Annotated in this window: 105 protein-coding genes, 4 tRNA genes and 1 riboswitch (1 of these 110 cut by a window edge); of the genes, 53 read left to right on the forward strand and 56 right to left on the reverse strand. The window is 65.2% G+C overall.

The features are described 5' to 3' along the window. Nucleotides 1-97: 97 nt before the first annotated feature. Nucleotides 98-252: riboswitch (FMN riboswitch) on the forward strand. Nucleotides 253-363: 111 nt separating this feature from the next. Continuing rightward, a complete protein-coding gene (gene ribB / locus A9973_RS28475; RefSeq protein ID WP_183016963.1) occupies nt 364-1,077 on the forward strand; it encodes a 3,4-dihydroxy-2-butanone-4-phosphate synthase in 714 nt (237 codons plus the stop codon). Nucleotides 1,078-1,416: 339 nt separating this feature from the next. Beyond that, nucleotides 1,417-2,106: a TetR/AcrR family transcriptional regulator gene (locus tag A9973_RS28480; RefSeq protein WP_183016964.1), complete on the forward strand. Its 690-nt coding sequence runs from the start codon at nt 1,417-1,419 to the stop codon at nt 2,104-2,106. Between the two features lie 18 nt (nt 2,107-2,124). Here A9973_RS28480 and A9973_RS28485 read toward each other — a convergent pair whose 3' ends face one another. From A9973_RS28485 to A9973_RS28510, 6 genes are all read right to left on the reverse strand, one after another. After that, nucleotides 2,125-2,634, reverse strand: coding sequence for a nucleoside 2-deoxyribosyltransferase (locus A9973_RS28485; protein ID WP_183016965.1), 510 nt, complete (start codon nt 2,632-2,634; stop codon nt 2,125-2,127). Nucleotides 2,635-2,639: 5 nt separating this feature from the next. After that, nucleotides 2,640-3,209: a flavin reductase family protein gene (locus A9973_RS28490; protein ID WP_183016966.1), complete on the reverse strand. Its 570-nt coding sequence runs from the start codon at nt 3,207-3,209 to the stop codon at nt 2,640-2,642. A gap of 12 nt (nt 3,210-3,221) precedes the next feature. After that, the gene (locus tag A9973_RS28495) at nt 3,222-3,680 is read right to left on the reverse strand and encodes a nuclear transport factor 2 family protein (RefSeq protein WP_183016967.1); all 459 of its coding nucleotides are present in this window, start codon (nt 3,678-3,680) and stop codon (nt 3,222-3,224) included. Nucleotides 3,681-3,817: 137 nt separating this feature from the next. Continuing rightward, complete coding sequence (locus A9973_RS28500; protein WP_183016968.1) at nt 3,818-4,429, reverse strand: NAD(P)-dependent oxidoreductase; 612 nt, start codon at nt 4,427-4,429, stop codon at nt 3,818-3,820. Between the two features lie 157 nt (nt 4,430-4,586). Further along, the gene (panE, locus tag A9973_RS28505) at nt 4,587-5,513 is read right to left on the reverse strand and encodes a 2-dehydropantoate 2-reductase (protein WP_183016969.1); all 927 of its coding nucleotides are present in this window, start codon (nt 5,511-5,513) and stop codon (nt 4,587-4,589) included. A 134-nt stretch (nt 5,514-5,647) separates the two neighbouring features. Next, a complete protein-coding gene (locus A9973_RS28510; protein WP_183016970.1) occupies nt 5,648-6,562 on the reverse strand; it encodes a DedA family protein/thiosulfate sulfurtransferase GlpE in 915 nt (304 codons plus the stop codon). Nucleotides 6,563-6,990: 428 nt separating this feature from the next. Between A9973_RS28510 and A9973_RS28515 the strand changes: the two genes are divergently transcribed. The 5 genes from A9973_RS28515 to A9973_RS28535 all read left to right on the forward strand — a co-directional run bounded on the left by A9973_RS28515 (nt 6,991) and on the right by A9973_RS28535 (nt 13,125). Further along, entirely contained in the window at nt 6,991-8,028 is a 1,038-nt protein-coding gene (locus tag A9973_RS28515) for a BMP family protein (protein ID WP_183016971.1), read from the forward strand. Further along, nucleotides 8,025-9,554, forward strand: coding sequence for an ABC transporter ATP-binding protein (locus A9973_RS28520; RefSeq protein ID WP_183016972.1), 1,530 nt, complete (start codon nt 8,025-8,027; stop codon nt 9,552-9,554). Before A9973_RS28515 ends, A9973_RS28520 begins: the two co-directional genes overlap by 4 nt. Before the next feature lie 49 nt (nt 9,555-9,603). Then, nucleotides 9,604-10,677, forward strand: coding sequence for an ABC transporter permease (locus A9973_RS28525; protein WP_046804006.1), 1,074 nt, complete (start codon nt 9,604-9,606; stop codon nt 10,675-10,677). 10 nt (nt 10,678-10,687) lie between these two features. Next, complete coding sequence (locus tag A9973_RS28530; protein WP_183016973.1) at nt 10,688-11,638, forward strand: ABC transporter permease; 951 nt, start codon at nt 10,688-10,690, stop codon at nt 11,636-11,638. A 206-nt stretch (nt 11,639-11,844) separates the two neighbouring features. Continuing rightward, nucleotides 11,845-13,125 carry an amidohydrolase family protein gene (locus A9973_RS28535; protein ID WP_183016974.1) on the forward strand — a complete coding sequence of 427 codons (1,281 nt, stop codon included), beginning with the start codon at nt 11,845-11,847 and terminating at the stop codon, nt 13,123-13,125. On the opposite strand, the gene A9973_RS28540 is transcribed toward A9973_RS28535, so the two are convergent. From A9973_RS28540 to A9973_RS28580, 9 genes are read right to left on the reverse strand one after another with little or no spacing between them, the layout of a single operon-like run. Beyond that, nucleotides 13,100-13,489: a RidA family protein gene (locus tag A9973_RS28540; protein WP_183016975.1), complete on the reverse strand. Its 390-nt coding sequence runs from the start codon at nt 13,487-13,489 to the stop codon at nt 13,100-13,102. The two genes, A9973_RS28535 and A9973_RS28540, sit on opposite strands and share 26 nt — an antisense overlap. Next, complete coding sequence (locus tag A9973_RS28545) at nt 13,486-14,649, reverse strand: FAD-binding oxidoreductase (RefSeq protein ID WP_183016976.1); 1,164 nt, start codon at nt 14,647-14,649, stop codon at nt 13,486-13,488. Before A9973_RS28545 ends, A9973_RS28540 begins: the two co-directional genes overlap by 4 nt. Before the next feature lie 4 nt (nt 14,650-14,653). Beyond that, the gene (locus A9973_RS28550) at nt 14,654-16,096 is read right to left on the reverse strand and encodes an NAD(P)/FAD-dependent oxidoreductase (protein ID WP_183016977.1); all 1,443 of its coding nucleotides are present in this window, start codon (nt 16,094-16,096) and stop codon (nt 14,654-14,656) included. Then, nucleotides 16,093-16,401 (reverse strand): (2Fe-2S)-binding protein, encoded by a 309-nt coding sequence (locus A9973_RS28555; protein ID WP_006227750.1) that lies wholly within the window; start codon nt 16,399-16,401, stop codon nt 16,093-16,095. Before A9973_RS28555 ends, A9973_RS28550 begins: the two co-directional genes overlap by 4 nt. Further along, complete coding sequence (locus A9973_RS28560; RefSeq protein WP_183016978.1) at nt 16,385-17,542, reverse strand: FAD-binding oxidoreductase; 1,158 nt, start codon at nt 17,540-17,542, stop codon at nt 16,385-16,387. The genes A9973_RS28555 and A9973_RS28560 overlap by 17 nt, the downstream gene beginning before the upstream one ends. Next, the gene (locus A9973_RS28565) at nt 17,542-18,342 is read right to left on the reverse strand and encodes an ABC transporter permease (RefSeq protein WP_183016979.1); all 801 of its coding nucleotides are present in this window, start codon (nt 18,340-18,342) and stop codon (nt 17,542-17,544) included. Before A9973_RS28565 ends, A9973_RS28560 begins: the two co-directional genes overlap by 1 nt. 1 nt (nt 18,343) lies before the next feature. After that, nucleotides 18,344-19,210: an ABC transporter permease gene (locus tag A9973_RS28570; RefSeq protein ID WP_183016980.1), complete on the reverse strand. Its 867-nt coding sequence runs from the start codon at nt 19,208-19,210 to the stop codon at nt 18,344-18,346. Continuing rightward, nucleotides 19,207-20,268: an ABC transporter ATP-binding protein gene (locus tag A9973_RS28575; protein ID WP_183016981.1), complete on the reverse strand. Its 1,062-nt coding sequence runs from the start codon at nt 20,266-20,268 to the stop codon at nt 19,207-19,209. The genes A9973_RS28570 and A9973_RS28575 overlap by 4 nt, the downstream gene beginning before the upstream one ends. Before the next feature lie 55 nt (nt 20,269-20,323). Then, entirely contained in the window at nt 20,324-21,355 is a 1,032-nt protein-coding gene (locus tag A9973_RS28580) for an ABC transporter substrate-binding protein (RefSeq protein ID WP_183016982.1), read from the reverse strand. 132 nt (nt 21,356-21,487) lie between these two features. Between A9973_RS28580 and A9973_RS28585 the strand changes: the two genes are divergently transcribed. Further along, nucleotides 21,488-22,291: a GntR family transcriptional regulator gene (locus A9973_RS28585; protein ID WP_183016983.1), complete on the forward strand. Its 804-nt coding sequence runs from the start codon at nt 21,488-21,490 to the stop codon at nt 22,289-22,291. On the opposite strand, the gene A9973_RS28590 is transcribed toward A9973_RS28585, so the two are convergent. Genes A9973_RS28590 through A9973_RS28600 form a run of 3 tightly spaced genes read right to left on the reverse strand, consistent with a single transcriptional unit; the run spans nt 22,278 to nt 27,075 of the window. Continuing rightward, nucleotides 22,278-24,005, reverse strand: a complete 1,728-nt coding sequence (locus A9973_RS28590; protein ID WP_183016984.1) for a hydantoinase B/oxoprolinase family protein — start codon at nt 24,003-24,005, stop codon at nt 22,278-22,280. The two genes, A9973_RS28585 and A9973_RS28590, sit on opposite strands and share 14 nt — an antisense overlap. Next, nucleotides 24,002-26,056, reverse strand: coding sequence for a hydantoinase/oxoprolinase family protein (locus tag A9973_RS28595; RefSeq protein ID WP_183016985.1), 2,055 nt, complete (start codon nt 26,054-26,056; stop codon nt 24,002-24,004). Before A9973_RS28595 ends, A9973_RS28590 begins: the two co-directional genes overlap by 4 nt. Nucleotides 26,057-26,094: 38 nt before the next feature. Further along, on the reverse strand, nt 26,095-27,075 hold the full coding sequence (locus tag A9973_RS28600; RefSeq protein WP_183016986.1) for a tripartite tricarboxylate transporter substrate binding protein: 981 nt from the start codon (nt 27,073-27,075) through the stop codon (nt 26,095-26,097). A gap of 172 nt (nt 27,076-27,247) precedes the next feature. Here A9973_RS28600 and A9973_RS28605 point away from each other — a divergent pair, with 172 nt between their 5' ends. Next, on the forward strand, nt 27,248-28,129 hold the full coding sequence (locus A9973_RS28605; protein ID WP_183016987.1) for a LysR family transcriptional regulator: 882 nt from the start codon (nt 27,248-27,250) through the stop codon (nt 28,127-28,129). A gap of 9 nt (nt 28,130-28,138) precedes the next feature. Here A9973_RS28605 and A9973_RS28610 read toward each other — a convergent pair whose 3' ends face one another. From A9973_RS28610 to A9973_RS28650, 9 genes are all read right to left on the reverse strand, one after another. Beyond that, nucleotides 28,139-28,972: a GyrI-like domain-containing protein gene (locus tag A9973_RS28610; RefSeq protein ID WP_183016988.1), complete on the reverse strand. Its 834-nt coding sequence runs from the start codon at nt 28,970-28,972 to the stop codon at nt 28,139-28,141. 502 nt (nt 28,973-29,474) lie between these two features. Next, the gene (locus A9973_RS28615) at nt 29,475-30,410 is read right to left on the reverse strand and encodes a glyoxylate/hydroxypyruvate reductase A (protein ID WP_183016989.1); all 936 of its coding nucleotides are present in this window, start codon (nt 30,408-30,410) and stop codon (nt 29,475-29,477) included. A 91-nt stretch (nt 30,411-30,501) separates the two neighbouring features. After that, nucleotides 30,502-31,572: an ABC transporter substrate-binding protein gene (locus A9973_RS28620; protein ID WP_183016990.1), complete on the reverse strand. Its 1,071-nt coding sequence runs from the start codon at nt 31,570-31,572 to the stop codon at nt 30,502-30,504. After that, nucleotides 31,569-32,741 (reverse strand): FAD-binding oxidoreductase, encoded by a 1,173-nt coding sequence (locus tag A9973_RS28625; protein WP_183016991.1) that lies wholly within the window; start codon nt 32,739-32,741, stop codon nt 31,569-31,571. Before A9973_RS28625 ends, A9973_RS28620 begins: the two co-directional genes overlap by 4 nt. Then, complete coding sequence (locus A9973_RS28630) at nt 32,738-34,123, reverse strand: NAD(P)/FAD-dependent oxidoreductase (RefSeq protein WP_183016992.1); 1,386 nt, start codon at nt 34,121-34,123, stop codon at nt 32,738-32,740. Before A9973_RS28630 ends, A9973_RS28625 begins: the two co-directional genes overlap by 4 nt. After that, nucleotides 34,120-34,467, reverse strand: a complete 348-nt coding sequence (locus A9973_RS28635) for a (2Fe-2S)-binding protein (RefSeq protein WP_183016993.1) — start codon at nt 34,465-34,467, stop codon at nt 34,120-34,122. Before A9973_RS28635 ends, A9973_RS28630 begins: the two co-directional genes overlap by 4 nt. 37 nt (nt 34,468-34,504) lie before the next feature. Beyond that, nucleotides 34,505-35,299, reverse strand: coding sequence for an ABC transporter permease (locus tag A9973_RS28640; RefSeq protein ID WP_183016994.1), 795 nt, complete (start codon nt 35,297-35,299; stop codon nt 34,505-34,507). Nucleotides 35,300-35,314: 15 nt separating this feature from the next. Next, entirely contained in the window at nt 35,315-36,202 is an 888-nt protein-coding gene (locus A9973_RS28645; protein ID WP_183016995.1) for an ABC transporter permease, read from the reverse strand. Between the two features lies 1 nt (nt 36,203). Further along, nucleotides 36,204-37,271 carry an ABC transporter ATP-binding protein gene (locus A9973_RS28650; protein ID WP_183016996.1) on the reverse strand — a complete coding sequence of 356 codons (1,068 nt, stop codon included), beginning with the start codon at nt 37,269-37,271 and terminating at the stop codon, nt 36,204-36,206. A 217-nt stretch (nt 37,272-37,488) separates the two neighbouring features. On the opposite strand from A9973_RS28650, the gene A9973_RS28655 reads away from it, so the two are divergent. Further along, on the forward strand, nt 37,489-38,331 hold the full coding sequence (locus A9973_RS28655) for an IclR family transcriptional regulator (RefSeq protein ID WP_183016997.1): 843 nt from the start codon (nt 37,489-37,491) through the stop codon (nt 38,329-38,331). A 72-nt stretch (nt 38,332-38,403) separates the two neighbouring features. On the opposite strand, the gene A9973_RS28660 is transcribed toward A9973_RS28655, so the two are convergent. Both A9973_RS28660 and A9973_RS28665 read right to left on the reverse strand, forming a co-directional pair. Next, a complete protein-coding gene (locus A9973_RS28660; protein ID WP_183016998.1) occupies nt 38,404-39,567 on the reverse strand; it encodes an alpha-hydroxy acid oxidase in 1,164 nt (387 codons plus the stop codon). Between the two features lie 206 nt (nt 39,568-39,773). Next, nucleotides 39,774-40,670 (reverse strand): phytanoyl-CoA dioxygenase family protein, encoded by an 897-nt coding sequence (locus A9973_RS28665; RefSeq protein ID WP_183016999.1) that lies wholly within the window; start codon nt 40,668-40,670, stop codon nt 39,774-39,776. Nucleotides 40,671-40,833: 163 nt separating this feature from the next. On the opposite strand from A9973_RS28665, the gene A9973_RS28670 reads away from it, so the two are divergent. After that, nucleotides 40,834-41,130 carry an acylphosphatase gene (locus A9973_RS28670; RefSeq protein ID WP_183017000.1) on the forward strand — a complete coding sequence of 99 codons (297 nt, stop codon included), beginning with the start codon at nt 40,834-40,836 and terminating at the stop codon, nt 41,128-41,130. An 85-nt stretch (nt 41,131-41,215) separates the two neighbouring features. Here A9973_RS28670 and A9973_RS28675 read toward each other — a convergent pair whose 3' ends face one another. The 6 genes from A9973_RS28675 to A9973_RS28700 all read right to left on the reverse strand — a co-directional run bounded on the left by A9973_RS28675 (nt 41,216) and on the right by A9973_RS28700 (nt 46,471). After that, nucleotides 41,216-42,121 carry an EamA family transporter gene (locus tag A9973_RS28675; RefSeq protein ID WP_183017001.1) on the reverse strand — a complete coding sequence of 302 codons (906 nt, stop codon included), beginning with the start codon at nt 42,119-42,121 and terminating at the stop codon, nt 41,216-41,218. A gap of 44 nt (nt 42,122-42,165) precedes the next feature. Further along, nucleotides 42,166-43,224, reverse strand: coding sequence for a low specificity L-threonine aldolase (locus A9973_RS28680; RefSeq protein WP_183017002.1), 1,059 nt, complete (start codon nt 43,222-43,224; stop codon nt 42,166-42,168). Between the two features lie 5 nt (nt 43,225-43,229). Further along, the gene (locus tag A9973_RS28685; protein WP_183017185.1) at nt 43,230-43,964 is read right to left on the reverse strand and encodes an amino acid ABC transporter ATP-binding protein; all 735 of its coding nucleotides are present in this window, start codon (nt 43,962-43,964) and stop codon (nt 43,230-43,232) included. A gap of 63 nt (nt 43,965-44,027) precedes the next feature. Beyond that, the gene (locus A9973_RS28690) at nt 44,028-44,717 is read right to left on the reverse strand and encodes an amino acid ABC transporter permease (protein ID WP_006227722.1); all 690 of its coding nucleotides are present in this window, start codon (nt 44,715-44,717) and stop codon (nt 44,028-44,030) included. Nucleotides 44,718-44,725: 8 nt separating this feature from the next. Then, complete coding sequence (locus A9973_RS28695; protein WP_183017003.1) at nt 44,726-45,475, reverse strand: amino acid ABC transporter permease; 750 nt, start codon at nt 45,473-45,475, stop codon at nt 44,726-44,728. 84 nt (nt 45,476-45,559) lie between these two features. Beyond that, nucleotides 45,560-46,471 (reverse strand): amino acid ABC transporter substrate-binding protein, encoded by a 912-nt coding sequence (locus A9973_RS28700; protein WP_183017004.1) that lies wholly within the window; start codon nt 46,469-46,471, stop codon nt 45,560-45,562. A 171-nt stretch (nt 46,472-46,642) separates the two neighbouring features. Between A9973_RS28700 and A9973_RS28705 the strand changes: the two genes are divergently transcribed. Beyond that, nucleotides 46,643-47,575 (forward strand): LysR substrate-binding domain-containing protein, encoded by a 933-nt coding sequence (locus A9973_RS28705; protein WP_183017005.1) that lies wholly within the window; start codon nt 46,643-46,645, stop codon nt 47,573-47,575. Between the two features lie 83 nt (nt 47,576-47,658). Then, nucleotides 47,659-47,820: a hypothetical protein gene (locus tag A9973_RS28710; RefSeq protein WP_255469333.1), complete on the forward strand. Its 162-nt coding sequence runs from the start codon at nt 47,659-47,661 to the stop codon at nt 47,818-47,820. Here A9973_RS28710 and A9973_RS28715 read toward each other — a convergent pair. The 4 genes from A9973_RS28715 to dnaA form a co-directional block, all read right to left on the reverse strand. Beyond that, entirely contained in the window at nt 47,817-49,658 is a 1,842-nt protein-coding gene (locus A9973_RS28715; protein WP_183017006.1) for a WG repeat-containing protein, read from the reverse strand. The genes A9973_RS28710 and A9973_RS28715 overlap by 4 nt on opposite strands. Before the next feature lie 75 nt (nt 49,659-49,733). Beyond that, nucleotides 49,734-52,181 (reverse strand): DNA topoisomerase (ATP-hydrolyzing) subunit B, encoded by a 2,448-nt coding sequence (gyrB, locus tag A9973_RS28720; protein ID WP_183017007.1) that lies wholly within the window; start codon nt 52,179-52,181, stop codon nt 49,734-49,736. 96 nt (nt 52,182-52,277) lie between these two features. After that, nucleotides 52,278-53,387 carry a DNA polymerase III subunit beta gene (gene dnaN, locus A9973_RS28725; RefSeq protein ID WP_006227714.1) on the reverse strand — a complete coding sequence of 370 codons (1,110 nt, stop codon included), beginning with the start codon at nt 53,385-53,387 and terminating at the stop codon, nt 52,278-52,280. A gap of 2 nt (nt 53,388-53,389) precedes the next feature. After that, nucleotides 53,390-54,844, reverse strand: coding sequence for a chromosomal replication initiator protein DnaA (dnaA, locus tag A9973_RS28730; protein WP_183017008.1), 1,455 nt, complete (start codon nt 54,842-54,844; stop codon nt 53,390-53,392). Nucleotides 54,845-55,247: 403 nt separating this feature from the next. Between dnaA and rpmH the strand changes: the two genes are divergently transcribed. The 5 genes from rpmH (at nt 55,248) to A9973_RS28755 (ending at nt 59,580) form a co-directional block, all read left to right on the forward strand. Further along, on the forward strand, nt 55,248-55,382 hold the full coding sequence (gene rpmH / locus A9973_RS28735; protein ID WP_006228069.1) for a 50S ribosomal protein L34: 135 nt from the start codon (nt 55,248-55,250) through the stop codon (nt 55,380-55,382). Nucleotides 55,383-55,493: 111 nt separating this feature from the next. Further along, nucleotides 55,494-55,865: a ribonuclease P protein component gene (locus A9973_RS28740; protein WP_105555642.1), complete on the forward strand. Its 372-nt coding sequence runs from the start codon at nt 55,494-55,496 to the stop codon at nt 55,863-55,865. Further along, a complete protein-coding gene (yidD, locus tag A9973_RS28745) occupies nt 55,865-56,137 on the forward strand; it encodes a membrane protein insertion efficiency factor YidD (RefSeq protein WP_183017186.1) in 273 nt (90 codons plus the stop codon). The genes A9973_RS28740 and yidD overlap by 1 nt, the downstream gene beginning before the upstream one ends. A gap of 48 nt (nt 56,138-56,185) precedes the next feature. Continuing rightward, nucleotides 56,186-57,865, forward strand: a complete 1,680-nt coding sequence (gene yidC, locus A9973_RS28750) for a membrane protein insertase YidC (protein WP_183017009.1) — start codon at nt 56,186-56,188, stop codon at nt 57,863-57,865. 269 nt (nt 57,866-58,134) lie between these two features. Beyond that, nucleotides 58,135-59,580 (forward strand): catalase, encoded by a 1,446-nt coding sequence (locus tag A9973_RS28755; RefSeq protein WP_183017010.1) that lies wholly within the window; start codon nt 58,135-58,137, stop codon nt 59,578-59,580. A gap of 114 nt (nt 59,581-59,694) precedes the next feature. Here A9973_RS28755 and A9973_RS28760 read toward each other — a convergent pair whose 3' ends face one another. From A9973_RS28760 to A9973_RS28805, 10 genes are all read right to left on the reverse strand, one after another. Continuing rightward, nucleotides 59,695-60,573 (reverse strand): ABC transporter permease, encoded by an 879-nt coding sequence (locus A9973_RS28760; RefSeq protein ID WP_183017011.1) that lies wholly within the window; start codon nt 60,571-60,573, stop codon nt 59,695-59,697. 37 nt (nt 60,574-60,610) lie between these two features. Beyond that, complete coding sequence (locus tag A9973_RS28765; protein ID WP_183017012.1) at nt 60,611-61,453, reverse strand: ABC transporter ATP-binding protein; 843 nt, start codon at nt 61,451-61,453, stop codon at nt 60,611-60,613. A 1-nt stretch (nt 61,454) separates the two neighbouring features. Next, a complete protein-coding gene (locus A9973_RS28770) occupies nt 61,455-62,498 on the reverse strand; it encodes an ABC transporter substrate-binding protein (protein ID WP_183017013.1) in 1,044 nt (347 codons plus the stop codon). Between the two features lie 46 nt (nt 62,499-62,544). Continuing rightward, entirely contained in the window at nt 62,545-63,453 is a 909-nt protein-coding gene (locus A9973_RS28775) for a TauD/TfdA family dioxygenase (protein ID WP_183017014.1), read from the reverse strand. A 200-nt stretch (nt 63,454-63,653) separates the two neighbouring features. Further along, nucleotides 63,654-64,853 carry a M20 aminoacylase family protein gene (locus A9973_RS28780; protein ID WP_183017015.1) on the reverse strand — a complete coding sequence of 400 codons (1,200 nt, stop codon included), beginning with the start codon at nt 64,851-64,853 and terminating at the stop codon, nt 63,654-63,656. Nucleotides 64,854-64,917: 64 nt separating this feature from the next. Further along, a complete protein-coding gene (locus A9973_RS28785) occupies nt 64,918-65,958 on the reverse strand; it encodes an ABC transporter ATP-binding protein (RefSeq protein ID WP_183017016.1) in 1,041 nt (346 codons plus the stop codon). Continuing rightward, nucleotides 65,955-66,965 (reverse strand): ABC transporter ATP-binding protein, encoded by a 1,011-nt coding sequence (locus A9973_RS28790; RefSeq protein ID WP_183017017.1) that lies wholly within the window; start codon nt 66,963-66,965, stop codon nt 65,955-65,957. The genes A9973_RS28785 and A9973_RS28790 overlap by 4 nt, the downstream gene beginning before the upstream one ends. Nucleotides 66,966-66,976: 11 nt before the next feature. Further along, nucleotides 66,977-67,897 carry an ABC transporter permease gene (locus A9973_RS28795; protein ID WP_183017018.1) on the reverse strand — a complete coding sequence of 307 codons (921 nt, stop codon included), beginning with the start codon at nt 67,895-67,897 and terminating at the stop codon, nt 66,977-66,979. Further along, nucleotides 67,894-68,868: an ABC transporter permease gene (locus tag A9973_RS28800; RefSeq protein ID WP_183017019.1), complete on the reverse strand. Its 975-nt coding sequence runs from the start codon at nt 68,866-68,868 to the stop codon at nt 67,894-67,896. Before A9973_RS28800 ends, A9973_RS28795 begins: the two co-directional genes overlap by 4 nt. A 22-nt stretch (nt 68,869-68,890) precedes the next feature. Continuing rightward, nucleotides 68,891-70,477 (reverse strand): ABC transporter substrate-binding protein, encoded by a 1,587-nt coding sequence (locus A9973_RS28805; protein WP_183017020.1) that lies wholly within the window; start codon nt 70,475-70,477, stop codon nt 68,891-68,893. A gap of 115 nt (nt 70,478-70,592) precedes the next feature. Between A9973_RS28805 and mnmE the strand changes: the two genes are divergently transcribed. Then, the gene (gene mnmE, locus A9973_RS28810) at nt 70,593-71,945 is read left to right on the forward strand and encodes a tRNA uridine-5-carboxymethylaminomethyl(34) synthesis GTPase MnmE (protein ID WP_183017021.1); all 1,353 of its coding nucleotides are present in this window, start codon (nt 70,593-70,595) and stop codon (nt 71,943-71,945) included. A 114-nt stretch (nt 71,946-72,059) separates the two neighbouring features. Beyond that, on the forward strand, nt 72,060-72,290 hold the full coding sequence (locus tag A9973_RS28815) for an N-acetyltransferase (RefSeq protein ID WP_255469334.1): 231 nt from the start codon (nt 72,060-72,062) through the stop codon (nt 72,288-72,290). 27 nt (nt 72,291-72,317) lie between these two features. On the opposite strand, the gene A9973_RS28820 is transcribed toward A9973_RS28815, so the two are convergent. Continuing rightward, nucleotides 72,318-73,694 carry a ClcB-like voltage-gated chloride channel protein gene (locus A9973_RS28820; RefSeq protein ID WP_183017022.1) on the reverse strand — a complete coding sequence of 459 codons (1,377 nt, stop codon included), beginning with the start codon at nt 73,692-73,694 and terminating at the stop codon, nt 72,318-72,320. A 489-nt stretch (nt 73,695-74,183) separates the two neighbouring features. Here A9973_RS28820 and A9973_RS28825 point away from each other — a divergent pair, with 489 nt between their 5' ends. From A9973_RS28825 to A9973_RS28845, 5 genes are all read left to right on the forward strand, one after another. After that, on the forward strand, nt 74,184-74,861 hold the full coding sequence (locus tag A9973_RS28825) for a response regulator (RefSeq protein WP_183017023.1): 678 nt from the start codon (nt 74,184-74,186) through the stop codon (nt 74,859-74,861). Next, a complete protein-coding gene (locus tag A9973_RS28830; protein ID WP_370539547.1) occupies nt 74,851-76,335 on the forward strand; it encodes a sensor histidine kinase in 1,485 nt (494 codons plus the stop codon). The genes A9973_RS28825 and A9973_RS28830 overlap by 11 nt, the downstream gene beginning before the upstream one ends. Nucleotides 76,336-76,450: 115 nt before the next feature. After that, entirely contained in the window at nt 76,451-77,449 is a 999-nt protein-coding gene (locus tag A9973_RS28835) for a tripartite tricarboxylate transporter substrate binding protein (protein ID WP_183017024.1), read from the forward strand. A 123-nt stretch (nt 77,450-77,572) separates the two neighbouring features. After that, nucleotides 77,573-78,010 (forward strand): tripartite tricarboxylate transporter TctB family protein, encoded by a 438-nt coding sequence (locus A9973_RS28840; RefSeq protein WP_183017025.1) that lies wholly within the window; start codon nt 77,573-77,575, stop codon nt 78,008-78,010. Then, nucleotides 78,007-79,533: a tripartite tricarboxylate transporter permease gene (locus A9973_RS28845; protein WP_183017026.1), complete on the forward strand. Its 1,527-nt coding sequence runs from the start codon at nt 78,007-78,009 to the stop codon at nt 79,531-79,533. Before A9973_RS28840 ends, A9973_RS28845 begins: the two co-directional genes overlap by 4 nt. Nucleotides 79,534-79,663: 130 nt before the next feature. Here A9973_RS28845 and A9973_RS28850 read toward each other — a convergent pair whose 3' ends face one another. Then, entirely contained in the window at nt 79,664-80,830 is a 1,167-nt protein-coding gene (locus tag A9973_RS28850) for a pyridoxal phosphate-dependent aminotransferase (protein ID WP_183017027.1), read from the reverse strand. A gap of 83 nt (nt 80,831-80,913) precedes the next feature. On the opposite strand from A9973_RS28850, the gene A9973_RS28855 reads away from it, so the two are divergent. From A9973_RS28855 to A9973_RS28890, 8 genes are all read left to right on the forward strand, one after another. Continuing rightward, nucleotides 80,914-81,978 (forward strand): AbrB family transcriptional regulator, encoded by a 1,065-nt coding sequence (locus A9973_RS28855; protein ID WP_183017028.1) that lies wholly within the window; start codon nt 80,914-80,916, stop codon nt 81,976-81,978. Between the two features lie 232 nt (nt 81,979-82,210). Further along, the gene (locus A9973_RS28860) at nt 82,211-82,417 is read left to right on the forward strand and encodes a cold-shock protein (RefSeq protein WP_046806066.1); all 207 of its coding nucleotides are present in this window, start codon (nt 82,211-82,213) and stop codon (nt 82,415-82,417) included. Nucleotides 82,418-84,792: 2,375 nt separating this feature from the next. After that, nucleotides 84,793-86,712, forward strand: a complete 1,920-nt coding sequence (gene mnmG / locus A9973_RS28865) for a tRNA uridine-5-carboxymethylaminomethyl(34) synthesis enzyme MnmG (protein WP_183017029.1) — start codon at nt 84,793-84,795, stop codon at nt 86,710-86,712. Then, nucleotides 86,709-87,422: a 16S rRNA (guanine(527)-N(7))-methyltransferase RsmG gene (gene rsmG / locus A9973_RS28870; protein ID WP_183017030.1), complete on the forward strand. Its 714-nt coding sequence runs from the start codon at nt 86,709-86,711 to the stop codon at nt 87,420-87,422. The genes mnmG and rsmG overlap by 4 nt, the downstream gene beginning before the upstream one ends. Beyond that, a complete protein-coding gene (locus A9973_RS28875) occupies nt 87,419-88,219 on the forward strand; it encodes a ParA family protein (protein ID WP_105555667.1) in 801 nt (266 codons plus the stop codon). The genes rsmG and A9973_RS28875 overlap by 4 nt, the downstream gene beginning before the upstream one ends. A gap of 8 nt (nt 88,220-88,227) precedes the next feature. Next, nucleotides 88,228-89,052, forward strand: a complete 825-nt coding sequence (locus tag A9973_RS28880; RefSeq protein ID WP_183017031.1) for an N-acetyltransferase — start codon at nt 88,228-88,230, stop codon at nt 89,050-89,052. Nucleotides 89,053-89,095: 43 nt separating this feature from the next. After that, on the forward strand, nt 89,096-90,019 hold the full coding sequence (locus tag A9973_RS28885) for a ParB/RepB/Spo0J family partition protein (protein ID WP_183017032.1): 924 nt from the start codon (nt 89,096-89,098) through the stop codon (nt 90,017-90,019). Then, nucleotides 90,012-91,016, forward strand: coding sequence for an asparaginase (locus A9973_RS28890; RefSeq protein ID WP_183017033.1), 1,005 nt, complete (start codon nt 90,012-90,014; stop codon nt 91,014-91,016). The genes A9973_RS28885 and A9973_RS28890 overlap by 8 nt, the downstream gene beginning before the upstream one ends. Here A9973_RS28890 and A9973_RS28895 read toward each other — a convergent pair. Further along, nucleotides 91,010-91,903 (reverse strand): LysR substrate-binding domain-containing protein, encoded by an 894-nt coding sequence (locus A9973_RS28895; protein ID WP_183017034.1) that lies wholly within the window; start codon nt 91,901-91,903, stop codon nt 91,010-91,012. The two genes, A9973_RS28890 and A9973_RS28895, sit on opposite strands and share 7 nt — an antisense overlap. A gap of 117 nt (nt 91,904-92,020) precedes the next feature. On the opposite strand from A9973_RS28895, the gene A9973_RS28900 reads away from it, so the two are divergent. From A9973_RS28900 to A9973_RS28915, 4 genes are all read left to right on the forward strand, one after another. Continuing rightward, nucleotides 92,021-92,608, forward strand: coding sequence for a cysteine dioxygenase family protein (locus A9973_RS28900; RefSeq protein ID WP_183017035.1), 588 nt, complete (start codon nt 92,021-92,023; stop codon nt 92,606-92,608). 2 nt (nt 92,609-92,610) lie between these two features. After that, the gene (gene metC, locus A9973_RS28905; RefSeq protein WP_183017036.1) at nt 92,611-93,801 is read left to right on the forward strand and encodes a cystathionine beta-lyase; all 1,191 of its coding nucleotides are present in this window, start codon (nt 92,611-92,613) and stop codon (nt 93,799-93,801) included. Next, complete coding sequence (locus A9973_RS28910) at nt 93,798-95,396, forward strand: rhodanese-like domain-containing protein (protein WP_183017037.1); 1,599 nt, start codon at nt 93,798-93,800, stop codon at nt 95,394-95,396. The genes metC and A9973_RS28910 overlap by 4 nt, the downstream gene beginning before the upstream one ends. A 195-nt stretch (nt 95,397-95,591) precedes the next feature. Continuing rightward, entirely contained in the window at nt 95,592-96,605 is a 1,014-nt protein-coding gene (locus A9973_RS28915; protein ID WP_183017038.1) for a tripartite tricarboxylate transporter substrate binding protein, read from the forward strand. Nucleotides 96,606-96,635: 30 nt separating this feature from the next. Here the strand turns inward: A9973_RS28915 and A9973_RS28920 are convergent, their stop codons facing one another. Genes A9973_RS28920 through A9973_RS28935 form a run of 4 tightly spaced genes read right to left on the reverse strand, consistent with a single transcriptional unit; the run spans nt 96,636 to nt 101,186 of the window. Next, nucleotides 96,636-97,397 carry a DeoR/GlpR family DNA-binding transcription regulator gene (locus A9973_RS28920; RefSeq protein WP_183017039.1) on the reverse strand — a complete coding sequence of 254 codons (762 nt, stop codon included), beginning with the start codon at nt 97,395-97,397 and terminating at the stop codon, nt 96,636-96,638. A gap of 17 nt (nt 97,398-97,414) precedes the next feature. After that, on the reverse strand, nt 97,415-99,097 hold the full coding sequence (locus A9973_RS28925) for an ABC transporter permease subunit (RefSeq protein WP_183017040.1): 1,683 nt from the start codon (nt 99,095-99,097) through the stop codon (nt 97,415-97,417). Nucleotides 99,098-99,119: 22 nt separating this feature from the next. After that, nucleotides 99,120-100,127 (reverse strand): ABC transporter ATP-binding protein, encoded by a 1,008-nt coding sequence (locus tag A9973_RS28930; protein ID WP_183017041.1) that lies wholly within the window; start codon nt 100,125-100,127, stop codon nt 99,120-99,122. A gap of 48 nt (nt 100,128-100,175) precedes the next feature. Further along, complete coding sequence (locus A9973_RS28935) at nt 100,176-101,186, reverse strand: ABC transporter substrate-binding protein (protein ID WP_220805699.1); 1,011 nt, start codon at nt 101,184-101,186, stop codon at nt 100,176-100,178. Nucleotides 101,187-101,336: 150 nt separating this feature from the next. Between A9973_RS28935 and hisN the strand changes: the two genes are divergently transcribed. The 16 genes from hisN to rpoB all read left to right on the forward strand — a co-directional run. Next, nucleotides 101,337-102,143, forward strand: coding sequence for a histidinol-phosphatase (gene hisN / locus A9973_RS28940; RefSeq protein WP_183017042.1), 807 nt, complete (start codon nt 101,337-101,339; stop codon nt 102,141-102,143). Between the two features lie 58 nt (nt 102,144-102,201). Further along, nucleotides 102,202-103,587 carry a glutamine synthetase family protein gene (locus tag A9973_RS28945; protein ID WP_183017043.1) on the forward strand — a complete coding sequence of 462 codons (1,386 nt, stop codon included), beginning with the start codon at nt 102,202-102,204 and terminating at the stop codon, nt 103,585-103,587. Nucleotides 103,588-103,616: 29 nt separating this feature from the next. After that, nucleotides 103,617-105,005 (forward strand): aldehyde dehydrogenase family protein, encoded by a 1,389-nt coding sequence (locus A9973_RS28950; protein ID WP_183017044.1) that lies wholly within the window; start codon nt 103,617-103,619, stop codon nt 105,003-105,005. 25 nt (nt 105,006-105,030) lie between these two features. Next, complete coding sequence (locus A9973_RS28955; RefSeq protein WP_183017045.1) at nt 105,031-106,194, forward strand: iron-containing alcohol dehydrogenase; 1,164 nt, start codon at nt 105,031-105,033, stop codon at nt 106,192-106,194. A gap of 113 nt (nt 106,195-106,307) precedes the next feature. After that, nucleotides 106,308-106,394, forward strand: a tRNA-Tyr gene (locus tag A9973_RS28960). A 144-nt stretch (nt 106,395-106,538) separates the two neighbouring features. Continuing rightward, a tRNA-Gly gene (locus tag A9973_RS28965) sits at nt 106,539-106,612 on the forward strand. A gap of 12 nt (nt 106,613-106,624) precedes the next feature. After that, nucleotides 106,625-106,699, forward strand: a tRNA-Thr gene (locus A9973_RS28970). Nucleotides 106,700-106,755: 56 nt separating this feature from the next. Continuing rightward, on the forward strand, nt 106,756-107,946 hold the full coding sequence (gene tuf / locus A9973_RS28975) for an elongation factor Tu (RefSeq protein ID WP_183017046.1): 1,191 nt from the start codon (nt 106,756-106,758) through the stop codon (nt 107,944-107,946). A gap of 165 nt (nt 107,947-108,111) precedes the next feature. Next, a tRNA-Trp gene (locus A9973_RS28980) sits at nt 108,112-108,187 on the forward strand. 64 nt (nt 108,188-108,251) lie between these two features. Then, on the forward strand, nt 108,252-108,632 hold the full coding sequence (secE, locus tag A9973_RS28985) for a preprotein translocase subunit SecE (protein WP_105555684.1): 381 nt from the start codon (nt 108,252-108,254) through the stop codon (nt 108,630-108,632). Nucleotides 108,633-108,641: 9 nt separating this feature from the next. After that, nucleotides 108,642-109,175 (forward strand): transcription termination/antitermination protein NusG, encoded by a 534-nt coding sequence (gene nusG, locus A9973_RS28990; protein ID WP_105555685.1) that lies wholly within the window; start codon nt 108,642-108,644, stop codon nt 109,173-109,175. Between the two features lie 63 nt (nt 109,176-109,238). Next, nucleotides 109,239-109,670 (forward strand): 50S ribosomal protein L11, encoded by a 432-nt coding sequence (gene rplK / locus A9973_RS28995; RefSeq protein WP_006227005.1) that lies wholly within the window; start codon nt 109,239-109,241, stop codon nt 109,668-109,670. Nucleotides 109,671-109,672: 2 nt separating this feature from the next. Continuing rightward, on the forward strand, nt 109,673-110,374 hold the full coding sequence (rplA, locus tag A9973_RS29000) for a 50S ribosomal protein L1 (protein ID WP_006216574.1): 702 nt from the start codon (nt 109,673-109,675) through the stop codon (nt 110,372-110,374). Between the two features lie 270 nt (nt 110,375-110,644). After that, nucleotides 110,645-111,169, forward strand: coding sequence for a 50S ribosomal protein L10 (gene rplJ, locus A9973_RS29005; RefSeq protein WP_183017047.1), 525 nt, complete (start codon nt 110,645-110,647; stop codon nt 111,167-111,169). 81 nt (nt 111,170-111,250) lie between these two features. Further along, nucleotides 111,251-111,631, forward strand: a complete 381-nt coding sequence (gene rplL / locus A9973_RS29010; protein WP_006227008.1) for a 50S ribosomal protein L7/L12 — start codon at nt 111,251-111,253, stop codon at nt 111,629-111,631. A gap of 161 nt (nt 111,632-111,792) precedes the next feature. Further along, nucleotides 111,793-113,935: the 5' portion of a DNA-directed RNA polymerase subunit beta gene (rpoB, locus tag A9973_RS29015; protein ID WP_183017048.1), read on the forward strand. Its footprint extends 1,970 nt past the window's final position; 2,143 of the gene's 4,113 nt are visible here — the first part of the coding sequence; its start codon is at nt 111,793-111,795; the stop codon falls past the right edge of the window.

Consider the following 113,935-nt stretch of genomic DNA (forward strand, 5'->3'; position numbering starts at 1 on the left):
CCCCAAAACCACCCCCATCCCCCCACCCGCAATAAGCATATTCCTCCGCAAAAACCAGACAGGCGTACAATTCTGAAAGTCGTTAACACGACATGCAGTACGTCTTCAGGGCGGGGTGCAATTCCCCACCGGCGGTATGCCATGCAATGTGGCGAGCCCGCGAGCGCCCGGCGTCCTTCACGGACATCGGGGTCAGCAGATCTGGTGAAATGCCAGAGCCGACGGTCATAGTCCGGATGAGAGAAGATGTGCCGGCACATTCCCGATTGCCCGGGCGCGCTTGCGCCCGGACGACCGTATTGCGTTCGGCTGTCGATTAGCCCTGAAACGTTTTTCGCCCCCTTCACTTGCGAGAGCGTTTCAATGTCCACCCTCAATACCCAGCAGTCCCTTCCCAGCCTGGCTTCACAACCCTTCGCCGCCCGTCTGCAGCGCGCCCTGCATCATCTGCGCCTGGGCCGCCCCGTCATCCTCATGGACGACTTCGACCGCGAAAACGAGGCCGACCTGATCGTCGCCGCCGACAAACTGACCGTGCCCGTCATGGCCCAGCTGATCCGCGACGGCAGCGGCATCGTCTGCCTGTGCCTGCCCGGCGAAACGCTCGACCGCCTGGAACTCCCCCCCATGGTCCAACGCAACCAGAGCCGCTTCGCCACCGCCTTCACCGTCTCCATCGAAGCGCGCGAAGGCGTCAGCACCGGCGTGTCGGCCGTCGACCGCGTCACCACCATCCGCGCCGCCATCTCGCCCTCAGCGCAAAGCGAAGACATCGTCAGCCCCGGCCACGTGTTCCCGCTGCGCGCCCAACCCGGCGGCGTGCTGACCCGCCGCGGCCACACCGAAGGCTCGGTCGACCTGGCCGTGCTGGCTGGCATGCGCCCGGCCGGCGTGCTGTGCGAACTGATGAACGCCGACGGCACCATGATGCGCGGCGCGTCGCTTGAACGCTATGCCGCCCAGCACGGCCTGGTGGCGCTGACCATCGCCGAACTGGCCGACCATCTGCAAAAGCTCAAGGACGGCCAGGCCGAAACCGTGGACGACGAAGTCCTGGAAATGGCGGCAACCGTCTAAGTCCCGCGCAAGCCATCGGGGGCCGTGGCGACGCCCGGCCCCGATCGGCCGCCCCATCGCGTCACGCCGTACCGACAAGGCCTCGGAACGCACACAGAGCAAGCCCGCCACTGCGCCCACCACCAGCGCCCCCATCGCCAGCATGCCGTCCATAGACAGCGGCAGAGCTGGCATGCGCAGGCCGGCCATGAAAAATCCTTGAAAGGGTCATGACAATCCGAAACCATCGCGAAGAAATCGCCGATGGCATAATCCGCGCTTGCGGGTGCCAAATCGGATTGCCTGCCGTAAATTTTATGAGCCGATGCTCGGGTTTGATACTCGCCTTTCGCCGCATCCATGACCGACATTCCACAGCCCCGAAAATCCCCGCGCCAGCTCAGGTCGCAGCACACCGTCGACACGATCCTGCAGGCTACGGCTCGCGTTTTGGCCACGCACGGCTATGCGGGCACCAATACCAACCTGATCGCCGAGACCGCCGGCGTCAGCGTCGGGTCGCTGTACCAGTACTTTCCGAACAAGAACGCGCTGATCGCCGCGCTGCATCAGCGCCACGACAACCAGATGCTGGACGTCATCGACGGCGTGTTGAACAGCAACCCCGCCGCCACGCTGACTGAGCGCGTGGCCGCCATCGTCCAGGCGATGCTGCACGCGCACCTGCTTGAACCCGCGCTGCACCGCGTGCTGGAACGCGAATTCCCGCTGTTCGATACCCCGCGCGAACACAGCCTGGCCGATCAGGACATCCACCGCCGCATGCGGCACCTGCTGGAATTGCACCGCGCCGAAATCGCACAACAGGACCGCGACCTGGCGACGTATGTCGTGCTGCGCATCATGGAATCGCTGGTGCATGCGGCGGCGTTGGAGCCGCCCGCCGGATTTTCCACCGAACGGCTTGAACAGGCCGTGGTGGATGCGGTGATGGGGTATCTGGCGACGCCGGGCGGCGCCGTGCCGCGCAAGCGGGCAAGCGCCCCGAAGGCCGGCAAGCCCGCCACGCGCCGAAAAACGGCTGGCTAGCGGCTGGAGAACGGCTAACTAACGGCTGGCGTCTTCGGCCATGCGGGCCAGGCAATCCGACGCCTTGCCCACCACGATGCGGGCGCTGCACGCCAGCATCAGGTTCAGGTTCAGGCCGAAGTCTTCCACCGTGTAGCCCTCGGCATCCACCATGCGCGCCACGCCGTCGTCCGCCGCCGCGCCCACCGACACCTGATCAACCAGCGAGCCCGCCTGGCCGGTATAGCCCCATACCGGTTTGCCGCAAGCGATGGCGTAGCCCACTTCGAAGGCCGTGCCCGAATCGGGTTCCGCGCCGCGGAAAGCATTGAGGTTGGCCATCACCATGTCGGCGCGGCGGATCAGCGCCACGTTCTCGCGGTAGATCCATTGCGCCAGCGCCTGGCCCGACAAGTCCTTGGGGGCCAAGTTGTCCAACGGGAACAGGCCGTCGAAACCATACGTGGCGCACAACGCCTTGAGCCGCTGTCCATGCGCCACGGCATCGGGCAGGAATACGTCGAAACCCGCAAGATACACGCTGCGCATAAGGGCTACTCCGGTTCTGAAACGTTGAAAGCCTCGCCCGTGGCAAAAAACGAGCCGCCGGCCAGATAATGGATCGAGCGCCGGTCGTCTTGCGGGAAGTGCCAGCGGTTGTCCGAAAACACGTCGGGCGCCGCCCACGCGGCGACGACCTCGCCGATGAACAGATCATAAGCCTGTTGGTTGTGCGGCTCGGGCACGACCTTGCATTCCAGCCAGCCCAGGCAGTCGGCAATCAGCGGCGCGCCGATCTTGCTGGCGGGAAACGTCGACAGGCCGCTGGCCTGGAACTTGTCTTCGCCACGGCCCGTTTCGGAACCCACCTTCAAGGTGGCGGCCGCTTGCGCGCGCGACGGAATGCACAACGCGAATTCGCCCGACGCTTCGATGAGCTCGCGCGTGTAGGTGTTCTTGTCCACCACCACCAGCATCTTGGCCGGGTTGAAATCCAGCGGCATCGCCCAGGCGGCCGCCATGACATTGCGCGCCTCGCCGTGGGCGCTGGTCACCAGCACCGTAGGGCCGTGGTTCAGCAGAAGATAGGAACGGGGCAGCTCTACGGCTTCGATCTTGGACATGGCGAGGGATGCTTAGAACATGCCGTTCTGGTTGGCGGGGTTTTCGGGGATTTCCTGGCTGACGTCCCAGTGCTCGACGATCTTGCCCTTGTCCACGCGGAAGATGTCCACAATGGCCTGACCCCGGTCTTCCGGAGAATCGCGCCACTGGTTGTGGATCACGACCAGGTCGCCTTCGGCGATCACGCGCTTGATCTCGACGATGGCTTGCGGATGCTGATCGAAATAGGGCGGGAAGAAATCCACCATCGGACCGACGCCGTCGCGCATGTAGGGATTGTGCTGCACGTATTCGGGGCTGACGTACAGGCGTACCGCCTCGTCGATCTCGCGGTCCTGGAACATCATCCGGAAGAATGCCGTGACGATGTCCTTGTTCGACTGGGACGCGGCCGCAAGCGCTGGCGCCGACGCCAGGCCAAGGGAGGCGACCAGCGCACAGGCGGCCAACGATTTCAACTTCATACGCATACAGGACAACTCAGGGTGGCGCCGGGTGGCGGTCTGCCAGTTTACAAATAAACCCCGGTTTCCGGCCCTGCCGCACAGCGAAAAAAGGAGCCCTTGACGGGCTCCCTTTTCCTTGCCTGCGGGACGGTTCAGGCGGCTCAGTATCCGACCGTGAAACGGCGGCGCGAATGCTTGGGCGTCTCGATCTCGTCGGCCAGCGCGATGGCGTAGTCTTCCATCGAAATCCAGCTCTTGCCTTCATCGTCGGCCAACAGGTGGTCGTCGCCCACGCGGAACGTGCCGGTGCGTTCGCCCGGCTCGAACAGCGCGGATGGCGACAGGAAGGTCCAGTTCAGCACCTTTTCCTGGCGCAGCGTGTCCAGGAACACGACGCCGGCCCGGGCTTCGGGCTTGTAGGCGTCGGGGAATTCCGGGGTGTCGATCAGCAGCACGCCGGGGGCCACCTGCAGGCTGCCCGCGCCGCCCACGACCAGCAGGCGCGGCACGCCGGCGTTCTTCACCGCGGTCAGCAGCGGGCGCGCGTCGGTCGACACGAAACGCGTGGCGCTGATGACGGCGTCATGGCCGGTCAAGAGCGGGGTCAGGGTTTCGGGGTCGGTGGCGTCGCCCTGCAAGATGGTCAGGCCGGGCTGCGCGTTCACGTCGGCCGGGTTGCGGGCGATGCCCGTCACCTGGTGGCCGCGCTTCAACAATTCATCCGCCACGCGTGAACCCACGCGGCCGGTGATGCCGATCAATGCGATTTTCATGGTCTTGCTCCTAGGGAGGAAGAACCGGGGAGGGCGGCGCACGACGCGCCGCGGCACGCCCCGGTTCAGGCAAATCCATACTATTCGGTCGAATCCGAACAAAAAACCCAGTAAAACGGAAGAGTTTTTTGCAATTCATGCATCAATCAGGCTGGATTCAACCTGCGTTGCGCTGCGCCTGATAGACCTGCAGGTGCGAATAGGCGACCCGCAGATAGGTTGCGTCGACACCTAGCGTCCGGGCGCGATGCACCATGTCGCCCACGATGTGGTCGGCTTCGACCGGCAGGCCCTGGCGCAAGTCGCGGAACATGGACGCCGTCATGGGCTGCGTGCGGTCGCTCATCAGCTTCTGCGCGAACGCGTCGGCCTCCGGGCGGACGGCGTGGCCGGACGCGGCCGCGACCGCTTGCGATTCCTGCAGCAGGCTCATCAGGATGCCGATGCCGTCGTCGGTGGATGCGATCTGTCCGACCGCGCCGCGCATCAGGCAGGTGCCGGCGGCCAGCGTCGTCAACATGACGTATTTTTCCCAGATGTCCTGGTAGATGTCTTCGCTCAGGCGGCTGACGTATTCGCCGCCGGCCAGCGCCTGCTCCAGCGCCACGCAGCGCGCGCTGCGGGCCGGGCCGGCGCGTTCGCCGAAGACGATGCTGGCGTGCTTGCCCAGATGCACCACTTCGCCCTCGGGGCCGAGCGTGGCGTTGATCTGGCACAGTCCGCCCAGCACGCGGTGGGGCTCGAATTCCCGGTCCAGCACGTCGTATTGCAGGACGCCGTTCATGATGGGCAGCACCGCCGTATCGGGGCCGACCGCGGGGCGGATGGCGTCGATGGCGCTGTCCAGGTCATAGGCCTTGCAGCTGAGCACGACCACGTCGTACTGGCCTTCCAAGGTCTGTTGCGTGGCCAGCTTCGGGTGCAGCGTGGCGTCGCCGAACGGGCTCTGGATGCGCAAGCCCTGTTCGCGGATCCGCGCCGCGCGCGGCTCGCGCACCAGGAAGGTCACGTCCGCGCCCGCCTGGGCGGCGCGTCCGCCGAAATAACCGCCGGTGCCGCCGGCACCCAAGAACAACAACCGCATTTGTCTCTCCTGTCGCTGCCCGCCTGTGGCGCGGGCTGATACGGAATTATGCGCTTGGCGCGGCACGCGGCCCATCGGGCAGGCCCGCCTGCGCCCACGCGCCGGACAGCCGCATGCCCGCGCGGGCCACGCGCTCAGACCGCGTGGTTGTGTTCCGCCCAGGCCTCGTAGCCGCCGCGCAGCGCCCAGGTCTTGGGATAGCCGGCCGCGCGCAGGCGCGAGGCCAACATGGCGGCCGACACCTCGTTGGGGCAGGCGCAATACACCACGATGTCGGACTCCAGCGCTTGCGGGTCCAGCACCGGCAGCGGCGCCTTCAGGTCCACGGCGATGGCGCCGGGGATGCGTTCGGCATCGCGCTGCGCTTCAGGGCGCACGTCGAAGACCAGCGTGCTGCGGCCTTCCTGGCGCCACTGCATCAGCTCGTCAACGGACACGCGCGGAATGACGCGCAGGCTGCGCAGCAGGATCCGGCGGCGCAGGAAGCGCGTCAGGATATACAGCGCCAGCACCGCCGCCAGCACGCCCAGGCCCATGGCACCGTAAGTGCCCAGCACTTCCAGCACGTCGTTGATCACGCTATGGAACAGCCCGCCCAGCAGCAGGGCGGACCCGGCCCAGATCATGGCGCCCACCAGGTCGTAGAGCAGGAAGCGGCGGTAGGCGGTCCCGGTCAGGCCCGCCATGACCGTCGACAGCGCGCCCGCGCCAGGCAGGAACTTGCACACCAGCAAGGCCCGCACGCCGATGCGCAGGTACAGGCGCTGCGTCTGGCGGATGCAGGAATCCTGCGACAGGGACATCTTGCAGATCACGCCCAGCAGCCGGGAGCCGTAGCGCCGGCCGGCGGCGTACCAGAGAGTGTCAGCCAGCAGGCAGGCCACGGTGGCAGCCAGCCAGGGCGTCAGCCATCCGGCCGCGCCGCCCAAGGCGCCCGCCGCGATCAGCATGGGATACGCGGGCACGGGCAGGCCCGCCTGTTCGACCAGGACGTTCGCGAACACCAGCCACCCGCCGTACTGTTCGAGCAGCAATTGAATGTCTTGCATGGACCTTCCAGCTTGCCGCGCCCTGCGCGGCTTATTGATGGATTTTAGGCTTGCCGCGGCCCGTCCGGCGGTCCGCAAGCGCGTCTTGCACCGCAACACGCCGTTTCACGCGCGCAATGTCCATCCCTTGGGACAAGGCGCACCACCTTGGTGCCACGTTTCCCCGCCGGGGTGCCTATAATCCTGCCCGTCCATCAGGTTTCCCCGACTTGTCGCAGGAATGCCTCATGGCATACAACTTGCTTCGCCTGGACTGGCTGCGCACCGACCATTCGGATGGGACGCGCCCCCGGCGCCCCCATCCCATGACCGATCCCACGCCTACGTTCCCGACCGCTCGCGCCGAACACGCCCCCCGGCGGCCGCAGCCAGGCATCCGCATCGTCGCCCCACGGTTCCCTTTCCATCCCCGCGAAGGAGTCATCCGCATGAAATCCCTGTCCCCCTCGTCCGCCGGCGCCATCGCCCGCCGCGGCCTGCTCAAGCTGGCGGCCGCCGCCGCTGGCGTGCTGCTGTTCTCGGGCGGGGTGCAAGCCCAGACCGCGGCACCGGCCAAAACGAAGGTCGCCGCCATCTACACGGTGCCGGTCGAACAGCAATGGGTGTCGCGCATCCACAAGGCGCTGACCGCCGCCCGCGACCGCGGCGAGATCGAATACACCTTCTCGGAAAACGTCACCAACGCCGACTACGAACGCGTCATGCGCCAGTACGCCGAGCAGGGCAACAAGCTGGTGGTGGGCGAGGCCTTCGCCGTGGAGGCCGCGGCCCGCAAGGTGGCCAAGGACTATCCGCAGACCGCCTTCCTGATGGGGTCTTCGGGCAAGCCGCAGCAACCCAACTTCTCGGTGTTCGACAACTACATCCAGGAACCCGCCTACCTGACCGGCATGATCGCCGGCGGCATGAGCAAGACCGGCAAGATCGGCCTGGTCGGCGGCTACCCCATCCCCGAAGTGAACCGCCTGATGCAGGCCTTCATCGAAGGCGCCAAGGAAGTGAACCCGAAGGCCGAATTCACCGTGACCTTCATCGGTTCGTGGTTCGATCCCCCGAAGGCCAAGGAAGCCGCCTTCGCGATGATCGACAAGGGCGCGGACGTGCTGTACGCCGAACGCTTCGGCGTGTCGGACGCGGCCAAGGAACGCGGCAAGCTGGCCATCGGCAACGTGATCGACACGCAGCCGCAATACCCGGAAACCGTGGTGGCCTCGGCCCTGTGGAGCATGGAACCCACGATCGACGAAGCGCTCAAGCAAGTGAAGGCCGGCACGTTCAAAGCCGACGACTACGGCCAGTACTCGCTGATGAAGTTCAAGGGGTCGTCGCTGGCGCCGCTGGGCACCTTTGAATCGAAGATCCCGGCCGAACTCGTCGCCCGCGTGCAGGCCAAGCAGAAAGCCATCCTGGACGGCAGCTTCGCAGTGAAGGTCGTTGATAAAGAACCCAAGTCCTCGGCACGATGAACCAAGCGCCTCTCGCCCTGCAACTGACGGGGATCACCAAACGCTTCGGCAGCCTGACGGCCAATGACGATGTCTCGCTGACGCTCGCACAAGGCGAAGTCCTGGCCCTGCTGGGCGAGAACGGCGCCGGCAAGTCGACCCTGGTGTCGATCCTGTTCGGCCACTATGTGGCCGACGCCGGCAGTATCGAAGTTTTCGGCAAGCCCTTGCCCGCCGGCCGGCCCGACGCCGCGCTGGCGGCCGGCATCGGCATGGTGCACCAGCATTTCACGCTGGCCGACAACCTGACCGTGCTGGACAACATCATGGTCGGCACCGAGCCGCTATGGAAGCTGGCGTCCGGCCGCGGCAAGGCCCGCCGCCGTCTGGTGGAGCTTGGCCAGCGCTTCGGCCTGGCCGTGGACCCGGATGCGCGCGTGGGCGCGCTGTCGGTCGGCGAGAAGCAGCGCGTCGAAATCCTGAAGGCGCTGTACCGCGGCGCGCGCGTGCTGATCCTGGACGAGCCCACCGCGGTGCTCACGCCGCAGGAAGTGCAGGACCTGTTCGCGACCCTGCGCGGCTTTGTGGACGAGGGCCTGGCCGTGATCTTCATTTCGCACAAGCTGGACGAAGTGATGGCCGTGTCCCGCCGCGTAGCGGTGCTGCGCCAGGGCAAGCTGGTGGCCGAACGCGACACCGCCGGCACCAGCCCCGCCGAACTGGCTGAATTGATGGTCGGCCGCAAGGTCGTCATGCCGCGCGCCGAGGCGGTGGCCGCCGCCGAACAGGCTGCGCCCGTCGTGACCCTGTCGCAGGTCACCGTACGCGACGGCCGCGGCGGCGCGCCGCGCCTGGACAGCCTGGACCTGGTCGTCCACAAGCACGAGATCGTGGCGGTGGCCGGCGTGGCCGGCAACGGCCAGCAGGCGCTGGTGTCGGTCTTGACCGGCCTGCGCCAGCCCTCCGACGGCACGATCCGGCTGGGCGCCGAACACGCCGCCGCGCCCACCACGCCGGCCGGCTGGACCGCCGCCCGCGTCGGCCGCATTCCGGAAGACCGTCACGGCGAAGGCATGATCGGCGACAGCCCGCTCTGGGAAAACGCCATCGTCGAAGACCTGAAGGACAAGCGCTTCGCACGCTACGGCCTGATCCGCGCCCGCGCGGGCAAGGCGTATGCGGCATCGCTGGCCAAGCAGTTCGACGTGCGCGCGGCGTCGCTGGACGTGCGCACGCGCAGCCTGTCCGGCGGCAATATGCAGAAACTGATCCTGGGCCGCACCTTGGCGCGCGAACCGCGCTTCATCGTCGCCGACCAGCCCACCTGGGGCCTGGACATCGGCGCCGTCGCCTATGTGCGCGAGCAGCTGCTGGCGGCCCGCGCACGCGGCGCCGGCGTGCTGCTGGTATCCGAAGACCTGGAAGAAATCTTCGCCCTGGCCGACCGCATCGCCGTGCTGTGCGGCGGCAAGCTGGTCGCCGTCAAGCCGGTGGCCGACTGGACGCCCGCGACCGTCGGCCTGGCCATGACGGGAACCCGCGCGTGACGGACCGCTCCATTACACGCCGACGCCCCCTCTATTGAGCAACACTCGCATGAAACTGATCCTGGAACGCCGCCCCGAGCCCAGCCGCCTGGCGCTGGCCTTGGCCCCCATCGCGGCCATCCTCTTTACGCTGGCGGTCTGCACCTTGCTGGTGGCCTGGGCCGGCGCCCCCGTGGGCCGCACCTACGCGCTGCTGTTCGAAGGCGCGTTCGGCTCGCGCTTCGCGCTGTCCGAAACACTGACCCGCGCCACCCCGCTGATGCTGACCGGCCTGGCCTGTGCCGTGGCGTTCCGCGCCCGCTTCTACAACATCGGCGCCGAAGGCCAGCTGTACCTGGGCGCGCTGGCGGCTGTCGCCATCGGCGGCCTGCATGACGGCACCGGCTTCGACCTGCCGGTGCCCGTGCTGTTCGGCGGCATGATGCTGGCGGCCGCCCTGGCGGGCGCCTTGCTGCTGCTGATCCCGGCCTTGCTGAAGACGCGCCTGGGCGTGGACGAAGTCGTCACCACGCTGCTGGGCAACTTCATCGTGCTGCTGTTCGTGTCCATGATGCTGGACGGCCCGATGAAGGATCCGATGGCGATGGGCTGGCCCCAATCCGTGGCGCTCAACGGCGACCTGGAACTGGGCAAGCTGATCGAACGCACGCGGGCCCATACCGGCCTCTTGTGGGCCGCCGGCCTGGCGCTGGGCCTGTGGCTCTTGAACCGCTACACCGTCTTCGGCTTCCAGATGCGCGCCGTGGGCGCCAATGCCCACGCTTCGCGCTTCCTGGGACTGCCGGTGAACCGCGTGATGCTGGGCACTGCCATGCTGTCGGGCGCGCTGGCAGGGCTTGCCGGCGCCATCGAAGTGGCTGGCCGCACCGGCTACGTCACGCTGGACATGTCGCCGGGCTACGGCTACACGGGCGTCGTCGTCGCCATGCTGGCCGGCCTGCATCCGCTGGGCGTGATCCTGGCCAGCATCTTCGTGGCCGGCATGCTGGTCGGCGCGGACAGCATGAGCCGCGCCATCGCCGTCCCCAACTACATCGCCGACGTCATTGTCGCCACCTCGTTGCTCGCCATGCTGGTCGCGACGCTATTCGCGCAGTACCGCCTGCGCCGCAACCGGGCTTGAGGAGCACGACATGGAATGGATGGATCTGATCAGTTCCTCGGCCTTCTGGGTTGCCGTGCTGCGCCTGGCGACGCCGTTGATCCTGGGCACCCTGGGCGTACTGCTGTGCGAACGCGCGGGCGTCCTGAACCTGGGCATCGAAGGCATCATGGCCGCCGGCGCCTTCACCGGCTGGCTGGTCGTGTACCTGGGCGCGCCGCTGTATGTGGGCGTGCTGGCGGCGGCGTTGGCCGGCGCGTTGTTCGGCCTGCTGCATGCGGTGCTGACGGTGCCGCTGGGGCTGTCGCAACACGTATCGGGCCTGGGGGTGACCTTGCTGGCCACCAGCCTCAGCTACTTCGCCTACCGCGTGACGTTCCCCAGCGTGAACACGCCGCCCACCATCACCCCGTTCGCCGAGATGAAGTTCCTGGACGGCATACCGCTGATCGGCCCGGTGCTGGCCGGCCAGACGCCCATGACACTGATCGCGCTGGCCGCGGTGCCGATCCTGGCCTGGGTGCTGAACCGCACGCCGGTCGGCCTGGCGATCCGCATGGTGGGCGAAAACCCGGCTGCTGCAGAAGGCCAGGGCCTGTCGGTCACGCGGCTGCGCATCGGCGCCATCGTGGCCGGCTCCGCGCTGATGGGCGTGGCCGGCAGCTTCCTGACGCTGGCCGCGTTCAACGCGTTCTTCTTCAACATGGTCAACGGCCGCGGCTGGGTCTGCGTGGCGCTGGTGGTGTTCGCGTCGTGGCGCCCCGGCAAGGCGCTGCTGGGCGCGCTGATCTTCGCCTTCTTCGATGCGCTGCAACTGCGCTTGCAACAGGGCGGGGCCGCCTTGCCCGGCCTGCCTGAGCTGCCGTATCAGGTCTACCTGATGCTGCCCTACATCCTGTCCATCCTGGCCCTGGTGGTGATGGCGCGCCGCGCCGCCTACCCGCAAGCCCTGATGAAGCCCTACCGCAAAGGCGAGAGGTAAAGGCCCCCCGAAGCGCTGCGCGCTTTCCCCCAGAGGCGTCGCTACGGACCGGCAAAGCCGGATCCGAAGGGGAGGCCCCCCCCCGAGCGCTACGCGCCCCCCCTCCAGGGGGCGTCGCTACGGACCGGCAAAGCCGGATCCGTGCGACCCCGATGGTGGTGTACTTTTGGTGCACCGTGAATTGCTGGATTTTTTAGGATGCATCCATGCTCGATCTGATTATCAAGAACTGCACTCTGGCTGATGGCCGCACCAACATCGACATCGGTGTGGCGCAGGGCCGCATTACCGCGGTGGAGCCTGCGTTGAAGGCTGAGGCGGGTCAGACCGTGGATGCGGCGGGGCAGTTGGTGAGCTCGCCCTTTGTGGATGCCCACTTCCACATGGACTCCACGCTGTCGTTCGGCCTGCCGCGCGTGAACCAGTCGGGCACATTGCTGGAAGGCATCGCGCTGTGGGGCGAACTCAAGCCGCTGTTGACGCAGGAAGCGCTGGTGGAGCGCGCGCTGGCCTATTGCGACTGGGCGGTGGCGCGCGGCCTGCTGGCCATTCGCTCGCATGTGGACGTCTGCGACCCGCGCCTGCTGGCGACCGAAGCGCTGCTGCACGTGCGCGAGAAGGTCAAACCCTATCTGGACCTGCAGCTGGTGGCCTTCCCGCAGGACGGCGTGCTGCGCGCGCCCGGCGCGCTGGACAACCTGAAGCGCGCGCTCGACATGGGCGTGGACGTCGTGGGCGGCATTCCGCACTTTGAACGCACCATGCAGGACGGCGCGGAATCCGTGCGCATCCTGTGCGAACTGGCCGCGGAGCGTGGCCTGCGCGTGGACATGCACTGCGACGAAAGCGACGACCCGTTGTCGCGCCACATCGAAACGCTGGCCTACCACACGCAACGCCTGGGCCTGCAAGGCCGCGTCACGGGTTCGCACCTGACGTCCATGCATTCGATGGACAACTACTACGTGTCCAAGCTGATTCCGCTGATGCGCGAAGCCGGCGTTTCCGCCATCGCCAATCCGCTGATCAACATCACGCTGCAAGGCCGCCACGACACCTATCCGAAGCGCCGCGGCATGACGCGCGTGCCGGAACTGCTGGCGGCCGGCGTGCCGGTGGCTTTCGGCCATGACTGCGTGATGGACCCCTGGTACAGCCTGGGCTCGGGCGACATGCTGGAAGTGGCGCACATGGGCCTGCACGTGGCCCAGATGACGGGGCAGGACGCCATGCGTGCCTGTTTCGAAGCCGTGACGACCACGCCCGCGAAAATCCTGGGGCTGGACGATACGGGCATCGCGGTCGGCAAGCGCGCCGACCTGGTCCTGCTGCAAGCGCGCGACCCGGTCGAAGCGCTACGCCTGCGCGCCACCCGCCTGATGGTGCTGCGCGCGGGGCAGGTGATCGCGACCACGCCGCCCGCCACCGCCACCTTGAACCTGACGGGCCGCCCGGGCCAGGTCAGCTTTCAGACACCGGCCCGCTGACATACGGCGGCCGCTTGGCGGCCGTCACGATGATCTCCACCAGCAGCTCCGGCGCGGCCAGCTTGGCCTCGCAGGTGGCGCGGGTGGGCATCGCATCGGGCAGCGCCCATTCGGCCCACACGCCGTTCATGCCGGCGAAGTCGCGGTCGATGTCCTTCAGCCAGATCTGCACCGACAACAGCCGCGACTTATCGGTGCCGGCCTGCGCCAGATAGCCGTCGATCTTCGCCAACGCGTCGCGCGTTTGCGCCGCGATGCCGCCATCGGCTGCCGACGTCACACCCGCCACGTACACCGTATCGCCATGGATCACGATGCGGCTTAAGCGCTGGTTGGTTTCCTTGCGCACAATATCGTCGTTCATTCGTCTTGCTCCTTTTGCGATGGGCTGGACGCCAGCGCGGCGTCCGAAAAACGGTCAATCCGGAATGGCGCGATCGGCATGTCCGTCGTGCCGGTGGTGATCAGGTCGGCCATGATGCGGCCGACGATTGGCCCCAGCTCGAAGCCATGCGCCGAAAAGCCGAATGCGTGGAAGGCGGTCTCGTGCCGGCTGCTGCGCCCGATCACGGGGATCTCGTCCGGCATGGCCGCCTCGATGCCCGCCCAGCCCCGGTTCACCACCGCGTCCCGCATGTGCGGGAACAGGTCGCAAACCGTGCGAGCCCCTTCGGCCAAGGACCGGAAATCCAGTTCAGTCCATTCCGCGTCACGGTCCACCCAGGCCCGCCTGCCGCCGCCGATCAGCACGGTGCCGTTCGTGCGTTGCTTGAACGATAGCGCGCGCCCGGTGCCCAGCACCACCGGATCCAGGAAATGGTCCATGCGCAGCGTCACCAGCATCATGGGGCTGATGGCGGCAAGCGGCACCGGTTCGCCCCATTGCGCGGCGATGCGGTCGGCCCACGCGCCCGCGCAGTTCAGCACCTGCGGCGCGGTGTACGTGCCGGCGTCGGTGTCCACGCGCCATTGGCCGTCTGCGCGCGCAACGCCGTCCACCCGGACGCCTTCCATGAAGCGCGCGCCCAGGCTTGCCGCCTTCGTGCGGAATGCCAGCGTCGTGCGATAGGGATCGGCCGCCCCGTCTTCGCGCGCGATCAAGCCGCCCTGGATGGAGGGCGCCATTCGCGGAATCATGTCCAGCAGGTCTTCAGCGCTGATCCATTGTTCGTGCGTATAGCCATGGTCCGTCATGGTCTGCAGGCGGGTCCGCAGGGCGTCGGCGTCGGCGGCGTTTTCCGCCACGCGCACCTGGCCGTGCTGCTCGAAGCCGCAGTCGTCGTCCACCAACTCGCCGATGCGGTACCAGAGCTCGCGCGAGGCCAGGGCCAGCGGCACTTCGGCCAGATGCCGGGCCAACGTGCGCACGCCGCCCGCGTTCACGCCGGAGGCGTGCCGCCCCACGTAGTTTTTCTCGATCACCAGGGCGTGGACCCCGGCGCGCGCCAGATGCAGCGCCGCCGAGCTGCCGTGCAGGCCGCCCCCGATGATGATGACTTCCGCCGACCGCGTCGCTCCGGTCATGTCGTCACTTTTTGAGTCGGACGACGGCTTGGCGCGAATCGTCGGTTTGCGGCAGCGACGCGAGTTCTCCCAAAGTCAGCGGCTTGGTCGGAAAGCGCAGCCGGTAATAGCCCACTTCCTGCGTCGGCACGCCGCGCTCTTCGGCGATGATCTCGGCCACGGTCAGGCCGCAGAAGCGGCCCTGGCACGGCCCCATGCCGCAACGCAGGAACGCCTTCATCTGGTTCGGACCCGTGCAGCCCAGCTTGACCGTGTCGCGCACTTGCGCCGCCGTGACTTCCTCGCAACGGCAGACGATGGTGTCTCCGGTAGGCCGCCGGAAGGCGTCAGGCGCCCTGTAGAGCGCGTCGAAGAACTCGCGGCCCCTCACGGCACGGGCCAGCGCGTCGCGCGGCGCCACGGCCTCGCTGTCGCGTCTGCGGGCGTCGATGCGGCCCAGCAGATGCGCCGCCTGCAGGGCCGCCAGCCGGCCGCGGTGTTCCGCCGCCAGCGCGCCCGCGATGCCGGCGCCGTCGCCCGCCATGCCGATACCGTCGACGGACGTCAGGCCCCATTCATCGACCTGGGGCTCCCAACAGTCCAGCGCCTCGTTCCAACGGTGCTCGACACCGACCGCTCGCGACAGGTTCACGTTGGGCACCACGCCCTGATGCAGCATCAGTTGATCGGCGGGCAACGTCTTGGTGACGCCGCCCGCGGTGTAGCGCACGCTTTGCAGGGTGTCGTCGCCCAGCGCTTCCAGCGACGTGACGCCTTTGACGATGGGCACGGCGGCCTTCACCGCGCGCAGCAACTTCAAGCCCTTGCCCAGATAGGGCGACCGCAGGAAACCCCAGACCTTGGACAGCGCCTGGCCCATGCGTCCGGGCGGCGTGGTCTCCAGCAAGGCGTCGATCTTGACGCCTGCGTTCAAGTACTGCCAGGCCACCAGATACAGCAGCGGGCCGCTGCCCGCCAGCACCGTCCGGTCGGCCGGCACCACGCCTGCGGACTTCAGCAGGATCTGCGCCGCGCCTGCCGTGATGACGCCGGGCAGCGTCCAGCCCGGGATGGGGAAGGGGCGTTCCTGCGCGCCAGTGGCCAGCAGCAGCCGGCGCGCGTGCACGATGCGCGCCTCGCCCGCCACCGAATACGCCACCTCGAAACCCTTTTCAGGATGCGGCGCAGTATGTTCCGCCACGGCCCAGACGGTGGCGCCCGGCACATAGCGCGCGCCGGACTGCCGGAACGGCGCGATCAGCGACGCGCCATGCCAATAGTCTTCGCCCAGGATGCCGCGGTCGGTAACCGGCGTCGTGGTGATGGCGCGGTAGATCTGCCCGCCCGGCGCCGGCTGCTCATCCAGCAGCACCGTGTCCACGCCCAACCCCGCAGCCAGCGTCGCCGCCGCCAGCCCGGCTGGACCCGCGCCCACCACCAGCAAATCGCATTGCGTCGTATCGATCATGCCTGCACCTTGCGTGCGCCCAGCTGGCGCTCGATCTTCATGCCTTCGCGCACGGCCGTCATGCAGCCCTGCTGGTTCGCCTGCCCGTCGATAGTGACCAGGCAGTCGTAGCACACGCCCATCATGCAATACGGCCCGCGCGGCACCTCGTTGACCGCCGTATCGCGACAGGCCGACACGCCGCCGGCGAACAGCGCCGCCGCCACGCTGTCGCCCTGCCGGCATTGCAGCTCGGCCCCGTTGACCGTCACTCGCACCGGCGCGCCTTGCGTCTGGCGCTGCGCCTCGTCAAGCCTCTTGAACATGGAACCTCCGGGTCGAGAAGGGCGCCATGTCGTCGGCAAGCTTGCCGGCCACGACCATGGGCGCCAGATTGAGGGCGTGCGCGGCGGCCAGCGTCACGCCGCTGTGACAGGTGGCGACGAAGGCGCCCGGGCACGTTTCGGATTGCTGATAGATCGGGAAGCCGTCCTTGGACATCACGCGCAGCGCCGCCCAGCTGCGCACCACGCGGACGTCGCGCAAGGCGGGGAGGGTGCGCACGGCGCGGTCGGCCAGCGTACCCAGGACAGGCAGGCCCACCACGTTGTCCACATAGCCCGCCTCTTCCTGGGAGTCGCCGATCAGCCAGGTGCCTTCGTCGGTCTGGCGCAAGGTCGACAGCGGCGTCTCCAGCATGCGCCGCGTGCGCTCCAGCACCACGATCTGGCCGCGCTGCGGGCGCACCGGAACGTCCAGGCCGACCTGCGTGCCCAGGTCCTTGTTCGACAGGCCGGAAGCCAGCACCACTTTATGCGCGCGCACGGTGCCGGCAGGCGTCGCGATATCGAACACCCCGTCGCGCTGCGTGATGCGCTGCGCGGGCCGGCGCGGCAGGTAATCCACCGTGCGCCGCGCGAAACTCATGTGCAGCGCGCGCAGCAGTTTCAGCGGATTGGCGATGCCGTCCACCGGCGTCCACGTCGCGCCGCGCACCTCGGGGCCGATGCCCGGCACCAGGTCGGCGACTTCCGCGCGGTCCAGCATCTTCCAGTCGTATTGGGCCATGCCGGGCTGCGCCAGCAGCGTCCGCATGAAGGTGGCGCGCGCGTCCATCTCTTCGTCGCTCAAGAGCACATGCAGGCCGCCGCGCTGCTCCAGGTGCACGTCCACGCCCGTGTCTTCCAGCAACTGCGCGGCAAGCACCGGCCAACCCGAGGCCGAGGTCATCGTCCACACGCCGTAGCGCGGCAGCCCCATGCCCTTGCTCTGCACCCACACCAGCCCGAAGTTGCCGCGCGATGCGCGATACGCCACGTCGCCTTCGTCCAGCACCGCCACATGGTCCAGCTCGCGCCGCAAGCCGTAGGCGATCGCGGCGCCCACCAGCCCGCCGCCGATCACCACGGCGTCGTAGATGCCACGATGCGCGGGCGCGCGCGGCGCCAGTTCTTTCTCGTCCGTCATTAGCGTCCCTTTCCGACAAACAGCTTTTCCAGACCGACCACGCGGTCCAGGATAAAGATGGCGATGATCGTCACATAAATCAGCACGGCCGACACGGCGGTGACCAGCGGGTCGATGGTGTCTTCGATATGCAGGAAGATGCGCACCGGCAGGGTCGTCGTGGACGGCGACGCGATGAAGATGGACATCGTCAGCTCGTCGAAACTGGTGATGAAGGCGATGACCCAGCCGCTCACGACCCCGGGCAGCAGCAGCGGCAGCACCACGCGGCGAAACGCCGTCCAGTTGGAGGCCCCTAGCGATTGCGCGGCGCGCTCCAGCGCCGGGTCGATGCCGGTGGCCGACGCCAGCACCAGACGCAGCGCGTACGGCATGACCAGGATCACGTGCGCCACCACCAGGCCCACGTAGGTGCCGGCCAGATCCACCGTGGTGAAGAACTTCAGGAACGCCAGGCCCAGCACCACATGCGGAATCATCAGCGGCGACAGGAAGAACGCCACCAGCGCCTCGCGGCCACGGAAGCGGTTGCGCGCCAGGGCCAGCGCGCTGGGCACCGCCAGCGCGATCGCCAGCGTGGCCGACAGGGTGCCCAGCCCCAAGCTGAACCAGAACGCTTCGATAAATCTGGGGTTGTCCAGGATGGCGCGGAACCAGCGCAGCGACAGCCCGCCCGTAGGCAAAGAAATGAAGCCTTCGGACGTGAACGCCACCGCGCACACCATGACGATGGGCGCCAGGATGAAAAGGATGAACACGCTGTGGAACAGCAGGCCGATGGGACCGTTTCGGAATGGCATGTCAGGCTCCCGACTGGTTGAAGACGGCGCCGTACTTGCGCTCGATGATCCGGTTGGCCGACAGCAGCACGACCACCGTCGCCAACAGCAGCACCACGGCCAGCGCCGCGCCCAGCGGCCAGTTCAGCGTGTTCAGGAATTCGTCGTAGGCCGCGGTGGCCACGTTCTTCAGGCGGCGCCCGCCGATGATGGCCGGCGTGGCGAACGAGCTGGCCGCCATCGCGAACACCATGATCGCGCCCGACAGGATGCCCGGCATGACCTGCGGCACGATGACGCGGCGGATCACGGTGAATTGGGATGCGCCCAGCGACAGCGCGGCGGCCTCCGTCGCCGGGTTGATCCGTTGCAGCGACGCCCACACCGAAATCACCATGAACGGCACCAGCACGTGCGTCAACGCGATCGCGACCCCCAGGTTGCTGTACATCAGGTCCACCGGCGTGGCGATCAGCCCGATGCCCATCAGCGCCTTGTTGATCAATCCGGTGGAGCCGAACAGCAATGCCCATCCCAGCGTGCGCACCACCACCGAAATCAGCAGCGGCCCCAGCACCACCATCAGGAACAGGCCCTTCCACGGGTTGGCCATGCGCGACAGCACGTAGGCCTCGGCCGTGCCCAGCACCAGGCAGGCCAGCGTGACGGCGGCCGCGACGCCGAAGGTGCGCGCGTAGATCTCGTAGTAGTAGCCGTCTGTCAGGATCTCGATGTAGTTCTTCCACGTGAACGTGGCCTGCATGCCGCCGTAGAACTGGAAATCGAAGAAGCTGATCAGGAACACCAGCGCCATCGGCACCACCAGGAAGGTGGCGTACACCACCAGCGCCGGCGCGCTCAGCACCCAGGGGTTGGCGCGCGTGCTCATGACGGGCGGCCTTGCGGCGCGGGCGCCACCGTGCACATGTCCTGCGCGCGCCAGCGCAGATGCACGGTCTCGCCCTCGGCGGGCACCGGCACGCCGTCGTTCTGGCGGATCACCATCACTTCGCCCACCGACGTCTCCACCTGGCACAGCCAGTGGTTGCCCTGGAACACGCGCGTCTTCATGCGGCCGGGCAGGGCACAGGCAGCAGGCTCGGAAAACAGGATCTTCTCGGGGCGCACGATCACCGCGCTTTGCGGCACCGGCGCGCCATGCATCGGGATATGCGCGTCGCCCACCCGGGCACGCGTTTCGCCGTCGTACTGTTCGGCCTGCGGCGTGAACACGTTGGCCTTGCCCAGGAAGCCGCCCACGAAATGGCTGGCGGGGCCTTCATAGGCCTGGAACGGGTCCGCCACCTGTTCCACGCGGCCCTGATTCATCACCACGATGCGGTCCGACAGCGCCAGCGCTTCGGACTGGTCGTGCGTCACCAGGATGGTGGTGGTGCCGATGGTGCGCTGGATGCTGCGCAGTTCCAGCTGCATTTCCTCGCGCAGCTTGGCGTCCAGGTTGGAAAGCGGTTCGTCCAGCAGCAGCACGCTGGGCCGGATGACGAGCGCGCGCGCCAGCGCCACGCGCTGCTGCTGGCCGCCGGACATCCGCGCCGGATGGCGGTCGGCAAGATGCGCCAGGCCCACCAGTTTCAGCGCGTCGGCCACCCGCGACTCGCGCTCGTCTTTTCCGACCCGTTGCATTTCCAGGCCGAATGACACGTTCTCGGCGGCGGTCATGTGCGGAAACAGCGCATAGTTCTGGAACACCAGCCCCAGGCCGCGCTTGTTGGCGGGCACGCGGCTGACGTCGCGGCCATCCAGCACGATGCTGCCGCCGGTGGGTTCCACAAAGCCCGCGATCATCTGCAAGGTCGTCGTCTTGCCGCAGCCGGACGGTCCCAGCAGCGAGATGAATTCGCCCCGGTTCACGGACAGGCTCAACGCTTCGACGGCCGTCGTGTCGCCATAGCGTTTGCAAAGGCGATCCAACACTAGATAGGTCATGAAAGCTCCCGCGGGCGGCGCCGGGCGCCGCCCCGTTTTCAATGCCGGTTGCGCGTCAGCGCTCGATTTCCCGGGTCCAGCGCTTGTTCCAGTCGTCCCGGTTCTGGTTCACCGTGTCCCAGTCGATCACGATCAGGTCGGCGGCGCGCTTGCCGATCGGCAGCGGCACGCGGGGATCGTCCTGCACCTTGGCCTTCTTGTTGACCGGGCCGTAGCCGTAGGCCGACGCCAGCTTCTCCTGCACCTCAGGCGTGACCAGGTACTGCACGAAGGCCTGCGCCATCGGGTTGGTGGCCGACTTGGCGACCGGGCAGACGGACGACAGCAAGGCGTACGCGCCTTCCTGCGGATACACGAAACCCACCGGGAACCCGGTGTCGGCAAACGCCTTGGCGCGGCCGCTGCCCCAGACCGAGATCAACGCCTGGCCGCTGGAGAACAGTTCGGTCATCTTGCCCGGAGACGGCTCGTACACCAGCACGTTGGGGCCGACCTCGTTCTTGAAGGTGGTGAAGCCGGCATCGATCTTCTTCTCGCTGCCGCCGCCTTCGCGGGCGTATTCCACCAGCGCGTGCAGGCCGTAGGTGTTGTTCAGCGGCGGCACCACCAGCTGCTTCTTGTACTTGGGGTCCTTCAGGTCCTTCCACGACGTGGGCGGCGCCCACTTCTTCTCGTCGAAGATCTTCTTGTTGTACATGATGCCGGTAGCCACGATGCCGATGGCGACCGCCCTGTCGTCCTTGTACCGGGCGGTGCCGTAGATGTCGTCGGCGGGCAGGCCCTTGATCGGTTCGCAGAATCCCAGCGCGATGGCCTGGTACATGGGGCCGTCGTCGATGATGGCCACGTCGATCTGCTGGTTGCTTTTCTGCGCCTGCAGCCGCGCCACCGTGTTGGTGGAATTGCCCGCCACATAATCAAGCTCGACGCCGTGCTGCTTGGCGAAGGGCGGGAAGATGTCCTTGCGCATGATGTCTTCGAACGAGCCGCCGTATCCGGCCACCACCAGTTTCTGCTGCGCTGCCGCATTGGCGCTGAGCCCGGCGGCCACCGTCGCCGCCGCGATCACTGCAAGTACCTTGCCCATGGGAACCCCCCGATTGTTGGTACACTTTGTCCGTACATGAATGTCCGGACAAATAATGGATCCAGCGAGACTCCGTTGTCAATCGGTTATTGTCCGTACAAACCCCATATAACAATGCAAGGAGCCCTCCCCATGACCCGATCCTCCGAGCGCGCGGCCGGCCCCGGCGGAGCGCGGCAGGCGCGGGGGAAACCCGAATCGCAGGCGCCTGAGGGCGATGGCGGCGGCCCCCGTTACAAGAGCATTTTCCAGACGCTGTCGCAGGGCATCAGCACGGGCCGCTACCCCGTCATGACGCTGCTGCCGACCGAGCACGAGCTCTGCGACCAGTTCAACGCCAGCCGCCACACCATCCGCGAAGCCATCCGCATGCTGACGGTAGCCGGCATGGTGTCGCGCCGTCCCGGCGTGGGCACCCGCGTCGAAACCGCCCGCGCCAGCACCCGGTTCACGCAGCGCATCTCGCAATTCCCCGACCTGCTGCAGTACGCGCGCAATGCGGCCCTGCTGGTGCAGGACGTGCGCACCATCAAGCTGCCCAAGCGGCTGGCGGAAGCGCTGGGTTGCGCCGCCGACAAGTCCTGGCTGCACATCAACTCCATCAAGACGCTGGACGATCAGGACACCGCCGCGGCCAGCACGCTCATCTACGCCGACCCCGAACACTCCGACGTGCGCGTCGAGGTCAAGTCGCGCATTTCGCTGCTGCGCCTGATCGAAGACCACTTCGGCGACCGCATCACCGAAGTCAACCAGGAGTTCTCGGCCACGCCGATCAACGCCACGATCGCCAAGCAGTTGAAGGTCGAGCCCAAGACGGCAGGCTTCGTCATCACCCGCCGCTATTACGGGGATGGCGGCCTGCTGCTGCTGGCCACCATCACCACCTTCCCGCACGACAAGATGAAGTATTCGATGACGCTCAACGTGGGGTGACCGGCGCGGCGCCGGTGCCATAGGCGGCCTGCGCCGCCTCGGCGCTGATCTTGCCGTCCGCCAGGTCCCGCTCGATGCGCGCGCGCGACCGCCCGGCCGGCGCGCCATAGCCGCCGCCGCCCGGCGTCTCGATGCGCACGCTGTCACCCGGCGCCAGCGCGATGTTGGCCGTCTTGGAAAACAGTTCTTCCGCTTGCGGCGTGCCGAAGTTGCGGATCAGCCGCGCGCGGCGTCCGTCGCCGCCGCCGTCCACCCCGGCCGCCACGCCCACCGTATGGCTGTCCGAACGCGCCGAGAACACAATGCCCGGCCCCACCGCGCGGATCTGCTTGGCGATCGCCAGGCCGCCGCGCGTACGCCCCACACCGCCCGAATCGGGGATCATGGCGTACTCGTCCATCATCAACGGGTACTCGTTCTCCAGCGCTTCGACAGGCAGGTTGGAGGTGTTGGTCATGTGCACGTGCACCGCGTCCATGCCGTCCGCGTCGAAGCGCGCACCCGCGCCGCCGCCCAGCGTTTCCAGATACACGAAGTGCCCCGCGCGTTCGCGCCAGCGGCCCGAGAAAACGATGGCCGGGCAGCAGTCGTTGCTGGACGCCATGGTCTTTTCCGGCGGCAGCAAACCCCGGAATGCGCCGAAGATCGCACCCGCCACCTTCTGCGCCGTGATCGACCGCGCGCCCACCGCCGCCGGATGCTCCGGGTTGGTGATCGTGCCCACCGGGGCCGATACGCTGATGGGGTCGAACAGCCCGGCGTTGGGCGCCAGGTCCGGATCCAGCAGCGCCTTGACGGCGTAGTACACGCAAGCGCGCAGCGCGTTGAACGGCAAGTTCATCGCGCCGCGCGCCTGTTTACCGGAACCGTCGAAATCGAAGTGCAGGTTGCCGGGGCGCACAGTCAGCGTCACCTGGATCGGCACCGGATCGCCGCCCATGCCGTCGTCGTCCAGATCGCTGCGGAACGTGTAGCTGCCTTGCTGCAACTCGGCGATGCGGTTCAGCAGCCGGCGGCGCGTGTACGCGATCACGTCGTCCACCGAACGCAGCACGGCGTCCAGCCCCATCTGCCGGATCAGGCCTTGCACGGCGGCCGCGCCCCGGCGGTTGGTGGCCATCTGCACGCGCAGGTCCAGCACGCGCTCTTCGGGGTCGCGGGTGTTGGCGCAGATCAGGCGCAGCATGTCCTCGTCCGTTTCGCCATGCCTGGCGATGCGGCAGGCGGGGATGCGGATGCCTTCTTCGAAAATGGATTTCAAGCCGCCCGCGATCGATCCCGGCACCGCTCCGCCCACGTCCGAATGGTGCGCGATATTGGCCGCGAAGAAGCGCAGCTCGCCTTCCCAGAACACCGGGGTCACGATGTTGATGTCGGGCAGATGGCTGCCGTCCGCCAGGTAGGGGTCATTGCAGATGAAGACGTCGCCGTCGCGGATGTCTGCGGCCTTGAAAGTGCGCAAGATCGCGCCCATCGCGCCGTCCAGCGAACCCAAGTGCAGCGGGATCTGCGTGCCTTGCGCCACCAGCCGGCCGGCCGCGTCGAACAAGGCCACGGAGCAGTCCTTGCGTTCCTTGATGTTGGTCGAGAACGAGGCGCGCACCAGCGTGTTGTTCATGTCCTCGGTGATGGACAGCAGGCGGTTGCAGAACACCTCCATGCCGATGGGATCGGCCAGCGCCACGCTGGAGCCGGATTGGTCGGGCTTGGTCATGCGAAGCCTCCTTGCAAACGGATGATCAGGTTGCCGTATTCGTCCACGCTGGCGTGCTGGCCAACGCCGACGACGGTGGTGGAGCTCATTTCCTCCAGCAGCGCGGGGCCGGTGAAGCGCGCGCCGGTAGGCACGCGGTCGCGGTCGTACACCGGCGTCTCCTGCCAGCCGTGCACGGCGCCGAAATAGGCCTTGCGCTGCCCGATCCTCGCGTCCTCCAGCACCCCGCCGATCCGGCGCGGCGCAAGCGGCGCCTTCACCACCTGGCCCACGGCCTGCATACGGCAGTTGATGATCTGGACTTTGCGGTCGTCCACCGTGTAGCCGTATTCGCGTTCGTGCGCCTCCGCGAAGCGGCGCGCGAATTCCGCGTGGCCGCCAGCGCCGGTGTCGTCCAGGCTGACCTGCACTTCGAAATTCTGGCCCTCGTAGCGCGCGTCGATGGCGCTGTGGCAGACGCGCAGCGCGGGATCCACGCGTTCCTCGGCCAGCCAGTTTTCAGCCTGCTCGCGCAGGCCCTCGAAGAGGGCCGAGATGGCGGGCCACGTGTCGTCGCCGGCCAGCGAGATCTCGCTTTGCACGAAGTCGAACGAGATGTCGCTGAGCAGGATGCCCCGCGCGCACATCGTGCCCGGCTCCTGCGGCACGATGACGACTGGGATGCCGCATTCCTCGGCCACTTCCACCGCGTGCAAGGGCCCCGCGCCGCCATAGGCATACAGCGCGAAATCCGACAGGTCGTAGCCGCGCTCGGTGGACACCGCACGGATGGCGCGGCTCATGTTCGCCGCCGCGATGCGCAGGATGCCTTCGGCGGCGGCGTCCCGGTCCAGGCCCAGCGGCGTGGCCACGCGATCCTCGATCACCTGCCGCGCCGCATCCGCGTGCACCGGCATGCGACCGTTCAGCAAAGACACGGGATTCAGCCGCTGCAAGACGATCTCGGCGTCGGTGATCGTCGGCTCCTGGCCGCCGCGGCCATAGCCCACCGGCCCCGGCACCGCGCCGGCGCTGTGCGGGCCCACTTTCAGCGCGCCCGCGTCGTCCAGCCACGCGATGCTGCCGCCGCCCGCGCCGATCACGTGGATGTCCACCATTGGCGTCTTGACGGGGTAGCCCGCCACATGGCGATGCGACGTGAACAGCGGACGGCCGTCGCACACCAGCGACACGTCGGTGCTGGTGCCGCCCACGTCGAACGTGACCAGGTTCAGGCTGCCGATGGCGCGGCCCACGGCCGCCGCGCCCACCACGCCCGCCGCAGGCCCCGACAGGCAGGTCCGCACCGGATACTGGCGCACCGTGGCGATCGACATCAGCCCGCCGTTGGAGTGAATGGTGTGCGGTTCGTGGCCGATGTCCAGTTCGCGCACCCGCTGCAGGAAGCGTTCCAGATAGCGCGCCATCTTCGGGCCCACCGCGGCGTTCAGCACCGTGGTGGACAGGCGCTCGTATTCGCGGAATTCCGGCAGCACGTCCGATGACTGGCTGATGTAGGCGCCCGGCATGGCGTCCGCCACGATCGCCGCCGCGCGGCGTTCGTGCGCCGGATTGCGGTAGGCGTGCAGGAAGCAGATCGTCACGGCCTCGATGCCGGCGGCGGCGAACTGGCGCGCGGCGGCCAGTACCTGCGCCTCGTCCAGCGTCGTCAGCACCTCGCCCGCCGCGTTGACGCGCTCGTCGACTTCGATGCGGAACTCGCGCGGCACGGCCACGGGGGGCTTGCCCACGCTGTAGTCGTACAGGTGCGGCCGTGTCTGGCGGCCGATCTCCAGCACGTCGCGGAACCCGCGTGTCGTGATCAAGCCGACGCGCGCGCCCTTGCGTTCGATGATGAGGTTGGTGGCGACCGTCGTGCCGTGCCCCACGTGCGACACCTGCGAAGGCGACACGCCGTGGTCCGCCAGCATCTGGCCGATGCCGGTCGCGATGGCTTCGGAGGGGTCGTGCGGCGTGGAAGGCACTTTATGAAAGTGCACCACGCCGGCGTCCTCGTCGATCATCGTGAAATCGGTAAACGTGCCTCCGACGTCTATCCCTATGCGATACATATCGTTCTTTCCAAAAAGAGTCTTATGGAGCGGGCGGATCAATCCAGGCGGATGTCGGCCTTCTTCACCACTTGGCACCACTTGCTGATTTCATCCTTGATCATCGTGCCGAAGGCCGGCCCCGCCACGTCCGACACCAGGGCGCCTTGCTGCTCCAGGTACGTCTTCATGGCAGGCGCGTGCAATGTCTGCACCAGGCCGTCGGTCAGCTTTTCACGCAGCGGTTCCGGCAGGCCGGCGGGGGCCAGCATGCCGAACCACACCATGGCCTCGTAGCCCGGATAGCCGGATTCCGCCACGGTCGGCACGTTGGGCAGCATCGGCGAGCGCTGCGGCGACGTCACCGCCAGCGCCTTGATCTTGCCGTCCTTGATGTAGGGGTAGGAGGTCATCACGACGTCCACCATCATGTTGATCTGCCCGCCCACCAGATCGATCAGCGCCGGGCCCGACCCGCGGTAGGGCACATGCACCATGGACACGCCGGCGGTGCTCTTGAAGAGCTCGGCCGCCAAATGGTTGGACGTGCCCTGGCCGTTGGAGGCGAAGGAGTACTTCTCGGGCTCCTTCTTCAACAGCGCGACGAATTCCTGCAGCGTGTCGGCGGGCACCGACCGGTTCACCGACATCACATTGGGAATGGTGGCCACTACCGTCAGGGGCGTGAAGTCCTTGATGGCGTCGTACGGCAGCTTGGAATACACGCAGGGCGCGCTGCCGTGCGTGCTGACCGATCCCATCAGGATGGTGTAGCCGTCGGCGGGCTGCCGGGCCACGTATTCGGTGCCGACCGTGCCGCCCGCGCCGGGGCGATTTTCCACGATGACGTTGGCGGACAGGCGCTGGCCCAGTCCTTCGGCGACCTTGCGTGCGATCAGGTCGGTAGAGCCGCCGGCCGCGAACGGCACGACGATGCGGATCACTTTATCCGGCCAGGCGGCGCTGGCGGATCCGGCGGCCGCGAACAGTGCGACCCCGGCGGCAATGCGACAGCAACTGCGTATCAGCCCTTTATTCATGGCTTGGTTTCCCCTTGTTGATAGAACTTCCTTGTGGCCGGATCATGTGTCCGCCCTTGGTTCGCTGCAACAACAGGGTCATCCTAGGCCTGCGGCTTCAATGGCAGCAGTCCTACAGGTTTATATTTATATAAATGCCATTTATAGGTTGGCGGCCGTGAAGAATCCGGACTTGAATCTGCTTCTGCATTTCGACGCGCTGATGGCGTGCCGCAATGTCTCGCGGGCGGCAGAGCAGTTGAACATCAGCCAGCCGGCGATGAGCGCGGCGATGAACCGGTTGCGCCAGCTGTTCGGCGACCCCTTGCTGGTGCGTGAAGGTGGCGTCTGGCAGCCCACGTTGCGGGCGATGGAGCTGCACCAGAACTTCAAGCCGTTCCTGGAAGGCTGGCACCGGGCCACGCGCACGCGCGAAGCCTTCGACCCGGCGCATTCGTCGCGCACACTGTCGCTCTACGCCACCGACTATGTGCAGTACACCTTGCTGCCCAAGCTGATCCCTCGGCTGGCGGTGGACGCGCCGCATTTTCAGCTGCAGATCGTGCCGGCCCGCCCGCAGCATGGGCTGAGCATGCTGGACACGAATCATGTGGAGTTGATCGCCGGGTATTTCCCGGACCCCGCGCCGGACCTGCGCACGCGCTTCCTGTACCAGGAGCCGGCCGTCTGCATCGTGCGCGAAGGCCACCCGTGCCTGCGCAAGCGCTGGAACCTGGATGCCTATCTGCGCTATGGCCATCTGGACCTGGCCGCGCACACGCGCTATTTCAGCACCGCGATCGACCGCATCCTGATGGGGCAGAACCGCAGCCGCAAGATCGTGGCGACCTTGTCCAGCTATCTGGTGTGCCCCTTCATCGTGGAAGGCTCTGACCTGATCGCGACGATGCCGGTCAGCATCGCGCGCGCGATGACGGGCGCGGCGCGCATCGTCACGCTGAAGGTGCCGTTGACGCTGCCGCCGATCGCCGTGTCGCTGTACTGGCACGAGCGCTATCAGGACGATCCCGCGCACGCCTGGCTGCGGCAGTACCTGGCCGGCGTGCTCGGGTAGTCCTGGCCTCTATTTCAGGGGCAGGCAAATGCGGGTCTGCAATTGCGCGGGCGGGGTGGCGCGCGGGTCGTTCAGGTACTGCTCGAACATGGGGAAGTCGGCCGGCACCATGCCGCTGGCGGGCAGCCATTCCGAGAACATCCATTGATAGGGCTTGCTCATTTCGTTGTAGGGGCCGGTGTAGGTCAGGATGGCGCAACGGCCGGGCGGGATGTCGAAGCGTTCCAGCTCGCTACCCAGGTCCGCATCGGGCGCGACCGGCATGCCGGCCAGCGACCGCAGCTGGCTTTCGGGCACCTGTTCGGGGTCGTCGAAGTACACGCCGAAGCCGACGGTCGCCGGGCTGGCGATGCCGCGGCCCATCGCCAGCATGAAGGCGCGGCTGAAGACGGCGCCGATGTCCTGGTAGCTGCCGCGATGCGGTAGCGCGGCCAGCGTGGCGCCGGGGAAGTGTTCGATGGCGATGGGGTACATGGCAAGCTCCTGAGGGTCTAGGGGAAGGGAGCGTGCGGCCCGGTAGCGGCCCGGCGATATGCCGAAGACGGCGCCGAAGGCCCGGTTGAACGCGGCGTCGGATTCGTAACCAGCGCGTTGCGCAACGTCCCTCATCGGGGCCTGCGATCCCGCCAGCGCGGCCGCCGCGCGATGCATGCGGATGCGCTGGACCGTGGCGTTGACCGTTTCCCCCATCATGGCGCGGTAGACACGGTGGAAGTGATAGGGGGACAGGCAGGCCAGGTCGGCCAGCTGGTGCAGGTCGGGGTCGGCGTCGGGATAAGACGCCAGCCAGCGCAGGACGGGGTCCAGGCGTTGAGCGTAGAGGGTTCGGGTTTCGGGCTTCATGCTTGCTCCTTGGAGGGCAATGTAGCTTTTGCGGGTTTGCAGATTTTGCGGTTTTTCTTTGGGAAATTGTTGGGGTTATTTTGACGGCTGGCGTCTTGGTGTCGTGAGGCGAGGGTTTGTTTTGACGGCTGGCGGGGCGGGGCAGGGTTTCTTTTGACGCCCGTCGCGGCGGTGTCGCGGGGTGCGCGGGTCAACGATTGCGGTCCGGAGCCTTCGCTCCGGACTTCCCCCTTGTCATCTTCGTCACCGCCTTCGGCGGTTCCTTCAGATTCCCTCGGGCTTATCGACGCCCCGCGCACCCCGCGACACCGCCACGCCAGGCTCGGTCAATGGAATTTTGCCGTCAGCTGGGGCGAACGGCTTGCTTGGGATTCTCGCAAGCGGCGGGGTAGGCGGGAGGATCTTGCGGGGCCCGCCCCAGGCCGGCCGCGCGGGCGGCCTTTTGGGGCTTACGCGGTGTCTTGCGTCGAGGCGTTGCGCGTAACCCATCATGCCCGCATTATCAATACCCGCGCTGCGGATCGTAGATGTTCGGCAATGGCTCGCCGCGCTCGTTGGCCGCGATCAACAACGCGGTGTGCCGTGCGCGTTCCTTGCGGTCGGGGATCGCGGCGCAATGCGGCGTGATGATGATGCCGGGATGCGTCCACAGCGGCGAATCCTCGGGTAGCGGTTCTTGCTCGAAGACGTCCAGGATCGCCTGGTGCAACTGGCCGCTGTCCAAGGCGTCGACGACGTCTTGCGTCACCATGTGCGATCCGCGGCCAGCGTTGATCAGGCTGGCGCCGCGCGGAAGTTGCGACAACGTGGCGGTGTTGAGGATGCCTCTTGTGGCGTCCGTGGCGGGCAGCAGGCAGACGAGCAGGTCGGTGCCCGCCAGGAATTCTCCGAACTGGTCCTGGCCGGCGTAGGAGGGCAGACCTTCCAGCGTGCTGGCGCCGCGCGACCAACCGGTGACGGGGAAACCGACCCGGGTCAGGAGTTCGGCGGCAGCCACGCCCAGGTGACCCAGGCCCATGATGCCCACGCGCATGTCGGCGGCGACGCGCAGGGAGTCGAACAGCTCCCAGTGGCGGCGCGTCTGGTTGTCCACAATCCGCTTGATGTCGCGGGTCAGCATCAGCGCGGACGTCAGCACGAACTCGGCCATTTCGGTGCGGGTCCGGGCGGTGACCATGCGGGCGATGGACAGGTGGCGCGGCCGTTGCGGGTCGGCCAGGATGTGGTCGACGCCGGCGCCGGCGCTGATGATGAGCTTCAGGTTGGTGAAGGTGGCCAGCCGGCCGGCGTCGGGCGCCCAGACCAGCGCGTAGTCGACGGTGGCGGGGTCGATGTCCTCGTGCCAGCCCACCACGTCCAGCTCGGGCGCGAAGGCGCGGAACTGCGCGCGCCAGGCGTCGATGGCCGCCGGACCGCCGGAATTGATGATGAGCCGCATGCGGGTCCTTCCATTCTATGGGCGCGCGCGCCCGGACTGTGCGCGGAGCGCGCCTGCGGCTTGTCCACAGGCGGCGCGCCGCAAGATCTTATCAACGTTCGACGGTGCGGTTCCAGCGGGCGTTGAACGCGGGCCGGGTTGTGTTGATCTGATCCCAGTCCAGGATCTTGGCGTTTTCCATATAGCCCTGGAAACGCTTGAGCGCGTCGGCGTTGTCCGCCGGCGCCTGGACGTTCTTGTTGGACGGGAAATGGCCGCCCATCTCCAGCGCTTTCGCCTGGGCGCTGGCCGACAGCAGGTATAGCGCCAGCTTCTGCGACAGTTCCGGTTCACTGTTCTTGGCGATGACGCATTCACCCACCATCAGGATCACCGAGCCTTCCTTGGGCTGCGCGTATTCCACCGGGATGTCGCGCTTTTTCAAGCGGGCGATCGCGGTCGGCGTCAGCGGGAAGATCGCGGCTTCGTTGGACTGGATCATCTCGGCTAGTTTGGCCGAATTGGGGATGTACTCCAGCACGTTGGGGCCGATGGTGTCGGGCCATTTCTTGAAGCCCGGCTCGTAGTTCTTGTCGTCGCCGCCCTGGATGCGGTTGAACATCAGGAAGCCGTGCAGGCCGAAGGTGCTGCCGGACGCGGACTGGAACACGACGCGGCCCTTGAACTTCGGATCGGCCAGGTCCATCCACGACGTGGGCGGCGCCCACCCCTTGTCGGCGAACATCTTGGTGTTGTAGCCCAGGCCCGTCATGCCGATGTCGATGCCGGCCGCCATGCGGTCCTTCATCACCGCCGTGGGATACAGCTCTTTCAGCACGGGATCGTCGTTGAGCTGTTCGCACAGGCCCATCGAGATCGCGCGCGCCATGATCCCGTCATCCAGGAACATGACGTGCATCTGCGGCTTGTCCTTGTAGGCCTGCGCCTTGGCCAGCACGTCGGTCGAGGTGCCGGGCACCACGACGATCTTGACGTTGTTGGCCTTTTCGAAATCCGGGAACACGTACTGCGTGAACGCGCGCTCCATATCGCCGCCGTTCATACCGACGTACAACGTCTTCTGCTCGGCCATGGCGCCGGCGGACAGCAATGCCATCATCGCCGCGCCCAACAGCCACTTCCCCTTGGTCAGGCGCGATGCGCCCTGTTTCTTGTCCATCATGGTGACTCCAGCGTTTGCTCACGAACACTCTCAGGCCGGGACGCGGCGCCGTGAGCGGCGGCCGTGAACCGTTCAATGCGGAAGGCATCGATAGGAATGGAGGACTGGCCGCGTACGACCAGTTCGGACAACACTTCGCCCACGGCGGGGCCGATCTGGAAGCCCGCCCCCGACAGCCCGAAGGCGTGGAACAGGCCGGGCACGGTGGAGCTCGGCCCCAGCACGGGGTTGTGGTCGGGCATATTGCCTTCCACGCCCGTCCAGAACCGGATGACCTGCGCGCCGCGCAGCACCGGCAGCAGCGTCGTGGCATTGGCCATCAGCGCGCCCAGTCCGGCGCGGCCCGGCCGCGCGAAGTCCGGGTCCGAGGATTCGCCGCGTCCGCCGCCGATCACGCAATTGCCGCGCGCCACCTGGCGCGCATAGATGCCGCCGCCCTGGATGCCTAAGCTGACGCCCATGAATACCGGCATCGGCTCGGTCACCATCATCAGCGGATGGATGGAGGTCTCGGGTACGGGTTCGCCGAAGCCCTCGGCGAAACGGCCCGCCCACGCGCCCGCGCAATTGAGCAGGAAGCGCGACCGCACTTCCAGTCCGTCGCCCGCGCGCAGCACGAAACGCGATCCGTCATGCGTGGCGGAGGCCACGCGCACGCCTTCGCGTACATCGGCCCCCAAGGCGGCGGCGGCGCGGCCGAAGGCGGGCGACACCAGCCGGGGATTCGCATGGCCGTCTTCGGGGCAGAATGAGCCGCCCGCCACGCCCTGGCCCAACCAGCCGAAGCGGCGCGCCAGGGCGCGGCGGTCCAGCATTTCCAGATGCATGCCGAAGCCGCGCGTGCGTTCGCGGTAGGCTTCCAGCAGCGCCATGTCGGACGCGGAGGCCGCCAGCTTCAGATGGCCGGAGCGCACGTACTCGCCGTCGATGCCGATCAGTTCCCGCAGTTGCCCCCACAGTTCATGCGCGCGCCGCGTCAGGGGCATCTGCTCCAGCCCGCGGCCCTGGCGGCGCACGCCGCCGTAGTTGACGCCACTGGCGCGCGCGCCGCACAGCGCGGCTTCCAGCAGCACCACGGGCACGCCCAGCCGGCGCAGGAACAGCGCCGCGCTGCCGCCGACAATGCCCCCGCCGATGATGGCGACTTCGGTGTCGATCCGCGGCGTCATGACGGCGCCTTTTCCTGCCGCTCCCGGCACACCACGCGCACCGGAACCGGCTTGACCGGCGGCTGGTTGCGCAGGCGGCCGACGTCGGCCGGCGACCGGCCGCAAGCCTGCGCCAGCACTTCGGCCGCGGCCGCGCCACACATGCGGCCCTGGCAACGCCCCATGCCCACGCGCGTCAACGCCTTCAGGCGGTTCATCTCTTGCGCGGCGGTGTCGGCGACGGCTTGGCGCAAGGTGCCGGCGGTGACTTCCTCGCAGCGGCAGACGACGGTGTCGTCGGCGATGCCGCGCGCCCAGTCCTCGGGAAAGGGGAAGGCGCGTTCCAGCGCCGCGCGCACGCGGCCATTGGCGTCAAGCCGCGCTTCCAGTTCGCGGGCGCGCACCGTGTCGTGCCGGTGGTTGCTGTCTTCCAGCAGCGCCAGCGCGGCGCGTTCACCCGCCAGTTCCGCGGCGTCCGCCCCGGCGATCGCGGCGCCGTCGCCCGCCACATAGACGCCCGGCACGCTGCTGCGTCCGGCGGCGTCACGGCGTGGCGCCCAGTTGCGGTCACGCGTGTTGTATTCGAATTCGCAGCCGGCAAGACTTGCCAGCTGGGTTTCGGAACGCAATGCCAGGCCGTAGGCCAGCGCATCGCAGTCGACCGCATGCGTACGCACGCCTTGTCGATACGTAAGCCCTGTCACGCGTTCCTTGCCTTGCACCGCCACCGGGCGCACGCCGCTACGCAACGGCACGCCGTGCGCACGCAGCCAGGCCAGGTAATACAGCCCCTTGGCCAGCAGGCCGGGCGCGCGCAGCAGGCCGGGCAAAGCGGCCAGCCGGTCTGCGAAGCGCGACGTGTCCAGCACCGCCGCCACCTTGGCGCCGGCCTTGGCGTATTGATAGGCCACCAGATACAGCAAGGGGCCCGTGCCCATGAAGGCGACGCGCGCGCCGATGGCGCAGCCTTGGTGCTTCAAGGCCACCTGCGACCCGCCCAGGGTATAGACGCCGGGCGTCAGCCACCCGGGAAAGGGCAGCACGCGGTCGGTGGCGCCCGTAGCCAGGATCAGGTGCGTGTACGGCACCGCCGTGCTGACGCCGTCCTGCAGGACGTCCAGCGTCTTGCCCTCCACGTTCCACACCAGAGTGCCGGGGCGGTAGTCCACCTGCGGCAGCAAGGCGTCCATGGCGCGGTGCACCGCGTCGGCCTTGCGGTGCTCGAAGCCGTACAGCGCCGTTTTCGGACGCTGGAATCCCGGCGGCGGCTGCCGGTAGATCTGGCCGCCGGCGCGCGGGGCTTCGTCCAGGATCACGGGCCGCAGGCCCTGCGCGGCCAGCGCCTGGGCGGCGCGCACGCCCGCCGGTCCCGCGCCGACAATAACGGGCATCACCATGCTCATGGCGCGTCGTCCTCCGCGCACTCGGCACACTCGGCGGCCAGCGTGCCGGGCACCGCGTCGGGCGCAAGCGGCGTGGTCCGCAGGCGCATGCCCGGTGCGACAAAGGTGGAGCAGGCGCGCACGCGCGAGCCGTCTTCCAGCTGCATCCAGCAGTCCTGGCACGCGCCCATCATGCAGAAGCCCGCGCGCGGGGCGCCGCCGAATTCCGAGTGGCGCACGCAGTCGGCTTGCGTCAGCACGGCGGTCAGCACCGTGTCGCCCGCCAGTGCGGTACAGGCCTGGCCGTCCAGCGTGAACGGGACCGGGGACCGGGCCGTTTCAGCCAGGCGTTTCAGTATTGCCATGATGCCGGCGCCTCTCTCGTCGCCTGGATACGGATCTTCATTTCTGCCCCACCAGCACGCGGTCCAGGCCATACACGCGGTCCAGCAGCAGCATGGTGACGGCCGTCAGCCCGATGACCAGCGCGGACACGGCCGCCATCATCGGATCGATGGATTCGGTGGCGTACATGTACATGCGCACGGGCAGCGTGATCGTCGACGGCGCGGTGATGAACACCGACATCGTCAGCTCGTCGAAGCTGTTGATGAACGCCAGCAACCAGCCGCCCGACACGCCCGGGATGATCAGCGGCAGCGTCACCTGGAAGAACACCGTGGCGCGGCTTGCGCCCAGCGACAGCGCGGCGTGCTCGATCGACCGGTCGAAACCCACCAGCGCGCCGATCACCAGCCGCATGACATACGGGGTGATGACCACGACGTGCGCGGCCACGAGCCACGGGAAGCTGCCCGCCATGCCCATCAGCGCGAAAAAGCGCAGCAGAGCCACGCCCAGCACCAGGTGCGGGATCATCAGCGGCGACAGGAACAGGCCGTTCAGCACGTCGCGGCCGGGAAAGCGGTAGCGGGTGATGGCGATGGCCGCAGGCACCGCCAGGCACACCGCGATCGTGGCCGACAGGAACGCCAGCCACAGGCTGTTCTGGAAAGCCTGCATGAAATTGGGATGGTCGAACACGGCGCGGAACCAGCGCAGCGAGAAGCTCGTGGTCGGCACGGTAAGGGTCGTGTCCGGCGTGAACGCCACCAGGCACACGATGACCAGCGGCGCCAGCACGAACGCCACCACCAGGAAGTTGAACGCCAGCGCAAGGGGACCGTTCTTCTGCATGTCGATTCCTTTGCGTCAGCCCAGGCTGCGGCGGTAAGAGCGTTCCACGACGCGGTTGTACGCCATCATGATGATCACGTTGACCACCAGCAGCACGATCGCGATGGCCGCACCCAGCGGCCAATTCAGCTCGGTCAGGAATTCGTCGTACACCACGGTGGCCACCATCTTCAGGCGGCGCCCGCCCAGCAGCGCGGGAATCGCGAACGAGCTGGCCGACAAGCCGAATACGATCAGGCTGCCCGACAGGATGCCCGGCATCGCCTGGGGCAGCACGATGCGCGTCAGCGTCTGGAAGCGCGACGCGTTCAGCGACAGCGCGGCGTGTTCCACGGTGGGGTCCAGCTTCTGCAGCGACGTCCACACCGGGATCACCATGAACGGCAGCATCACGTGCACCAGGCCGATGATGACGGCGGTGGGCGTGTACAGCAACGGGCCCATCCCCAAGGCGGCGGCCGCGCGGCCGATAGCGCCGCCCGGGCCCAGCAGCATGCTCCAGCCGAAGGCGCGCACCACCAGCGAGATCAGCAGCGGCGACAGCACCACCAGCAGGAAGATCGACCGCCACGGCTTGCCCATGCGCGACAGGATGTAGGCCTCGGGCGCGCCAATCAGCACGCAGATCAGCGTGGTGACGCCGGCGATCCAGAACGTGCGCCAGAAGATCTCCAGGAAATAGCTGTCGGTGACCACCGCCAGGTAGTGTTCGAAGGTGTGGCCGGGCAAGATGCCCGCGCTGTAGTCGAACGGGCGGAAAGACAGCACGAAGGTCAGGGCCAGCGGCGTCAGCACCAGCGTCAGGAAGACGATGGCAAGCGGCAGGGACCCCAGGATGGCAAGCAGGCCTTCATTGCGCGGCTTGGGCCCGGCGACAGCGCCGGATTGCGTCAGCGTCGCCATGTCAGGCCTCTTCCTGCGCCGGGGCGCGCAACACGCGCAACACGCCTTCGGCCCAGTCCAGGCCGATGGCCTCGCCGTCGTCGTGCGGACGGCGGCCGTCGTTGGGCGTCAGGACGGTCAGCGCGCCCACCGGCGAATCCAGGTCGTACATCCACTGGCTGCCCAGGAAATAGCGCGTGCTGACCACACAGGACAGCTTGCCCTGGCCTGCCGGCACCGGCACCAGTTTTTCCGGGCGCAGCGACAGCTGCACGCTGTCGCCGTGGCGCAGGCCTTCGCCGTCGACCACCACGCGCAGGGCGCCGGTCTCGATTTCGGCCTGCGCGCCGCAACGCGTGACCCGGCCCGGCAACAGATTCGTCTTGCCCACGAAGCGCGAAATGAACTCGCTTTGCGGATGCTCGTACATGCGGAAGGGCGCATCCACCTGGGTCGCGCGCCCGTCCTGCATGACCACGACGCGGTCGCTGATGGACAGCGCTTCGGCCTGGTCGTGCGTGACCATCACGGTCGTGGTGCCGATCTTCTTCTGGATGCTGCGCAATTCGAACTGCATCTCTTCGCGCAGCTTGGCGTCCAGGTTGGACAACGGTTCGTCCAGCAGCAGCACGGGCGGCCGAATGACCAGCGCGCGCGCCAGCGCCACGCGTTGGCGCTGGCCGCCGGACAGCTCGCGCGGGTAGCGGTCGGCATGCTTGTCCAGCTTCACCAGCGCCAGCGCCTCGCGCACGCGCGCCTGGCGCTCGGCGCGCTCGACGTTGCGCATCTTCAGGCCGAAGGCCACGTTGTCGGTCACGGTCAGGTGCGGGAACAGCGCATAGCTCTGGAACACGATCCCCAGGCCACGCGTGTTCGGCTTGGCGTGGGTGATGTCGCGCCCGTCCAGCGTGATCGTGCCCCGGGTCACGTCGGCAAAGCCGGCGATCATCTGCAGGGTCGTCGTCTTGCCGCAGCCCGAGGGCCCCAGCAGCGAGACGAACTCGCCTTGCTCGACCGCCAGGCTCAGATCGGAAACGACGCGCAAGTCGCCGTAGTTCTTCGAGACATTGTCCAGCCGCAGAAATGACATTTTCCAAACCCCGTAGCCCGTGGCGGGCCTTGCGCCCCGAGGCTGGGAGGATTTCCCGGCGCCCTGGCGGCTTATTTGATGGGGCAGTCTAGGTTTGGCCAAAACCCAGGGTCAATTAGGGTTTTCCGAACAATCGAATTTTTTATTCGGTAATTCCATTCATTAGAATTTCCTGATAAAAATACGTCTAGCAATTTTGATTATCGGAACTCATAGAATGAAGAAATCGGAGACAAGCGAGGAATCCGGCGGCCTGGGCGTCTTGCAACGGGCCTTTGCCGTGTTGCGCGTACTGGCGGACGCCAAGGGCGAAAAGCTGCGCCTGACCGACATCGCCGCCCGCACAGGCCAGGCACAGGCCACGGCGCACCGCGTGCTGCAAGGCCTGATGCAGGAAGGCGTGGTGGAGCAGCCCGCGCAAAGCAAGGGCTACCAGCTCAGCGTGGCATTCTTCTCGTTGGCGGCGGCGGCCGGCACCCACCAGTCCAGCCTGCGTTCGCTATACCGGCCAGCCATGCTGCGCTTGTCGGGCATGCTGAACGACACGGTCTTCCTGTTGGTGCGCAGCGGTTTCGACGCCGTCTGCGTGGACCGCGTCGACGGCGCCTTCCCGGTGCGCTCCCACACGGGCGACATCGGCGGCCGCGTGCCGCTGGGCATGGGCCAGGGCGGCCTGGTGCTGCTGGCCAGCCTGCCGGAAGCCGAACGCGAAGAGGTCATCCGCTTCAACATCCCGCGCCTGCACCATCTGGGTTTCGTGGACGAAATCTCGATGCGCGTGCGCATCCGGGAATGCCTGGAACGGCAGTACGCGCGCAGCCAGGGGCAGGGCGTGTTCCCCAATATCGCGGGGCTGGCGGTGCCGGTCTACGACCCCAACGGCGTGACGGTGGCGGCATTGAGCGTGGCCGCCCCCATCGAACGCATCAACGACGAGCGCCTGCCGCTGATCGTGGAAATGCTGCGCCGCGAAGCCGATGCCGTGGGCGCGCAGATCAACCCCTTCGACCCGGCCCTGCGGCGTCCCAGCCAGTACCTGGGCGCGGGCAACGCGGGCTGACGATCAGACGGCAGGAAACGAAAACGGCCTGGGCATCCGATGTCCAGGCCGTTCTGCTTTCCGCATGGCGGATCAGGTCGGATACGTGCCCGGCAGCAGGATGCTGCGGTCGCCGGCTTCGATGTTGCGGCGGCCGCATAGCGCCATCGTCGTGTCCATTTCCTTGTACAGCAGCTCCAGCACGCGGGTCACGCCCGCCTGGCCGTAGGCGCCCAGGCCGTACAGGAAGGCGCGGCCGATCATCGTGCCGCGCGCGCCCAGCGCCACGGCCTTCAGGATGTCCTGGCCCGAGCGGATGCCGCCGTCCATCCAGACTTCGATCTTCGAGCCCACCGCATCGGCGATCGACGGCAGCGCCGCGATCGACGACATGGCGCCGTCCAGCTGGCGCCCGCCGTGGTTGCTGACGATCAGCGCGTCGGCGCCGCTATCGGCCGCCAGTTGCGCGTCTTCCGCATCCAGGATGCCCTTGATGATCAGTTTGCCGCCCCAGCGCTGCTTGATCCATTCCACGTCGTCCCAGCTCAGGCGCGGGTCGAACTGCTCGGCCGTCCATGCCGACAGGGACGACAGGTCGCTGACGCCCTTGGCATGGCCCACGATGTTGCCGAAGGTGCGGCGCTTGGTGCCCAGCATGCCCATGCACCAGCGCGGCTTGGTCGCCAGGTTGATCAGGTTGCGCAGCGTGGGCTTGGGCGGCGTCGACAGGCCGTTCTTGATGTCCTTGTGGCGCTGGCCCAGGATCTGCAGGTCCAGCGTCAGCACCAGCGCGGTGCAGCCCGCCGCCTTGGCGCGATCGATCAGGTTGGCCACGAATTCGCGGTCGCGCATCACATAGAGCTGGAACCAGAACGGCTTGCGGGTGGCTTCGGCCACATCTTCCAGCGAGCAGATGCTCATCGTGGACAAGGTGAACGGCACGCCGAAATCCGCAGCCGCCTTGGCCGCCAGGATCTCGCCGTCCGCATGCTGCATGCCGGTCAGGCCGGTGGGCGAAATCGCCAGCGGCATCACGACATCATGGCCCGCCATGGTGGTGCGCAGCGACCGGCCTTCCATGTTCACCGCCACGCGCTGGCGCAGCTTGATCTTCTGGAAATCGCTTTCGTTGGCGCGGTACGTGCCTTCCGTCCAGGCGCCGGAATCGGCGTAGTCGTAGAACATGCGCGGCACGCGCTTTTGCGCGACGGCGCGCAGATCTTCGATGCAGGTGATCGTAGAAAGGTTAGCGGTCATGGGAGGTCTGAGGAGTGATAGAGGTGCGCCAGCTGCGTTTCGTTTTTCTGGAGTCTGGTGCCGCCGGCTGCGGCGGCGTCGCCACTGCGCAGGGGCGGCAACGCCCCGCGGCGCCGCCCAGTATACGCGCCGAGGCCGGCAAGCGTCGCTTGCCGGCCCCGTTCGCCCCCCTCGGACCAAGGCTCTGCGGCCCCTGTCCACCCAAGCTATCTCGGCCAGACCTTGCTGACCGCGCGGATCGTCGCCCACGCCACCCAGCGCGGGCTGGTCAGCCGCGCGCCCGGCAGCCGCCGCATCACATCCACGGCCAGCCCGCCGCGCTTGTGCCATTGCTTCTTGCGGGTCTGGCTGTCGGTCCAGCGGCCTTCCAGCCACGGGAATTCGCGCCGCCCCGGCTTGTAGACGGGCGGGGTGTTGTAGATCAGGATGTACGCCAGGCGCGGCGACGGCGATGTATTGGCGCCGGTGAAGTGCAGCGTGCGCGCGTCGTGCACGGTGATGCCGCCCGGGTCCAGCGGTTCCGCCACCGCCTGGTCGCGGGCAAAGTCGCCGCAGCACTCAAGCGGGTGCAGGGTCTTGTCGCCACCGGGCGAGCGGTGCTCCAGCACATCCCACTTGTTCGACCCCGGGATGAATTGCATGCACCCGTTCTCGACCGTCGCCGGCTGCAGGGCCAGCCAGATGCTCAGTTCGTTATAGACGAAGTCGGGCGACCGGAACGCCTCGTCCTGGTGCCACGGCGTCTCCGGACCGTGCGGGCCGGGCTTGAGCAGCGCGTGTTCTCCATACAACGCGGCATCCTCGCCCAGCAGCTGCCGCGCCAGGTCCAGCGTGCGCTCGTGATACGCCGTCTTCAGCAGACCAGGGGCATAATGGCGCGGATCGTGGAGGCTGGGAAACTTGGCCGGCTTGGACGGATCGTCCCGGCTGACGAAGTCGTACTGCGCCCCCTCGTTGTAGCCGGTCTTGTTCGCGAACAGGTCCAGCAGCGTCCGGCGGATGTATCCGACCTCATCCTGCGGGCACATTTCCTTCAGGGCCAGGTAGCCCTGGTCCCTGTAGCGCGCTGTCTCTGCTTCCGACAACAAACTGGTCTCTTCCATAATGGCTTCTCCAAGCTCTGGTAGCGGGTGTTCCCGTTGGCACGTTTTGACATGAGCTCTAACGTATCGCTTCGATGCCCACCGGGCCTATAGACCATCTGCCGTAGCCACAACCGCCTACGCTCATTGCGCCTGGGCGGCGCATCATCCGAAGGAAACAACCATGCAAGCCCCTCGCTCCGACACCCATATCGAAACCGTCCTCGTCACCGTCAGCGGCACGGTGCAAGGCGTGGGCTACCGCCACGCCACCGTGCGCCGCGCCCACCTGCTGGGCGTGACGGGATGGGTGCAGAACCTGCTGGACGGCACGGTGGAGGCCCTGGTGCAGGGCTCGCCCGACCAGGTGGACCACATGCTGGAATGGTTGCGGCGCGGCCCGCCGGGCGCGCTGGTGCAGGAAATCACGACGCGCCGGGAATACACCGACAAGCGTTACATTCGCTTCGAACAGGTGTAGGCGCAGGCGTAGGCACAACCGCGGACGCGCCGGGCCGCCTCGGCGCGATGGCGTAGTCCGATCGGGGGAGCCGCCAGCCGGAAGGTCAGCGGGTGCGCATCCAGCGTCCGCCCACCTGATTGATGATCAGGCCGGCCAGCACGCAGCCCGCCCCGACCCATTGCAGCGGCTGCAGGCTTTCGCCGAAAGCCATGGACGCCGCCCACAGCCCCACGACAGGCACCAGCAGCGAGAACGGGGCGATCTTGGCGGCGGGATGGCGCGTCAGCAGCTGCGTCCACAAGGTGTAGGCCACCAGCGTCGCCAGCACCGCCAGGTACAGCACCGACAGCGCCTCGCCCCAGCCGATGCCCGTCACCATGCCCACCACGGGCTCCCAGCCATCGATCAGCACGGCCAGCAGCAGGAACGGCAGCACCGGCGCGGCGCTGCTCCAGGCGATGAAGGCGAAGGGGTCGTAACCGGGCGACTTGCGGCTGGCCAGCCGTACGATCATGTTGGACACCGCCCACATGAACGCCCCGCCCAGCGTCAGCACGAATCCCAGCATCGTCATCTGGCCGGGGCCTTCGCCGCGGCCGCCGGCGATCACCGCCAGCCCCACCGCGGCCACGCCCAGACCGATCCAATGATGGCGGCGCGCGCGCTCGCTCAGCACGGGCGCGGCCAATAGCAAGGTGAAGAACGCCTGGGTCTGGATGACCAGCGAGGCCATGCCCGCGGGCATGCCGAACTTCAGCGCGGTGAACAGCAGGCCGAACTGCCCCAGCCCCTGCACCAGCCCGTAGGCCGCGATCCAGTGCCACGGCAGCTGCGGCCGGCGCACGAAAAGGATCAGGGGGAAGGCCGCCAGCGCAAACCGCAGCGCGCCGAGCATCATGGGGGACAAGCCCCGCATGCCGACCTTCATGACGACGAAGTTCAGGCCCCAGATGACCACCACCGCCAGTGCGCAGAAATAGTCTTTTCGGGATAGGTGGGTCGTGGTCATCTACGCATTATCGCATCGCCCGCCCCCACGCCGGCGGCGTGGATTCACTGCTTTTGCAGCACCGCCGCGAAGGCTTGCACGGCGATGTCGATGTCCTCGTCGTCGATATGGCGGTGGGTCACGCAGCGCAGGCGCGTGCGGCCCCAGGGCCGCGTCAGCAGGCCTTGTGCCTGCAGCGCGGCCACCCATTCGGCGTTGGTCATGCCGGTGCCCGCGGTCTCGACCTGCACGATATTGGTCTGCGGCACGGTGGCCGACAACGCGGGCGCCAGGCGGTTGATGCCGTCGCTCAAGCGGCGCGCGCGGGCATGGTCCTCGACCAGCCGGCCCGTCATCGACTGCACGCCTTCCAGCCCGGCCGCCGCCATGATGCCCGACTGGCGCTGCGTGCCGCCCAGCATGCGGCGCAGGGTGCGGGCGCGCGACATCACGGCCTTGCTGCCCGTCAGCACCGCGCCCACGGGCGCGCTCAGGCCCTTGGACAGGCACAGCGACACCGTGTCGGCGTACTGCGTGATCTCGGCTGCCGGCACGTCCAGCGCCACGGCCGCGTTGAACAGGCGCGCGCCGTCCAGGTGCACCGGGATGCCCGCGGCGTTGGCCATGCCATGCACTGCCTGCATGTGGTCCAGCGGCAGGACGGTGCCGCCGGCGTTGTTGTGCGAGGTCTCCATCGCCACCAGCGACGTCTTCAGGCGGTGGCCGCCCGACAGCAGCGCCTCGTCCAGCCGGTTCAGGTCCATCGCGCCGTCGGTGCCGGACACGCCCTGGTAGAACAGGCCGGTGAAGGTGGCGGCGCCGCGCTCGGACGTGAACATGTGGGCGGACGACTCCAGCACGACTTGCTCGTTGCGCTGCGTCTGGGCCAGCACGGCCAGCAGGTTGGCCATGGTACAGCTGGGCACGAACAGCCCGGCTTCCTTGCCCAGGCGCGCCGCGACATGCGCTTCCAGCGCGCGCACGGTGGGGTCGCCGTCCAGGCCGTCATCGCCGATCGGCGCGGTGCGCATGCGTTCGTACATGGCCGCGGTGGGGTGGGTGACGGTATCGCTGCGCAGGTCGACAGGGGCGCTGGGGAGGTCGGCTGGGGTCCGCTGGGTCATGGCTTTCAGTGCTGCAGAATTTTGGAAAGAAACTGGCGCGTGCGCGGGGCACGCTCCTCTACATTGCCGAAGAACGCGTCTTTCGCGCAGTCCTCCACAATCTTGCCGCCGTCCATGAAGATCACACGGTCGGCGACGCGGCGGGCGAATCCCATTTCATGGGTCACCACCATCATCGTCATGCCTTCTCCAGCCAGGTCCGTCATCACGTCCAGCACCTCGTTGACCATCTCCGGGTCCAGGGCCGAGGTGGGTTCGTCGAACAGCATCACCACCGGGTCCATCGACAGCGCGCGCGCGATCGCCACGCGCTGCTGCTGGCCGCCCGACAGTTCGCCGGGGTGCTTGTCCTTGTGCGCCGACAGGCCCACGCGCTCCAGCAGCGACAGCGCCCGCGCGCGGGCCTCGTCCTTGCTCCGGCGCAGCACCTTCACCTGGCCCAGGCACAGGTTCTCGGTCACCGACAGGTGCGGGAACAGCTCGAAGTGCTGGAACACCATGCCGGCCACCGACCGCAGCTTGGGCAGGTTGGTGCGCGGATCGCCCACCGAAATGCCGTTGACCGTGATGTCACCTTTCTGGAAGGGCTCCAGCGCGTTCACGGTCTTGATCAGGGTCGACTTGCCGGAGCCCGACGGCCCGCAGACCACCACGACCTCGCCTTTGCCGACTTGCGTCGTGCATGCATCCAGCACCTGGAAGGCGCCGTACCACTTGCTGACCTGGTTGATCTCGATCATCGGAGGCGTCGAAGAGAGTTGCATCGTAGAACCTGTGGATAACGGATAGCGGGGCCGGGGCGCTCAGCGCAACACCCGGGTGCGCTTTTCCAGCAGCTTGACCAGACGGGATGCCGTGAAGCAGATCACGAAATACACCACCGCCACGAAAAGATAGAGTTCCACCAGCCGGCCGTCGCGCTGGCCGATCTTGGAGGCCGCGCCCAGGAAGTCCGTCAGCGACAGCACGTAGACCAGTGACGTGTCCTGGAACAGGATGATCACGCGCGTCAACAGCGCCGGCACCATGTTGCGGAAGGCCTGCGGCAGCACCACGTAGCGCATGCCCTGCCACGGGCTGAGCCCGATCGCCATGCTGGCCGACACCTGGCCGCGCGCGATCGACTGGATCCCCGCGCGCATGATTTCGCAGAAGTACGCGGCTTCGAACATGGTGAAGGTGATCACCGCCGAATTGAACGCCCCCACGCGCAGCGGCGTGGGCGACCCGACCACCCAGGCCGCGATGTACGGCACCAGGAAGTAGAACCAGAAGATCACCAGCAGCAGCGGGATCGAGCGCATCACGTTCACATAGATGCCCGCCGGCACCGACAGGATCTTGAAGCGCGACAGCCGCATCATGGCCAGCAGCGTGCCCAGCGCCAGCCCCATCACCGCGGCCAGCACGGTCAGCGTCAGCGTGAACGTCATGCCCGTCTGGAACAGATAGGGCAGGGCGGTCCAGATCACATCGAAATCGAATTTACCCATGGCGCCCCCTAGCGGCTCTTTCCGGCCGAACCGATCAGCCCGGGAACCGCGACGTGGCGTTCAAGCAGGCGCATGCCCAGCACGACGAAGCCGTTGATGATCAGGTAGATCACCGTGGCGGCGGAGAACGCCTCGAAGATGTGGAAGCTGAATTCCTGCATGGAGCGCGCCTGGCCGGTCAGTTCCAGCAGGCCGATCGTCAGTGCCACCGATGAATACTTGATGGTGCCCATGAATTCCGACGTCAAGGGCGGCAGCACGATGCGGAACGCCTCGGGCAGGATGATGTAGCGGTAGACCTGCACTTCGGTCAGCCCCAGCGCGGTGCCCGCCTGGAACTGCCCGCGCGGCAGCGACTGGATGCCCGCGCGCAATTGTTCGGCCACCCGCGCCGATCCGTAAAAGCCCAGGCACAGCACCGCGGGCACGAACTGCCCCCACGGCTGCGGCATCTGCTTCATCGCCAGGCCCCAGGCATGCGGCAGCAGTTCGGGCAGCACGAAATACCACAGGAACATCTGCACCAGCAGCGGCACGTTGCGGAAGATCTCCACATACGTCGCGCCCAGCGCGTTCATCAGCCGGGACTGCGCCGTGCGCATCACGCCCAGCCACGACCCCAGCAGCAGCGAAAACACCCACGCCGTCAACGCCAGCGCCAGCGTCCAGCCCACACCGATCAGGATCGTTTCCAGGAAGGTATGCACGCCGTCCGGCGACATCTCCAGGAAGACGCTCCAACTCCAGTTGTAATTCATGCCTGTGCCCTAGATCGGCGCCGGCCGCGGCGCCTTGCCCCAAAACCGCCGCGGGACGCGCGTGGCGTCCCGCGGGCAACCTGCTTACTCGTATGCCTTGGGGTCGCCCGAATCGGTCGGGTTGGCCAGCGCGCGCTTCAGGGCGTCGCTCATCGGATACTTCAGGTTGATCTGCTTGGGCGGGATCGGCGAATTGAAGTACTTGTCATAGATCGCGGCCACTTTGCCCGTCTTGATCAAGTCACGCACGGCGTCGTCCACCACCTTCTTGAAGGCCGGGTCGTCCTTGGGCTCCATGATGCCGTAGGGGGCCATTTCCAGGCCCTTCTTGCCGATCACGAACGCGTCCGGGTTCTTCGAGGACGCCACGGCGCCGTAGGCAATGCCGTCGTCATTGGCCGAACCCGCGGCGCGGCCCGATTCCACCATCAGGATGGTCTCGGCGGTATCCTTCGTGGGCGCCATGGTGATGCCCAGGTTGCCCTTGGCGTTCAAGCCCGAAATCAGCCGGAAGGTCTGGCCGCCGGCCTGGGCCGCGATGGTCTTGCCGCGGAACGATTCCAGGTTGTTGGGATCTACGCCGCCGTCCTTGCGCGCCACCAGCACCACCTGCGCCACGAAGGTCGTGGGCGCGAACGACACCAGCTTGTGGCGGTCCACGTTATTGGTGGTGTTGCCGCATTCCAGGTCGATGGTGCCGTTGGCCAGCAGCGGAATGCGCGTGGCGGAGGTCGTCGGGTTGTAGCGCACGTCCAGCTTGGGCAGCTTCAGCGCGGCTTTCACGTACTGGGCGACTTCCTGGCAGATCTCCACCGTGTAACCGACCGGCTTCTGGTTGCCGTCCAGGTAGGCGAAGGGGACCGAGGTCTCAGGATGGCCGATGGTGATCACGCCGGTTTCCCGGATCTTGTCCAGGCGGCTGGGGCCCTCGGCGTGCACGGTGGCGGCGCTGCCCAGCAGGGCGGCGGCGACGGAGATCGCGGCAAATGCTTTCATCTGATTCCCTTGGCGCCGTGCGTGCGGCGCGTGTTTGTATTCACGATCGGCGGCGCCAGAAGGTTTGGCGACCGCCGCGTCCCGCGATGAGCCCCGCGGCTGGCAAAAAGTATCAACTAGCAGTATGGTTTTATCCAGTTCCAATCAGGTATTCCTCTATACGGATTTGATATGGCCATTCCACGGATGGGCTTAAGACACATCGAGGCCTTCCGAGCCGTCATGATGACGGGCTCGATGACGGCCGCCGCGCGGCGCGTGCATACCTCGCAGCCGCACGTTAGCCGCTTAATAGCGCAATTGGAAGCGATCACCCAGTTTCCCCTGTTCGACCGCAACGGCAGCCGCCTGAGCCCCACGCAGGACGGTTCGCGCTTCTTCCAGGAGGTCGAAAAAACCTTCATCGGCCTGGCCGGACTGGAGTCGGCGGCGGCCAGCATCCGCTCGTTCAGCGCCAGCCGCCTGAGCGTGGCCGCCATGCCGCGTCTGGCCGGCGGCATCCTGGCGCGCATCGTCGCGGCCTTCAAGACGGAATACCCGGACGTGATGGTCTCCATCCACTCCGGCAACGCCAGCGCGGTGCACAACTGGATCAGTTCGGGGTTCTGCGACACGGGGCTGGCCATGCTGTCGGGCGACAGCCCCGGGATCCAGGTCGAACCGGTGCTGACGATGAGCTGCGTGGCGGTCTTGCCGAAAGGGCACCGGCTGACCAAGCTGAAAAAGCTGAAACCCGCCGACTTCGCCGGCGAGCCGTTCATCGCCTTCCCCAGCGCCACCCCGCTGCGCGAGAAGATCGACGCCGTCTTCAAGGCCGCCAAGGTGGAACGGCAGACGGTGGCCGAAGCGGGGCTGGGCTCATCGGTGTGCGCGCTGGTGGGCGCCGGCCTGGGCGTGGCGCTCATCAACCCGCTGGCCGCCCGCGAAGAATACGAGGCCAACGGCGTCGAGGTCCGGCCCTTCAGCCCGTCCGTGCCGGTCACGGTAGCGTTGCTGTACCCGCCGTACCACACCCGCACGCGGCTGGTCAGCGTGTTCTCGCGCTATGCGCACCAACTGATGAGCGAAGAGATGGCCGACCTGAAGACGCGGCCGGCGCGCTGAAAGGGGAAGGCGGGCCGGGTGGTGGGGCGAGCGCCCACGGCGGCCGGACGCGCGAACACCTGCGGCGCCACGCGCCCCGCATCGTGCTGCGCTTCCTGTCGAAGGCCGAAGACGACGGTGACGCCTTGGCCGGCGAAGCCGACCGCTACATCGGCTCGTCGCAGAAGTTCGGCGCCGACATCAAGGTGCAGACGCTGTTCACCACGTCCTTCCGCGGCCTGAACCGGTCCTATCCGCCAGGTTAGACGGCAGGCGCCACGCCGGTCCGGCCGTCCGCATGCAGCCACGCGACCTCGCCCGTGTCCGCCCGCAGCGCTTGTACCGGCAGGCCCCGGGCCCAGTTTGCCGCGATCGCCCGCGGTCCGCCATCCACGCCGTCCCCCGTGCGCAGCGATGCCGGCGCGCCGATCCACGCATAGACCGGTTCATGCAGCCAGGCGCCGTGCGCGTCCGCGATGCCGACATGCAAGCCATCCACGCTGTGCCCGCCGGCGGTGTCAGGCGACACCGCGCACAGCCAGCCGTAGCTCGCCGCCCACTTCAGCCCGAACAGCAACTGCTGCGCGCACGGCAGCACTTCACGGCGCTCGCGCATGTCATAGGCGCCTTCGAACCATTCGTCCCACTCTCCATGTTCCACGCACTGCAGCACCCGCACGTAGCGGCCCTCCTGCCCACGTGGCGGGGGCGGAATCTCGGCAGGGTCGTCTGACGGCAGCCATATGATTTCGCCCACATCCGTATAAGCCACGGGCACGATCGCCTCGCCCCGACCGTCCACGATTCCGCGTTTGCCGTCGTCGGTCAACACGCGCACGCGCATCTGATCGTGGGCCCACAAGGCCGCAGCATCCGCCGCCGCATCCACCGGCCCCATCGCCGCGTACGACGCGTCCAGCACCTGAAGGCCCTGCTTGTCGACCAAGCCGTACAGGTCGCCGCGCTGCGTCACGTAAGCATGCAGCGCGTCATCCCAGTTGATGTCTTCCCACTGCGGGGGCACCGTCCACGCGCCACGCCGGTCAATCAGGCCCCACTTTCCGCCCTCGTAGGCGGGCGCCAAACCGCCTGGCGAAAAATCGCCCGCCGACTCGAACCGGGGCGAAATCGCCCACGCCCCCTGGTTATCCACAAAGCCCATCTGCGTGCCGACGCGCGCCATCGCCAGACCCTGTGCATAACTCCATACTTCATCCAGCACGCACGGCATCAACTCGCGACCATCGGTGTCGATCAAGCCAAGCTTGTCGTCTTTCAACACCGTCGCGACGCCGTCTTCAAATGCCCAGATGGTGTCGAAGCGGGGCGCCAGCACCACCTGTCCCCCATCGACGGTGCCGACGCGCACGCCCCACACGTTGTCCACAGCGAAGCGATGCAGGCCGCCGCCCAAGTGCGTGCCGTCGCCATGTTCGTCGCCATGTTCGTCGTCTTCTTCGCTGTCGTCTTCGCTGTCCTCTTCGAAGTCTTCATAGCGAACGCTGCGCGGCGGTTCCTGCTCGGAAAAATAGGGGTGGTCCAGGCCGCCCGACCCGAATCGCCACGCCCAGCCGGCGTCGTCATTCACATCGCGCACCTCCAGCAAGCGCAGCACGCCCGCCACGTCTTCCGCCGCCATGGCGTCGCAGAGCGCTTGCCAACGCCGGTTGCACAACGTGCGCACGTGATCGGGATACGCGGCTGCGCCGCCCTCATGCATCCAGGCCAGTTCGTCCAGGTTCGCGTTTATCCACAAGCCAGCGCCGTCGGACTCCTCGTCGGACTCCTGGTCGATCCGTTCCGCCAGAAACATGGCGACGGCATCCAGTTGCAGGCAATAGGGCGCATCATCGCTTGCCGCCTGCGACAGCAAAAACGCCGCGACCTCGCACACGCGGTCATGCGCCGCACGCGCCACAACCGCCAGCCCCGCCGTGCCCGCATCGCCGAACACGCGCTGCGACGTGTCCGCCTCCAAACACTCGCCGCCGGCCAGCAGCACCTGCCACAACGTCGGCAGGTTGCCGTTGGCGCTGGCGATTTCCGCCGACGGCGCCCGGCCACCCGGCTCCCGCTGCAAAACCAGCCACGCCCGATTACCCATCACGGCATCCTTGCAATAGAAAAAACAAAGGCCAGCCCCTTCAGGCTGGCCTTCTTCAAGCAACCGCGGACGCGATCAAGCGTCGATGTTGCCCGCCGACAGCGCGTTGCGTTCGATGAACGCGCGGCGCGGCTCCACGTCGTCGCCCATCAGCGTCGTGAAGACCTCGTCCGCCGCGATGGCGTCTTCGATCTGCACGCGCAACAGGCGGCGCACCTTCGGGTCCATCGTGGTTTCCCACAACTGAGCCGGGTTCATTTCGCCCAGACCCTTGTAGCGCTGCTTCGAGATGCTGCGGTCGGCTTCGCTGCGCAGCCATTGCATGGCTTCGCGGAAGTCGGACACGGTCTGTTCCTTGCGCTTGTCGCCTTCGCCGCGCGCGGCGAGCGATCGCGAACCGACCTTGCCCAGGAAGCTCTTGGCGGCCTTGGACAGGATGGTGTAGTCGGAACCGTTGACGAAGTCGGCGTCGATGATGCTGACGCGCACGTTGCCGTGGTGCATGCGCTGCACCGACAGGCGATGGCGTTCGGTCGCTTCATCAAACTGCGGCACCACGTCCACGCCGTTGCCGCTGACCGGGTCGCGCATGGCATCAGCCAGGCGCTTGGCAGAATCCGCGGTGGACTCGGCCGTTTCCAGGTTGATCTCGACGCCCTCAGCCATGGCCGACAGCGCACCCACGTCGAACACCTTCGACAAGCGCGCGATGACGCCGTCTGCCGCCACATATTGGCTGGCCAGGGCGGTGAGTTCTTCGCCGCGGATGATGTTGCCGCCCGAGATGATCTCGGCATCCTTCAGCGCCAGCTGCAGCATGAACTGCGCTTCTTCCTGGTCGTCCTTCAGATAGCGTTCTTCGCGGCCGACCTTCACCTTGTACAGCGGCGGCTGGGCGATATACACGTAGCCGCGCTGCACCAGTTCGGGCATCTGGCGGTACAGCAGCGTCAGCAGCAGGGTGCGGATGTGCGCGCCGTCCACGTCCGCGTCAGTCATGATGATCAGGCGGTGGTAGCGCAGCTTGTCCACGTTGAAATCGGGGCCGATGCTGGTGCCCAGCGCCGTGATCAGCGTGGCGATCTGCTCGCTGGCGATCAGGCGGTCAAAGCGCGCCTTCTCCACGTTCAGCACCTTGCCGCGCAGCGGCAGGATGGCCTGGAACTTGCGGTCGCGGCCTTGCTTGGCCGAACCGCCTGCGGAGTCGCCCTCGACGATGTACAGCTCGCACAGCGCCGGGTCCTTTTCCTGGCAGTCCGCCAGCTTGCCGGGCAGGCCAGCGCCTTCCAGCACGCTCTTGCGGCGCGTCATCTCGCGGGCCTTGCGCGCGGCCTCGCGGGCGCGGGCGGCTTCGACGATCTTGTTGCACAACGCCTTGGCGTCGTTCGGGTTCTCAAGCAGCCACGTTTCCAGCGTGCGGGCCACGGCTTCTTCAACGGCCGGACGCACTTCGCTCGAGACCAGCTTGTCCTTGGTCTGGCTGCTGAACTTGGGCTCGGGCACCTTCACCGACAGCACGCAGGCCAGGCCTTCGCGCATGTCGTCGCCGGACGTTTCGACCTTGGCCTTCTTGGCCAGCTCGTTGTCGGCGATGTACTTGTTCAGGATGCGGGTCATGGCCGCGCGCAGGCCGGTCAAGTGCGAACCGCCGTCGCGCTGCGGGATGTTGTTGGTGAAGCACAGCACGCTTTCGCTGTAGCTGTCGTTCCACTGCATCGCCACTTCCACGCCCACCGACACGCCGCCAGCGGCGGACTCGGTGGAGACCGAGAACACGTTCGGGTGCAGCACGGTCTTCGCGCGGTTGATGTATTCGACGAAACCCTTCACGCCGCCCGAGAACGCGAAGTTCTCTTCCTTGCCCTGGCGCTGGTCGACCAGGCGGATCTTCACGCCGTTGTTCAGGAACGAGAGCTCGCGCAAGCGCTTGGAGAGGATCTCGTAGTGGTATTCGATGTTGTTGAAGATGACCGGGTCGGCCAGGAAGCGCACTTCCGTGCCGCGCATGTCCGTCGTGCCGGTCACTGCCAGGGGCGCGACGCGCGCGCCTTGGCGGAATTCCATCTGGTGGACCTGGCCGTTGCGGCGGATCGTCAGGCGCAGCCATTCGGACAACGCGTTCACGCAAGACACGCCCACGCCGTGCAGGCCGCCGGACACCTTGTACGAGTTCTGGTCGAACTTGCCGCCGGCGTGCAGTTCGGTCATGACGATTTCCGCCGCGCTGCGGTGGAATTCGTCTTCCTTGTGGATATCGGTCGGGATACCGCGGCCGTTATCGGTGACCGAGATGGAATTGTCGGTGTGGATCGTGACGACGATGTCGTCGCAATGGCCGGCCAGGGCTTCGTCGATGGCGTTATCCACGACTTCAAACACCATGTGGTGCAAGCCGGTGCCGTCGGACGTGTCGCCGATGTACATGCCGGGGCGCTTGCGCACGGCCTCCAGCCCCTTGAGCATCTTGATCGAGTCAGCGCCGTAGCCGCTGTTCTCGGAAGTGGTGTTCTGCTGATCTGACATGTCTGTATCGATAACGCTTTAAAGAACGGCCTGGCGGCCGGACCGCTCGCAGGCCAAAGCCTGCCGAGCGGCACAAACCCACAAATGGGGCGCGGATCAGATCCGCATGGGCATGACGACGTACTTGAACTGGTCGTCTTCGGGCAAGGTGATGAGCGCCGACGCGTTGGCATCGGGCATGACCGACCACTGGATGTTGTCGACCTTCACGTTGGCCAGCACGTCGAGCAGATAGCCCACGTTGAAGCCCACGTCCAGGGCCTCATGGCCGTAGTCGATGTCGATTTCTTCCTGCGCCTCTTCCTGCTCGGCGTTGGAGGACGAGATCTTCATCTGGTTCTGCGCCAGTTGCAGGCGCACGCCCTTGAACTTGTCCGTGGTCAGGATGGCGGCGCGCTGCAGGCTGCCCTGGAGCGCTTCGCGGCCCACCATGAAATGGCGCGTGTAGTTCGTGGGAATCACACGCGTGAAATCAGGGAACTTGCCTTCGACCAGCTTGGACACCAGCTCCACGTCGCCGAAACGGAAACGGATCTGGCCCGGCGCCACATCAATGGAGACGACCTCGTCGGAGTCTTCCAGCAGGCGCTGCATTTCCAGCACGGTCTTGCGCGGCACGATCACTTCGTGGCGTTCGGCGATGCCGTCGGCTTCGGTCGAGCAATGCGCCAGGCGGTGGCCATCGGTGGCGACGGCGCGCACACGACCCGGTTCAAACACCAGCAGCATGCCGTTCAGGTAGTAGCGGATGTCCTGTTGCGCCATGGCGAAGTGCACCATGTTGAACAGGTGGCGCAGCGTGCGTTGCGGCATGGTCAGCGAGACGTCCCACTGCTCGGGCTGAGCGACGGTGGGGAACTCGCTGGCGGCCAGCGTCTGCAACGCGAAGCGGCTCTTGGCCGACTGCACCGACAGCTTGTTGCTGGCCAGCGCCAGGCGCACGTCGCCGGTGTCCGGCAACGCCTTCAGGATGTCCAGCAGCTTGCGCGCCGCGACCGTGGTGGACTCGTTGTCCTGGCCCACGCCGAAGTCGGCGTGCGTGGTGATCTGTACTTCGAGGTCAGTCGCAATGAAGGCAACCTTGTTGCCTTCCTTGCGCATCAGGATGTTCGCCAGGATGGGCAGGGTATGGCGTCTTTCGACGATGCCCGCCACGGTCGACAGCGGTTTCAGCAATGCATCGCGTGTGGTTTGTACGAGTTGCATGTTCATCCTTTTAGAGTTTGTTCCAACACGTGCAGGGTATGGTTGAGCTCCGCTTGCTTTGCGCGGGCGTCGGAAATCTTGCGGACGGCGTGCAGTACGGTGGTGTGATCACGGCCACCGAACAGATCGCCGATTTCCGGCAGGCTTTTCTGGGTCAGCTCCTTCGCCAGGTACATCGCGACCTGGCGCGGCAACGCGATATTGGCGGGCCGGCGTTTCGAGTACATGTCGGCGACCTTGATCTTGTAGAAATCCGCAACCGTCTTCTGGATGTTTTCCACAGTGATCTGGCCGTTGGACACGGACAGCAGGTCCTTCAGGGCTTCCTTGCAGACATCCACCGTCAGCACGTCGCGGCCGTGGAAGCGGGCGTAGGCCAGGACCTTGCGCAGCGCGCCTTCCAGTTCGCGCACGTTGCTGCGCAGATGCTTGGCGATGAAGAAGGCCACTTCCTCGGGCATGGGCACGCCTTCGGATTCCGCCTTGCGCAGCAGGATCGCCACGCGCATCTCCAGCTCCGGCGGCTCGATCGCCACCGTCAGGCCGGAATCGAAGCGCGAGATCAGGCGGCTGTCGATGCCCGACAGTTCCTTCGGATACGTGTCGCTGGTGATGATGATCTGCTTGCGCTGGGCCACCATCGCCTCGAACGCGTAGAAGAATTCTTCCTGCGTGCGGTTCTTGCCGGAAAAGAACTGGATATCGTCGATCAGCAGCAGATCCAGCGAATGGTAGTAGCGCTTGAAGTCGTCGAACGCCTTGCGCTGATACGCCTTCACCACGTCGGACACGTATTGGTCCGCATGCACGTAGCGCACGCGCACCCCCGTGCCCGCCGCCACCATGGCGTTGCCGATGGCGTGGATCAGGTGGGTCTTGCCCAGGCCCACGCCGCCATAAAGGAACAGCGGGTTGTACGAGGTGCCTGGGTTCTCGGCCACTTGCAGCGCGGCGGCGCGCGCCAACTGGTTGGCCTTACCCGTCACGAAGTTCTCGAACGTCAGGTCCGTGTTCAGCCGCGAGCGCTCGTACACGATGTTGGCCGCGTCCGCCGTCACCGCCTGCGCCGCCACGGTCGTGGCGGGGGGCGGGGCGGGCGGTGCCGCGGCCTGCATCGGCGGCGCGCCGCCTGAGGGCTGAGCCGCGGACAGGTGCGTTTGCTCGAGCGGCTGCGCACGCACGGGCGCGACCGGCATGCGCGGCGCGGCGCCGTGCGACGGCAACTCGAACAAGACCTGTACCGGTCGCTTGAACCACTCCGCGGCCAACGCTTCGATCTGGTGGGAAAAGTTCTTGCGCACCCAATCCAGCTTGAAGCGGTTGGGCGCGGCAACGCGCAGCACCGCCTGCGTTTCGTCGTACGCAAGCGGGACCAGCGGTCGTATCCACGCGCTGATTTGTTGGGGGGGGAGTTCCTGCTCAAGACGACTGACGCAGGTCTGCCAGAATTCTTTCATGTCGCTCTTATTCAAACCTCGATTCTACCTTGCCTGGGCAGGGGTTATCCACAGGGTAGGACATAAGCGTCTACACTGCTTGGCCTTAACTGTTTGACAAGACAGGGAAAACTTGCTGAAATGGTGGGCTTTTCCGAATTCTGTCTGTCAGAAGGTTTCACAGAGAGCTTAGCCGGAGTTGTGGCAAGTACCCTCCTTTCATAGGTTGGGGGCTTGGTGCACTGTCCGGTTTTTAGCTTTGCTGAATAGGTCGCCTGGGAAGAAATTCCCAGTCCAGAGCCCCGTCTACGCGTTGTTTTTGCACATGTTGCAAAAATGCTCACTAGATACCCGCTTCTGAATGCGCGACCTGGAACCCTCCGGGCAGGTCCCTTCTGACTTTTGTTCTTTTTGTGGATCGTCCATGAAACGTACCTACCAACCTTCCGTTACCCGCCGCAAGCGCACCCATGGCTTTCGCGTGCGCATGAAAACCCGCGCTGGCCGCGCCATCCTGAGCGCCCGTCGCGCCAAGGGCCGCAAGCGTCTGGCCGTCTAAGTCCTGGATTTCCGGTTTTCCGGAAAACCTGACTATTTGCACGGACCGGCCATATTGCAAGACCTCTCGCAATCTCGTTCCGGTTCCGCGCAAACGCCTGACCCGCAGTCCATGCCGCGCTCCACGCTTCCCCCGGAGGCGCGGCTGCATCGCCCCTCCGAGTTCGCCGCTGCCCTGAAAGGCCGGCGTCTTGCCCGAGGGGCGTTATTCATTGTGACTTCGGCTCCCAATGATCTGCCTCCCGGCCAGGATGCCTGTGCCCGCTTGGGGCTCATCATTGCCAAGCGGTTCGCCGCCCACGCCAGTACGCGCAACGCGATCAAGCGGGTCATCCGCGAAGCGTTCCGCCACCGGCGCCTGGCGCTGCCCGCCAAGGATTACGTCGTGCGCCTGCATAGCAAGGTCGCTCCCACCACGCTCACCTCGCTTAAACGCTTGGTGCGAGCCGAAGTGGACGCTCACTTTGAGCGGATCGCGCGATGATTTTCAAAGCACTGCTCATCGCCCCCATCCGGTTCTACAGGTTCTTCCTGAGTCCCTGGATCGGCAGGCAGTGCCGTTTCACCCCGACTTGCTCGGCGTACGCGATTGAAGCAATCGAACGCCATGGCGCCTGGCGCGGCTTCTGGCTGGCCGTCCGGCGCATTGGCCGATGCCATCCGTGGTCGCCCGGCGGCTGGGATCCGGTTCCGCCGGGCCCGGGAACCAAAGGCCCCCCTTGCTGCTCCCACAGCCACCGCACCGAGCACGATTGACGCTAAACTGGCGGGCTTTGCTGGCCCGTATTCACTTCAGTAGGCACCATGGATATCCGACGAACCGTCCTCTGGATGATTTTTTCCTTTTCGCTGTTGCTCCTTTGGAACAACTGGCAAATCCATAACGGCAAGCCGTCGCTGTTCGGGGGCCCCACGCCCGCGGCCAGCACGGCTGATCCGCAGGCCGGCGCCAACAACGCCACGCCTTCGGTGCCCAGCGCGCCCGCAACCACGGCCACCGCGCCGTCGGCGGTCCCTGGCGCCACCACGCCCGCTACCGCGCGCTCGGAAGAAGTCGTCATCACGACGGACGTGCTGCGCCTGACGTTCGACACGATGGGCGCCCAACTGGTGCGCGCCGAGCTGCTGAAGTACCCGGCAACCGGCCAGCCGGACAAGCCCACCGTGCTGCTGGACCGTTCGGCCGGCCTGAACTACGTCGTGCAGTCCGGCGTGGTCGGCGCGCCCAACGGCCAGAGCTTCCCCACGCACCAGACGCCTTTCCGCCTGGTGACGTCGGAACGCCAATTGACCGGCGACAACCTGGTCGTCTCGTTCGAAGGCGAATCGGGCGGCGTGAAGGTCACCAAGTCGTTCACCCTGCATAAGGGCCGCTACGACATCGACGTGCGCCACGACCTGGCCAACGTCGGCTCCGCCCCTGTGACGCCCGCGCTGTACCTGCAGCTTGAGCGCGACGGCAACGACCCGGCCGACACGTCCAGCTTCTATCACACGTTCACCGGTTTCGCCGTCTACTCCGAACAGGACAAGTTCCAGAAGAGCACATTCAGCGACATCGAAAAGAAGAAGGCCAACTACGTCAAGCAGGCGGACAACGGCTGGATCGCCGTGGTTCAGCACTACTTCGCCACCGCCTGGGTGCCGCCGCAAGGCAAGCCGCGCACGAACGAACTGCTGGAAGTGCAGAAGAATCTGTACGCCGCGCGCAGCATCGAAGCCGTCGGCGAAATCGCCCCCGGCGCCGCCTCCCGCGTCGACTCGCACCTGTGGGTCGGCCCGCAAGACCAGAAGGCCATGGCGGCGCTCGCCCCCGGCCTGGAACTGGTGGTGGACTACGGCTGGCTGACCATCATCGCCAAGCCGCTGTTCACGCTGATGACCTGGCTGCATTCGATCCTGGGCAACTGGGGCTGGACCATCGTTGCGCTGACCGTGCTGATCAAGGCCATCTTCTACCCGCTGGCCGCCGCGAGCTACCGCTCGATGGCCCGCATGAAGCAAGTGGCCCCGCGCCTGCAGGCCCTGAAGGAAAAGTACGGCGACGACAAGCAGAAGCTCAACGCCGCCATGATGGAGATGTACCGCACCGAGAAGATCAACCCGCTGGGCGGCTGCTTGCCGATGGTGGTGCAGATCCCGGTGTTCATCTCGCTGTACTGGGTGCTGCTGGCCAGCGTGGAAATGCGCGGCGCGCCGTGGATCCTGTGGGTGCACGACCTGTCGATCCGCGACCCGTTCTTCATTCTGCCCGCCATCATGATGGCCACCATGTTCCTGCAGATCAAACTGAACCCGACGCCTCCGGACCCCATCCAGGCCAAGGTCATGATGATCATGCCGCTGGTGTTCGGCGGGATGATGTTCTTCTTCCCGGCCGGCCTGGTGCTGTACTGGTGCGTCAACAACACCTTGTCGATCGCGCAGCAGTGGTCCATCACCCGCGCCATGCAGCGCAAGACGGAAGCCTTGGCGAACCGCTGAGCCTGACCGCGGAAGCATCAAGAACCGGCCCTCTGGGGCCGGTTTTTTATGTCCACGCCATCCCCGGGGCATCGCGGCCTGTTGCCGTGGCGAGACATTTTCGATAGATAAATACTATTCAATTTTCAACTTCAATCAACTTCACAAACGCAACCTTGACCCCTATGATGTGTCGGACATATTCCCTCTGCGCCAGCGCAGGGGGTATTCATGACACGGCGCGGGCCCACCAGGCCACGCGCGTTCCAGAATCACGTAGGGAGTGTGCTATGACCGACAAGAAGCATCTGACCACCGCAGCAGGCGCGCCGGTGGCGGACAACAACAACACGCTGACGGCCGGCCCCCGCGGTCCCGCGCTGTTGCAGGACTTCTGGCTGATTGAAAAGCTTGCCCACTTCGACCGCGAACGCATCCCGGAACGGGTCGTCCACGCCAAAGGCTCCGGCGCCTACGGCACGTTCACCGTCACGCACGACATCTCGCGCTACACCCGCGCCAATATCTTTTCCCAGGTCGGCAAAGAGACCCCGCTGTTCCTGCGCTTTTCCACCGTTGCCGGCGAACGCGGCGCGGCCGACGCCGAACGCGATGTACGCGGCTTCGCCATCAAGTTCTACACCGACGAAGGCAACTGGGACCTGGTGGGCAACAACACCCCGGTCTTCTTCATCCGCGACCCGCTGAAATTCCCGGACTTCATCCACACCCAGAAGCGCGACCCCAAGACCAACCTGCGCAGCGCCACTGCCGCCTGGGATTTCTGGTCGCTCAGCCCCGAATCGCTGCATCAGGTCACCACCCTGATGAGCGACCGCGGCATTCCCGCCAACCTGCGCCAGCAGCATGGTTTCGGTTCGCACACGTTCAGCTTCGTCAACAGCAGCAACGAACGCTTCTATGTGAAGTTCCACTTCAAGTCGATGCAGGGCATCGCCTGTCTGACCGATGAGGAAGCGGCGCAAGTGGTCGCCCACGACCGCGAAAGCTCGCAGCGCGACCTGTTCAACAACATCGCGCAAGGCAACTTCCCGAAGTGGGCGCTGAAGGTGCAGATCATGCCCGAGGCCGAAGCCCAGACCTATCACATCAACCCGTTCGACCTGACCAAGGTCTGGCCGCATGGCGACTACCCGCTGATCGACGTAGGCGTGCTGGAACTGAACAAGAACCCCGAGAACTATTTCGCCGAAGTCGAGCAAGCCGCCTTCACGCCGGCCAACATCGTCCCCGGCATCGATTTCTCGCCGGACAAGATGCTGCAAGGGCGCCTGTTCTCGTATGGCGACACGCACCGCTACCGCCTGGGCATCAACCACCACCAGATCCCGGTGAACGCGGCGCGCTGCCCGGTCCATAGCTACCACCGCGACGGCGCCGGCCGCGTGGACGGCAACGCCGGCGGCACGCTGAACTACGAGCCCAACAGCGCGGGCGAGTGGAAGGAAACCCCGTCCGCCGGCGAACCGCCGCTGGCGCTGGACGGCCAGGCCGCCGCGCGCTGGAACCACCGCGTGGACGACGACTACTACTCGCAACCGGGTGCCTTGTTCCGTCTGATGACCCCGGCCCAGCAAGAGCTGCTGTTCGGCAACATCGGCCGCCACATGGCGGGCGTGCCGGAAGAGATCCAGCGCCGCCAGCTTGAGCACTTCAGGAAGGCCGATCCGGCGTACGCCGCCGGCGTGGCCCGCGCCCTGGGCTTGAAGATCTAAACGCCCGCCAAGCCAGGTCTGGGCAAAAGGGGCGGTCCCGCCACGGGGCCGCCCCTTTTTTTCTTGCTGTGGATAAGCCGCTGGCCAACGCGGTATGCCTTAGCACTGCACACCTTAGCGCTGCATGCCCCAGCGCCGCACCGTCAACCGCTCCAGATTGTCGAATCCCAGGTTTTCCACAAGCAGGCCGATGATGACCACGGCCGCCAGCCCCGCGAACACGCGGTCTGTGTATAACTCGTTGCGGTTCTGAAAGATGTACCAGCCGAGCCCGCCCTTGCCGCTGGATGCGCCGAACACCAGTTCCGCCGCGATCAAGGTGCGCCAGGCGAACGCCCAGCCGATCTTCAATCCCGCCAGAATGGCCGGCAGCGCGGCCGGCACCAGGATCTGCAGCACGTAGCGCAACCCCGTCAGCCCGTAGTTGCGGCCCGCCATGCGCAGGGTTTCCGACACGCCCAGAAAGCCCGCATACATGTTCAGCGCCAGCGCCCACAAGACGGAATGGATCAGCACGAACACCAGGCTGCCTTCGCCCAGCCCGAACCACAGCAAGGCCAGCGGCAGCAGTGCGATGGCCGGCAGCGGGTTGAACATGGCCGTCAGCGTGGACAGCAGGTCGCGTCCGAACCGCGTGGACACCGCCAGCGTCGTCAGCACGAATGCCAGCACCACCCCGGCCAGATATCCTTGCACCAGCACTCGCAGCGATTGGCCCGCGCGCGCCGGCAACTCGCCGTTGGCGATGCCCTGCACGAAGGCCTGCGCCGTCTGCCACGCGCCCGGCAACAGCAGATCGTTGTCGGTGTAGCGTGCGGCCAATTCCCACAAGGCGGCCAGCAGCGCCAGGATGACAAGCTTGCGCAGGCTGGCGTGCTGCCACAACCGTTCGTGCCAAGGCAACGGGGTTTCGGCGGCCTGCGCAGGCAAGGGCGGCAGGTCGTACTCGACTTCGGGGCGGATGGGGGGCGTCGCGGGGTAGGCGCTGCTCATCGGACAGGACTCAAGGAAGGGCGTGCGGACAACACGTTCAAGCCGCCGCGCGCTCGGCTTGTGCAGGCTCCGCCAGCGGCAAGGGCGGCTCGAACAACAGATCATGGATGCGCTTGGCGGCTGACTGGAAGGCGGCGGATCCCTGGCTGTGCAGGCCGAAGGCGTGTGCGTTCAATTCGGCGCGCACGCGCCCGGGGTGCGGCGACAGCAGCAACACGCGGCTGCCCAGCACCAGCGCCTCTTCGATCGAATGCGTGACGAACAACAAGGTGAAGCGCACGTCTTCCCACAGCGCCATCAACTCTTCCTGCATGCGGCGGCGGGTCAGGGCGTCCAGCGCGGCAAAGGGTTCGTCCATCAGCAGCACGCGCGGCTGCATCGCCAGCGCGCGCGCGATCGCCACACGCTGCTTCATGCCGCCGGAAAGCGTGTGGGGATAGGCATCGGCAAACGCGGCCAGGCCGACTTTGTCCAGATAGTGCATGGCGCGCTCGTCCGCTTCGCGCCGGCCCAGCTTGCGCGCGGCCAGAAGCGGAAACGCCACGTTCTGCCGCAGCGTCTTCCACGGCGGCAACTGGTCGAATTCCTGGAACACGACGATGCGGTCCGGACCAGGGCCTTGCACGGTCTGCCCGTCGATCGCGATGCGTCCTTCCGTGGGCGGCATGAAGCCGGCCACCGCCTTCAACAGCGTCGATTTGCCGCAACCGGAAGGCCCCAGCAAGATGAAGCGGTCCGCGCCATGCACGTCGAAACTGACTTGATGCGTGGCGCGGACCCGCCGTTCGCGCGTCTTATATTCGATCGTCACCTTATCCACAGCCAGCAGCGGCGACGCCTTGACAACGTTATCCACAGGCCTGGCGGCGGCTACCGGCATCTCAGCTGCCTTGCGCCGTCAGCGGATCGTCGAAGAAGTAGTCGCGCCAGCTGGCGGGCGCGCTCTTGATGGCGCCCACCTTATGCATGAATTCGGCCAGCGCGAAGGTGTTCTGCGGCTCCAGCTTGAATTGCACATCGGGGTTCTTGATCACATTGATCAGGAAGGCGCGGTCCTGCTTGGCGCCCGTGACGCGCAGGTAGATGTCCGCGGCCTTCTCCGGATTGGCCGTGGCGAAAGCCGCGGCTTCCTTCAGCGCTTCCTGGAACGCCTTGTAGGTCTTGGGGTTGTCTTTGCGGAACTTCTCGGTGGCGAACAGCACGGTGGACGAACTGGGGCCGCCCAGCACGTCGTAGGAATTCAGCACGATGCGGGCCTTGGGGTTTTCGGCCAGCTCTTGCTCCTGGAATGGCGGATTGCCGAAATGGCCGGTGATTTCCGTGCCGCCGGCGATGATCGCCGCCGCCGCGTCCGGATGCGGCAGCGCCACCGAGATCTTGTCCAGCTTGTTGAATTGCGCATCGCCCCACAGCTTGGCCGACGCCAGCTGCAGCACGCGCGACTGCACCGACACGCCCACGGCCGGCACCGCGATGCGGTCCTTGTCCGTGAAGTCCGCGATGCTCTTCACATTGGGGTTGTTCGTGACCAGGTAGTAGGGGAAGTTGCCCAGCGACGCCACGCCTTTCACGTTCTGCTTGCCGCGCGTGCGGTCCCAGATCGTCAACAGCGGTCCCACGCCCGCCCCCGCGATATCCACAGCCCCCGACAACAGCGCGTCGTTCACCGCCGAACCGCCGGACAGCTTGGCCCACTCGACCGAGATATCCACACCCTCGGCCTTTCCGTGCTTTTCGATCAGTTGCTGGTCGCGCGCCACGTTCAGCAGCAGGTACACGATGCCGTACTGCTCCGCGATGCGGATGCGGCCTTCGGCCAGGGCGGGCGTGGGGGAGGCCAACGCCAGCACCGCCAGAATCAGCGCCAGGCCGGCGCCGGTGACGGTTTGGACCAGACGATCCCGGAGTGCAGAGGACAAGCGCATGGTGTTCCTTGTGGATAAGTGCTTTGCGTCAGAAACCGCGTGCTTTTCAGAAGGGCGTGTCGCCTTCGATCGTGGTCCGGTACAGCTTGCGCCGCAGATGGTCCGGCGTGCCGCCCGCCAGATGGATCAGCGAACGGTTGTCCCAGAACACCAGGTCGTGCGGCTGCCAGCGATGGCGATAAATGTGTTCGGCGCGCACACTGTGCGCGAACAGCTCGGCCAGCAGCGCACGGCTTTCGTCTTCGGGCACGTCCTGGATCCGCGTCGTGAAGCCTTCGCTCACGAACAGCGCGCGGCGGCCATTCTCCGGGTGCGTGCGCACCACGGGATGCACCACTTCCTGCACCTGTGCGATCTGCTGCGCGCTGAGCGTGGGACGCCAGTTGCCTTCCTTTTGCAGCTGTCCGTATTGCGCCAGATACGAATGCACCGCGCGCTTGCCTTCGACCGCATGGCGCAGCGCGGCGGGCAGGGTGTCGTAGGCCAGGTGCATGTTGGCGAACAAGGTGTCGCCGCCTTCGGACGGCAGCTCCTGCGCATGCAGCAGCGAGCCCAGGCTGGGCAGTTCCTTGTACGAGATGTCCGAATGCCAGTACTTGCCCGCGTCGCCCAGACCGATCGGCTTGCCGTCTTCCACGATGTTGGAGACGATCAGGATCTCGGGATGGTCCGCCAGGTGGAATTGATGCAGCACATGGATCATCAGGCGGCCGAAGCGGCGGCTGAAATCGATATGCTGTTGCGGCGTGATGCGCTGGTCGCGGAACACCAGCAGGTGATGGTCCAGATGCGCTTCATGCACGCGGGCGAAATCGGCCGCCGTCAATTCCCGCGACAGATCCAGGCCGATGATCTCCGCGCCCACGGGGCCGGGCAGGGGGCGCAGTTCAAAGGACTGCGCCTGGGGGACGGGGGCGGCGTCTACTTCGCGCCGCAAGGCGTTGCTCTGGGACATCGATCGCTCCGGTTCGCCTTGCGGCATGTCTGGAACGATCGATTATGGAAAGCGCGCCTTGTATCTCAAACGAAGTTATCGGCGTTTGAACAAAGCTCTACGTCATATAGACGCCGCTGCGGGGGAAACCCCGCGGCTTCATACCGGGCGCCTATAAGCAAATAGCGCATCGGTGTGAAGCGCCGGGGGCGGCGCGTCCGTCAGGCAGCCGGCAGATAGGCTTCCACCAGCTTCACCCAGTAGGTCGCGCCCACCGGCAGCAGGGCGTCGTTGAAGTCGTAGTTCGGGTTGTGCAGCTGGCACGGGCCCATGCCGTGATAGCTTTCCATGCGGTGGTCGCCATCGCCATTGCCCAGGAACAGGTAGGCGCCCGGAATCGCTTCCAGGAAGAAGGAGAAATCCTCGGCGCCCATGAAGGGCGGCATGTCGCGCAGCACGTTCTCGGCGCCAAAGGCGTCTTCGGCGACCTGGGCCGCGAAGGCCGTTTCCTTTTCCCAGTTGACCAGCGGCGGATAGGCGCGCACGAAATCGAGTTCACCCGTGCCGCCGTACACCTGCGGCAGGGTCGTGGCGATACGCCGCATGTCCGCTTCGATCTTGTCCAGCGTTTCGACGGAATACGTGCGCACCGTGCCGCGCAGCACCGCTTCGCCCGGAATCACGTTGTAGGCGTCGCCCGCATGGATCTGCGTGATCGACAGCACCGCCTGGTCCAGTGGATTCTTGCTGCGCGAAATCACCGTCTGCAGGGCGTGCACCATATCGGCCGCCACGATGATCGGGTCGACGGACGCATGGGGTTGCGCCGCGTGGCCGCCCACGCCCTTGATGACGATGTCCCAGCGGTTGCTGGACGCCATCGTCGGACCTGCGCGGAACCCGAACTGGTTCACCGGCATGCCCGGCATGTTGTGGATGCCGAACACGGCGTCGCACGGGAATTTCTCGAACAGGCCGTCCTGCATCATGGCGCGCGCGCCCGCATTGCCGCCTTCTTCGGCGGGCTGGAAGATGAACACGACGGTGCCGTCGAAATTGCGGTGCGTGGAGAGGTACTGCGCCGCCCCCAGCAGCATCGCGGTATGGCCGTCATGGCCACAGCCGTGCATGCGGCCGCTGATGGTGGACTTGTGCGCGAAACGGTTGTGTTCGGGCATGGGCAGCGCATCCATGTCGGCGCGCAGGCCGACGGTGCCCTTGCCGCTGCCGGCACGCAGCACGCCCACCACGCCCGTCTTGCCCAGGCCCGTGTAGACTTCCAGGCCCCATTCGCGCAGGCGTTCGGCCACCAGGTTCGACGTGCGCGTCTCCTGGAAGGCCAGTTCGGGATGGGCATGGATATCCCGGCGCAACGCCGTCAGCTCGGGGTGCGCGCGTTCGATTTCGGCAATGGTTTTCATGGCGGTGGGTAAACAGTAGGAGTGATCGGGAATTCTCGCGCTTCACCCATCCGGCGTCCAGTACCTAGGCGGACGGCGCCTCGCCCGCGTCGTTAAGGTGGCAAGCGCTGAACTGGCCAGGCGAGATTTCGCGAAGCAGCGGCTGTTCCGCCTTGCAGCGCGCCATCGCGTGCGGACAGCGCGGATGGAACGCGCAGCCGCTGGGCGGATCCAGCGGCGACGGCAGCTCGCCTTTGATGGGTTGATAGTTGCGGCGCCCAGGGGTCAGCGTCGGCAGCTCTTTCAGCAGCGCCTGCGTGTAGGGGTGGTTGGCGCGCTGGAAAACGGTGTCTGTCGGCGCTAGCTCCACCACGCGGCCCAGATACATGATCGCCACGCGGTCCGAGATATGGCTGACCACGGCGAGGTTATGGCTGATGAACAGATATGTCAGGTCCAGGTCGTCGCGCAGCTGCTCGAACAGGTTCAGCACCTGGGCCTGGATGGACACGTCCAGGGCGGCCACGGCCTCGTCGCAGACAATCACCGAGGGCTTCAACGCCAGGGCCCGCGCGATGCCGATACGCTGGCGCTGCCCGCCCGAAAACTGGTGCGGATAGCGCTGCGCGAACGTCGGGTCCAGCCCGACCTGCCGCATCAGCCCCGCCACGTACTCCGCCTTATCGCGCCCGCGGATCAGGCCATGCGCCACCGGCGCCTCACCGATGATCTCGCGCACCCGCATGCGCGGGTTAAGCGAGGCGTACGGGTCCTGGAAGATCATCTGCACGCCCAGCTCATAGGCGCGCCGCTCGGTGCCCGTCATGGCACGCACGGCTTTTCCCTGGTAGTGCACGTCGCCCGCGGACGGCGGCAGGATGCCCGACACGATGCGGCCCAGGGTGGATTTTCCGCAGCCCGATTCGCCGACGATGCCGATCACTTCGCCGCGCCGGACTTCCAGGTCCACGCCGCCCACGGCGTGCACCACTTGCGTCTTCAACCCTGCGCCCAGCAGGTTCGCGATGCGTCCGGCCAGGTCCACGGGCTGCACGAAGCGGAGTTCCACGCCGCGCAGGGACAGGATGGGGGCGGGGGCGGCGGCGCCGCGTTCTACTGCGCTCATGTGATGTCTGGGTCTCCGGCATGCCAGCAGCGCACCCATTGCGCCGGGCGGACTTCCACGGGCTGCGGTTCGATCAGACAGGCGTCGGTCGCACGCGGGCAACGCCCGCGGAACGCACAGCCCTGGGGCAGGTTCAGCAACGACGGCGTCATGCCCGGAATCGGCACCAGCGGCCTGCCGCGCGACTCCGGCGTGGGGATGGAAGCGATCAGCCCGTGCGTGTACGGATGCATGGGATGCGTGATGACATCCCGCGTGCTGCCGGTCTCGACCACGCGGCCCGCGTACATCACCGACACCCGGTCCGCCAGGCCGGCCACTACCGCGAGGTCATGCGTGATCCAGATCAGGCCCGTTCCCGTCTCGCGGCACAGCTTCTGCACTTCGAAGAGGATCTGGCCCTGGATGGTCACGTCCAGCGCGGTCGTCGGTTCGTCCGCGATGATCAGGCGCGGCGAATTCAACAGCGCGATCGCGATCGCCACGCGTTGGCGCATGCCGCCCGACAACTGATGCGGATAGGTGCGCAGGCGTTCCTGCGGTGAGGGGATGCCCACCATCGTCAACGTCTGCAAGGCGCGCTGGCGCGCCTGTTCACGCGAAACCTTGTGGTGCGCCTGCACCGCTTCGATCATCTGCGTATCCACGCGCAGCACCGGATTCAGCGTCATCATCGGATCCTGGAAGATCATCGCGATCTCCTGCCCCCGCAACTGGCGCCAGCGTGCCGGCGTCGCGCCGCGCAGGTCTTCGCCGTTCAGGCGCAACTGCCCGTCCACGATGCGGCCGGGCTCGTCCAGCAAGCCCATCAGCGAAAAGCCGGTGATGCTCTTTCCGGACCCCGATTCCCCCACCAGGCCCAGGATCTCGCCTTCGGCGAGTGTCAGATCCACGCCGTCCACCGCTTTCACGATGCCGTTGCGCGTGAAGAAGTGCGTCTTCAGGCCCTGCACGTCAAGGATGCGCGGGGAGGGCGCCAGCGGCTTGTCCACAGTTTGCGTCTGCATCGCGTCCGCCCTCAATTCGCGTGGCGCGGGTTGAGCACATCGCGCAAGTGGTCGCCCACGAGGTTGATGGCGATGATGGCCAGCGCCAGGGCGATACCGGGGAAGAACGATATCCAGTACTGGCCCGACAACAGGTACTCGAACCCGTTGTAGATCAACATGCCCAACGACGGCTCGGTCACCGGCACGCCGACGCCCAGGAACGACAGCGTGGCCTCCAGCGCGATCGCATGCGCCAGATCGATCGTGGCGATCACGATAAGCGGCGGCATGCAGTTCGGCAGCACGTGGCGGAACAGCACGCGGCCCCACGACAGGGACATGCAGCGCGCCGCTTCCACGTATTCCTTGCCGCGCTCCACCAGGGCCGCGCCGCGCGCCGCCCGGGCGAAATACGCCCATTGCACGACGATCAGCGCGATGATCACTTTATCCACACCCTTGCCCAGGATCGCCAACAGCATCAGCGCGACAAGAATGGCGGGGAACGACAACTGGATATCCACAATGCGCATCAGCAGCGCGTCGATGCGGCCGCCGAAATACGCCGCGATCAGCCCCACGGTGGCGCCGATGCCGAAGGCCGCCAACACCGACACGGCCGCCACCAGCAGGCTGGTGCGCATGCCGTAGAGAATGGCTGAAAACAGGTCGCGCGCCTGGCCATCGGTGCCCAGCAGATAGCGCATGGAACCATCGCCACTTTCGCTGCCCGGCTTCAGCTTGGAATCCATGATGTCCAGCGACGCCAGGTCATAAGGATTCTGCGGCGCGATCCAGGGCGCCAGCAACGCCGCCCCCACGATCACGATCAGCATCACCAGGCCCAGCGTCGCCAGCTTGCTGGCGAAGAAATCCGAGACGAACCGCCGCCAGGGCGTCTGTTCCTTGGGGGCCGCGGCAGGCGCGGCGGCGGTGGCGGGCGTGTTCATCGGCGGCTATCCAAACGTACGCGGGGGTCCAGCACCGTATAGATGATGTCCACCACCAGATTCAACATGACCAGGAAGAACACGATCAGGAGCAGATACGCGACCACCACGGGGCGGTCCAGGTTGATGATGGAATCGATCAGCAGCTTGCCCATCCCCGGCCACGAAAACACGGTTTCGGTCACCACCGCGAACGCCATCACCTGCCCGAATTCCAGCCCCGCGACCGTCACGACCGGGATCAGGATGTTCTTCAACAGATGCACGCCCAGCACGCGCTTTTCCGACAGGCCCTTGGCGCGCGCGAACTTGATGTAGTCCATGGGCAGCGCTTCGCGCGTGGCCGCCCGCGTCACGCGGATGATCATCGCGCACTTGGCGAACGCGATGGTGGCCGCTGGCAAGGCCAGGCTCAGCCAGCCGTTGAACGTCAGCACGCTCAGTTCCAGCGAGCCGATGCTGACCGTCTTGCCGCGCCCGCCGGCGGGCACCCAGCCCAGCATCACGGCGAACACCATGATCAACATCAGGCCCACCCAGAAATTGGGCAGCGAGAAGCCCAGCACCGAGCCCGTCATGATGGCGCGCGATCCCGGCGCCTGGGGTTTAAGACCCGCCAGGATGCCCAGCGGCACGCCGATCAGCACCGACAGCAGCATGGCCACACAGGCCAGCTCCACGGTGGCCGGCATGCGCTCCAGGATCAGGTGCATGGCCGGCTCGCCGGTCAGGAAGCTGTTGCCGAAATCGCCCCGCACCGCCTGGCCCATGAAGATCAGGTACTGCCTCCACAACGGCAGGTCCAGGCCCAGCGATGCGCTGATCGCGGCGCGCTGCGCCTCGGTCGCCTCGGGGCTGGCCAGCATCGACACCGGGTCGCCCACCATGTAGATGCCTGCAAAGACCAACGCCGACATGACCAGCATGACGACGATGGTTTGCAGCAGTCTTCTTACGATTGTTGCCAGCACTGGAGACCGCCCGCGATGCGCGTTACTTCTTCAGGGTTGCGAACTGCGCAAGCGTGACCTGGTCGGGCCGGCCTTGATAGCGGATATCGCTCTTCATCGCCCATACCGACAATTCGAAGTGCACCGGCAGCATCGCGAAATCGTCCATGGCGATATTGCTGGCCTTCGACAACAGTTCGGCGCGCTTGGCATCGTCCATCGTGGACGACGCTTCCTTCACCAGCTCGTCCATCTTGGGGTTGGAGTAGCGGCTGCGGTTGGTGGTGCCCAGGCCGGCTTCGGGATTGCGCGTCACCAGCAGCGACGTCAGCGCGTTGGACATCTCGCCGCTGGTCACGGACCAGCCCGCCAGATAGGCCGAGAACGCGTAGCTGTCGCGGTTCTTGAAGAACACCGGGGGCGCCATGGCGTCCACGCTCGTCTTCACGCCAATGCGGGTCCACATCGATGCGATGGCTTGCGCCACTTTCGAATCATTCACGTAGCGGCCCGACGGCGAACCCAGCGTGATCGAAAAGCCGTTGGGATAGCCCGCTTCCTTCAGCAGCGCCTTGGCCTTTTCCACATCGGCCTTGGGCGCCTTGGAATGCGCTTTGCTGGAACCGAACATGGGGTAGGGCAGCAGGTTGCCGGCCGGCAGCGCCACTCCGCCCATCACGCGTTCCACCAGCGCGTCGCGGTTGATGGCCAGCGACAGCGCTTCACGCACCCGCTTGTCCTTCATCGGGTTCTTGTCGGTGCCCTGGATGCCGGGGGAAGGCTCGGCGTGCTGGTCCAGCGCCACGTATACGACGCGCACCGACGGGGTTTCCTCGACGAAGAGCTTCTTGTCGCCCTTCAGCTTGGGCAAGTCGTCGGTGGGGGGATCTTCAATCATGTCCACGTCGCCGGCCAGCAGCGCGGCCACGCGCGCAGCCGCGTTGCTGATCGGGCGATAGACCACGCGATCCCACTCGGGCTTCTTGCCCCAGTAATTGTCGTTGCGGGCCAGCACGAATTCCGCGCCGCGCTTCCACGACACGAATTTGTACGGGCCGGTTCCCACCAGGCCGTCGCCACTATTCAGTTCAGTGGTGGTCTTGCCTTCCGCCGCAGGGCCGGACGCAGCCTTCTTCGACATGATGGGCAATTGGGCCAGGTTCACCAGCAGGTTCGGCGCGACTTCCTTGGTGGTGATGCGCACGGTCATGGGATCGACCGCTTCGGTCTTGGCCACCGACCCCAGATACAGCGTGAACGGCGACGGGCTGTTGGGCACCTTGGGCACGCGGTCATACGTGAACACCACGTCTTCGGCGGTGAACGGCGTGCCGTCCGAGAACTTCACGCCCGGACGCAGCTTGAACGTCCAGACCTTGCCGTCCACGGTCCACGACTCCGCCAGCCCGGGCTGCGGCTTCAATTGCGCGTCGGTGGCGACCAGCGTGTCGAAAATGGTTTGGGAGATCTGCGTATTCGGCGTCAGCGCGTGATACTGCGGATCCATCGATGAGGGCTCGGTCTTCAAGGCGATCACCAGATCGCGAGCCATTGCGGAACTGAATGTGCCAAAGGCCAACATCACCGCGGCCGAACCGCAGGCCAAGACACGCGAAAACCGAGATGCCATCGTGATCTCCCAGAGTTGTTTCGGGTTTTGAACCTCTGGGGCACATTAACCAGCAAACAAGGGGCCGCGCAACAGTTATATTCCCCTATTGTCCTTGCCTTGTCCCCGTTCAGATATGTCCGCCTACGCCCCCATTGCCGCCATTGCCACCGCCCCCGGAAGAGGCGGCATCGGTGTCGTGCGCGTTTCTGGTGCGGACTTGTCCGAATTGGTGCGCCGCCTGTTCCAGCGCGAACTCACGCCGCGCCATGCGCACTACCTGCCGTTCAAATCGGTGGAAGGGGAACTGCTGGACGAAGGCATCGCGATCTATTTCCGCGCCCCCCATTCCTATACCGGCGAAGACGTGCTGGAACTTCAAGGCCACGGCGGCCCCGCCGTGCTGCGCCGCGTGCTGGACAGCTGCATCGCCGCCGGCCGAGACCTTGGCCTGCGGCTGGCGGAGCCCGGCGAATTCACGCGCCGCGCCTTCTTGAACGATCGCATGGACCTGGCCCAGGCCGAAGCCGTGGCCGACCTGATCGAAGCCTCGTCGGTGGCTGCTGCGCGCGGCGCGGTCGCATCGCTGTCGGGCGAATTCTCGGCCCGCGTCAACGACCTGTCCGACCGCATCATCCACCTGCGGATGCTGGTTGAAGCGACGCTGGATTTCCCCGAAGAAGAGATCGACTTCCTTGAGAAATACCAGGCTCGGCCCACGCTCGATGCGCTGACCACAGACCTGTCCAACCTGATTGCGCAAGCGCGCCAGGGCGTCATCCTGCGCGAAGGCCTGCACGTGGTGCTGGCCGGCCAGCCCAACGTCGGAAAATCCAGCCTGCTGAATGCGTTGGCGGGCGACGATATCGCCATCGTCACCCCGATCGCGGGCACGACGCGCGACAAAGTGGTGCAGGAAATCCATATCGACGGCGTGCCGCTGCATATCGTGGATACCGCCGGCCTGCGGGAAACCGAGGACACCGTCGAAAGCATCGGCATTGCCCGCACCTGGCAGGAAATCGAACGCGCGGACGTCATCCTGCACTTGCAGGACGCCACCCAGCCCGGCGACGAGCTGGACGCGCAGATCACCGCGCGCCTGCCGCCGCGCACGCCGGTGCTGAAGGTGTTCAACAAGGTGGACCTGTTATCCACAGGTTTCGCGCCGGCGCCGGGCGAATTGGGCATTTCCGCCAAACGCGGCGCGGGCCTGGACGCGCTGCGCGCCGAGCTGCTGAACATCGCAGGCTGGAACCCCGGCGCCGAATCTCCCTGGCTGGCGCGCGAACGCCACCTGCATGCGCTGCAGGACGCCGCGGAACATCTGGCGCTTGCGGGCGAACACGCGGGTCAGGACGACCGGGTGCTGGACCTGTTCGCGGAAGAGCTTCGGCTGGCGCACGACAGCCTGTCGAGCATTACCGGAAAATTCACCAGCGACGACTTGCTGGGCGAGATTTTCTCCAGCTTCTGCATCGGAAAATGACGTGATAAGACTTGCCGCGGCTGACGACATACCGGTCATCGAGCAGATCGTCGCCGAGGCCTACTTCCCGTATATCGCGCGCATCGGCGCCACGCCGGGCCCGACTGCCTGCTGTTGGACAACATCGCGGTATCTCCGGCCGCGCAGGGCAAAGGGCATGGGCGCGTGCTGATGCGCCACGCCGAGGCTGTCGCGCGAGACCACGGCTATTCGGTCATCCGCTTGTACACGCAAGAGAAAATGACAGAGAACATTGCCATCTATCTGCAATATGACTACGTGGAAACGCATCGCGCGCAAGAGTCTGGGCTGCATCGCGTCTTCATGAAGAAGCGCCTGGGTTAATCACTCCATTTTCAAATATGCGAGTCTTTACTCGCTTTTATCCGAACCCTTTTTTACTACCGCCCGCTGCGCGCGGCGGTTGTTCGCCAGCGACTTCGCATACACCGATTCCGGCCGTATCCGATGCGCGACGACGTAGCCGGTGATGCACGCCAGCATCAGGGGCAGCATCACTTCATAGCTCAGCGTCATCTCGAAAATCATCAGAATGGACATCAGCGGCGCGTAAGTCGTCGCGGCCAGCAATGCGCCCATGCCGACGACGGCATAACTGGACACCGCCGACACGTCGCCAGCGGGCAACAGGGCCTGCAGACCGCTTGCGTACAGCGCGCCCAGTGCCGCTCCCACGAACAGCGTCGGCGTGAAAACGCCCCCCACCGCGCCCGATCCCACGCTGGCGCCGGTGGCCAATATCTTCATCAATAGAATGGCCGCCACCGCCTGCCAGGCCCATTGCGTGTGCAGCATACTGTTGACCACACTGTAGCCGTTGCCCCACACCTCGGGATTCAGCACGGAAAGTGCGCCTACCACGAGCCCGCCCAACGCCATCCGAATCCAAAGCGGGAAAGGCATGCGGGAAAATGCGGCGCGCGTCAGGTCCAGGAAACGCAGGAATTGCGGCGCGACCAGGCCGGCGATCGCACCGAGCACCAGGTAGTTGATCACCTCCCAACCCGACACGAATTCGAAGTGCGGCATGTGGAACACCGCGTCGTAGTGCAGCATCTGCCGCGTGACGATGTTTGCGACCACCGATGACACCACCAGCGGCACCAAAGTATCGGACGAAATTACGCCGAAAACGATTTCCGAGATGAACAAGGCGCCGGCAATCGGCGCGTTATAGGCCGACGTGATGCCCGCCGTGGCCCCGCAAGCGACCAACAGGCGCAAATGCCGGGGGGGCAGCAGCAGGAATCGCCCCGTCAGGGACGAAAACATGGCCGCCAACTGCACCATGGGGCCTTCCCGGCCGATAGAGGCGCCGGATCCGATCGAAAAGATGGACGACACGCTCCGAGCCAGCGTCTGGCGCAGGCCAATGACGCCCCGGCCGATGGAAATCGCCTCCATATAGTCGGCCGCTCCCCGTTTCGGCAGCCATCGGGCGGCCATTTGCAGGATGGCGCCGGCAATCGCCCCGCCCGCAGCGGGCATCAAGAAGCGTTGCCAAGGGTCCAACCCGCGGGCCAGCGACACCATCCCGTGGGGCACGTCTTCACCGGCCAGCAACATCTGCAGCCATCCCAGCAATTCCCGGAACACCACCGTCGCCAGCGCGCCGAACAGCCCCATCACGGCCGCCGCGCACAACGTCGCGGGCAATCTGTCGGCCAATAAACGGGCCCGGAGCGCGTTTGCCCAGCCCAATTTCCTGATTCTGATTTCTTTCGCCATGGCGGAATTCTACGGCGGAAGTTGCTCACTTTTTGTTCAGTCCCCTGTCAACAAAAGGAGGGGTCCCGGCCTGGAATCCCCACTTTCGCGAACGCCTCTGAGGGCGTTTAAAGGCCTCTGCAAGGGCGAAAAACCGGGTAGGCAACAGGCGGTTTTTCGGGGTAAAAGTGCCCGTCTTCAACCCCGTTTCCAAAAATCGCCCTGTGGATAACTCCTAAGTAGCCAGGTTGTGCACATTGTGTGGAGGCAAGTTGAACAAGCCGGGGTTTTTGGGGGTGGCCGAAATGTTGTCCAACTTCAACTTTTTTCCCACACAGAGTTCTTGCACAGGCAAAAACGGCTGCAAGCTGATGAAAAGAATGAGGTTTTCAAGGTTAAGGTAGTTATCCACAGGCCTTATTAATCATTAGTCTTTATATAAAGAGAAATAAAGGAAAAGCCAAACATGCTTTCCCATTCCGTCCAGCCACTCCCCCCCGGACTCCGTCCATGCGCATCCTCCTGATAGAAGACGAAGCCGAACTTGCCCGTTGGCTTTCCAGAAGCCTGGCCAGACATGCCGGCTTTGTCGTTGAGTGGGCTGACGACGGATTGGTCGCCGAAAGAAGGTTGGCAATCGAAGAATTCGATGCCGTCATCCTCGATTTGGGACTTCCCGGCATGGATGGCCATGCTTTGCTGGCGAAGATCCGCGCGCGGGACGACCGTACGCCGGTGCTGGTCTTGACCGCGCGCGATTCGCTAGCCGAAAAAATCGGGACCCTTCACCAGGGAGCAGACGATTTCCTGCCGAAACCCTTTGTTGTGGAAGAGTTGGAAGCGCGTTTGATCGCACTGATCCGGCGCAGCCGTGGACGAGAACATCCGCGTTTGGCTCTAGGAAACCTGGTTTTCGAGTCTGCAGCGCAGAAATTCACGGTCTCTGGACAGGCTTTGCAGTTATCCCCACGTGAACACGCTGTTCTTCGGGTGTTGATCCAGAAAAGCGGAGAACCCATCAACAAGCAGCAGATCCTGGACCGCATCCTGACGGACGATGCCGACATCAACCTGGAGGCCATCGAGGTCCTGGTTCACCGTTTGCGAAAAAAATTGGCGGAAACAGGCGTCCAGATCGTCACCATGCGAGGCATGGGCTACTGCCTGGAGAACCTTGTTGACAACTAGAAGTCCGAAAAAAATCGTTTTTTTCGCCGCAAAAAAACGTAATCGCACGCTGAAGACGCAGTTGCTCTGGTGGCTGATCCCGACCCTGGTCTTTGTGATGATGGGCGCGCTATGGCTGTCGAATCACCAGCTGCGCAACCAGGTCGACATTGCCTACGATCGTTCACTTTCCGGAGCGCTCCGCGCGATCGACCACAACATATCCACAGCCAGCGGTGGATTAGCCATGGAGCAGCCCTACCTGATGCTGGAATTTTTCGAGCTGACGGCCAATGGAAGCGTCTTCTACCGAGTAGCGACAGAGGACGGGCTGGCAGAAATCGGGCATCCGGGGCTACCGCTACCGGACCAGCCCCTGGAATCTGGCGAACCGCGCTTTTTCTACGCGGACTACCAGGGCACCCCCGTCAGGGTTGCGGCGCTGGCGCGCCCCATGGATCCGCCTCTGTACGCGAACAAAGGGGGACGGGTTATCGTACAAGTCGCCGAAGGCCTGGAAAGCCGCCAGGCGTTCCTGCATAAGGTGCTGGTGCGCTCGGTGGAACGGGATCTGGCCGTGATCCTCATCAGCGTTCTGGTGATCATCCTGGGCGTTTTCATGGCGCTGCGCCCCCTTGTCAGGCTCCGGCAAGAAGTGGAAGGGCGGTCTGGAGACGATTTAAGCCCCGTCAGCGCGTCCGAGATGCCTGGTGAGGTCCTGCCCCTAGTTGCGGCTGTAAACCTCCACATGGCCCGTTTTGCGGCTCAGGCGAGGGTCCAGAGCCAGTTCCTGGACGACGCTTCGCACCAACTCCGCACTCCGTTATCGGTTTTACGGACCCAGACGGCCTATGCCTTGCGCGAAACAGACCCCCAGGAGGTCCGTACAGCCCTTCTGGCGATGCAAGAGGGGTTGGACAGGGCTGTGCGCACCACCAACCAGATGCTCGCTCTGGCGCGCGCTAAGGACGCTTCCCTGGCCGAAGGCGGTTTCACGGCCGAAACGATCGATCTGGTGGACTTGGCCGACGGCGTCATCCGGGGGCTGCTGCCGACCGCCCGTGCCCGCCAGCTGGACATCGGCCTGGAGGCCGCCATCCGTCCGGTCCTGGTGAGCGGCACCGAGTGGCTGCTCCGCGAAGCGGCCACCAACCTGGTCGACAACGCCATCCGCTACGCGTCGCCGGCGGGCGAAGTCACGGTGACCGTGCAGGCCGGCGACGGTCTGGCACGCCTGATCGTCGAAGACGACGGTCCGGGCATGTCGGCCGAGGACATCGCCCGGGCCTGCGTACGGTTTCGCCGGGGGGCAGCGGGCAAGAACAAGTCCGGGGCCGGATTGGGGCTGGCCATCGTGGGCACCATCGCCGATATCCTCGGTGCCCGGCTGGTCCTGGAGAACCGGGCGCCGTTGCCTGGCTTGCGCGCCGCCCTGGTGTTTACCCTGGAGTCCGCGTCGGATGCTGCGCCGCATCACGAAAACGGCGGATTTTGAAAGGTATTGGAAAGCTTCGGTTTTGTACGGTAGCGTCCGCTGGGTCCGATCAGGCGCAAGCACGCCGGGCGGCCATCCAGCCATACCAAGACCTATAAAACACGGAGACGCAAGAATGCAGACCAGCCTGAAGCTGCGCACGGCCGCCTTGGCGGCGCTTGGCGCGATTACCCTTTCCCTGGGCGCCGCCCACGCGGCCGACGAGCCGCGCCGCCCGGAATGCATCGCGCCGGCCCAGCCGGGCGGCGGTTTCGACCTGACCTGCCGTCTGGCCACCGAAGGCCTGAAGCAAAGCGGCGCGCTCAAGAGCGCCATGCGCATCGTCTACATGCCGGGCGGCATCGGCGCCGTGGCCTACAACAACATCGTGGCCCAGCACCCCAACGAACCCGGCACCATCGTCGCGTTTTCGGGCGGTTCGCTGCTGAACCTGGCCCAGGGCAAGTTCGGCAAGTACAACGTCGACGACGTGCGCTGGCTGGCCGCCATCGGCACCGACTACGGCGTGGCCGTGGTGCGCAACGATTCCCCCTATACCGACCTGAAGGGGCTGATGGACGCCTTCAAGCAGGACCCGACCAAGCTCGTGCTGGGCGCCGGCGGCACGGTGGGCAGCCAGGACTGGATGAAGGCCGCGCTGACCGCCAAGGCCGCCGGCGTGGATTTCAAGAAGATGCGTTTCGTGGCGTTTGAAGGCGGCGGCGAAGCGGTCACCGCCTTGCGCGGCGGCCATATCCAGGCCTACATGGGCGACGCGGCCGAAGCCTTCACCATGCTGGAAGGCGGCGCGCCCATCCGGGTGCTGGCGGTGTTCAACGACCAGCGCCTGCCGGGCAAGCTAGGCACCGTGCCCACCGCCAAGGAGCAGGGCTACGACATCGTCTGGCCGATCATCCGCGGCTTCTACGTCGGCCCGAAGGTGTCGGACAGCGATTACCAGTTCTGGGTCAACGCCTTCAATACCGCGACCGCGTCGCCCGAGTTCGACAAGCTGCGCCAGCAGCAGGGCTTGTTCCCGTTCAACAAGACGGGGCCCGAGCTGGACGCTTATGTGAAGAACCAGGTCAAGGTCTATGGCGAACTGGCCGATTCCTTCGGCCTGTTGAAGAAGTAAGCCGGCCGCAAGGCTTTCCCTCCTGATCGCGCCCGGTTGTTCGGGCCCCCTCGCCGCCGGGCAGTTTCGGCGGTGGCGGGGACGGCTGCGCCGCGCGGTCCCACCACAACGGAAAACTGGATCATGAATGATCGAATCCTAGGTGTCGGCGCCCTGGCGCTGGCCGCCTTCATGACGGCGGCCGGATGGGGCATCGAAGCCCCGTTCGCCTACGAACCCGTGGGCCCGCGCGCCTTCCCCCTGCTACTGGCCGGCATCATCGGCCTGTGCGGCCTGTGGCTGGTCTACAAAGGGGGCAATACGGTCCAAGCCAATCCGCCCGGCGCCAACGGACGCATCGCATTGATGATGGCGTTCACCGTGGCCTACGCCTTCCTGTTCCAGTGGCTGGGCTTCGTAGTGGCCACGTCGCTGATGACGGTGTTCGTGGGCCGCTTGTTCGGCGGCGGTTGGGTGAAGTGCGCGGTCGGCGGCGTCGTCATGAGCCTTTTCTTTTTCGTGCTGTTCGACAAGGTGCTGGACGTCGTCCTGCCGGGCGGACTGCTGGAGACCCTGATATGAGCGGCATTCTTGATCATCTGTCGATCGGCTTTGGCGTTGCCTTTTCGCTGACGAATATCCTGGTGGCCATGATCGGCTCGTTCATCGGCACGATGGTCGGCGTGCTGCCGGGCCTGGGGCCGGTGAACGGCGTGGCGATGCTGATACCGATCGCGTTCGCGATGAACCTTCCGCCTGAAACGGCGCTGATCCTGCTGGCGGCGGTCTACGTGGGCGCCGAGTACGGCGGCCGCATCACGGCCATCCTGCTGAACGTGCCGGGCGAGGCCAGCGCCATCATGACGACGCTGGACGGCTATCCGCTGGCGCGCCAGGGCATGGCGAACGTGGCCTTGTCGCTATCGGCGTGGTCGGCGTTCTTCGGCGCGATCGTGTCGGTGGTGGGCATCATCCTGCTTGCCCCGATGCTGGCGAAATGGGCGCTGGCCTTCGGCCCCGCCGAGTACTTCGTGCTGATGATCTTCGCGTTCTGCTGCCTGACCAGCCTGTTGGGCAAGCAGCCCATCAAGGGCGTGCTGGCGGCCATGATCGGCCTGTCGATATCGGTGGTGGGCGTGGACGCGAATTCAGGCGTATACCGCTATACCTTCGAATCGGTGCACCTGGCCGACGGCATTGATTTCGTGGTGGTGGTGATCGCGCTGTTCGCGGTCAGCGAAATGCTGGAGATGCTGGAAAAGGTGATGGCCGGCCATAGCGTCGAAGTCACGCCCAGCGGCCGTAAGCTCTTCAACCTGAAAGAGATGGCGTTCACATGGTGGAGCGTGGTGCGCAGCGCGCTGGTGGGCTTTGGGGTGGGCGTGCTGCCGGGCGCCGGCGCCAGCGTGGCGGCGGCGGTGGCGTATTCGCAGGAAAAGCGCATCATCGAAGCCAAGGACCCGGACGCCAAGTTCGGCAAGGGCGACATGCGCGGGCTGGTCGCGCCGGAAGCTGCCGCCACCGCGTCCGCCATCGGTTCGTTCGTGCCGATGCTGACGCTGGGCGTGCCGGGTTCAGGCACTACCGCGGTCATGATGGGTGCGCTGACGCTCTACAACATCACGCCTGGCCCGGTGCTGTTCGAGACGAAGCCGGAGCTGGTGTGGGGCCTGATCGCGTCGCTCTTCGTCGCCAACGTGCTGCTGTTCATCATGAACGTGCCGCTGGTCCGCTTGTTCTCGAAAGTGCTGTCGGTGCCGGGTTGGCTGATGGTGCCGGGCATCCTGTGCATCAGCTACATCGGCGTGTACGCCATCAACGCGGGCACGTTCGACCTCTTGCTGGTGGCCGGCATCGGCGCGCTGGGCTACTTCCTGCGCAAGTTCGGCGTGCCGATGGCGCCGTTGGTGCTGGGTGTTGTGCTGGGCAACATGATGGAGCAGAACCTGCGCCGCGCGCTGTCGATGACGGATGGCGATGTTCGGGTGCTGTTCGCGAGCCCGGTGTCGATTTCGATGTGGGTGGGCGCCATCGCCGTCGTGGTGGTGCCGCAATTGATGCGCCGCATGCGCCGCGCAAGAAAGGTTGCCGCTGGACCGGCTTGATGCTTGGTGCGGGGCGGGCCGTATGGCGCGGCCCTCGCGCTGGCAGTCGCCGGATGTTGCAAGGGGCGCCTCGCGGCGCCCCTTTTTTTCGGTACAAATATGAGTGAATACTCATATTCTGTTTTAGACGTCAGACGCGTGCCAGGCGTTCCAGCGCCGCATCCAGCGTGGAGTCCTTCTTGGCGAAGCAGAAGCGCACGATGCGGTGGTTGGATTCCGCGGCGTCGGGTTGGCGGTAGAAGGCCGACACGGGAATCACCGTGACGCCATGGTTCACCGTCAGGTCGCGGGCGAAGTCGGCTTCGTTCTGTTTGGAAATCTGGCTGTAGTCGGCCAGCAGGAAGAACGTGCCGGGGCTGGGCAGGGGGCGGAAACGCGTCTTGGCCAGGCCGTGGGACAGGCGGTCGCGCTTGGCTTGATAGAACGCCGGCAGGTCCAGGTAGGGTTTGGGGTCGCGCATGAATTCCGCCAACGCGAATTGCATCGGAGAGGGCACGGTGAACACCATGAACTGGTGCACCTTGCGCAGCTCGGCGCTGAGCTGGCGGGGGGCGCAGCAGTAGCCGATCTTCCAGCCGGTGGTGTGGTAGGTCTTGCCGAACGACGAGATCACGAACGCATGTTCGGCCAGCAAGGGGCGGCGCGCCACGCTGGCGTGCGGTTTGCCGTCGAAGACGATGTGTTCATAGACTTCATCGGACACCAGCAGCACGCCGGTATCGCGCACGATGGCCTCCAACGCGTCCAGGTCGCTGTCTTCCAGCACGGCGCCGGTGGGGTTGTGCGGGAAGTTCAGCATCAGCAGGCGCGTCTTGGACGTGATGGCGTCGCGCACGCGCTGCCAGTCGATGCGGTAGTAGGGGTCGGCCTCGGTAGGCGCGCGCAGCGGCACAGGCACGGCCGTGCCGCCTGCCAGGCGGATCGCCGGCAGATAGGAGTCGTAGCAGGGTTCGATGACGACGACTTCGTCGCCGCTGTTCACCGCCGCCAGCACGGTGGCCATCAGGGCCTCGGTGGCGCCGCTGGTGATGGTGATTTCGGTTTCCGGATCGTAGGCGTGGCCATAGAGTTCGCGCGTCTTGGCGGCGATGGCTTCGCGCAACGGCGCGACGCCCGGCATGTACGGGTACTGGTTATGGCCCTCGGCCATCGCACGGGTCACTAGCGCGCACAGCGCCGGATCCGGATCGAAGTCCGGAAAGCCCTGGCCCAGGTTGATGGCCTTGTGTTCGATGGCGAGGCGGCTCATCACGGTGAAGATGGTGGTGCCGACGTCGGGAAGTTTGGATCGGATCATAGTGGACGCGAGATGAACGCTGGTAGGCAAAGAAAGTTTTCGTAAGTATCCCACTAACTCATAATTCGTTTTTCGTATTAGCTATGCACGTGGATGGGATCGTGGGTCAGAACATGTTGTTGAGGGTGCTGGGCGGATTGGCGATCGCGCTGGCAGGCGCGGCGCTGGCGGTGTGGGCGCACTTGCCCCTGCCTTGGATGCTGGGGGCGTTGCTCGCGACGGCGGCGACGCGGATCGCCGGGTTGGGTACCGCATGTCCGCGGCCGGCGCGCAACGGCGGGCAGTGGGTCATCGGCACGTCGCTGGGGCTGTACTTCACGCCGCAGGTGCTTGGCCATATCGGCGCCAACGCGGGGCCCATCATCGTGGGGATGCTGTTCGCGCTGGCGCTGGCGTTCATGGGCACGGCGATGCTGCGCCGGTTTACGGATGCGGACTTCAAGACCGCCTGGTTCTCGTCCGCGATCGGCGGCGCCAGCGAAATGGCCAGCCTGGCGGAGCGCCACGGCGCGCGGATCGACCGCGTGGCGACGGCGCACAGCGTGCGCGTGCTGCTGGTGGTGGTGACGGTGCCGTTCATCTTCCAGTGGTGGGGCGTGGCGGGGCTGGATCCCACCGTGCCGGGCCCCAAGACCGTGCACGGCGCGGGGCTGGCCGCGCTGGTGGCGTTGACCTGCATCGGGGGGCTGCTCTTCATGAAGCTGCGGCTGCCGAATCCGTGGGTGCTGGGGCCCATGCTGGTGGCGATGTTGCTGACCTCGTCCGGTGTGGAATTGTCGGCCTTGCCGGACTTCGTGCCGAAGATCGGCCAGTTGTTCATCGGGTGGTCTTTGGGCGACCGCTACCGGCCGGATTTCTTCCGCGCGGCGCCGCGCTTCATCGCGGTCGTGGCCGCGTTCACTGTCGGTGCGCTGGCGCTGGCTTTCGGGTTGGGCGCGCTGCTGTCGTACTGGTCTGCGGCACCCGTTCCGACCCTGATCCTGGGCACCACACCGGGGGGCATCGCCGAGATGGCGATCACCGCCAAGGTGCTGCAACTGGGCGTGCCGGTCGTCACCGCGTTTCACGTCACGCGCATGGTGTTCGTGGTGATCGTGACGGGCCCCGTCTACGCCTTTCTTGCGCGCCGGCAAGGAAATTCCGCCTAGCGGTAGTTCGCTTCCAGTCAGAAAAAAGCGACATTGGGGTAAACAACAATATGAGCCGGTAATGCGCGATGGGTATGCTGATTCCGCAGTTGATTCAAGCAGCGCGGACTCGTTCTGTTGCTTGGCGACGAGCGGGAACGCAGCAACAACGCAGGTATTTCTACCGGTCGTTCAGTTCTCACGGCGTCCTTGATTCATTGCAATTCGATTCAATTACAGGACGCTAGAAAAAATGGCTCAGAAGGGCAAAGTTAAGTGGTTCAACGCTGACAAGGGTTACGGTTTCATTACGCCGGACGTTGGTGGCACCGAAGTTTTCGCACACTTTTCCGCCATCCAGGGCCGCGGCTATCGCAGCCTGAACGAGGGGCAGGAAGTCGAATTCGAAGTTAAGGATGGTCCGAAAGGACCTCAAGCGGCCGAAATTCGCCCGCTCTAAATCGGGAAATCCCACTTTCCCGTCCGCCAGGTCCGTCCTGGCTACAACGCCCCAAGACTTCCGAGTCTGGGGCGTTGTTTCGTTTGGGACTGGAAACTTTTGGTGCTTCCCGCCTTCGGTTTATCCCTGCGGCAGCGTGAAAGTTAGTGTTCACTAACATATCCTCTTCCGTTGGATAAGTCTGTGGATAATTATTTTCGGCTGCACGGATTTTAGTGCGCAGTAATGAAGCACAGGCATCACCGAAAGCAAGGTTTTGCACAGTTTTTCGGTTTTGCCGATATGCGATTAAAACGGCTGGATTTGGATGAGAGCCGTCTGGCCTTGTGATGATTGCTCAACGTGAAACGGGCCGTTTGCCCAGGGAATACGGGCATTTAGAGCTGTTTTTAGGCCTAAGGCGCCGTCTGAAGCCATCCCTTGAAGATTATCCGGCAGCCTGGCGAATGCCCGGTTTTTCGCGAACTGAAGACGGTTGTTCACAAAGATATCCCCATCCCGGTTATGCACAGAAAGGCCCCCCGAATTGCACAAATCGGGGGGCCTTTGCCTGTGGATAGAAATGGGGATAGCGATTATCTAGCCGTCTGTTTTTTCTGTTTTCGAGGCCCGGATCGGGGTACGCCGATGACGAAGCCGACCCCTGGCCGCATGAGCGATTTTGCGATTTGGAATCGCGGTTGAATTTGCTCTCGAAAAATGGATTTCGAGTTTTCCACAGCGATTCACATGAAATCGGTGCAACTCAACCAAATGGATGATGGCGCGCCGTTCCCGGCTCCTGCAAGATAGTTGTAGCGTCAATGATCCCATCGCGGCATGGGCAGACGCTGCGGCAAATCCGCGGGATGGATATGTGCTTGGCGAAACGGTGGGTAACCGTGTGGATAAATCGTTGGATCTGATTATCGGCGGTTGGACTGATTCGGGGCAGGGGAGTTCCCTTGGACATTCGAGTGCTCGGCCGATTTATGAATGGCTTATGGACGCGATAGCTGAATCTTATCCACAAAGTTGTCCACGCTTTTTCGCACCAGTTTGCGTGCCAGAAAACCGGTGCTTATTTCCGCGGATGGCATGGGCAAGGAAACTGATCCGCGCGCCATTCTCCTATGAAGCTCGTTGGATATTTGTGGCATTTCGAACATCTGGGCGGTTTGCCTGAACATACCCATCACGCTCGTTTCTGGTTTCCGTTCTAACTTGCCACAGCAAGTTATCCCCAAAGTTGTTCCATGTGGAATTCCAAATTTACAGCGCCGCAACGGTGCTCTGGAATGTGGATAAATCGCGTTCTTCTACCGGCAGTATTTCGCGCAAATTCCGGATAGTGGAGATATCCACTGCCGGGTGTGAATAAGCACGGCCATGAGTCTGGTGAGGATTTTGTGAAAACTCCCAGAGCAAGTTCGATTTGATCTCTTCCGGTCGTCATGTCAATCGTGCCATTGGCTTCGTTTTCGTTGATTGGCCGAAGGTAGTGTTTCACGTGAAACGCGAAAAAATGGCGATATTTCCGGCAAGGGGTAGGGTAGGGGTGGAAAAATCGTTTTTTTCTTCCATCATGCAGTCTGGTTTTCCAGGCTCTCAGCAATGGCAGTTTTCACTTTCTCCTGATTGCGCCGACGTAGTCGATCCTGTTTTGGTCGGAATGCTTGCGTTGTCGTCGTGGGAACACACCTTCCGCGTCCCTAAATTTGATGTGTTTCACGTGAAACAGGGAAGAGTTTTGTCTGGACTTTTCCGATAAGGTTGCACGGGGGCTATGTTTCACGTGGAACATGCTCTCCAAACTGATTGGGCGATTCCGTGTGCGATGTCCGGCTTAATGAGAAACCCATGTTTCACGTGGAACATTATTCGTTAGCAAACACTAGGCGCTGTGCTCCACCGGGGAATGTTCCACGTGAAACATAGGAATCTTGGATACAGGCTCGCTTCGTTGCGCCGTTTTGTCGGATAGCCGCCTCTGCCGCCATGATGTTCCACGTGAAACATTGGGAACGATGTACTCCGATGAGGAGGTGCAGGGAATCGTAGAGACGCAACCCCGCAGTAAGAGCCCAATAGCCCACCGCCGGAAGCCGGGTCATATAGCTGCGATGTTTCACGTGAAACACCAGCGAGCCGCGAGCGTGTCCTAGTTTGTAGGATATCGTCAGCCCGCGCTGGTCCTGTTCCAAGTGGAACATTGCGGGCAAAACAGAGGCACGTGCCGACATATTCAGCAGGCGGCGCTAGCGCCGTTGTCAAATCCCGACGCGAAGCGGGCAGGGCAGAGGCGTAAACGGACCCCGTTCTATGTTTCACGTGAAACATGCCAACCCTGCCTCTATAATGAGCACCGAACGCCTTCTTATCTTTCCCTCCCCATCATGGACTATCCCCGCGAATTCGATGTCATCGTCGTCGGTGGCGGCCACGCCGGCACTGAAGCGGCGCTGGCGGCAGCCCGCGCCGGCGCCCAGACGCTGCTGCTGACGCACAACATCGAGACCCTTGGCCAAATGTCTTGCAATCCCTCCATCGGCGGGATCGGCAAGGGCCACCTTGTCAAAGAGGTCGACGCCCTGGGTGGCGCGATGGCCTTGGCAACGGACGAAGCCGGGATTCAGTTCCGCATCCTGAACAGTTCAAAGGGGCCCGCCGTCCGCGCGACTCGCGCCCAAGCGGACCGTGTGCTCTACCGCCAGGCCATCCGCGGCCGTCTGGAAAACCAGCCAAACTTGTGGCTGTTCCAGCAGGCGGTCGAAGATCTGATGGTAGAGGGCGACCGTGTCGTGGGCGCCGTGACCCAGATCGGCCTGAAGTTCCGCGCCAGGACCGTGGTGCTGACCGCCGGCACGTTCCTGAATGGACTGATCCACGTGGGCCTGCAGAACTATTCTGGTGGCCGTGCCGGGGATCCTCCGGCGATTTCGCTGGGGCAGCGCCTGAAGGAACTCAAGCTTCCGCAAGGACGCCTCAAGACCGGCACGCCGCCACGCATCGATGGGCGTTCGATCAACTACAGCATCTTGGAAGAGCAGCCGGGCGATCTGGATCCCGTTCCCGTTTTCTCGTACATGGGCAACGTGGCCATGCATCCGCGCCAGCTGCCGTGCTGGATCACGCACACCAATGCCCGGACGCACGACATCATCCGCGGCGGCTTGGACCGTTCGCCGATGTACAGCGGCGTCATTGAAGGCGTGGGCCCACGCTACTGCCCGTCCATCGAAGACAAGATCCACCGCTTTGCCGACAAGGAATCCCATCAGGTGTTCCTGGAACCGGAAGGCCTGGACACGCACGAGGTCTATCCCAATGGCGTGTCCACCAGCTTGCCCTTCGATGTGCAGCTGGATCTGATCCATTCCCTGCGAGGGCTGGAGAACGCGCACATCATGCGCCCAGGCTATGCGATCGAATACGACTACTTTGATCCACGTGGATTGAAGAGCACGCTTGAGACGAAGGCGATTGCCGGTCTGTTCTTCGCCGGCCAGATCAATGGCACCACCGGCTACGAAGAGGCCGCCGCCCAAGGGTTGCTGGCCGGCGTGAACGCCGCGCTGCAATCGCTGGGCCGCGACCCCTGGACGCCGCGCCGCGATGAAGCCTATCTGGGCGTGCTGGTCGACGACCTGGTCACGCGTGGCGTGACAGAACCCTATCGCATGTTCACCTCGCGCGCCGAATATCGTCTGAGCCTGCGTGAAGACAACGCCGATCTGCGCCTGACCGAAATCGGCCGCCAGTTGGGCATCGTCGACGACGCCCGCTGGGTTGCGTTCAACCGCAAGCGCGACGCGGTCGCCGCGGAAGTCGAACGGCTGAAGGCGTCGTGGGTCAATCCGCGCATCATGCCGGTCGAGATCGCGGAACCGTTGTTGGGCAAGGCGATTGAACGTGAGTACTCACTAGCCGACTTGCTGAAGCGCCCGAATGTTTCATATGAAGCACTGATGGCCGCGCGCAATGCCGACGGCTCGCTGCTGGCCGGCCCGGGCGTCGTCGAGGACGATGTCCTGGCCGAACAGGTTGAGATCCAGGTGAAGTACGCCGGCTACATCGCCCGCCAGCAAGACGAAGTCCAGAAGCAGATTTCGCACGAGCAGCAACCTATCCCCGCGGATGTCGACTACGACGCCGTGACCAGCCTGTCGTTCGAAGTGCGCCAGAAGCTGAAGACGCATCGCCCGGAGACCGTCGGCCAGGCCGCACGCATCTCCGGCGTGACCCCCGCTGCAATCTCGTTGCTGCTGATCCATCTGAAGCGCCTGCACTACGGCTCGCGCAAGCAAGCCGCATGACCGCTCATACCGATCAGGCCGGCGCAGACATGGCCGGCCGCCTCTCTCGCGCATGCGAGCAACTGAGGCTGCCTGTCGACGCCGCGGCGCATGGCAAGCTGCTGAACTACCTGTCCCAGATGCAACGCTGGAACCGGACGTACAACCTCACCGCCATCCGCGATCCCCAGCAGATGCTGATCCAGCATCTGTTCGACAGCCTGGCCGCCGTGGGTCCGTTCAGCGAGGCGCTGGGCGCCGCTGACGCCCCCGCCAAGGTCTACGACGTTGGATCAGGAGGCGGCCTGCCTGGCGTCGTTCTGGCGATCATGCGGCCCCTGTGGTCCGTGACCTGCATCGACGCCGTTGAAAAGAAAACCGCGTTCGTCCGCCAGATGAGCGGCGCGCTGACGCTGCCGAACCTGCAGGCGCGCCACGCGCGCATCGAAACGCTGGACCCGGCCGAGTGCGACATCGTCACCTCGCGGGCTTTCGCTTCGCTGGACGATTTTGCGCAGCTCGCGGGTCGCCACGTGCGCATCGATGGTACCCTCGTCGCCATGAAGGGCAAGGTCCCCGATGAAGAAATTCAGGCGCTGCACGCGCGCGGGGAATGGCAAGTCGACCATATTCAGCCGCTCCGGGTACCGGAGCTGCAAGCAGAGCGCTGCCTGATCTGGATGCGCCGCGGCGAAGAGCGCGGTGAAGGACGCAGTCAAGGAACCCTATGAAGAACTTACCCCCCAGCACAACCGCCCGCGTCTTCTGCATCGCCAATCAAAAGGGCGGTGTGGGCAAGACGACCACCGCCATCAATCTGGCGGCGGGCCTTGCCACGCACAATCAGCGCGTGCTGCTGGTGGACCTGGACCCTCAAGGCAATGCCACGATGGGCAGCGGTATTGATAAGAACGCGCTTGAATCGAACCTGTACCAGGTGCTGATCGGCGAGGCCACCATCGAGCAGGCCCGCGTGAAGTCGGAATCCGGCGGCTATGACGTCCTGCCGGCCAACCGCGAACTGTCCGGCGCCGAGATCGACCTGGTGCAGATGGACGAACGCGAACGCCAGTTGAAGGCCGCGCTGGACACGGTCACCGGCCAGTACGATTTCGTGCTGATCGATTGCCCGCCGACGCTGTCTTTGCTGACGCTCAACGGATTGGCCGCCGCCCATGGCGTCATCATCCCGATGCAGTGCGAATACTTCGCGCTGGAAGGCTTGTCCGACCTGGTCAACACCATCAAGCGCGTCCACCGCAACATCAATGACGACTTGCGCGTCATCGGCCTGCTGCGCGTGATGTTCGACCCGCGCATGACGTTGCAACAACAAGTGTCCGCCCAGCTCGAGGCCCACTTCGGCGACAAGGTCTTCAAGACGGTCGTCCCCCGCAATGTGCGCCTTGCCGAAGCACCCAGTTACGGCATGCCCGGCGTGGTGTATGACCGCGCGTCACGCGGCGCGCAAGCCTACATCTCGTTTGGCGCCGAAATGATCGAGCGCGTCAGGAAAGACTTGAAGTAAGCCTTGCCATGTCTGTCGCCGCGCTCTTTTCCCCGACCGTCCCGCCTGTCTCCCGTACGCCGCCCGCCGACGTGCGCGACGCCTTGCGCGCGCGTCTGGAAGAGGCCGCGCTGAACGCGACTGCGGTCGGCGCGCAGGTGCTCTATGAGGGTTGGCTGGTGCGCTTTGCACACTCGGAGGCCAAGCGCGTGCGTAGCGTGAATGTGCTGGGGTTATCCACACGTCCGCTGGACGAACGGCTGGCGTATTGTTCTTCGTTGTATGCGCGCCATGGCTTGCCCATGGTGCTGCGCATTACCTCCATCGGCCCCGATTTCTCGCTGGACGCCGAGCTGGAGGCCAGAGGCTATACCTTTACCGGTGAGACCCGAGTCATGAGCATGTCGCTCGCCCCCAGGCCTAGCGTCCGGGGCGGCCTGCATTTCAGGAAAGTCGACACCGACCGCTTCGCGCAGGCCGTCGGGGCCATGCGCGGCTCGGCGCCCGGGCACACCGCTGAACATCAAGCGCGTCTGCAAGGACTGGCTGTGGATAAGCAGCCGGTGCTGGCGTATGACGCGGCAGGACAGTGCGTTGCCGCGGGCTTGGCCGTCCGCGACGATGACCTGCTGGGCCTGTTCGACATCGTCACGGACCCGGGGCAACGGCGTAAAGGCTACGCCGATGCCCTGGTGGATTACCTAATGACTGAAGGCGCCGCCAACGGCGCGGCAACGGCGTACCTGCAGGTCGAGCCGGAGAACGTCGCCGCGCGAGCCTTGTATGGCCGCTACGGTTTCAAAGACTGTTACGCGTATTGGTACCGTCTGCCCGCCGAGCAGACGGACGCCTGAGCCTGGCTCGGGATACAAAAACAGAAGGAAAGAGGATTTAACTATGGCCACCAAGAAACCCAAGGGATTGGGTCGCGGACTGGACGCCTTGCTGGGCGCGGACGCGCCGGCGATCGACAACATCGGCAAGGCCGTCGCGGCCAAGCCCGAGGGTCCGCCATCCACCTTGCTCATCTCGAAGATGCGCGCCGGCAAGTATCAGCCGCGCACGCGCATGGACGAGGGCGCCTTGGGCGAGCTGGCCGAATCGATCCGCACGCAAGGCATCATGCAACCCATTCTTGTGCGCGCGCTGGGCGAAACGGCGCCCGGCCATTACGAGATCATCGCGGGCGAACGCCGCTTCCGAGCCGCCCAATTGGCTGGCTTGAAGGAAGTACCGGTGCTGGTCCGCGACGTGGCCGATGAAAACGCGGCCGTCATGGCGCTGATCGAAAACATCCAGCGCGAAGACCTGAACCCGCTGGAAGAGGCGCACGGCGTGCGCCGCCTGCTGGACGAGTTCGGCCTGACGCACGAACAGGCCGCGCAGGCGATCGGGCGCTCGCGCTCGGCCACCAGCAACCTGCTGCGCCTGCTGAACCTGGCGGCGCCCGTGCAGACGATGCTGCTGGCCGGAGACGTGGACATGGGCCACGCCCGTGCGCTGCTGGCGGTGGATGCCGCGACCCAGATCCAGCTGGCCAACCAGATCATCGCGCGCCGCCTGTCGGTGCGCGAGGCCGAAAAGCTGGTGACCAAGACCGCCAAGGAAACCGAATCGGCTTCCTCGCCGCGCAAGAAAGCCAACGGCGTCTCGCGCGATCTGACGCGTCTGGAAGAAGCCCTGTCCGATCATCTGGGCACGCGGGTCGCCCTGAAGGTGGGCGCCAAGGAAAAGGGCCAGATCGTCATCGACTTCCACGGCTGGGAACATCTGAATTCGCTGCTGGAACGCCAGGGCCTGTCCGGAGTCGTGGATGCCTGAGCACGCGCTGCCGGTCGTCGCGGTGCTGGCCACAGGCGGCACCATCGCGGGCGCGCAGGCTGACGCTACGTCGGCGGGTTACAAGGCCGGGACGTTTTCCGTCAACGATTTGCTGGCGGCAGTGCCGCAGCTGGCAGGCATCGCCGAGATCCGCGCCGAACAGGTGGCGAACGTCGGCAGCCAGAACATGACGCACGAGGTCTGGCGCGCGCTGGCCGAACGGGTGGACACGCTGTGCCAGGACGCCTCGGTTGCCGGCATCGTCATCACGCACGGCACGGACACGCTTGAAGAAACCGCGTACTTCCTGAGCCTGGTGATCCGGCACGACAAGCCCGTCGTGCTAGTGGGCGCGATGCGTCCCGCCACGGCGCTTGGCGCCGAAGGCCCGGCCAACCTGTACAACGCGGTGGCGCTGGCGCGCCATCCCGACGCGCGCGGGCGCGGGCCGCTGGTCGTCATGAACGAAGACGTGCATTACGCGCGCGAGATCCAGAAGATCGCCTGTGCGGGCCTGTGCGCCTTCGCCTCGCCCAATCGCGGCCGCGCGGGCGTCATGCATGGCGGGGCGCCATGCTTCTATTCGCGCAACACCACCACCCACACCACGCAAAGCGAGTTTTCACTCGCATTGCTGCAGCAAGCCGGATGGCCCCGCGTGGACATCGTCTACGCGCACGCCAACCTGCAAGCCGACCTGATCGACTTCCTGGCCGACGTGGCGGAAGGCGTCGTGCTGGCAGGCGTGGGCGACGGCAACGCCACCGACCTGGGCATCGACGCCTTGATCCGCGCGGTCGCAGGCGGCACGGCCGTCGTGCGTTCCAGCCGCACCGGCAGCGGGTTCGTGGCGCGCGACGTAGAACTGGACGACGTTGCCCTGGGTTTCATCGCCGCCGGCGACCTGAACCCGCAGAAGGCGCGCATCCTGCTGATGCTGGGCCTGTCGGTCACCCGCGACCCGTCCGCCCTGCAGGCGATCTTCGACCGCTATTGATCGCGCGGCGGCCCGCCGCCCGCGTCGCCTTGCTGGGCCAGTCCCAGGTTGGCGCGCAGCATGTCGTAGACCTGCCGCGTCAGCGGATTGATCAGATCCCGCCTTATCCACAGGAAGTAGGTTACGTCCGGCAAGGGCGGCAGCCCTTCCTTTTCCCCCAAGACGCGCATTTCCGGCCCCAGCAGTTCCACGCTGCGGGCCGTCACGCCCAGTCCGGCGCGCAGCGCGGCTTTGATCCCCACCAGATTCGGCGCTACATAGTTGGTGTGCCAACGCACGCGCGCCTGCTCCAGCGCGTTCAGGGCCAGCCGGCGGAAGATGCTGGGTTCGTCCGCCAGCACCAGCGGCACCGGTGCGTGCACGTCATGCACATAGTCGGCTGAGGCCAGCCAGACGGTGGGGGACGTGCGCAGCGCCACGCCCTCGAAGTCCTGGTCGAAGCGCGTGGATATCGTCAGGTCGATTTCACCGGCACGCAGGGCATCCATCAGGAACGGGCTGCGGTCCACGCGGATCTCCAGCTTCACGCGGGGCGCTGATCGTGCGATGTGCGTCAGCAGCGTGGGCAGGATGGTGTCGGCCACGTCCAGCGGCGCGCCCAGCCGCAAGTCGCCCTCCAGCGGACCGTCCTGCAGCGCGCGCAGCGCCTCGTCGTTGATGGCCAGCATGTGGCGCGCGTATTCGACCAGCCGGCGCCCGTGCGACGACAGCACCTTGTTGCGCCCCTGCTTTTCGAACAAGGGCAGGCCGATGGTGGATTCCAGCCGCTGCATTTGCTGCGTGATGGCCGACTGGGTCTTATGCAGCCGGTGGGCGGCTTCCGAAAAGGTGTCGTGCTGGGCGATGGCCGTCAGCGTGCGAAGCAGGTCCAGATCCAAATTGCGCATGGCGGGCTCTAAAGTATTAGCGTTGCTAATGGAATGTTAAGGCAATTTAAATTGTTGGCGCCGGATGCGGGGGATACAGTAAACGCAATAACTCATGAAACAAGAGGAAAAGCCAAAGTGAGCACTGCGCATCCCCATCAGGCCGGCATCGATACCGCCATCGGAAATATTAAAAAAACTGTAGGAAATAAGGGGCTGAACCGCGACAGCCTGGATGAGGTGCTGCACGAGCTGGTGGGCCTGGCCAGCCACACGGACTGGTGGACGGGCGAACGCTACGCGGCGCCGGAAGACGGCGAGCGCCAGGCGCGCTATCTGATCGCCGAAGATGACGACAAGCGCTATGCGCTATACCTGAACGTCATGCGCCCCGGCAACAAGATCGTGCCGCACAACCACACCACCTGGGCCTGTATCGCGGCCGTGGAAGGCGTGGAATACAACTACGTCTATGACCGCACCGACGACGGGTCGGTGCCGGGCGTGGGCCGCCTGGAGAAGACCGGAACCGTCGTGGTCGGCCCGGGCGCCGGCATCGCCTTGATGCCCGACGACATCCACGCCGTCGAGATCCAGGGCGACAGCGTCATCCGCCACCTGCATATGTACGGTCGCGCGCTGGAAACACTGAACGAACGCCTGGGTTTCGACCTGGACGCCGGCACGTGCAAGGTCATGCCCATCGGCGTGAAGACCCGCCGCTGATCATGAGCAAGCCCTACCGGTCCGCCACGCGCCTGCTGCGGGCGGGGCGTCCCCATCAAGGATGGGTCAACACCCCGGTCACGCGCGCCAGCACCTACGTCTTCGATAGCGTCGCCGCCTGGCGCGACACGCGCGAACGCCGCGAGCAAGAGCGTCTGCCGTCCTACGGCGCACGCGGCACCGACAGCACGCATGCGCTGGAAGACGCGCTGGTCGAGCTGGAACAGGGTTACCGCGCCGCGCTCTATCCCACCGGCCAGGCTGCGATCGCGACCGTGCTGCTGGCCTATCTGCGGACCGGAGACCATGTGCTGGTGACCGACGCCGTGTACGAACCGGTGCGCCGCTTCTGCGCCGAGCACCTGACGCGGCTGGGAATCGAAACCACGTTCTACCGGCCCGACGGCGCCGGCATCGATGCGCTGATCCGGCCCAACACCCGCATGATCTATGCGGAGTCGCCCGGGTCGCTGACTTACGAGATGCCGGACCTCACCGAGTTATCCACAGTTGCGCGAAAACACGATTGCTGGCTGGCTGTGGATAACACATGGGCGTCGGGTTTGATATACAAACCGCTGATGCTGGGCGCCGATATCTCGCTCTTGGCGGCCACCAAATACCTGGGCGGTCACGCCGATGTGATGATGGGCGCGGCCGTCGTGAACCGCCGCGCCTGGCGCGCACTGGAGCGCGCCTCCATCGACTTCGGCCAGACGGTCGGCGCTGATGACGCCTTCCTGGTGCTGCGCGGCATGCGTTCGCTGCCCCTGCGCATGGCGCAGCACGCCAGGAACGCATTGCGCGTCGCCCAATGGCTGCAGGGCCGCGCTGAGGTGGCGTGCGTGCTGTGTCCGGCGCTGCCCGGCGACCCGTCGCACGCGATCTGGCGACGCGATTGCACCGGCGCCAACGGACTGCTGACGGTCGAACTGGACGAGGCGTTCGACAGGGCGGACGCCGAGCGGCTGATCGACAGCCTTCGCCTGTTCGGCATCGGCGCGTCGTGGGGCGGCTTCGAAAGCCTCGTGATCCCCGTGCAGCTGAACTCGCGTGCATTGCCGGACCCGACGCCGCGCGGCGCCATGCTGCGCCTGCATATCGGCCTGGAAGACCCCGAAGACTTGATCGGCGACCTTGAACAAGGCTTGTCCGCGCTTACCCAATCTCCCCGTTCCCTACGAATCTCATGATGCATCCCACTTCCGCCCCTTGCGCCGCAGACATCGACTCGCACACGCTCAAGCAATGGCTGCACGACGGCCGCGAGATCGCCCTGCTGGATGTGCGCGAACACGGCCAGTATGGCGAGTCGCACCTGTTCTACGCGGCGCCGGTGCCGTACAGCCGGCTTGAGATCGATATCGTCCGTCTGGCCCCGCGCCGCGATGTGCGGGTCGTGGTGTATGACGACGGCGGCGGCGACCGCAGCGCCGAGCGCGCTGCCCGCGCATTGGCAAAGCTGGGCTACGGCCAAGTGCACCGCCTGGCAGGCGGCATCGCGCAGTGGCAACGGGACGGCTATGCCGCCTTCGCCGGCGTCAACGTGCCCAGCAAGACCTTCGGCGAACTCGCCGAGGAAGTCTTTCATACCCCCCGTATCGGCGCCCGCGAATTGGCCGAGCGCCAACGCCGCGGCGACGACCTGATCGTGCTCGACGGCAGGCCGTTCGCCGAATACCAGAAGATGAGCATACCCGGCGGCATCTGTTGCCCGAACGGCGAACTGGCGCTGCGCGCCCACACGCTGGCCAAAGATCCCGGCACCACCATCGTCATCAATTGCGCGGGCCGCACGCGCAGCATCATCGGCGCGCAGACCCTCATCAACCTCGGCGTCCCGAACCCCGTCTACGCGCTGGAGAACGGCACGCAGGGCTGGTATCTGGAAGACCTGCAGTTGGAACACGGCGCCAGCCGCCGCTACGACGACGGCGTCGCAGCCGCCGAACTGCCGGCGCTTGCCGCGCGCTCGGCGCGGTTGGCGGACCGCCATGGCGTCCCAATGGTCGACGCCGCCACCGTGCAGGCATGGCTGCAAGACTCCGCGCGCAGCACCTTTCTGTGCGATGTGCGCAGCGCGGAGGAATTCGCGCAGGGTTCCTTGCCCGGCGCGCAGCACACGCCGGGCGGGCAGCTGGTGCAGGCCACCGACCAGTACCTGGCCGTGCGCGGCGCCCGCATCGTCGTGTTCGATGCCGAAGGCGTGCGCGCACCCGTCGTGGCCAGCTGGCTGCGGCAAATGGGGTGGGATGCCTGCGTGCTGCAAGAGGGCGTGCGCGCCGCGCTGAAGAACGACGCGCCGGCCGTGGACACGCCCATTGTCCCGGCGCTGTCCGATGCCGGTCTGGCGGCCGCGTTGGCGCAAGGCGCCCAGGCCGTCGACCTGCGCCCGGGCATGCGATACCGCGCCAGCCATGTCGCGGGGGCCCGATGGTCGATCCGTCCGCGCCTGGACCGTCTGGACCTGGAGCCCGGCCGCCCCGTCATCCTGTTGGCCGAAGACGCCGCCATCGCGGCGTGGGCGATGGAAGACCTGGCGGCCCTGGGCGTGACCGACATCAAGGTGAACACCGGCACGCCGGCCAGCTGGAAGGCGGCGGGCATCGCGTTGGAGTCCACGCCGGCCGTTCCCACCGACAGCGAGTGCGTCGACTACCTGTTCTTCGTGCATGACCGCCACGACGGCAACAAGGCCGCGGCACGCCAGTACCTGTCTTGGGAGACCAACCTCGTCAAGCAGATCGATGAACGCGAATTGGCGGGCTACCGGTTTCCCGCTGGCTGACGCCGCGCATTGACGCCGCCCGTACAGGGCGCAAGCGCCAGAGCGGCCCGCAGAGGCCGCGTGGCGCGACAACAGATGCATCAACCCGATCAATACGCCCCGGCGGTCTCTGCTGGCGGGGTGCGGACGGTTCATGGCGAACCGGAATGCAAAGGACGGCCGAGTATCCGGCCGCCGACTCAAGGGGAAATCCAGATGAAGCACCATGCATTGCACGCTTGCGGGACAGCCGCCCTGGCGATGGCCGGCCTGATGTGGGGCGCCAGCGCCCAAGCCCAAGCCCAGGCCCAGGCGCTGAAAGCGCCTGCCGATTATCCCAAGCAGGCCATCACCGTGGTTTCGCCGTTTCCACCAGGAGGCGGCAACGACAATGTGGCGCGCCTGATCGCCCAGGAGCTGGGCGCCATCATCGGCCAGAGCGTCGTGGTGGAAAACCGCTCGGGGGCGGGCGGCAACGTCGGCACGGCGCAGGTGTCGCGCGCCAAGCCCGACGGCTACACCCTGGTGATGTCGCAGACCAGCGTCATGGCCGTCAACCCGCGCCTGTACAAGAACGTGGGGTTCGATCCTGTCAAGGATTTCACGCCGATCTCGCAGATCACGTCGGCGCCGCTGGTGCTGGTGGCGCGTACCGAAAGCCCGTACAAAACGCTGGGCGACTATCTGGATGCCGCGCGCAAGCAGCCGGGCATCATCACGTACGCGACGCCCGGCAACGGCACCATGAGCCATCTGATGGGCGCGCTGGTGTCGAAGAAAGCGGGCGTTAACCTGGTGCATGTGCCATACCGCGGTGCGGCGCCCGCCATCACCGACCTGATGGGCGGCACGGTGGACATGCTGATCACGTCGCCCGCGTCGGCCGAACCGATGGTGACGGCGGGCAAGCTGCGCATCCTGGCCCTGAGCCACGAAAACAGCATCGGTGTATTCAAAGACGCGCCGACGCTCAAGCAAAGCGGCCTGGACGGCATTACCGCCGACGACTGGTACGGCTTGTTTGCGCCTGCCGGCACGCCGCCCGAACGCGTCACCTATCTGGCGGCCGCCGTGGCGCAGGCGATGAAGTCGCCCAATGTGATCGCCAAGATCAACAGCGGTGGCAGTTGGCCGGTGGGCAGCCAGCCCGACGCTTTCAAGACGCGCCTGCAGGAAGACACAGTCTATTGGGCCGACATGGTGAAGACGGCGGGGGTATCGCTGGATTGATGCGGCGCAGGCCGGCGCGCCTGCGCCGGCCTACACCGCCAGCACGTTGCCTACCGCGGCCTTCAGCGCCGCATAGGCGGGCAACTTCTGTGCACTGGTGTTGGTGACCAGATGGTCGATGCGGTCCGCGCCGCAGAACGACACGCGGCTGCACAGGCCGATCTTGCTGAAGTCGGCCAACAGCACCAGTTGCTTGGCATTGGCCGTCATCGCGCGGGCGACTTCGGCCTCGCGCAGGTCGTAATTGGTGGCGCCGCACTCCGCGTCGACGCCTACCGGCGACAGCATCGCCAGGTCGGCGCGGTAGCGGTGGATCTCGGCGATGGTGATGTCGCCGGCGGTGGCGCAGACTGGACCGCCGACCGCGCCGCCCAGCATGATCAGCTGATTGGCGCCGTTGCCGGCCGCGCCCACTTTCAACGCCACGTCGAACGAGTTGGTGATGATGGTCAGGCCGGACAGCTTGGCCAGTTCGTCGGCCAATACGCTTGTGGTGCTGCCCGCGTCCAGGAACAAGGTCTGGCCGCTGGAAACGAGACCCGCCGCGGCGCGCGCGATGGCGCGCTTGAACTTCACGCGCGTGTGCACGCGTTCGGCGATCGGGGGTTCGCTGTGCACCGGCACGGCCCCGCCGTGCACGCGACGCAATTCGCCCATGGCCTCCAGTTCAAGCAGATCTCGCCTGACGGTTTCGCGCGACACGCCGAGCTCGCCCACGATGCGGTCGGTCGATACCTGCTGCAATGACGACAGCAGGGCGCGGATTCTCTGATACCGCTCTTCTTGCCACATATCCGATGCTTCCTAATCTATCTCCGCCGCCGCGCCGCCCCGGCGATCAACGCGCGCATGGCCAGCAGAGAACCTCCAACGACCAGCATGATAAGCGTGGAATACGCCGCCGCCTGCGAAACGAACCCGGCCTCGTCCAGCCGCAGCACGGACACCGGCGCCACGCTGACGGTCGGCGTCACCAGGAAGATCACCGCCGACAGCGTCACCATCGACCGCATGAACAGGAAAAAGAACACGCCCAGCACGGTGGGCCCGATCAGCGGCAGCACCGCATCGCGCAGCACTTGCACCGTGCCGCCGCCCAGGCAGCTGACCGCTTCCTCCAGGGCCTGCGGCACGGCGCGCATTCCCGTCATCATCGTCAGGAACCCTTGCGTGTGATAGTGGTAGAAATTGCACAGCGCGATCAGCGCCGCACTGCCGTACAGCGCGTACAGGGGCGTGCCGGGCGCATTGAACGCGAAGATGTAGGACAGCCCCAGCACCAGGCCGGGCACCCCCACGGGCAGCACGGACAGCAGGTACACGATCTTGGCCCAGCCGCGCCCGATGCGGCAAACGCCGAAGCACAGGAAAAACAGCAGCAGCACGCCGCCGCCGGCCGCTGCCAGCGACAGGTACAGCGACGTCCACAGGGGGGCGTAGCCGCCGCTGACGGTGATGTCGTAGTGCTTCAGCGTCCATTCCATGCGGTACGGCCAAAGCCGCATGAAGCTGGCGAAGACCACCGTCGCCACCGTCAGGATGATCGTGCCGCAGGCCAGCAGCACGCCGATGCCGAACACCGCGTCGCGGACGGGGGCGCGCTGCGGCGCCACCCGCAAGCCGCTGGGCGACGCCGACCCGAACTGGCGTTGTGAGGCCACGCGTTCGATCTGCACGGAGATCAGCGACGGCAGCAGCAGCAGGATGCCCACCACCGACCCCATGCCGAAATTCATCTGGCCCGACACCTGGCTGTAGATCTCCGTGGCCAGCACGCGGTAATTGCCGCCGATCACCGCCGCGTTGCCGAAGTCGGTGATGGTGATGACGAACACCACGAAGGCGGCGCTCAGCAGGCCGAACTTGCAATTGGGCAGGGTGATGTCGAAGAACTGCCGCCCGCTGGATGCGCCCATGACTTCGGCCGCGTCGTAGTAGCGGGCGTCCGTGTTGCGCAAGGCCGCCTGCAGGATCAGCACCGCCTGGGGCAGGGCGTAGAACACGTTCGAAATCAGCAGGCCCCAGAAGCCGTAGATGTCGACCTCCCAACCCGTCCACCTGTGCACCAGCCCGTTGCGCCCCAGGATGAATATCAGCCCCAGGCCCTGCACCAGCGATGGCGCCAGCAGCGGCAGCACCAGCGCCAGCCGCACGATCGCCTTGCCGCGCATGCAGCTGCGGTCCAGGCCATAGGCGATGGCGAAGCCCAGCGTGATGCTCACGGCAGTGGTGGCCGCGCTCATCACGAGGCTGTTGACGGTGGCGGTCAGGATGCCGCGGGTGGCAAAGACCTCGGCATAGTTGCCCAGCCCGATCGAGCCGTCCTTTTCCACCAGGCTGCGCCATGCCACGGTGGCCAGCGGGTACAGGAAGAACAGCGCCAGGCCCGCCAGCGGAATCGCCACGCAGGTCCACAGCAGCAGCCGGTCCGCCGACCAGGGGGCGCGTCCGGCCGGCGCCGCGATGTCCGCGCCGACGTGCAGTGTGCTCATCAATGGCCCCCGCTCGGCGGCGTCATGTGCTGACCCAGGCGCATTCGCCGGGCGCCATGTCCAGCCGCACGGACGCGCCGCGCGACAGGCCTGCCGCCCCGTGCTGCTCGACCACCAGTTCGCGCCCCATCCACGCCACGCGCAAGCGCGTCAGGTTGCCCATGAAGGTCATGTCCTGCACGCGGCCGGGCCCCTGTTCGTCAGCGGCGATGCGCAGGTTTTCCGGGCGCAGGCAGGCCTCATAACGCTCGCTGGCGCCTTCCGGGCGCGTCGCCAGCAGGTGGGGCATCGCGTCGCGCACCCAATCGGTGGGCAGCAGATTGCTCAGGCCCACGAAATTGGCCACGAACCGCGTGCGCGGCCGCAAATAAAGGTCGGACGGGGACCCTACCTGCTCGATGCGCCCGTCGTTCATGCAGACGATCTTGTCGGCCAGCGTCAGCGCTTCTTCCTGGTCATGCGTGACCATGATCGTGGGGATCTTCAATCTGCGCTGCACGTCGTGGATCTCGGCGCGCATGTCGGTGCGCACGCGGGCATCCAGCGCTGACAGCGGCTCGTCCAGCAGGATCAGCGCCGGGTCCACGGCCAGGGCGCGCGCCAGCGCCACGCGCTGTTGCTGTCCGCCCGACAGCTGGTGCGGATAGCGCGGCGCGTAGTCGGGCAGCTTGATCAACGTCAGCAGTTCGCCCACCCGCGCGGCGATCCGGTCGCGCGGTTCGCCTCGGATGCGCAGGCCGTAGCCCACGTTCTCGGCTACCGTCATGTTGGGAAACAGCGAGTACGACTGGAACACGATGCCGAATCCGCGCTTGCGCGCAGGCAGTCCGCTCAGGTCGCGGCCGCCCAGGGTGATGGTGCCCCCGTCGAAAGGCAGCAGGCCCGCCACGATGCGCAGCAAGGTCGTCTTGCCGCAACCGCTGGGGCCCAGCAGGCAGACGAATTCATGTTCGCCGACGGAAAGGTCGATGCCCTCCAGCGCCACCGACGCGTCGAAGGTTTTCCGTATGCCGCGCAGTTCCAGATACATGGCGTCTCCCGGACGCTAGGGCGGCGGGCCGGGCCCGCCGCGCCAGCCTCAACGCTTGATGGTGTCTTGCCAGGTCTTGATCGTGGCGTCGCGCTCGGCGGCGGACTTCTGGAAGTCCACCGGATACAGCACCGCAGTCAGGTCCTTGGGCAGGCCTGCCGCTTCGGCCGCCTTGTTGGGGGCGGCGCCAGGAATGGTGACGAGTTCCTTGTACTTGCTATACAGGCCGCCCGCCTGCGCCGACAGCGTCCAGTCCAGGAAGCGCTTGGCGTCCGCGGGGTTCTTCGCCGTCTTCATCAGGCCGGACGCCTCCAGCTCGTAGCCGACCCATTGCTTGGGGATCACCATCTTCACCGGGTAGCCTTCTTCGATGGATTGCATGGCGGGGAACGCGAACGACACGCCGATCGCGTATTCGCCGGCGCGCGCCATCTTGCAGGGGCGCGATCCCGATGGCGTGTACTGCGCCACGTTCTTGTCCAGGTCCTTCAGCAGTGCCCAGCCCTTTTCCTTGCCCAGGCCTTGCAGCAACGCGACGATCTGCAGGTAGCCCGTGCCTGAAGCGGCCGGGCTGGGGATGACGATCTCGCCTTTGTAGGCGGGGTTGGCCAGGTCCTCCCACGACGCGGGCATGGGCAGGTTCTTGGATTTCAGCCGATCGGTGTTGACACAGAAGGCGGCGACGTAGCCGGTGGCGGCGAACCACTTGTTGTCGGCGCTCTTGTATTGGGCGGGCAGGGCGTCGATGCCCTTGGCCGCATAGGGTTCCAGCAGGTTCTGCAGGCGCGGGTCCAGCATGTTGCTGACGGCAAAACCCCAGATCACGTCCTGCTGCGGGTTTGCGGCTTCGGCGATCAGCCGGGCGCCCAGGTCGCCGGTAGACAGGCGCAACACGTTGACCTTCACGTCCGGCATGGCTGCGTTGGCCGCCTTCAGATAGGCCGCGATCTCGTCTTCCTCCAGCGCGGTGTACACGGTGATCGGCCCGGCCGTGGCCGCGTGGGCATAGCTTAGGGAAATTACTGCAACCACAACGCTAAGCTTCTTCATACATTGCATGATGGGACTCCGGTGGGGAATACACGGCAACGGTGTGAGCTACTGATGCGGACGGCGACCTGCCCTGAACAGGGTTAGGTTGCAGTTTTAGGTATATTTGCAAATTTGGGGCAACGTGTCTAGACTGGAAAAACCCCTGGGAGCACAGTGATGCAAACCTCCGCCGCACTGCCGGCGCAGCAATTGGCCGAATATTCCTCGTTCGCGCAAACCCTCGCGGACCGGGTCCGGCCCTTGTCCTGCAAGGGGTTCCGGCACCCGCTGTCCGTCGATACCAAGGCGGACGAAAGCCCCGTTACGCAGGCCGACCGCGAAGTCGAGGCCGCGCTGCGCGAGGCCATCGCGCAGCACTACCCCCAACACGGCATCTTCGGTGAAGAGTTCGGCGCCCTGCATGCCGAGGCCGATCTCGTGTGGTCGCTGGACCCCATCGACGGCACGCGCGCCTTCATTTCGGGCAATCCCTTGTGGGGCACCCTGTTGGCGCTGCTGCACCGGGGCCGCCCGGTGCTCGGCCTGATCGATATCCCCATGCTGCAGGAACGCTGGATCGGCGCGGCAGGTTCGCCGGCGCGCTTGAATGGCGCCCTCTGCCACGCCAGCGCCTGTACCGAACTGCGCGACGCGATCCTGTACGCCACCTCCCCCGACATCTTCGAGGGCGCCGAACTGGCGGCCTTTGACGCCTTGACCCGCGCCGCGCGCATGCGGCGCTACGGGGGCGACTGCTACAGCTACGGGCTGCTGGCCAGCGGCCATGTCGACCTGGTGGTCGAAGCCGGCCTGCAACCCTATGACTATCTGGCGCTGATGCCCGTGATCGAAGGCGCGGGCGGCGTCATCACCGATTGGGCCGGGCAGCCGCTCAGTCTCGAATCGCAGGGCCGCGTCGTCGCGGCCGCCACGCCGCAGCTGCATCGCCAGGCGATGCGGGTGCTGGGGGCGGCCATGACCTGAACGCCGCGCCGCCCGCCCGCAGGTCAACGCAACGCTTCAGCCACAAAGGTGAACGAGCATGCATGCACTAGGGGTAGCAACGGTGGAAGACGCGGAGCGGCTGGTGCAAGCCAGCCCGCTCTCGCATATCAAGGTGGGCTTGTCGGACGTCGACGGCGTCATGCTGGGCAAGTACTTGCGACGCGACAAGTTCCTGGGCGCGCTGCGCTCCGGCCTGGCGTTCTGCGACGTGGTGCTCGGCTGGGACCTGGACGACCAGCTCTACGACAACACCCAGTACACCGGCTGGCACACCGCCTACCCCGACGCCAAGCTGCGCATCGTGCCGCAGACCGGGCGCAGGCTGCCGCTTGAGCAAGGGCCGGGCGGCGAAGACATGCTGCTGTTCCTGGCCGAATTCGAAGGGGAGGCGGCGGCCATCTGCCCGCGCCGGCTGCTGCACCGCACGCTGGATCGGGCGGCAGGCATGGGCTACGAGGTCTACGCCGCGCTGGAATACGAGTTCTTCATGTTCCGCGAAACCCCCCATTCGGTCCGCGCGAAGAACTACCGCAACATGGAAAACTGGACGCCGGGCAACTTCGGCTACTCCGTGCTGCGCAGCACCGTCGAGGGCGAGTTCTACCGCAAGCTGCTGGACATGTGCGAACGCATGGACATGCCGATCGAAGGCCTGCACACCGAAACGGGGCCGGGCGTGCTGGAGGCGGCCATCGCGGTGGACCAGGCGGCGGCGGCGGGCGACAAGGCGTTCCTGTTCAAGACCTTCACGAAAGCGCTGGCGCAGCAGAACGGGCTGATGGCGACCTTCATGGCCAAGTGGTCGCATGACCATCCGGGCCAAAGCGGCCACATCCATTTGTCGCTGCGCGACAGGAAGAGCGGCCATTCGGCGTTCTACGACGAATCGCAGCCGCACGGCATGAGCGCCACGCAGGTCGCGTTCATGGCGGGCGTGCAGCGCTACCTGCCGGAATTCATGGCGCTGTACGCGCAGACGATCAACAGCTATTCGCGCCTGGTGCCGGGCTACTGGGCGCCGCTGGACGCGACCTGGGGCATGGAGAACCGCACCACCGCGCTGCGCCTCATTCCCGGCAGCGACAAGTCGCAGCGCGTCGAAGTGCGCATTGGCTCGGCGGACGCCAATCCCTACCTGGCGCTGTCCGCCGCGCTGGCTTCCGGCCTATATGGCATCGAGCAAGGGCTCAAGCCCGAACCCATGGTCCAAGGCAATGCCTACACCCAGCAATTCCCGGCCCACCTGCATCTGCCGACGACCTTGTGGGAGGCGGCGCAACGGCTGCGCGGATCCGAAGCGGCCCGCCATCTGTTCGGCGACCCGTTCGTCGAGCACTACGCCGCGACGCGCGAGTGGGAAGAACGGCAGTTCCGGCGCCACGTGACCGACTGGGAGCTGGCGCGCTACTTCGAAATCATCTGATCCCGTCCAACCGCACGCATAGGGCCACCATGACCCAGGAACTCATCACCATTAGTCCCATCGACGGGCGCGAGGTCGTGCGCCGCGCCTATGCCAATGAGGCGCAGATCGCGCAGGCGCTGGCGCAAGCCCAGTCCGCGCAAGTGGCGTGGCACACGCTTGGTGTGGCGGAGCGGGGGCGCATCGTGTCCGCCGCGGTCGACCGCTTCGTGGCCGCCAAGGACGAGATCGCGCGGGCGATCACGATCCAGATGGGGCGCCCGTTGCGCTACACGCCGGGCGAGGTCGCCGGGTTCGAAGCCCGCGCGCGCCACATGATTTCCATCGCCGACGTGGCGCTGGCGCCGCTCCGCATGCCAGAGCAGGCCGGCTTCACGCGCTTCGTCAGCCGTGAACCCATCGGCGTCGCCCTGACCATCGCGCCGTGGAACTATCCCTTGCTGACGGCGGTGAACAGCATCGTCCCGGCATTGATGGCCGGCAACACCGTCATCCTGAAGCATTCCGACCAGACGCCCCTGTGCGCCGAATTGATGGAGCGCGCGTTCCGCGACGCCGGCGTGCCCAAGGGCGTGTTCCAGACCCTGCATGCCAACCACGACACCGTCCAGCGGCTGATCCGCGCGCCCGAGATCGGCTACGTGTCGTTCACGGGGTCGGTGCGCGGTGGACGCATCGTCGAGGAAAGCGCAGCGGGGCGCTTCATCGGCGTCGGCCTGGAACTGGGCGGCAACGATCCGGCCTATGTGCGCGCGGACGCCAAGTTGGACCACGCGGTCGAGACCCTGGTCGACGGCGCATTCTTCAATTCAGGACAGTCCTGCTGCGGCATCCAGCGCATCTACGTCGCGCGGGCACGGTACGACGAGTTCGTCGAACGGGCGGTCGAGCTGACAAACGGTTACGTACTGGGCAATCCGCTGCACGCCGATACGACGCTGGGGCCCGTCGTTCGCACCCGCGCCGCGGCCGAGATCCGCGAAGTCGTGGCCGAAGCGCTGTCGGCCGGCGCCCAAAACATGATCGATCCTTCGCATTTCAATAATGCGAGTGAAGGCTCGCCTTATGTCGCGCCCGCGTTGCTGACGCGAGTAAACCATCGCATGCGCATCATGAACGATGAATGCTTCGGCCCCGTCGTCGGCATCATGCCTGTCGATACGGACGAAGCGGCCGTCGCGTTGATGAACGACAGCCCTTATGGGCTGACGGCCGCGGTGTTCACGCAGGACGAAGACGCCGCGCTTGCGCTGGGCCGGCAAGTGCGCACGGGCACCTTCTTCATGAACCGCTGCGACTATCTGGACCCGGCACTCGCGTGGACCGGCGTCAAGAATACGGGCCGCGGCGTGTCGTTGTCCGCCATCGGCTACGAGCAACTCACCCAAGCCAAATCCTTTCATCTGCGAAGCGTCTGATCGAGGCGCCTTCAGGAACCGAACCATGACTGTGCCCAGCGTTAATTGGAACTACCCCACCGCAATCAAAGCGGGCCCCGGCCGCATCAAGGAACTGGCCGATTGGTGCGCGGAACTAGGCATGAGGCGGCCCTTGCTTGTCACGGACCCGGGCCTTGCCGCATTGCCGATGGTGGGCGACGCCGTGCGCGCCTGCCGCCAGGCGGGCCTGGAGTGCGGCCTGTTCCACGAGGTCAAGGGCAACCCCACGGGCCGCAATGTCGATGACGGCGTGGCGGCCTACCGGCAAGGCAGGCATGACGGCGTCATCGCTTTCGGGGGCGGCTCCGCGCTGGACGCCGCCAAAGCCATTGCCCTGATGGCGGGCCAGAAGCGGCCCCTGTGGGATTTCGAGGACATCGGCGACAACTATCTGCGTGTGAACGTGGCCGGGATGGCGCCCGTGGTGGCGGTGCCCACCACCGCAGGAACCGGGTCCGAAGTGGGGCGCGCATCCGTCATCACGGACGAGGCCGCGCAGGTCAAGCGCATCATCTTCCATGCGCGCATGTTGCCCGCCGTCGTCATCCTGGACCCGGTCCTGACGGTGGGGCTGCCGCCCAAGATCACGGCGGCGACCGGCATGGACGCGCTGTCGCACAATCTTGAGGCCTACTGTTCACCGTTCTTCCATCCGATGGCGGCGGGCATTGCCATCGAAGGCATGCGCCTGGTCAAGGAATACCTGCCCCAGGCAGTGGCCGACGGCACCGACCTTCAAGCCCGCCAGCAGATGCTGGTGGCCTCCAGCATGGGCGCCACCGCCTTCCAGCGCGGCCTGGGTGCCATGCACGCGCTGGCGCACCCGCTTGGCGCGCTATACGACGCACATCACGGCATGTTGAACGCGATCCTGATGCCCTATGTGCTGAAAGCCAACCAGCATGCGGTGGCGCCGCGGCTGGAGGCGCTGGCTCGCTACCTGGATTTGCCCGCGACGGGCCCGGGTGCGGTGCTGGACTGGGTGCTGCGCCTGCGCGAAACCGTGGGCATTCCCCATACGCTGGCCGAGATCGGCATCGACGAGGGCGAGGCCGACCGGGTAGGGCGCATGGCAAGCGAGGATCCCTCAGGCGGAACCAACCCCATTATTTTCACCGCCGACGAGTATTCTCAACTTTTGCGTGCATCAATTCGCGGAAACCTGTAAGCTTCGCCCCCTCTGCGCGGAAACGCGGGTGGCTGAACGAAAGTTTTTGAAGATTTTCATCCGAATGGTTTGACACCGGATTTGAAAGTGTTCATAATCTCAAGTTCTCCGCTGGAGGGGTGCCCGAGTGGTTAAAGGGGGCAGACTGTAAATCTGTTGGCCTTGCGCCTACATTGGTTCGAATCCAATCTCCTCCACCAGAGACCCAACTCTGAATCCAGGCGATGTCTGCCTGGATTTTAAAATTAGGCCTAGGGAACTGGGCGACCTTCGCAAAGAAGGTTGTAAGGTTCTCCGGGCCTTGATTTTGAGGGTTTGGGAAAGAGAAGGTGAATGGGTATGCCGCGGGTGTAGCTCAATGGTAGAGCAGAAGCCTTCCAAGCTTACGACGAGGGTTCGATTCCCTTCACCCGCTCCAAGATTTTTAAATGCCCATGTGGCTCAGTGGTAGAGCACTCCCTTGGTAAGGGAGAGGTCGCGCGTTCGATCCGCGCCATGGGCACCACAAATTTCCAAGTTCTTTTCTTCAGTCTGAAGCGCAATCCAGGTCAGGAGTCAGCCATGGCAAAAGGCAAGTTTGAACGTACCAAGCCGCACGTGAACGTGGGTACGATTGGTCACGTTGACCACGGCAAAACGACGTTGACGGCAGCTATCACGACCGTTCTGTCGAACAAGTTCGGTGGCGAAGCCAAGGGCTACGACCAGATCGATGCGACTCCTGAAGAAAAGGCTCGCGGCATCACGATCAACACGGCACACGTCGAGTACGAAACGGCAGCGCGCCACTACGCGCACGTTGACTGCCCGGGCCACGCTGACTATGTGAAGAACATGATCACGGGCGCGGCTCAAATGGACGGCGCGATCCTGGTCGTGTCGGCCGCTGACGGTCCGATGCCGCAAACGCGTGAGCACATCCTGCTGTCGCGCCAGGTTGGCGTGCCGTACATCATCGTCTTCCTGAACAAGGCTGACATGGTTGACGACGCCGAGCTGCTCGAGCTGGTGGAAATGGAAGTTCGCGAACTTCTGTCGAAGTACGACTTCCCGGGTGATGACACCCCGATCGTCAAGGGTTCGGCCAAGCTGGCGCTGGAAGGCGACAAGGGCGAACTGGGCGAGCAAGCCATCATGGCTCTGGCCGATGCGCTGGATTCGTACATCCCGACGCCTGAGCGTGCTGTTGACGGCGCGTTCCTGATGCCGGTTGAAGACGTGTTCTCGATCTCGGGTCGCGGCACGGTGGTGACTGGCCGTATCGAACGCGGCATCGTCAAGGTCGGCGAAGAAATCGAAATCGTGGGTCTGGTTCCGACGGTCAAGACGACTTGCACGGGCGTTGAAATGTTCCGCAAGCTGCTCGACCAAGGTCAAGCCGGCGACAACGTGGGCATCCTGCTGCGCGGCACCAAGCGTGAAGACGTCCAGCGCGGCCAAGTTCTGGCCAAGCCGGGCTCGATCACCCCGCACACGGACTTCACGTCCGAGGTGTACATCCTGTCCAAGGAAGAAGGCGGCCGTCACACTCCGTTCTTCCAGGGCTATCGTCCCCAGTTCTACTTCCGCACGACGGACGTGACGGGCACGATCGAGCTGCCGGCCGACAAGGAAATGGTTCTGCCGGGCGACAACGTGGCCATGACGGTCAAGCTGTTGGCTCCGATCGCCATGGAAGAAGGCCTGCGTTTCGCTATCCGTGAAGGCGGCCGTACCGTCGGCGCCGGCGTCGTCGCCAAGATCCTGAAGTAAGCAATACCCAAGTGGGTAGAGAGGACGAAAAGTCCCTCTACCCATTTTTGCCGTAAAAGTGTTATGATGTTTGGCTCCGCGATCGTTTGCGCCTAATTTCCTGAAAAGGTAGGGTGGCAGGCCCGGAAAGTCAGTGAATGTAGTAGTGCAAGCCAGTAGTGTTTTAGGGGCATAGCTCAATTGGCAGAGCGTCGGTCTCCAAAACCGAAGGTTGTAGGTTCGATTCCTACTGCCCCTGCCACCGCCAGGATAAACCCGCGGGAGATCATCGCGAGTTACGCATTCACGGCGGCTCGCGTCGCAATATGTCTAATACCAGCGTAGAAACCGTAACCAGTACCGCCGACCGGGTCAAGCTTGGGCTGGCGGTTCTCGTCGTTATTGCTGGCATCGTCGGGTTTTCCGTGCTTAGCGCACAGCCGATGCCTGCCCGTGTCGGCGTGTTTGTCGGCGGCCTTGTGATCGCAGCCGTGATCGCCTGGTTCAGCGAACCCGGCCGCCGCACCCTGAGCTTTGCCAACGAGTCCTACAACGAAGTCAAGCGTGTCGCATGGCCCACCCGCAAGGAAACGACCCAGATGACGGGTATCGTTTTTGCGTTCGTGGCAGTCATGGGCATTTTCATGTGGGTGCTCGACAAGGGCATCGAATGGATTCTTTACGGCCTGCTGTTGGGCTGGAAATAAGGACGGCGAATGAGTAAGCGTTGGTATGTCGTCCATGTGTATTCCGGCATGGAAAAGAGTGTTCACAAGGCCCTGATCGAGCGCATCGAGCGCGCGGCCTTGCAAACCTCTTTCGGCCGAATCCTTGTGCCCTCCGAAGAAGTCGTCGAGGTCAAGGGTGGACAGAAGTCGATCACCGAACGCCGCATTTTTCCTGGTTATGTCCTGGTTGAAATGGACCTGACCGACGAAACGTGGCATTTGGTCAAGAATACGAACCGCGTCACCGGCTTTTTGGGTGGCTCGGGCAACCGTCCGACCCCGATTTCCGAAAAGGAAGTCGAGAAGATCCTCTCCCAGATGGAAGAGGGTGTCGAGAAGCCCCGCCCCAAGATTCTGTTCGAAGTGGGCGAGATGGTTCGGGTCAAGGAAGGTCCGTTTGCGGACTTCAACGGCAACGTCGAAGAAGTCAATTACGAAAAGAGCAAGGTGCGCGTGTCGGTCACCATTTTTGGTCGCGCCACACCCGTCGAACTCGATTTCAGCCAGGTCGAAAAGACCTGATTTCAACCCCCGGGGAGCCCAGGCCAATAAGGCTCGGGCGATATAACCCGCAAGGAGCAAAGCATGGCGAAGAAGATCGTCGGCTTTATCAAGCTGCAAGTACCGGCTGGTAAGGCTAACCCCTCCCCCCCGATTGGCCCGGCATTGGGTCAACGCGGCCTGAACATCATGGAATTCTGCAAGGCGTTCAACGCCAAGACCCAAGGCATGGAGCCTGGTCTGCCGATTCCGGTGGTGATCACCGCTTTCGCGGACAAGAGCTTCACCTTCATCATGAAGACCCCGCCCGCGACGGTCCTCATCAAGAAGGCTGCTGGTGTGCAAAAGGGTTCGGCCAAGCCGCATACCGACAAGGTCGGCACGCTGACCCGCGCCCAAGCTGAAGAAATCGCCAAGGCCAAGGGCCCCGATCTGACCGCCGCTGATCTGGACGCCGCTGTGCGCACGATCGCTGGCAGCGCCCGCAGCATGGGCATCACGGTTGAGGGGATCTAATCATGGCAAAACTGTCCAAGCGCGCCGCCGCTATTGCACAAAAGATCGACCGCACCAAGCTGTACCCGGTCGCTGAAGCCCTGACGCTGGTCAAGGAAACCGCTGTCGCCAAGTTCAATGAATCCATTGACGTGGCTGTGCAGCTCGGCATCGACCCGAAGAAGTCGGACCAACTGGTTCGCGGTTCGGTCGTTCTGCCCGCCGGTACCGGCAAGTCGGTCCGCGTGGCCGTGTTCGCCCAAGGCGAAAAGGCCGAGGCCGCCAAGGCTGCCGGCGCTGACATCGTTGGCCTGGACGACCTGGCTGACCAGATCAAGGCCGGTCAAATGGACTTTGACGTCGTCATCGCTTCGCCCGACACGATGCGTGTCGTGGGTGCCCTGGGCCAGATCCTGGGTCCCCGTGGCCTGATGCCGAACCCGAAGGTCGGCACCGTGACGCCTGACGTCGCCACCGCTGTCAAGAACGCCAAGGCCGGTCAGGTTCAGTACCGTACCGACAAGGCTGGCATCATCCACGCAACGATCGGCCGCGCGTCGTTCGGCGTGGAACAGCTGCAAACCAACCTGGCCGCTCTGGTCGACGCCCTGCAAAAGGCTCGTCCCGCAGCTGCCAAGGGCATTTACCTGCGCAAGCTGGCCGTTTCGTCCACGATGGGCGGCGGTGCTCGCGTTGAAATTGCCTCGCTGTCGGCTTCCAACTAAGCCAACAGCAGTAAACGTACTTTGGGCTGCATCCGGATTCCTCCGGATGTTGCTGTCAAAGACCGCTGGAGCAGGGTAGTGGAAGGGTCCTCCCTTCTATGAAAGCAGGTTCCCCGTTGCCCCGCTTAATCCCGAAGCTCACATAGTTCGGATCCAGCGTAGACGGCGTCCCCAGGAAGATTTCTTTACACGAAGAACTCGACCAGGCGCCGCATTCGGTTGACGCGCAAGGCTCAGGCCCCAGGCGTCTTTTGATGGAGTGTTCAAACCGTGAGTCTCAATCGTCAAGAGAAAGCGGTGGTAATCGAGGAAGTCTCGGCCGAAGTGGCCAAGGCGCAATCGATTGTTATCGCTGAGTACCGTGGTCTGGACGTCGCCTCTGTCACCGTACTGCGCAAAACTGCGCGTGAATCGGGCGTGTATCTGCGTGTTCTGAAGAACTCGCTGGCCCGTCGTGCTGTTGCCGGCACGGCTTTCGAGCCGTTGGCTGAGCAACTGACCGGTCCGCTGATCTATGGTATCAGCACTGATCCGGTTTCGGCGGCCAAGGTCATCGCAGGTTTCGCGAAAAGCAACGACAAGCTGGTCATCAAGGCGGGCGCATTGCCCAACAGCCTGCTGACCGAAGAAGGTGTGAAGGCTTTGGCCACCATGCCCTCCCGCGAAGAGTTGCTGTCGAAACTGCTTGGCACCATGCAAGCCCCCATCGCGCAATTCGTGCGTACGCTCAACGAAGTTCCGACCAAGTTCGCCCGTGGCCTCGCGGCTGTGCGCGATCAAAAGGCAGCGGCCTAATCGCCCTGCTGTCCGGAATTCGCTGAACGACGAAGCGACACCCAAACCCTGGCATTACCAAAATATTTGGAGTTCTGAAAAATGGCACTTAACAAAGCTGAAATCCTTGACGCCATCGCTGGCATGACCGTGCTCGAGCTGTCCGAGCTGATCAAGGAAATGGAAGAGAAGTTCGGCGTGTCGGCTGCTGCCGCTGCTGTCGCTGTCGCTGCTCCCGCTGCTGGTGGCGCTGCCGCCGCTGCTGAAGAGCAAACCGAGTTCACCGTCGTCCTGCTGGAAGCCGGCGCGAACAAGGTTAGCGTCATCAAGGCCGTGCGCGAGCTGACCGGTCTGGGTCTGAAGGAAGCCAAGGACCTGGTTGACGGCGCTCCGAAGCCCGTCAAGGAAGCTGTGGCCAAGGCTGACGCCGAAGCCGCCAAGAAGAAGCTGGAAGAAGCTGGCGCCAAGGTCGAAGTCAAGTAAGACCTGCGTCAACTGCCCGGGGACAGCACAGTTTGCAGTCCCCGGGCTTTTGCGTTTCCAGGAAACCCCTACTGGGGTCATGCCTTTTCAGAGGGGTTTCCTGGAGTCGTATCACCTGGGGCCGTGGTTGACGGCCCATGCAACCTCGAGTCGGAGTGCTCATGCCTTACTCGTACACCGAAAAAAAGCGCATCCGCAAAAGCTTCGCCAAGCGTGAAGACGTTCAAAACGTTCCTTTCCTTTTGGCGACACAGCTTCAATCCTACCTAACTTTCCTGCAGGCGGATACCGCCCCGTCCGATCGCGTAGCCGACGGTTTGCAGGCGGCGTTCTCGTCGATTTTCCCGATCGTTAGTCACAACGGTATGGCGCGCTTGGAGTTCGTGAGCTACGTGCTCGGCGAACCGGTGTTCGATGTCAAGGAATGTCAGCAACGTGGCCTGACCTATGCCTCGCCCCTGCGAGCCAAGGTCCGCCTGGTGCTGCTTGACCGCGAAGTCAGCAAGCCGACCGTGAAGGAAGTGAAGGAACAAGAAGTCTACATGGGCGAAATTCCGCTCATGACGGGCACGGGTTCCTTCGTCATCAACGGCACCGAGCGTGTCATCGTGTCGCAGCTGCACCGTTCGCCTGGCGTGTTCTTCGAACACGACCGCGGCAAAACGCACAGCTCCGGCAAGCTCCTGTTCTCGGCCCGCGTGATTCCTTACCGCGGTTCGTGGCTGGACTTCGAATTCGACCCGAAGGACGTCCTGTTCTTCCGCGTCGACCGTCGTCGCAAGATGCCTGTCACGATCCTGTGCAAGGCCATCGGCATGACGCCGGAATCCATCCTGGCCAACTTCTTCGACTTCGACAACTTCGAATTGAAGAGCGAAGGCGCGATGATGGAATTCGTGCCCGAGCGTTGGAAGGGCGAAATGGCCCGTTTCGACATCTCGGACCGCGATGGCAAGGTCATCGTCGAAAAAGACAAGCGCATCAATGCCAAGCATCTGCGCGACCTGGCTGCCGGCGGCATCCAGCGCATCTCCGTGCCGGAAGACTTCCTGTACGGCCGCGTGCTGGCCAAGAACATCGTTGACGAAGATACCGGCGAAGTCATCGCCAACGCCAACGACGAGATCACGGAAAGCGTGCTGAGCGCCCTGCGTGCTTCGAACGTCTATGACATCCAGGCGCTCTACACGAACGACCTGGACCGTGGTCCGTACATCTCGCAAACGCTGCGCACCGATGAAACCGCCGACCAGATGGCCGCGCGCGTTGCCATCTACCGCATGATGCGTCCTGGCGAGCCGCCCACCGAAGAAGCGGTGGAAGCGCTGTTCCAGCGTCTGTTCTACAACGAAGAGACGTACGACCTGTCGCGCGTCGGCCGCATGAAGGTCAACAGCCGTCTGGGCCGTGGTGAAGACATCACCGGCCCGATGACGCTGACCAACGAAGACATCCTTGAAACCATCAAGGTGCTGGTCGAGTTGCGTAACGGCCGTGGCCAGATCGATGACATCGATCACTTGGGCAACCGCCGCGTGCGTTGCGTGGGCGAACTGGCCGAAAACCAGTTCCGCGCAGGTCTCGTGCGCGTCGAGCGCGCCGTCAAGGAACGTCTGGGCCAGGCCGAGACGGAAAACCTGATGCCGCACGACCTGATCAACTCCAAGCCGATCTCGGCTGCCATCAAGGAGTTCTTCGGTTCGAGCCAGCTGTCGCAGTTCATGGACCAGACCAACCCGCTGTCGGAAATCACGCACAAGCGTCGCGTTTCCGCACTGGGCCCGGGCGGTCTGACTCGCGAGCGCGCCGGCTTCGAAGTCCGCGACGTGCACCCGACCCACTACGGCCGCGTCTGCCCGATCGAAACGCCGGAAGGCCCGAACATCGGCCTGATCAACTCCATGGCGCTGTACGCTCGCTTGAACGAGTACGGCTTCCTGGAAACGCCTTACCGCAAGATTATCGACGGCCGCGTCAGCGAGCAGATCGATTACCTGTCGGCCATCGAAGAAAGCCACTACGTCATCGCGCAGGCTAACGCCGCGCTGGACGAGCAGGGCGCCTTCGTGGACGACCTGGTCGCTTGCCGTGAAGCAGGCGAAACGATGCTGACCTCGCCGGCCAACGTGCATTACATGGACGTTGCCCCGTCGCAGATCGTGTCGGTCGCCGCTTCGCTGATTCCGTTCCTTGAGCACGACGACGCGAACCGCGCACTGATGGGCGCCAACATGCAACGTCAGGCCGTGCCTTGCCTGCGTCCGGAAAAGCCGGTCGTGGGTACGGGTATCGAACGCACCGTGG

It is taken from the genome of Achromobacter sp. UMC46 (genome assembly GCF_014170335.1).
Taxonomy (GTDB): Bacteria; Pseudomonadota; Gammaproteobacteria; order Burkholderiales; family Burkholderiaceae_B; genus Achromobacter.

Bases quoted from the DNA above. Each gene is read 5' to 3' on its own strand.
- ribB (WP_183016963.1), top strand. From the start codon at position 364: ATGTCCACCCTCAATACCCAGCAGTCCCTTCCCAGCCTGGCTTCACAA.
- A9973_RS28480 (WP_183016964.1), top strand. From the start codon at position 1,417: ATGACCGACATTCCACAGCCCCGAAAATCCCCGCGCCAGCTCAGGTCG.
- A9973_RS28485 (WP_183016965.1), bottom strand. From the start codon at position 2,634: ATGCGCAGCGTGTATCTTGCGGGTTTCGACGTATTCCTGCCCGATGCC.
- A9973_RS28490 (WP_183016966.1), bottom strand. From the start codon at position 3,209: ATGTCCAAGATCGAAGCCGTAGAGCTGCCCCGTTCCTATCTTCTGCTG.
- A9973_RS28495 (WP_183016967.1), bottom strand. From the start codon at position 3,680: ATGCGTATGAAGTTGAAATCGTTGGCCGCCTGTGCGCTGGTCGCCTCC.
- A9973_RS28500 (WP_183016968.1), bottom strand. From the start codon at position 4,429: ATGAAAATCGCATTGATCGGCATCACCGGCCGCGTGGGTTCACGCGTG.
- panE (WP_183016969.1), bottom strand. From the start codon at position 5,513: ATGCGGTTGTTGTTCTTGGGTGCCGGCGGCACCGGCGGTTATTTCGGC.
- A9973_RS28510 (WP_183016970.1), bottom strand. From the start codon at position 6,562: ATGCAAGACATTCAATTGCTGCTCGAACAGTACGGCGGGTGGCTGGTG.
- A9973_RS28515 (WP_183016971.1), top strand. From the start codon at position 6,991: ATGAAATCCCTGTCCCCCTCGTCCGCCGGCGCCATCGCCCGCCGCGGC.
- A9973_RS28520 (WP_183016972.1), top strand. From the start codon at position 8,025: ATGAACCAAGCGCCTCTCGCCCTGCAACTGACGGGGATCACCAAACGC.
- A9973_RS28525 (WP_046804006.1), top strand. From the start codon at position 9,604: ATGAAACTGATCCTGGAACGCCGCCCCGAGCCCAGCCGCCTGGCGCTG.
- A9973_RS28530 (WP_183016973.1), top strand. From the start codon at position 10,688: ATGGAATGGATGGATCTGATCAGTTCCTCGGCCTTCTGGGTTGCCGTG.
- A9973_RS28535 (WP_183016974.1), top strand. From the start codon at position 11,845: ATGCTCGATCTGATTATCAAGAACTGCACTCTGGCTGATGGCCGCACC.
- A9973_RS28540 (WP_183016975.1), bottom strand. From the start codon at position 13,489: ATGAACGACGATATTGTGCGCAAGGAAACCAACCAGCGCTTAAGCCGC.
- A9973_RS28545 (WP_183016976.1), bottom strand. From the start codon at position 14,649: ATGACCGGAGCGACGCGGTCGGCGGAAGTCATCATCATCGGGGGCGGC.
- A9973_RS28550 (WP_183016977.1), bottom strand. From the start codon at position 16,096: ATGATCGATACGACGCAATGCGATTTGCTGGTGGTGGGCGCGGGTCCA.
- A9973_RS28555 (WP_006227750.1), bottom strand. From the start codon at position 16,401: ATGTTCAAGAGGCTTGACGAGGCGCAGCGCCAGACGCAAGGCGCGCCG.
- A9973_RS28560 (WP_183016978.1), bottom strand. From the start codon at position 17,542: ATGACGGACGAGAAAGAACTGGCGCCGCGCGCGCCCGCGCATCGTGGC.
- A9973_RS28565 (WP_183016979.1), bottom strand. From the start codon at position 18,342: ATGCCATTCCGAAACGGTCCCATCGGCCTGCTGTTCCACAGCGTGTTC.
- A9973_RS28570 (WP_183016980.1), bottom strand. From the start codon at position 19,210: ATGAGCACGCGCGCCAACCCCTGGGTGCTGAGCGCGCCGGCGCTGGTG.
- A9973_RS28575 (WP_183016981.1), bottom strand. From the start codon at position 20,268: ATGACCTATCTAGTGTTGGATCGCCTTTGCAAACGCTATGGCGACACG.
- A9973_RS28580 (WP_183016982.1), bottom strand. From the start codon at position 21,355: ATGGGCAAGGTACTTGCAGTGATCGCGGCGGCGACGGTGGCCGCCGGG.
- A9973_RS28585 (WP_183016983.1), top strand. From the start codon at position 21,488: ATGACCCGATCCTCCGAGCGCGCGGCCGGCCCCGGCGGAGCGCGGCAG.
- A9973_RS28590 (WP_183016984.1), bottom strand. From the start codon at position 24,005: ATGACCAAGCCCGACCAATCCGGCTCCAGCGTGGCGCTGGCCGATCCC.
- A9973_RS28595 (WP_183016985.1), bottom strand. From the start codon at position 26,056: ATGTATCGCATAGGGATAGACGTCGGAGGCACGTTTACCGATTTCACG.
- A9973_RS28600 (WP_183016986.1), bottom strand. From the start codon at position 27,075: ATGAATAAAGGGCTGATACGCAGTTGCTGTCGCATTGCCGCCGGGGTC.
- A9973_RS28610 (WP_183016988.1), bottom strand. From the start codon at position 28,972: ATGAAGCCCGAAACCCGAACCCTCTACGCTCAACGCCTGGACCCCGTC.
- A9973_RS28615 (WP_183016989.1), bottom strand. From the start codon at position 30,410: ATGCGGCTCATCATCAATTCCGGCGGTCCGGCGGCCATCGACGCCTGG.
- A9973_RS28620 (WP_183016990.1), bottom strand. From the start codon at position 31,572: ATGATGGACAAGAAACAGGGCGCATCGCGCCTGACCAAGGGGAAGTGG.
- A9973_RS28625 (WP_183016991.1), bottom strand. From the start codon at position 32,741: ATGACGCCGCGGATCGACACCGAAGTCGCCATCATCGGCGGGGGCATT.
- A9973_RS28630 (WP_183016992.1), bottom strand. From the start codon at position 34,123: ATGAGCATGGTGATGCCCGTTATTGTCGGCGCGGGACCGGCGGGCGTG.
- A9973_RS28635 (WP_183016993.1), bottom strand. From the start codon at position 34,467: ATGGCAATACTGAAACGCCTGGCTGAAACGGCCCGGTCCCCGGTCCCG.
- A9973_RS28640 (WP_183016994.1), bottom strand. From the start codon at position 35,299: ATGCAGAAGAACGGTCCCCTTGCGCTGGCGTTCAACTTCCTGGTGGTG.
- A9973_RS28645 (WP_183016995.1), bottom strand. From the start codon at position 36,202: ATGGCGACGCTGACGCAATCCGGCGCTGTCGCCGGGCCCAAGCCGCGC.
- A9973_RS28650 (WP_183016996.1), bottom strand. From the start codon at position 37,271: ATGTCATTTCTGCGGCTGGACAATGTCTCGAAGAACTACGGCGACTTG.
- A9973_RS28655 (WP_183016997.1), top strand. From the start codon at position 37,489: ATGAAGAAATCGGAGACAAGCGAGGAATCCGGCGGCCTGGGCGTCTTG.
- A9973_RS28660 (WP_183016998.1), bottom strand. From the start codon at position 39,567: ATGACCGCTAACCTTTCTACGATCACCTGCATCGAAGATCTGCGCGCC.
- A9973_RS28665 (WP_183016999.1), bottom strand. From the start codon at position 40,670: ATGGAAGAGACCAGTTTGTTGTCGGAAGCAGAGACAGCGCGCTACAGG.
- A9973_RS28670 (WP_183017000.1), top strand. From the start codon at position 40,834: ATGCAAGCCCCTCGCTCCGACACCCATATCGAAACCGTCCTCGTCACC.
- A9973_RS28675 (WP_183017001.1), bottom strand. From the start codon at position 42,121: ATGACCACGACCCACCTATCCCGAAAAGACTATTTCTGCGCACTGGCG.
- A9973_RS28680 (WP_183017002.1), bottom strand. From the start codon at position 43,224: ATGACCCAGCGGACCCCAGCCGACCTCCCCAGCGCCCCTGTCGACCTG.
- A9973_RS28685 (WP_183017185.1), bottom strand. From the start codon at position 43,964: ATGATCGAGATCAACCAGGTCAGCAAGTGGTACGGCGCCTTCCAGGTG.
- A9973_RS28690 (WP_006227722.1), bottom strand. From the start codon at position 44,717: ATGGGTAAATTCGATTTCGATGTGATCTGGACCGCCCTGCCCTATCTG.
- A9973_RS28695 (WP_183017003.1), bottom strand. From the start codon at position 45,475: ATGAATTACAACTGGAGTTGGAGCGTCTTCCTGGAGATGTCGCCGGAC.
- A9973_RS28700 (WP_183017004.1), bottom strand. From the start codon at position 46,471: ATGAAAGCATTTGCCGCGATCTCCGTCGCCGCCGCCCTGCTGGGCAGC.
- A9973_RS28705 (WP_183017005.1), top strand. From the start codon at position 46,643: ATGGCCATTCCACGGATGGGCTTAAGACACATCGAGGCCTTCCGAGCC.
- A9973_RS28715 (WP_183017006.1), bottom strand. From the start codon at position 49,658: ATGGGTAATCGGGCGTGGCTGGTTTTGCAGCGGGAGCCGGGTGGCCGG.
- gyrB (WP_183017007.1), bottom strand. From the start codon at position 52,181: ATGTCAGATCAGCAGAACACCACTTCCGAGAACAGCGGCTACGGCGCT.
- dnaN (WP_006227714.1), bottom strand. From the start codon at position 53,387: ATGCAACTCGTACAAACCACACGCGATGCATTGCTGAAACCGCTGTCG.
- dnaA (WP_183017008.1), bottom strand. From the start codon at position 54,844: ATGAAAGAATTCTGGCAGACCTGCGTCAGTCGTCTTGAGCAGGAACTC.
- rpmH (WP_006228069.1), top strand. From the start codon at position 55,248: ATGAAACGTACCTACCAACCTTCCGTTACCCGCCGCAAGCGCACCCAT.
- A9973_RS28740 (WP_105555642.1), top strand. From the start codon at position 55,494: ATGCCGCGCTCCACGCTTCCCCCGGAGGCGCGGCTGCATCGCCCCTCC.
- yidC (WP_183017009.1), top strand. From the start codon at position 56,186: ATGGATATCCGACGAACCGTCCTCTGGATGATTTTTTCCTTTTCGCTG.
- A9973_RS28755 (WP_183017010.1), top strand. From the start codon at position 58,135: ATGACCGACAAGAAGCATCTGACCACCGCAGCAGGCGCGCCGGTGGCG.
- A9973_RS28760 (WP_183017011.1), bottom strand. From the start codon at position 60,573: ATGAGCAGCGCCTACCCCGCGACGCCCCCCATCCGCCCCGAAGTCGAG.
- A9973_RS28765 (WP_183017012.1), bottom strand. From the start codon at position 61,453: ATGCCGGTAGCCGCCGCCAGGCCTGTGGATAACGTTGTCAAGGCGTCG.
- A9973_RS28770 (WP_183017013.1), bottom strand. From the start codon at position 62,498: ATGCGCTTGTCCTCTGCACTCCGGGATCGTCTGGTCCAAACCGTCACC.
- A9973_RS28775 (WP_183017014.1), bottom strand. From the start codon at position 63,453: ATGTCCCAGAGCAACGCCTTGCGGCGCGAAGTAGACGCCGCCCCCGTC.
- A9973_RS28780 (WP_183017015.1), bottom strand. From the start codon at position 64,853: ATGAAAACCATTGCCGAAATCGAACGCGCGCACCCCGAGCTGACGGCG.
- A9973_RS28785 (WP_183017016.1), bottom strand. From the start codon at position 65,958: ATGAGCGCAGTAGAACGCGGCGCCGCCGCCCCCGCCCCCATCCTGTCC.
- A9973_RS28790 (WP_183017017.1), bottom strand. From the start codon at position 66,965: ATGCAGACGCAAACTGTGGACAAGCCGCTGGCGCCCTCCCCGCGCATC.
- A9973_RS28795 (WP_183017018.1), bottom strand. From the start codon at position 67,897: ATGAACACGCCCGCCACCGCCGCCGCGCCTGCCGCGGCCCCCAAGGAA.
- A9973_RS28805 (WP_183017020.1), bottom strand. From the start codon at position 70,477: ATGGCATCTCGGTTTTCGCGTGTCTTGGCCTGCGGTTCGGCCGCGGTG.
- mnmE (WP_183017021.1), top strand. From the start codon at position 70,593: ATGTCCGCCTACGCCCCCATTGCCGCCATTGCCACCGCCCCCGGAAGA.
- A9973_RS28820 (WP_183017022.1), bottom strand. From the start codon at position 73,694: ATGGCGAAAGAAATCAGAATCAGGAAATTGGGCTGGGCAAACGCGCTC.
- A9973_RS28825 (WP_183017023.1), top strand. From the start codon at position 74,184: ATGCGCATCCTCCTGATAGAAGACGAAGCCGAACTTGCCCGTTGGCTT.
- A9973_RS28835 (WP_183017024.1), top strand. From the start codon at position 76,451: ATGCAGACCAGCCTGAAGCTGCGCACGGCCGCCTTGGCGGCGCTTGGC.
- A9973_RS28840 (WP_183017025.1), top strand. From the start codon at position 77,573: ATGAATGATCGAATCCTAGGTGTCGGCGCCCTGGCGCTGGCCGCCTTC.
- A9973_RS28845 (WP_183017026.1), top strand. From the start codon at position 78,007: ATGAGCGGCATTCTTGATCATCTGTCGATCGGCTTTGGCGTTGCCTTT.
- A9973_RS28850 (WP_183017027.1), bottom strand. From the start codon at position 80,830: ATGATCCGATCCAAACTTCCCGACGTCGGCACCACCATCTTCACCGTG.
- A9973_RS28855 (WP_183017028.1), top strand. From the start codon at position 80,914: ATGCACGTGGATGGGATCGTGGGTCAGAACATGTTGTTGAGGGTGCTG.
- A9973_RS28860 (WP_046806066.1), top strand. From the start codon at position 82,211: ATGGCTCAGAAGGGCAAAGTTAAGTGGTTCAACGCTGACAAGGGTTAC.
- mnmG (WP_183017029.1), top strand. From the start codon at position 84,793: ATGGACTATCCCCGCGAATTCGATGTCATCGTCGTCGGTGGCGGCCAC.
- rsmG (WP_183017030.1), top strand. From the start codon at position 86,709: ATGACCGCTCATACCGATCAGGCCGGCGCAGACATGGCCGGCCGCCTC.
- A9973_RS28875 (WP_105555667.1), top strand. From the start codon at position 87,419: ATGAAGAACTTACCCCCCAGCACAACCGCCCGCGTCTTCTGCATCGCC.
- A9973_RS28880 (WP_183017031.1), top strand. From the start codon at position 88,228: ATGTCTGTCGCCGCGCTCTTTTCCCCGACCGTCCCGCCTGTCTCCCGT.
- A9973_RS28885 (WP_183017032.1), top strand. From the start codon at position 89,096: ATGGCCACCAAGAAACCCAAGGGATTGGGTCGCGGACTGGACGCCTTG.
- A9973_RS28890 (WP_183017033.1), top strand. From the start codon at position 90,012: ATGCCTGAGCACGCGCTGCCGGTCGTCGCGGTGCTGGCCACAGGCGGC.
- A9973_RS28895 (WP_183017034.1), bottom strand. From the start codon at position 91,903: ATGCGCAATTTGGATCTGGACCTGCTTCGCACGCTGACGGCCATCGCC.
- metC (WP_183017036.1), top strand. From the start codon at position 92,611: ATGAGCAAGCCCTACCGGTCCGCCACGCGCCTGCTGCGGGCGGGGCGT.
- A9973_RS28910 (WP_183017037.1), top strand. From the start codon at position 93,798: ATGATGCATCCCACTTCCGCCCCTTGCGCCGCAGACATCGACTCGCAC.
- A9973_RS28915 (WP_183017038.1), top strand. From the start codon at position 95,592: ATGAAGCACCATGCATTGCACGCTTGCGGGACAGCCGCCCTGGCGATG.
- A9973_RS28920 (WP_183017039.1), bottom strand. From the start codon at position 97,397: ATGTGGCAAGAAGAGCGGTATCAGAGAATCCGCGCCCTGCTGTCGTCA.
- A9973_RS28925 (WP_183017040.1), bottom strand. From the start codon at position 99,097: ATGAGCACACTGCACGTCGGCGCGGACATCGCGGCGCCGGCCGGACGC.
- A9973_RS28930 (WP_183017041.1), bottom strand. From the start codon at position 100,127: ATGTATCTGGAACTGCGCGGCATACGGAAAACCTTCGACGCGTCGGTG.
- A9973_RS28935 (WP_220805699.1), bottom strand. From the start codon at position 101,186: ATGCAATGTATGAAGAAGCTTAGCGTTGTGGTTGCAGTAATTTCCCTA.
- hisN (WP_183017042.1), top strand. From the start codon at position 101,337: ATGCAAACCTCCGCCGCACTGCCGGCGCAGCAATTGGCCGAATATTCC.
- A9973_RS28945 (WP_183017043.1), top strand. From the start codon at position 102,202: ATGCATGCACTAGGGGTAGCAACGGTGGAAGACGCGGAGCGGCTGGTG.
- A9973_RS28950 (WP_183017044.1), top strand. From the start codon at position 103,617: ATGACCCAGGAACTCATCACCATTAGTCCCATCGACGGGCGCGAGGTC.
- A9973_RS28955 (WP_183017045.1), top strand. From the start codon at position 105,031: ATGACTGTGCCCAGCGTTAATTGGAACTACCCCACCGCAATCAAAGCG.
- tuf (WP_183017046.1), top strand. From the start codon at position 106,756: ATGGCAAAAGGCAAGTTTGAACGTACCAAGCCGCACGTGAACGTGGGT.
- secE (WP_105555684.1), top strand. From the start codon at position 108,252: ATGTCTAATACCAGCGTAGAAACCGTAACCAGTACCGCCGACCGGGTC.
- nusG (WP_105555685.1), top strand. From the start codon at position 108,642: ATGAGTAAGCGTTGGTATGTCGTCCATGTGTATTCCGGCATGGAAAAG.
- rplK (WP_006227005.1), top strand. From the start codon at position 109,239: ATGGCGAAGAAGATCGTCGGCTTTATCAAGCTGCAAGTACCGGCTGGT.
- rplA (WP_006216574.1), top strand. From the start codon at position 109,673: ATGGCAAAACTGTCCAAGCGCGCCGCCGCTATTGCACAAAAGATCGAC.
- rplL (WP_006227008.1), top strand. From the start codon at position 111,251: ATGGCACTTAACAAAGCTGAAATCCTTGACGCCATCGCTGGCATGACC.